Genomic DNA, 110059 nt, shown 5'->3' with positions numbered 1-110059 from the left:
CCCGCCGTCCTTGGCTCGAAGGACCTGAGGAGGGGCCGATGGGACGGATCGTGGCGATCGTGCTGGCGGGGGTGCTGGGAGCCAACGGGCTCGCCATGCTGTTCGCCGGACAATGGTGGTATGGCGCAGTCCCCAGCGTGCCGCTGACCGGGCCCTACAACCCGCACTTCGTGCGCGACATCGGCGTCGCCTACCTCATCACCGCCGGAGGGCTGGCCTGGTTCGCCAGGGCGCCGCGGCAGGGGTGGCCGGCGCTCGTCCTCGCGGCGGGCTTCCTGACGCTGCACGCCGCCATCCACGTCTATGACGCCGCCTGCGGAACCGCCCCGCTGGTCGCCGCCGCGCGCGACTTCGCCGCCGTCTATGCGCCGGCTCTGATCGCCCTCGGTCTGGCCCTCGTCCCGCCGAAGGAAACCGCCTGATGCCCGCGCCCGCCCGCGATAGGATGACCCGCATGGACCCGGCGCTCACCGACGCCTTCGAAACCAACCGGCCGCGGCTGAAGCGGCTGGCCTACCGGATGCTGGGCTCGGTCTCGGAGGCCGAGGACGCGGTGCAGGACGCCTGGCTCCGCTGGACCCGCGCGGCCGGCGGCGTCACCGACCCGGCCGCCTGGCTGGTCCGCACGACGACGAGGCTCTGCATCGACCGGCTGCGCGCCGCCAAGGTCGAGCGCGACGCCTACCGCGGGCCCTGGCTGCCCGAGCCGCTGATCGAGCCGCTCGCCGAGGACCCCCTGGAGCGCGCCGAGGAGGTGTCGGTGGCCTTCCTGCTCGCCCTGGAGCGCCTTTCGCCGCTGGAGCGGGCGGTCTTCCTCCTGCACGACGTGTTCGACGAGGACTATCCGGCCGTCGCCGAGACCCTCGGCCGCAGCGAGGCCGCCGTCCGCCAGCTCGCCAGCCGGGCCCGCGAGCACGTGCGCCAGGAGAAGCCGCGCTTCGCCGTCGACCAGGCGCGGATGCTGGAACTCGCCAACGCCTTCGCCGCCGCGGCGTCCGGCAAGGACATGCGGGCGCTGGCCGGCCTGCTCGCCCAGGACGCGGTGATGGTCACCGACGGCGGCGGCAAGCGGAAGGCCGCGCTCAGGGTCATGGTCGGCCGGGACGACATCATCCGACTGCTGGAAGGCATCGCCTGGCGCACCGGCGGCCTGCCGGGCGTCAGCCAGTTCGAGGCGGCGCGGATCAACGGCTATCCGGGCCTCGTCCTGCATCTCTCCGACGGCCCCGAAACCCTCGCCTTCGAAGCCGACGCCGACGGCCTCATCGCCGCCATCTACGCCGTCCGCAACCCCGAGAAGCTCGGCCACGTGGGCTAGCCCTCTCCCTCGGCCGCTCAGCTCCACTCCTCTCCCCCGGGCGAAGCCCGAGAGGGAGAGGGTAGGGAGAGGGCCTGCAGCCGAAAAAACCTTGACTCCGCCGGCTGCATCTGTTCTTGTTTCGTTCTCATGACCGACGATGCAGCCCAGCTTGGAGAAGACCGTCACACCGTGACGCTCCGCGCGCTCGCGGGGATGAGCCTGGAGCTCTGCCGCGACCTGCAGCAGCGGGCGCTGGACGCCGAGAGCCCCGAGGACGCCGTCCGCCTCGCCACCGCCTTCCACCGGGTGAGCCGCGGCCTGCGCCAGACGCTGGCGTTGGAACTGAAGCTGGTCCGCTACAAGGACGAGCTGCACTTCAAAGCTCAGGAGAAAGCCGACCTCGCTGAAGCCAAGGCGAAGGCCGAGGCCGAGACCCGTGAGATCGCCGTCGACCAGCGCCGCGACGGCGTCTGGACCCGGGTCGGCGACTGCTTCTGGTCCGAGCACGAAGGCGCCGACTGGAACCTCCCCGACGACGGGATCGACAAGCCCGACCGCCCGCCGCCCGAAGACCCCATGTGGGACAGGCTCGAGGCCTTCCTCGACGCCGAGGAAGCCAAGCCCGACTTCCTCACCCGCGACTTCGACCTCCTGGTCATCGAAGCCTGCGACGCCATCGGCGCCGACCCCACCCTCATCTACGACATCCGCGGCCGCGAACCCGCCGAGCCCGAGCCCCAGCCCGCCGACTCCAGCTAACCCCCTCCGCTCATCCCGGCGAAAGCCGGGATCCAAGCTGACTCAGCCAGCGCGCTCCGCGCGAAGAACCACAGAACCACACAGAACCACACAGAAGGCGGGCCATCGGATGGCTTGGCGCCTCCATCACCATGCGCGCCTTCCAGGCGCGCGAGTCACGTCCGCCATCTCACCGACCTCGGCCGGCTCGCCCCTTCTGTGTCCTTCTGTGTGTTTCTGTGGTTCCAAACCCGGACCGCACCGAGCCCGCCGGCCAGCACCCATGAAATCCGTGGTTCAACCCGACTCAGCCTGGATCCCGGCTTTCGCCGGGATGAGCGGAGGAGGGGCGGATCAGTGTCGTGTCCTTCGCGCCTTTCGTGGTTCCAAACCCGGTCCGCACCGAGCCCACCGGCCAGCACCGGCGAAATCCGTGGTTCCGAAGCCGCCCCCGACCGACTCTGTCGCACCGGCTGGTCAGAGTTATCCACAACCTGCCGAAACCCATGCACAGCCCTTCGCGCGGGTCGGTGGTAGCGGTTTCCCCAGATGCGCTTCGACGAACGCTTCCTCGACGAGATCAAGTCCCGCCTTCGCCCGTCCGATGTCATCGGCAAGACGGTGAAGCTGCGGAAGCAGGGGCGCGAGTACGTCGGCCTGTCGCCCTTCACCAAGGAGAAGACCCCCTCGTTCTACGTGAACGACGACAAGGGCCAGTTCTTCGACTTCTCCTCCGGCAAGTCCGGCGACCTGATCACCTTCCTGCAGGAGACCCAGCGGGTCTCGTTCACCGAGGCCGTGGAGATCCTGGCCTCGGAGGCCGGCGTGCCGCTGCCGGCGGTCGATCCGCGCGCCCAGGAGGTCGAGAAGAAGCGCCAGGGCCTCTCCGACTGGCTGGAGCTCGCCGCCCAGTGGTTCGAGGCCGAGCTCCGCCGCCCGTCCGGCCGCGAGGCCCGCGCCTACCTGGAGAAACGCGGCCTGCCGGAGAGCGAATGGAGCCGCTTCCGCCTGGGCTTCTCGCCGGCCAGCCGCACGGCGCTGAAGGACTATCTGGTCACCAAGGGCGCGCGCCCGGCCGAGCTCGTCGAGACCGGCCTGCTGATCGCGCCGGAGGAGGGCGGGGCGCCCTACGACCGGTTCCGGGACAGGATCATCTTCCCGATCGGCGACGCCCGCGGCCGGATCGTCTCGTTCGGCGGACGGGCGATGGATCCCCAGGCCCGCGCCAAGTACCTGAACGGGCCCGAGACCTCGATTTTCCACAAGGGCGCGAACCTCTACGGCCTGGCCGAGGCCCGGAAGCTGATCGCCGCCGCCCCCTCGGGCGAGACCCCGCCGCTGGTGGTGGTCGAGGGCTACATGGATGTGATCGCCTGCCAGCGGGCCGGCATCCCGGCCGTCGCCCCCATGGGCACGGCGCTCGGCGAGGACCAGCTCGAGGTGCTCTGGCGCTACCATCCCGAGCCCACGCTCTGCTTCGACGCCGACCGGGCGGGCCGCCAGGCGGCGGGCCGGGCCATCGACCGGGCGCTGCCGCTGCTGACCGTCGGCAAGAGCCTCCGGTTCGCCATCGTCGAGGGCGGCAAGGACCCCGACGACGTGCTGCGCGAGCAGGGGCCGGCGGCGCTCAAGGCCCAGCTCGCCAACACCCGGCCCTTCGTCGAGGCCCTGTTCCTGCGCGAGCGCGACCTCGAGACGCTCGACACGCCCGAGCGCAAGACCTCGCTGAAGGTCCGCCTGCGCAAGCTCGCCGCGACCATCGCCGACAAGGACCTGGCCCAGGCCTACAAGGAGGACCTGCTCGCCCGCTACGAGGCGCTCTGGCCGACCCGCGAGCCGGTCTACACGGTGGGCGCGGCGGCCCGCGAGATGTCCCGCGCCCGCTGGGACAAGCGCAAGCCGGCGATGACCGGGGCCATGGCCGAGACCAAGGCCGCCGCCGAGAAGATGCGCCATACGCCCAAGCCGCTCGCCGCGGCCCTGGCGCTGGCGGCGGTGCGCGACCCGCATGTGCTGGACGACGCCATCGAGCTCGTCGACCGGCACGGGTTCGGCGACGAGAAGCTGGACGCCTTCGCCCACGAGCTGGTCCGCCTGCGCTACGAGACGGACCACCTGGAGATGGACACGGCGATCCGCCAGCTTCAGGCGCGCGGCATGGACCCGTCGTTCATCGCCACGCTGGAGAAGGACGCCCGGCGGGCCGGGGTGGCGGCGCCGTTCCTCAATCAGCCGGCCGCGCGGGCCCGCGACCTCTGGCGCCAGGCCTTCGACCTGCTGATCCAGCTCGAGAGCCTGGAGCGGGCGGTGGAGGAGGCGGCGCGCGACCTCGACCGCGACCACGACTCGTCGACCCTGATGACCCTGAAGGCCGAGCGCGACCACCTGCGCAAGCTGGTCAACAGCGACTGGGCCAGCGAGACCGGCGACACGCCCGTCCTGCCGCACTAGGGATCGGTGAAGGGTCTCGCATGCGGCTTTCGCGACTGACGCTGTTGTTGCTGGGCCTCTGGCCGCTGCAGGGCTGCCTGGTGGCAGCCGATCTCGCAACGATCGCGACCCAGCGACCCTCGCAGGCGCTGCTCAACCGGATGGCCGCGATGTGCCGGGCCGACTACGGGCTTCGCACCTTCGGTCCGATGCCGAGTGGGGTCGATCTCTGGATTCCGGGCCGGCTTGGCCGCGCGCCGGTCGATGGCGACGACCTCCACGACCTGAAGCCGATCGACTCCTTCTGGAACTCCGACGAGCCCTGGCTGCGCAACGGCTACGCTCGGGCGATCTATGCGGACATCACGCCAGCCACGACCTCGTCAGTGGCCTATCCGGGACCAAAGAAAGGCGACCCTGTGGGCGTCTACAGGTTCGAGCTGGCGCCGCCGGACGACCCACGCTGCATCGCTCGCCGCAAGGCCGTTGCGGAATGGGACACGTCTCCCCCGCCTCGCATCGCGCCGGTGGTCACCGACACGCGCTGCCTCGTCTGGACCTATGTGGGCCGGGCATCCGCTGGACCACCGCAACGCAACGTGTTTGTCCGCTACGACGACGAGGCCCTGAAGGCCCAGGGCATCCGGCGTTCAGGCGAGGTGCTGCTGGTGGACGGCAAGGTTCGCGCCTCCTTCGCGCGCTACAGCGCGGCAAATCTCAACTCGGAATATCCCGGGTGGGGCTCCTGGCAGACGCCGGCCTGCGAGAAGTCCACGGGGCGCATGCCAGACGACCTGCCGCCGCCGGGGGGAAACGGTGCGGCAAAATAACCCCGGTCGCCCAATGGCTTCCCCTAGCTGGGCCGTGGGTTACGGCTATCCACAGATCATTGTTCGCCGCCTGCGCCTTGACACCCACGCTCCACAACGCCATCTGGCGGCGTGCGGATTTAGCGCGCTGTTGACAGACGTCGATCGGGCCGTCGCGAACCTCGGGCGCGCCCACTGATGAAGATGATGTCTCCCTCGATGCGTGGTGATCCCAGTGGTCGCGAGCTTCGACGCCCTTCGGGCGACGGTGCGGAGCGCCAGCCCGACCTGCGCGGAGGGACCTCCCGCGGGCTTTCAGGCATGGCGGTTTTCCGTGTCGTGCAGCCGCGTGACGCACTGCTGCGCGCGATCAGAACGGAACGATTTAGACCGGAGACGGGTCGTAAGGTCGCACGCGACTTACGGGTCCCGCCGCCGACACCACTTTTCGGCCCGCGCCTTGCAAGGGGCGCGCAGCCGATTTCGGAGAATTCGATGAGCACTAATACGGCCGAAGCGGAAACGCCCGAAACGACCGGTGGGGACGGCCCGCTGCTCGACCTGACGGACGCCGCGGTCAAGAAGTTCATCAAGCAGGCCAAGGCCCGCGGCTACGTCACCATGGACGAGCTGAACAAGGTGCTCCCGTCCGAGGAAGTCACCTCCGAGGCGATCGAAGACACGCTCGCCATGCTGTCCGAGATGGGCGTCAACGTCGTCGAGGCGGAAGAGGACGCCGAGGGCGGCGAGGTGGCGGTCCGCGAGGAATCCGCCGTCGTCGAGACGGCCAAGGAGCCGGCCTACGACCGCACCGACGACCCCGTGCGCATGTACCTGCGCGAGATGGGCTCGGTGGAGCTGCTCTCCCGCGAGGGCGAGATCGCCATCGCCAAGCGCATCGAGGCCGGCCGCGACACCATGATCCGCGGGCTGTGCGAGAGCGCGCTCACCTTCGAGGCCATCATGGTGTGGCGCGAGGAGCTGGGCTCCGGCCGCATCCTGCTGCGCGAGGTCATCGACCTCGAACAGACCTACGGCGGCCAGAACCAGACCGACGCGACCCTGCCCGCCGAGGCCCAGGCCGAGGGCGAGGAAGAGGAGGCCGACGAGGCCGCCAAGGAAGGCGAGGCCGAGGGCGAGGGCGACGACGACTTCGACGACGGCGCCGGCCCGACCATCAGCGCGATGGAAGCCGAGCTGCGCGAAGGCGTCATGGCCACCCTCGACGCCATCGCCGCCGAGTTCGAGAGCTTCCGCCTGCTGCAGGAGAAGCTGGTCAACGCCCGGCTGAAGGGCCAGGACCTCTCCGACGCCGACCGCAAGACCTATCAGGCCGCGACGGCGACCATCGTCCAGCACCTGAAGACCCTGAAGCTGAACAACAACCGCATCGAGGCGCTCGTCGAGCAGCTCTATGCGATCAACAAGCGCCTGGTCGGCCTGGAAGGCCGCCTGCTGCGCCTGGCCGACAGCTATGGCATCAGCCGCGCCGAGTTCCTGAAGGCCTACTTCGGCCAGGAGATGGCCCCGGACTGGGGCGCCCAGGTGAAGCCGCTGGGCGTGCGCTGGACCAAGTTCGCCGAGAACGACGCCGGCCAGATCGGCGAGATCCGCAACGAGATCGCCGCGCTCGCCATGGAAACCGGCGTGCCGATCGACGACTACCGCCGCATCGTCCAGACCGTTCAGAAGGGCGAGCGCGAGGCCCGCCAGGCGAAGAAGGAAATGGTCGAGGCGAACCTGCGCCTCGTGATCTCCATCGCCAAGAAGTACACGAACCGCGGCCTGCAGTTCCTGGACCTGATCCAGGAGGGCAACATCGGCCTCATGAAGGCGGTCGACAAGTTCGAGTACCGCCGCGGCTACAAGTTCTCGACCTACGCCACCTGGTGGATCCGGCAGGCGATCACCCGCTCGATCGCCGACCAGGCCCGGACCATCCGCATCCCGGTGCACATGATCGAGACGATCAACAAGATCGTCCGCACCTCGCGCCAGATGCTGCACGAGATCGGCCGCGAGCCGACCCCGGAGGAACTGGCCGAGAAGCTGGCCATGCCGCTCGAGAAGGTCCGCAAGGTCCTGAAGATCGCCAAGGAGCCGATCTCCCTCGAAACGCCGATCGGCGACGAGGAAGACAGCCACCTGGGCGACTTCATCGAGGACAAGAACGCCGTCCTGCCGATCGACGCGGCCATCCAGTCGAACCTGCGGGAGACCACCACCCGCGTGCTGGCGTCGCTGACGCCGCGCGAGGAGCGCGTGCTCCGCATGCGCTTCGGCATCGGCATGAACACCGACCACACCCTGGAAGAGGTCGGCCAGCAGTTCTCGGTGACCCGCGAGCGGATCCGTCAGATCGAGGCCAAGGCGCTCCGCAAGCTGAAGCACCCCTCGCGCTCGCGGAAGCTGCGCAGCTTCCTCGACAGCTAGGCCCGGGCTGCCTGATACCGCCGATCAAGCGATTGGTCGGCGGGGTCATGGCGTGAGCGGGCTCGGGTCGTCAGGCTCGCCGCACCATGCCCGCCCTAGCGCCAGCCGTAGTTGAAGCTGACGGAGATCCGCTCGGACTTCGCCCGGTTGGCCGGCACCTCGTGGCGGAGCCAGCTCTCCCACAGGAAGACCGTGCCGGGCTGGGGCGTGAGATACACGAACGTCCGCTGCGGTTCCGGCGCGTCGGCCAGCCGGGGCGGCGCCGCCATCATCATCGGCAGGCGGGGGGTCTTCGAGCTTCAGCGCGCTGGCGCCCGGCGGAGTGCGCACATAGACGGTGCCCGATATCACGCTGTGCGGGTGGATGTGGCCAGTGTGGCCCGCGCCTGGCTTCAGGATGTTGACCCACAGGCTGTCGAGCCGCAGCTTCCCGCCGCCCAGGTCGTAGGCCAGGTCCTTGGCGAAGGCGGCCACGTGGCGGTCGAGCTTCTTCTTCAGGTCGCCGAAGACGGAGGCCCGGAGCGGCAGGTCGTCGAGCGAGGCGTAGGAGGTGTAGCCGCCGTAGGCGTTCTCGCGGCACCAGCGCCGGCCGGCCTCGTCGCCTTCCGAAAGCATCCGGCAGGCGGCCTCCAATTCGGAGTTGAAATTTTCGAAAGTTCGGTCTGTGCTAAGCGACGCTTCGTAGACCGGAGTCGGAAAAAAGAAGGCGCAGGGTCATAGGGCGGCGCTAGTCGCCTTCCGGCCGAAAGTCAAAGGCCGGCCTGACGGGTCCTCGGGTCCGGGGTCGGGCATGTTGTTCAAAACGATGGTCCCGCAACGATCGGGGCCGGGGGGAGCGAGACAATGATCAGGACAGTGGCGGCCATGGCGCTGGCCAGCTTGGTGGTCGCAGGCCACGCGGACGCTCAGACGCGGCGTGGCAAGGGCCCGCGGCGGCGGCGGCCTACAAAGCCCCGCGCGGGCCGGACGGCGTGCGTCCGGACCTGAACGGCGTCTGGTCGGTGATGAACACCGCCAACTGGGACATCGAGCCCCACGCCGCGCGGGCGGCCCTGCAGTTCCGCCCGGGGCCGGTGAACCCGGTGCCGGCCAAGGAGGTGGTGGCGCTGGGCGCCGTCGGCGCCGTGCCGGCCGGCCTGGGCGTCGTCGAGGGCGGCGAGATCCCCTACACCGAGGAAGCCAGGAAGGTCCGCGACGAGAACCGCGCCGACTACCTGAAGCGCGATCCCGAGGTGAAGTGCTACCTGCCCGGCGTGCCGCGCGCGAACTACATGGCGCTGCCGTTCCAGATCTTCCAGTCGGACAAGGCGGTGCTGATCGCCTACGAATATGCCGGCGCCGTGCGGAACCTGCTGTTCGACGATCCCGGCCCGCCGCCGGTCGACAGCTGGATGGGCCAGTCGGTGGCCAAGTGGGAAGGCGACACCCTGGTCGTCACCGTCACCGGTCAGCTCGACCGCACCTGGTTCGACCGGGCGGGGAACCATCACTCGGCCGAGATGGTCGTCGTCGAGCGCTGGACGCCCACGAGCCCGACCACGATGCGCTACGAGGCCACGATCACCGATCCCGCGACCTTCACCCGGCCGTGGAAGATGAGCATGAACCTCTACAAGCGGATGGGCGAGGACGCCCGGCTGCAGCAGTTCAAGTGCGTGGAGTTCGTTGAGGAGCTGATGTACGGCCACCTGCGGAAAGAGCCGCTGAAGTGATAGGATGGGCCGCGCGGGACGAGACCCGAACGGTCCGACACAAGAGCATTTTGAAGCCGTTTTCCGGCGCTGGAGGCGCGTTATGAATTTCCGTCGCTTTATCGTTCCCACCCTGATCGCCGGGGCCCTGGCCGCCGCGGGCGCCGTCGGCGTGCAGCAGGCTCAGGCCCACCACGCCTTCGCCGCCGAGTTCGACGGCAAGGCCCCCGTGCTCCTGCGGGGCAAGGTGACCAAGGTGGAATGGATCAACCCGCACGCCTGGGTGCACCTTGCCGCCGTCCAGCCGAACGGCGGGACCCAGGCCTGGATGGTCGAGGGCGGCACGCCCAACACCCTTCTGCGCTCGGGCATCGACCGCAATTCGCTGAAGCCCGGCACCGAGATCGTCGTGCGCGGCTACCAGTCGAAGGACAAGGCCTGCACGCCGGTCTGCAAGGCCAACGGTCGCGACGTGACCTTCCCGGACGGCCGCAAGCTGTTCATGGGCTCCTCGGGCACCGGCGCGCCGAAGGATGGCTCGGATCCCGGCGAGCGGAAATAGGCCCAGGGCCATGAGAGAGTGGGCCCCGGACGCCACGTCCGGGGCCCTTTTCGTTACGGGCGCTCAGGGTTCCGGAAGCGGCGCTTCCTCGGCGCCCGCCGCGACGTCGAACTGCGCGTGGCAGGCGACGCAGGTCTGGTAGAGCTTCGCGCCGGTGTCGAACGCCGCCTGCTTGTCCATCCGCATGGCGGCGTCCTTGGCCTCGAGCGCGCGGGCGGTCATATCGCGCGCGTGGCGGTTCCAGTCGGCGGCGGGCTCGCGGACACGCGCCGGAAGCATCAGCAGGTTGCCGGCCTCGGCTACGGTGGAGGCTCCGTCTTCCACCACCTTCCATCCTTCCGGCGTGGTCGGGGACAGGTCGCGTTCGCCCTCTTCGGTGACCTCGGTCCCGGACCCGCGCCAGAAGGCGAAGGCGGCAGGATCCACCACGTGGATCATCAGCTCAGCGATATCCTGATCGGTGTTGTAGGCGGGCGGCTCGGCCTTTGGAGAACAGGCGCCCAGCGCGATCAGGCACGCCAGGACGGTGAAGCGGCGCATGGCGGTTTTCCCCCAGAGATCCGGCGCGTGGACCGCGCACGTTTCAGGGGCGGATATTGCGCTGCGGCGGCGCCGCGGTCCAGCCTAACGGTCGGTGGAACGTACCTGAACTTCGAGAAGTGAGCGCCACATCTCGTCGGCGATCTTCACCACCTGGACGTTGGCGGCGAAGGCATGCTTGGCCTCGACCATCTCCACCGTCTCGCGGGTCAGGTCGACGTCGGCGTCGACGCCCATGCGGGACACGCGGGAGGCCGACGCCGCAAAGCGGTCACCGGCGGCCAGCAGGCCCGTTCGGGCAGTGGAGAGCACGTCCATGGGAGCGAGGATGACCCAGACGCGGTTAAGGCTTCGGCCCCGAAGCGTGGTAAATTCCGCGAGCCCAAGGAGACGCCCATGAGAGCCCTCATCCCCGCGGTCGCGATCCTGCTGGCGGCCGGCGCGGCGCAGGCCCAGGCGCCGTCGCGCGACACGCCCACCACCATCGTCTGCCTGGAGCCCGGCGGCCAGAGCGTGCCGCCCACCTGCCACGTGCCGGCGAGCCGCCTCGACCAGAAGGAGTTCATCTGCCAGTGCTTCGGGACCGGGCTCAGGACCGTCGTGCCTGTCTGTCCGGCTGGCGTCGACCCGCCGCCGGAGACCGGCAAGCTCAACAAGGCCCGGCGCGAGGGCGCGAAGGCCGGCTCGCTGGTCGGGGCGACCTACGAGGGCCGCCCCATCTGCGTCGCGCCGCGGAGCCCGCTCCGGTAAGGCTACTGGCCCAGCGCGGCGTAGACCATCTTCTGGAACATCGGCAGCGCCAGGCGGCCGCTCGGGCGGTCCTGGTTGGCCATCTGGGTGACGGCTTCCGGGCCGAGCGGCATGGAATCCTGGATCAGGTAGATGGCGACGAGGTCGTTCTTCGGGTCCGCCTGCCACCAGGTGCCGAAGGCGCCGGGCCAGCCGAAGGACCCCTCGGGGCCCGCCCCCAGGAAGCCGATGTTGGCCGGATCGAGGATCATCGAGACGCCGAGCCCGAAGCCCTGGGCGGTCCAGAACGGCAAGCCGAGGAACGGCTGGGCCCGCTGCGCCTCGGTGAGCCGGTTCTTCGTCATCAGCTCGACGGTCTCGGGCTTCAGAAGGCGTACGCCGTCCAACTCGCCCTTGCCCAGCAGCATGCGCGCGAACTTCAGATAGTCGTCGGCCGTGGAGACCAGGCCGCCGCCGCCGGCCTCGAAGTCGATCGGCGCCTCGGTGTGCGGGAAGGAGACGTCGGTCAGACCGCCCGGGTCGAGCCGATAGAGGTGGGCGAGGCGGTCACGGTCCTCGGGGGCCACCCAGAAGCCGGTGTCGGTCATGCCGAGCGGGCCGAAGATCCGCTCCTCGAGCACCTCGCCGAGCAGCCTGCCCTCGATGCGGGCGACCAGGAAGCCTAGCACCTCGGTGGCGTGGCTGTAGTGGAAGCGCTCGCCCGGCGGATAGCTGAGCGGCAGGCTGGCCAGCCGCTCCAGCCACTGGTCGGGCCCGAAGCCGGGCGCCAGCGGGGGCCCGAGCACGCGCTCGTGCTCGTGGGCGATCGGGCCCTGGGAGGTGAAGGCGTACGCCAGGCCCCCGCGGTGGGTGAAGAGGTCCTCCACCGTGATGTCGCGCGGCGCGGGGGAGGTGGCGTCGACCGGCCCGGTGGCGTCCTTCAGGACGCGCATGTCCTTGAACTCGGGCAGCCACCTGGTGATCGGATCTTCGAGCGAGAGCTTGCCTTCCTCGATCAGCATCAGGGCCGCCACCGAGGTCACCGGCTTCGTCATCGAGGCGATGCGGAAAAGCGTGTCGCGGGTCATCGGCGCCTTGGTGGCGATATCGCGCACGCCGATGGTGTTGACCTGGGCGACCTCGCCCTTGCGCCAGAGGAGGGTGACGACGCCGGCCAGCGCGCCCTGGTCGACGAAGCCCTGCAGCGTCGCCGGAATCTGCGCCAGTCCCTGGGGCGAGAACCCGCCCGGAGTCTCGTCACCGTAAGACATGCATTCCTCCCTGATCGTCGTTCAGCCGGCAGCTTGCGCAAAGGTGACGTGGGGGCGTCAAGCGGGCCCACCGGCCGAGTGTCCCTGCGTCAACCTTGCTGCGACGCGGCATTGAACCGCCACAAACTCGTGCGTATATGCGCGGCCGCGGGGAGGGGCCGGCCGGACGCCGGCGCCGCACCGCAAGATACGCGTGATGCAAAGGACGCCTGCGCCCATGCTCGTCACCCTGATGAAGGCCAAGCTCCACCGGGCGACGGTCACCCAGGCCGACCTGGACTACGAGGGCTCGATCGCCATCGACCGCGAGCTGCTGGACGCGTCGGGCATCCTGCCGCACGAGCAGGTGGACGTGCTGAACATCACCACCGGCGCCCGCTTCACCACCTACGCCATTGAGGCGCCCCGCGGCTCGAAGGTGATCGGGGTGAACGGCGCGGCCGCGCGCCTCGTGCAGAAGGGCGACAAGGTCATCGTGGTGACCTATGGGATGCTGCCGGCCGAGGAGGCCCGCAACTATGCGCCCACTGTCGTGTTGCTGGACGATGCCAACGAGATCAAGAAGGCCGCCTGAGGCCGTCCGGGCCGCCGCCGTGGCGGTCCTGGTTCCCGCTCTGCTGCTGGCCGGCTGCGCGCCCGGAGCCCCGAAGGGCAGCGACAAGGCCACCCTCGACGAAGCCGTCTCCCGGGCGATCGGCGACCCCAACACCTGCGTGCTGATCGCCGAGCGCGACAGCGGTCGCACGGTCTATCGTTACAACACCGCCACCACCTGCGACCGCGAGTGGCCGGCCTGCGACACGGCGGGCTCGCGCAAGCTCAAGGACCTGCTGGAACGGGCCGTGGCGGACGGCCAGGCCCGCAACCTCTCCTGCAACACGACGCCCGACGGTTCGCGCGGCGTGAGCTGGGCGGCCGGGCCGATCGCCGGCGCGCAAGGTGAAAAGCCGCTGGTCTACGCCGCCGTCATGGAAGGCAACCGGGTGTTCCCCGGCCTGATGATGGCCGACCGGCTCTCGCGCGCCTGGACGAGAGCCGGCCTTTCGCCCGAGCAGCCCTAGCGCGGGATCAGCGGCCCAGTTCGTAGAGGCCGGTGATGTCCACCCGGACCTTCAGCTCGCCCGGCGCCACCGAGGTGTCGGCGGCTTCCTTGCGGAACGAGGCCATGGCGGCCATCGGCATCGGCGGCGGGACGGGGTAGCTCGACGCGCCTTCCGACAGGGTCACCAGCCGGACCACGCGGTGGCCGGTGGCACGCGCATAGAGGTCGGCCTTGGCGGCCAGCGCCTTCACGGCCGACTCGCGGGCGGCGTTCTCGGCCGCCGTCGGGTCATCCAGGCCGAAGCTGATGCCGTGCACCTGGTTGGCCCCGGCGTTCACCGTGGCGTCCACCGCCTGGCCGAGCTTCTTCAGGTCGTGCACCGTCACGGTCACCTGGTTCGAGGTCTGGTAGCCGATCAGCTTCGGCGGCAGGTTCTCGACGTACTGGTAGCGGGGCGAGAGGTTCAGGTTCGAGGTCTGGATGTCCTTCTCGGCGATCCCGCCCCGCTTCAGCGCCGCCATGACCGCGCTCATCTTCTGGGCGTTGGCCTGCATGGCCGCCTGGGCGGTGTCGGCCTCGGTCATGACGCCGAGCGTGATGGTCGCCATGTCGGGCGCGACGCGCGTCTCACCGTAGGCGGAGAGATTGAGGGTGGTCGCGCGGAACATGGTGTCGGCCGCCGGCGGCGGCGCCCTGGGCGAGGACCGCGGGAGCCGCAGTGGCCGAAAGTAGTGCGGCGACGAGCGCAGCGCGCAGGAAGGTCTTCATTGAAAACTCCGGGGATGGAACGTCCACTAGGCTGGCAACCTCTACCTGAACGTAGGCTTTAAGGCCCGTGCAGCCCGTGGTAACCGCGATCTTCGCTGTGCTGCAGGGGCCTGTAGCTCAATGGTTAGAGCCGGCCGCTCATAACGGTCTGGTTGCAGGTTCGAGTCCTGCCGGGCCCACCAGCGCACCCGAGGGCTGACGGTCGGGAGGCTAGGCGAGCGCCCGGGAAAGCCGCAGCCAGAGTTCCCGGTCGAAGGCCTTGTCGGGGGGCGGCCTGCCCCATGCGGACCACGACCAGCTTGCGGCTCGGTACGACGTAGAGCTTGCGGTCCATGGCGCCGAGCGCGGCCACGAGGTCGGCCGGCGCCGTGGGGATCAACGATCCCGCGGTCCGGTTGGCCAGCGGACGGACGGTCTCGGCCGAGCCGTTCAGCCACCAGAGACGGCCATAGGCCGGGTTGGTCGCGGTCCGCGCGAAGAGGGCCGCCAGCGCCGTTTCGGAGACCACGCGGCGGCCGTCGGCGGCGACGCCGCGATCGAGCACGAGCTGGCCGAACCGGGCGACGTCGCGCGGCGAGGTGACCAGACCCGTCGGGTTGCCCACGTCCGCCAGCGCGGCCGGCCTCTGGCGCCAGGCCGTGTCGACCATGCCGGCGGGCGCGGCCAGCCAGTCGCGGGTCAGGGTTTCCAGCGGCCGCTTCGCCGCGGCGGCGAGGACCCGCTTGGTCATCGCGTAGGCGGGCGTGTTGTAGAAGAACGCCTGGCCGGGCGGGCCCGCGAAGGTCAGGGCCTCGGTCAGGCCGGAGGTCATGGTTAGGAGGTGGCTCACCCGGATCGCTTGCTCCTGGCCGGACGAGGCCTTCGACCAGCCGGCGCCGATGTGGTCGGAGACCGGCGTCTCCACATCGAGCAGGCCCTTGTCCGTGGCGATGGCGGCCAGGACCGCGACGAAGCTCTTCTGCTGGGACGCCACGTCCTCCAGGAGGGCGCCGTCGCGGCTGGTCCCATAGCTCGCGAAGGCGGCGCGGAAGGCGCCGGCGTCGGGGGCAGGGGCCAGTTCTTCTCGACCAGGGTCTTGCCGGCCTGGACCACCAGGAAGCCGGTGGTCTTCTGGCCCTCGACGTAGTCCAGGACGGGCTGCAGGTCCGGCTCGGCGGCGAAGACCGGGCCGGCTGCGAAGGCGGCGCCGGCCGCGAGCAGGCTGCGGCGCGAGAGGTCGCGGGTGTCCGGCATGTTCGACGCCTGAAGAAGAGAACGCTGTGTCCTGACATTCTGGCGCTGGAATCGGATCGGGCCAACAATCCGCGGTCGGCCGCCTCGGACCTTCGGCGCGAATGTGATCTATCTGCAGTCGGCCGAGCGAGAGGGGATCGCCATGGGTGCGTCGCGTCGTGAATTGTTCGTAGGGGCGGGAGCGCTCGCGGCGGCCGGTCCGGCCGGGGCGGCGACGTCCCCCCCGGCCGACGCAGCCTGGCTCCAGGGCCTGCTCGAACGCTTCGCCGGCTTCGGGATCAAGGCGTCCGGCGGCCCCGGCGACACGGCCAGCGGCGTCTGGCTGGAGGGCGAACTGGCGGCGCTCGGCTACGTCTGTTCGAAGCCGTCCTTCGACGTGCCGTACGCGGACGTCCGCACGGCCACACTGGCGGTCGGCGGCGCCGCCGCGCCGGTGTTCCCCCAGGCGATCGTCAGGACCACCGGGGCGGGCGGGCTGACCGCGCCGCTCCGGCTGGCCAGCGCGCCGGGCAGCTTGGCCGGCGCCATCGCGCTGATCGTGCTGCCCTTCAAGCGCTGGGGCTTCCTGGGCGACCCGGAGGCGAACCGGCCGCTCGCCGACGCCTTCGCGCGCGGCGCGGCCGCGGCCGTGCTGGTGACCACGGGCCCGACGCGGGAGGTGATCGCGCTGAACGTCAGCGCCACGCAGCCGGGCTTCCAGAAGCCGGTCGCCCTGCTGGCCCCCCAGGGACGCCCAGCCCTTCGTCGCGGCCGCCGCGACCGGCCAGACCGCGACCCTGACCGTCGACGCGGAGGTGGGCCGGCGGCCGGCCTACAACCTGATCGGCCGCCTCGACCGCGGGGCCCGAAAGACCCTGATCGTCACCACGCCGCGCTCGGGCTGGTTCACCTGCGCGGCCGAGCGGGGGGCGGGCGTGGCGGTCTGGCTGTCGCTGGCCCGCTGGCTGGCCGCCGCGAAGCCTGGCGTGAACCTCGAATTCGTCGCCACCAGCGGCCACGAGTACATCTACCTGGGGGGCGAGCAGTACCTGGAGCACCACGCGCCGAAGCCGGCGGACACCTGGATGTGGGTTCACGTCGGGGCCAGCGCCGCGGCCCGCGACTGGCACGAGCTGGCCACGCTCCGGCCGCTCCCCAGCGCCGACTCCCAGCGCGTGCTGACCGCCACGCCCGAGGTGATCGAGGCGACGCGCCGGGCCTTCAAGGGCCTTAGCGGCCTGGAGGCCGTCTATCCCGCCGACCGCGCCAACGCCGGCGGTGAGCTCGTGAACGTCATCGCCGCGGGCTACACGCCGGCCATCGGCCTCTACGGCGGCCATCGCTACTTCCATGCGCCGGGCGACGACATGCGCTGCGTGTCGGGCGACCTCGTCGCGCCGGTCGCCGCCGCCTTCCGTGCGGCGATCGCCGCCAGCCTGGGCCAGGCCGCATGAGCGCGCGGCCCGGCAAGGCGCACTCACCGCTCAAGGTCGCGCTCACCGCCTCGGCGGGCGCCAGCATCGAGTGGTACGACTTCTTCATCTACGGGACGGCCGCCGCGCTGGTGTTCCCGAAGCTGTTCTTCCCGGCCGACCTGCCCCCCTTCGTGGCCCAGATCGGGGCCTTCGCCACCTTCGCGGTGGGCTTCTTCGCGCGGCCCGTGGGCGGGGCGGTGTTCGGCCATTTCGGGGACATCGTGGGCCGCAAACGCGCCCTCGTGGCGGCCCTGGTCACGATGGGAATCGCCACGGCGGCGATCGGCCTGCTGCCGTCCTATGCGACGGCCGGCGTGATCGCGCCGCTGATGCTGGTGACGCTGCGGTTCGTCCAGGGTTTCGCGGTCGGCGGCCAGTGGGGCGGGGCGGCGCTACTGGCGCTGGAATCCGCGCCCGCGCACCGACGCGGCTACTTCTCGAGCTTCGTGCAGATCGGCGTGCCCCTGGGTGTGCTGCTGGCCAATGTGGTGTTCCTGGTGATCGGGGAGATGGTGGCGCCGGACGCCTTCCTGGCGTGGGGCTGGCGCGTTCCGTTCCTGCTCAGCCTGGGCCTCGTCGGCATCGGCCTCTACGTCCAGCTCAATCTCGAGGAGTCCGCCGAGTTCGACGAGCGCGCCCCGCCGCCTGCCGACGACGCGCCGACCCGGTCGCCGATCCTGAAGGTTCTGCGGCAGCACCCCGCCGAGGTGTTCCTGGCCGGCGGGGCGTTCATCGCCAACAACACCTGCTTCTACATCGCCATCACCTATGTGGTGGCCTACGGCACGGCGACGCTCGGGCTCTCGCGCAACGTCATGCTGAGCGCCGTGATGATCGGCAGCGTGATCATGGTCCCGGCGCTGATCCTCTGCGGCTGGGTGTCCGATCACTGGGGCCGGCGTCGACCGTTCATGTGGGGGGCGGCGCTCTGCGGCGTCTGGGCCTTCGCCTTCTTTCCGCTCATCGAGACCGCTTCGCCGGTGCTGATCGCCACGGCGGTCAGCGGGTCGCTCGTCTTCATCAGCATGATGTACGGACCGCAGGCCGCGCTGTTCGCCGAGCTCTTCCCGGTGGAGCTGCGCTACTCCGGCGCTTCGCTGGGATATCAGCTCGGTTCGGTGCTGGGCGGGGGGTTCGCGCCGATCGTGGCCACGGCGCTCTACGAGGAGTTCAACTCCAGCCTGCCGATCTCGATCTATCTCGCGGGCGCTTGCGCCCTGTCGCTAGCCTGCACGGCAGCGCTCGCCATGCGCGCCCGCCGGGCCGGGCGCTAAGCCGCGTCCGCGGCGGCTTATGCGCAGGGTTCCGCAGGTGGAAGACATTCGCTAACGTGTGAGTGAACAACAATAGCGAGGGGACATTCCATGGTGCTGCAAGGCCGGGTCGCGATCGTCACGGGCTCGGGCGGAGGGCTCGGTCGGGCCCATGCGCTCTACTTGGCGTCCAAGGGCGCGAAGGTGGTGGTCAACGACCTCGCGCAGGGAGGCGGCCGACCGCGTCGCCGCCGAGATCGTCGCGGCCGGCGGCGAGGCCATCGGGGTTGCGGCGTCGGTGACCGACGAGGCTGGCGTGGCGGCGATGGTCGAGACGACGCTGGCCACCTGGGGGCGGGTCGACATCCTGGTGAACAACGCCGGCATCCTGCGCGACAAGAGCTTCGCCAAGATGACCATCGACGACTTCCGCCTGGTGGTGGACGTCCACCTGATCGGCGCCGCCATCTGCTGCAAGGCGGTCTGGGACGCCATGCGCAGCCAAGGGTACGGCCGGATCGTGATGACCACGTCGTCGTCGGGCCTCTACGGCAACTTCGGCCAGGCCAACTACGGCGCGGCCAAGATGGCGCTGGTCGGCCTGATGCAGACGCTCGCCATCGAGGGTGCGAAGCACGACATCCGGGTCAATTCCCTGGCCCCCCACGGCGGCCACCCAGATGACCCACGGCGTGCTCTCCGACGAGAGCGTGCAGCTCCTGGAGCCGTCGCTGGTCAGCCCGGGCCTGCTGGCGCTGGTCGGGGAGGACGCGCCGACCCGGGCGATCCTCTGCGCGGGCGCGGGCAACTTCGCCGCCGCCCATGTGACCCTGACCGACGGCTTCTACGCGGGCGCCGACGCCGACGCGGGCGAGCGCCTCGCCGCCAACTGGGACCGGGCGGCGGACCGTTCGGCCGAGATCGTGCCGGCTTACGGCTTCACCCAGGCGGAGCGGGAACTGGCCAAGGCCGGCTTCGGCGATCGGCCGGCGGTCGTGCGGTAGGCCCGTCGCGGCGGCGCCCATGACACGGCTTCCGGCGGCGGGCCGCCTCGGGTAATCCCCAGGCGCAGGGCCGAGATGGCCGCCAATGTCAGCGCGTGAGGGGTTCCGATGGACCTGACAGCCGCCCAGGACTTCGTCTCAGGCCTCTGGGACGAGGAGATCGTGCCGGAACTCGTCGAGTACATCCGCATCCCGGCGAAGTCGCCGCACTTCGATCCACAGTGGCAGGCCAACGGCCACATCGACCGCGCCGTCGACCAGATGGTCCGCTGGGCGGAGGGCAAGCTGGCCGAGCTGCCAGGGGCGACCATCGAGGTGGTGCGGCTGGAAGGCCGGACCCCGACGATCCTGATCGAGGCGCCGGGCGACCTGGACGACACGGTCCTGCTCTACGGCCACCTGGACAAGCAGCCGGAGATGGTCGGCTGGGCCGAGGGGTTGGGGCCCTGGGAGCCGGTGCTGAAGGACGGCAAGCTCTATGGCCGGGGCGGCGCCGACGACGGCTATGCGATCTACGCCAGCGTCACCGCGCTGCTGGCGCTGCAGCGGCAGGGGATTCCGCGCGGCCGGGCGGTGGTGCTCATCGAGGCCTGCGAGGAAAGCGGCAGCTACGACCTGCCGTACTACGTGGACCACCTCGCCGACCGGATCGGCCAGCCGTCGCTGGTGATCTGCCTGGACAGCGGTTGCGGCAACTACGACCAGCTCTGGCTGACCACCTCGCTGCGCGGCCTGGCCGGCGGGCTCTTGACCGTCCAGGTGCTGAACGAGGGCGTGCACTCGGGCGATGCGTCGGGGATCGTGCCGGACAGCTTCCGCCTGGCCCGCGCGCTGGTGGAGCGGCTGGAGGACGAGGCGACGGGCGAGGTGCGGCTGCCGGCGCTGAACGTGCAGATCCCGCCGGAGCGGCGTGAGCAGGCGCAGGCGGCGGCCGAGGTGCTGGGCGAGGAGGTGTGGCGGAAGTTCCCGTTCGCCGGGAAGACCCGGCCGCCGAGCCTCGACGGGACCGAGCTGGTGCTGAACCGCACCTGGCGGCCGCAGCTCGCGGTGGTGGGCGCGGGCGGCCTGCCCGAGCCGGAGCAGGCGGGCAATGTGCTCAGGCCCTCGACCACCCTGAAGCTCAGCGTGCGCCTGCCGCCGACGGCGGACCCGACGAAGGCCCAGGCGGCGCTGGCCGAGACCCTGACCGCCGACGCGCCGCAGGGCGCCGAGATCTCTTGGGACGGCCAGCAGGCGAGCCCGGGCTGGAACGCGCCGCCGCTCTCGCCCTGGCTGGAGACCGCTGTGCAGGAGGCCTCGCAGGCGGTGTTCGGCCGCCCGGCGGTGATGATGGGCGAGGGGGGCACGATCCCCTTCATGGGGATGCTCGGCGAGAAGTTCCCCAAGGCCCAGTTCCTGATCACAGGCGTGCTCGGGCCGCACTCCAACGCGCACGGCCCGAACGAATTCCTGCACATCGAGATGGGCAAGCGGGTGACCACCTGCACCGCCCTGGTCCTGGCGGCGCACGGGGCGCGGTAGCCGTCAGGCGAACTTGCGGAACTCCGCCACCTGGGCGCTATCGAAGTACTCGTCCAGGCGGGTGATCTTGCCGTCTTTCACCCGGCAGACAATGCAGGCGTCGAGGGCGAGCCGGGCGCCGTCGTGGGTGCGCGTGCCGCGCAGCACGTGCTGGTGGGTGAAGCCCTCGGGATACACATAGACCCGGCGCTCGTCGTAGACCCGGTCGGAGATCCGCTTGGTCATGCCCTGCAGGCCCTTGCGGTTGTCCTCGGGGCCCTGAACCAGGCCGTCGGTGTTGTGCCAGATCTCGGCGTCGGGGGCGTAGCAGGCCACCAGGCCGTCCACGTCGCCCTTCTCCACGCAGTCGAAGAAATGCTTGGCCAGGGCCCGCATGGCGGCTTCGTCAAACATGCTCGTCCTCCCGGTAATGGGCGGGCCTTGGCGGCCGCCTCTTAGCGTCAACAAGATTTACGGTTCGCGGCGCGTCCGTCGAGTTGCATTCAGACGATAACTGCACTTTAGTTAGATGTCTAAGTGATGTTCCGCGGTCCACGCGGACGTGAGGCGGGAGGAACGCCATGGCGACCAATTCGTCCGACTACGGACTGGAAGCGCTGGCCGCGCGGGCCGAGATCACCGACGTGATCTACCGCTACTGCCATGCCACCGACCGCAGGCAGTGGTGGCTGATGGACACGGTGTTCCACGAGGACGCCACCTGCCAGCTTTCGGTGATCGGCGGCGACTGGCGCGAGTTCGTCCGGCAGGGCGAGGCGTTGCTGAAGCCCGTCGGCGTGACCCACCACCAGGTCGGCAACATCCTGATCGCCCTGGACGGCGACGTGGCCCACAGCGAGACCTACCTCACCGCCTTCCACCGGGTGCCGGCCGATGCCCCGCGGGGCGGGCCGTTCGGGGGTACGGGGGAGGCCTATGACGCAGTCTTCGGCGCCCGCTACGTCGACCGGTTCGAGAAGCGGAACGGCGTCTGGAAGATCGCCGAGCGGCAGTCGCGCTCGGAATACCGGCACTATCGGCCGGTGGCCGAAGGCGGGCTCGTGGACACGCCCGAGAAGTTCCGCGGCGAGTGGGGCGACGCCGACGTGGCCGCCCCGGTGATCGCGCCCTGGCGGGACGCCCGGCCGCCGGCCGCGCCGACCCTGGAGGTGCTGGCCGCCCGCGCCGAGATCGCCGACGTGATCAACCGCTTCGCCCACATGGTCGACCGTCACCAGTGGGACCTGGTGGACGACGTCTTCCACAAGGACGCCACGACGCGGTTCCTGGATTCCGTCCGCACCATCGACCAGTTCCTGGCCAACGGCCGCAACCTGCTGGGCCCGCTCACCGCCACCCTGCACCAGACGGGCAACATGCTGATCCGGGTGGAGGGCGACACCGCCTGGGCCGAGACCTACGTCACGGCCTTCCATGCCGTCCCGACGACGGCCCGGCCGGCGCCTTCTGGGGCGGGCGCGAGGAGCCCTACGAAGGGATCGGCGCCGGCCGCTACGTAGACCGTCTGGAGAAGCGCGACGGCCGTTGGAAGATCGCCGAGCGCCAGACGCTCGTGGAATGGCGTCACGACCAGCCGGTGCGTGACGGCGGCCTGGGCGGCGTTCCGGCTCAGTTCCGGGGCCAGCGCGGCGACGCCGACGTGGCGCGCCCGGTCGTCGCGCCGTTGCTCGATCGCAAGTCAGGGGAGTGAAGCCGATGCCGGGACGCCTGGACGGAAAGGTCGCGATCATCACCGGCACGGGGAGCGGCATGGGCCGCGCCGCCGCCCGGCTGTTCGCGCGCGAGGGGGCCAAGGTGGTGGGCTGCGACATCAACCCGGCGGGCGGCCAGACCGCCGAAGAGGTGCGCGCCGAGGGCGGCCAGATGGTCTCGCTGCAGCCGGTCGACCTGTCGGTCCCGGAAGGCGCCGAGCGGCTGGTGGCCTTCGCGCTGGAGAACTACGGCGCGATCGACGTGGTCTACAACAACGCCGCCATGGCCTATTTCGCGTTTGTCCCGGACATGGACTACGAGACCTTCAACAGGACCCAGCGCGAGGAGGTGGACATCATCTTCCACCTCTGCCGGGCGGCCTGGCCGCACCTCGTGGCGCGCGGCGGCGGCTCGATCATCAACACGGCCTCGACGGCGGCGAAGAAGGGCTCCACCGCGCAGGGGATGCTGGCGCACTCCGCGGCGAAGGGCGCGGTCACCGCCATGACGCGGCAGTATGCGTCCGAAGGCGGCAAGCACTTCATCCGCGCCAACACCATCTCGCCCGGCATGATCCGCTCGGCCCAGACCGAGCCTCTGATGAAGCAGGAGGGCTGGACCGAACGCGCCATCGCCCGCCAGCTCCTCAAGCGGATCGGCGAGCCCGAGGATGTGGCTCAGGCGGCGCTGTTCCTGGCGTCGGACGAGAGCGGCTTCATCACCGGGGCCGACATCGCCGTGGACGGCGGCGGCATGGCCAACTGAGGCGGAGGGCGCACATGGACAATCTCGAAATGCTCAAGCGCATCTACGCCAAGGACCGCGAGGTCCTCTGGGGCAACATGCGCGAGGACTTCACCGTCCACTCGCCGGGCAACAACATCCTGGCCGGGACCTATGTGGGGCCTGAGGCCTTCAAGGCGCACATCGCCCGGATCCACGCCGAGACCAACAACACCTTCCACGAGAGTCTGCAGGGCACCTACTTCGCCGACGACACCTGGGGCCTGGTGGTCCACTGGATGACCGCCGAGCGGAAAGGCAAGAAGCTCGCCACCTGGGGCTTCGGCCTCTGGCGCTTCGAGGACGGCAAGCTGACCGATCACTGGGAAAGCGTCGGCGACCAGGCCCACTGGGACGACTTCTGGTCCTGACCGGCCTGCGTCAGGCGGCGTCGCGCTCCACGGCCGCGGCGTCGTCGATCACGTGGCGGAGCTGGGCGAAGTAGCAGAGCGCCGCGATCACCGCGACGGGCGTCACCCCCAGCATGGCGACCCGCAGGGAGTCGGCCACGCCCCGGGCGGCCAGGATGTCGCTAAGCAGGCCGGTCGCGAACGGGCCGCCGCCCTGGCCGATGATGTTGAAGGCCAGCATGAGGAGCGCCGTCACCGTGGCGCGCGCGGCCACCGGCGACAGGTTCTGCACCAGGGCGAGCGCCGGGGCGACATAGATGGTCGACAGGATCATCGGCACGATCAGCAGGGCGAGCGCCGTCTCCCAGTTCGGGGCGACGAGGGCCAGCGCCATGGTCGGCGCGGTCAGCAGCATCGAGAGGCCGGGGGATCCAAGCGTAGGCCTTCAGGCTGTGGCGCGAGGCCCAGTTCACCAGCAGGCCGCCGCCGGCGATGCCGATGCCGAAGCAGATGCCCGCCGCGGGGCCGAACCACTTGGCGACCTCGGTCAGCGGCATTCCCTGGACGCGCATCAGATAGGCGGGGATCCAGGCCAGCATCCCGGTGCTGACAAAGGCGGCCAGCGCGCTCGCCACGACCAGCCAGCGCAGGGTGGGGCGGGAGATGAACACCTTGGCCGTGGCGCCCAGCGGCTGGGGTTTCATCGGCGTCCTGGGGACCGGATCCAGCCCCCCGCGGGCGGGCTCGCGGACGAACAGCATGAGGAGGATAGAGGCGATCACGCCAACGCCGGCGACCAGCAGGAAGGCTGTCCGCCAGCCGTACTCGGCGGCGGCCCAGCCGCCGAAGCTGGCGCCCACGAAGACGCCCAGCGGGCCGTTGGCGGTGAAGAGGCCGATGATCGCCGGCCGCATCCGGGGCGGGTAGTAGTCGGCCAGGATGGAGAGGGATGGGGCGGTGCCGCCGGCCTCGCCGACGCCCACGCCAAACCGGGCGAACGCCAGGTGCACGAACGAGTTCGCGAAGGCGCAGGCCCCGGTGAAGAAGCTCCAGACCATGCAGCAGAGGCCGACGAGCCGCACACGGTTGGTGCGGTCGGCCAGCATGGCCGCGGGCACGCCCATGATCGCATAGAAGAACGCGAAGGCGAGGCCGGTCAGCAGGCCGAGCTGGGTGTCGGTCAAGCCAAGGTCCTGGCGGATCGGCTCGGCCAGGACCGACAGGATCTGCCGGTCCATGAAGTTGGTCGTGCCGACCGCGGTCAGCAGGACGAGGGCGAGGATCCGGCCCGGCTTGGCGGCGATGGCGGAGGCGGCGGCAGGAACGGCCGTGGCGGGTGAGGTCATGGCGTTCTCGTGAGGCTCCCGGCTTGCGGGTCGGCGACGCCGGACCCCTTCAGCATGTTCTCGCCGAACAGGTTGGACCACTGCTCGGGCGTCAGCACCGGGCGGCGGCTCTGGAGGTTGGCGGCGTTCTTGGCCTCGGTGGCGCGCTTCACGGCCGGACGTTCGGCGATCGACGCCATCCAGCGCCGCGTGGCGGGGTAGGGGTCCAGTTCGAAGCCGATGGCGTAGGTCGCGCCGACCCAGGGCCAGGCGGCGATGTCGGCGACCGAGTAGTCGCCGGCCAGATACTCGGTCTCGGACAGCCGCGCTTCCAGCACGGACAGCAGCCGGCGCGCCTCATTGCCGTAGCGGGCGACGCCGTAGTCCTGACCCTCGGGAGCGTAGCGGATGAAGTGGTGGGCCTGGCCGTGCATCGGGCCGAGGCCGGCCATCTGCCACATCAGCCATTGGACAGCCTCGGAGCGGCCTCGAGGATCGGGGGGCACGAGAGCCCCGCCGGCCTTCTCGGAGAGGTAGAGCAGGATCGCGCCCGATTCCATGACGGCGAACGGGGCGCCGTCGCCGATCGGCTCATGGTCGACGATGGCCGGCAGGCGGCCGTTGGGATTGATCCTGCGGAACTCGGGCGTGAGGTGCTCGCCCTCGAGCATGTTGTAGGGGATCACGCGGTAGGGGAGACCGACCTCCTCCAGCATGATCGTCACCTTCCGCCCGTTCGGCGTGGGCACGAAGTGGACGTCGATCATGCGGCGGCTCCGCGGACGCTTACGGGAAAAAGGAAGGCGGCGGGCCCGCCCATGCCGGCCCGCCGCCTCGGGATCAGAACTTCACGCCGGCCTCGATCGCCACGTTGCGGCCGGGCTCCACCCAGTAGAGCGCGCGGGTGACCGGTGCGATCGGCGCGGGAAGCCGGAAGGAGCCGCTGGTGGTGATCTCGTCCGTCAGGTTGGTGCCGACCAGCGCGACGTGCCAGGGGCCGTCGGCGGGGGCGAGCTCGATGCGGCCGTCGAGCTTGGTGTAGCCCTCCTGCAGGCCGTACTCGATGCTCTGGTCGTCCGAGTTGAAGTGCTTCGAGCGGCCGTTGGCGGCGAGCATGGTCGTGAGGTTCAGGCCGTTCGGCAGCTCGGCCACGTACTGCACGCGCAGCGTGCCGCTCCATTTGGAGATGTTCGGCAGCGGGTAGCCCTTCAGGTTGTTCGCCGCCACGCTGGCCGGGACCGTCGGATTGCACTCGCTGATCGGCTGCGTCGCCAGGCACTGGGCGCCCGGATAGTCGTCGTACTTCACGTCCTGGTAGGCGCCGTTGGCGGTCACGGTGAGGTTGCGGATCGGGTTCCAGACGGCGGAGCCCTCGATGCCCGTGCTGCTGGCTTCCGCGGCGTTGCCGACGATGTAGCTCTGGACGTTCGAGTTGTAGGTGGAGACCTGCAGGTCCTCGAAGCTGGTCTTGTAGACCGCGGCGTTCAGCACCAGCCGGCCGTCGGCCAGGGTGCTCTTCACGCCGGCCTCGAAGTTCTCCGACTTCTCAGGCTTGAAGGTGAAGGTGGCGTTGGTGGTGCCGTAGGTGTTCGACACGAAGCCGCCGGACTTCGAGCCCTGGCCGTAGGTGGCGTAGACCATGATGCGCGGCGCCACGTCGTACTGGACGGTGATCGACGGGTCGACATTGCCTTCCGAGATGTTGTCGCGCGCCGAGGTGATCGGGCGGAACGGGAAGGGGCCGCGCAGGGACTTGGTCGTGAAGTCGCCGCGCTTGCTGGTGTGGGAGTAGCGCAGCGAGCCCAGCAGGCGCAGCTCTTCGGAGACGTTGAAGGTGCCCTGGCCGAAGACCGACCAGCTCTCCGCCTGCTGCTTGAAGTGGCTGTACATCGTGAACTGGCCGAGGCCGGCGATCCCATAGTGGTTGTACTGATCCACCATGTACTGCTGATTGTCGTAGTAGGCGCCCACGATCCAGTCGAGGCGCTCGCCGCCGGGCGATTGCAGGCGGAACTCCTGCGACCACTGCTGGAACCGTTCGGGGTAGTTGTTCGACACGGTGTGCGGGAAGACGCCGCCCGCCGGGTTCGTCTGGTCGAAGTCGTTGACGTGCTTGGCCTTGAACCAGGAGAAGCCGCTGACCGAGACCAGCGTCAGGTCGCCCACCTGCAGGTTGCCCGTGCCGGCGACGTTCCAGGAGAAGGTGTCGAAGCCCGCCTCGCCGAGCGGACCATCGGTGGTGAAGCGGGTCAGCTTCGGCTGCTGGCCGCCGGTCACCGGTCCGGCCACGGTGGCGTTGCCGAGCTGGATCGCCTGGCTGTACTCGACCTTGCCGGTGTAGTCGAAGACGTCGTTCGGCTCGTAGCGCAGGATCCCGCGCACCAGCGCCTGCTTGTTGGTGACTTCGTCCCGGCCGTTCTGGCCGAGGTTCTCCACGTAGCCGTCCTTGTCGAGCAGCTTGGCCGCCAGGCGGATGCCCAGGCTGTCGGTGATCGGCCCGGAGACGTAGCCCCACGCGCCGGGACCCTTCTCGTCGAAATTGTAGACCCCCGTCACCGAGCCCTCGAATTCGCGGGTCGGCATGGCGGAGATGATGCTGATGGCGCCGGCGGCGGTGTTCTTGCCGAACAGCGCGCCCTGCGGCCCGCGCAGCACTTCGACCCGCTGCAGGTCGAAGAAGGGGGCCATGAACTGCCGGCTGCGCCCCGCATAGACCCCATCGACGTAGAGGCTGACCGCCTGGTCGAACGAGTAGTTCTGCGACGGCGAGCCGAAGCCGCGGATGTAGATGACGTCGTTGCCGCCGATGTTGCCGACGTTGACGTTCGGCACGCTGAGCTGGCGGAAGGTGTCGGAGTGGAAGTCTTCGATGGTCTGGGCCGACACCACCTCCATGGAGATCGGCACCTCCTGGACGTTCTCGGCCCGCTTCTGGGCGGTCACGACGACTTCGCCGATGCTGGTGGCCTCTTGCGCCATCGTCGCCGTAGCCAGCCCGCCGGCCAGCATGGTGGTCGCGAATAGAATCCGGACGTTCATTCTGCGCTGCCTCCCCCTGTTTTGCGTCAAGCCGCGTTCTGCGCACGGATCTTGATCGGACCTTGGTCAGGCGCTCTTCGCGCCGGGGCCGGAGACCTCTGTCAGGCTCCGATCCTTAGACCCAAAATTAGATATCTAAGTGTTGGTGTCAACGGATCGCCGCAGCGTGGATGCATGTCGCCTCACGCTGCGGCGCCGGCGCCACTATTTGGCCGTTTCGAGGACCTTCTCGTCGTTCTCGGCGAGGGCCTTCAGCACCACGTTGCGCGACTTCGCGCCGGCGGCGTCCACGGCCTCGTGGGCGACGTCCTTCTCGGTGAAACCGTTGTGCGTCCAGGAGGCGAACTCGAGCATCACGCCGTCCGGATCCCAGAAGTAGACCGAGCGCACGAAGACGCCGTCGTGGAGCTCATCGGTGTGCTGCATCGGCGAGTCGTCATGGTTCAGCACCTTGCCGAGCTGCACGCCCTTGGCCTCCAGCTTGACGAGGTACTCGTCGAACTTCTCGGCCGGCACGTTGAAGGCGATGTGGTTCATCGAGCCGTGCGCCGAGCGGATGTCGCCGCCGCCGGGGAGCTGAGCGGGCGCCGAGACGCCGGGGACCGCCGCCGGGGCGTTGGGGAACCAGAAGAAGGCCAGCGAGTCGCCGTTGCCGATGTCGAAGAAGAAGTGCTGGCCCATGCCGTTCGGCAGGTCGATGGTCTTCACCAGCGGCATCCCCAGGATGTCGCGGTAGAACTCGACGGTCTTCGCCATGTCCTTGCACACGAGCGCCAGGTGATTGACGCCGCGGATGTCGAATTCGCGGTTGATCGGAGCGGCCATCGGATCCTCCTCGGTGGCGCGGTCTGGCTGGTCCGGACCGCCGTTCTTCTCCAGGGATCATCCGCCTGAAACGCAGATACGTCAATTTCCTTGACGCTCCTAGGGCCGCGCTGGACCCCGATCGCTTCGTATTCTAAGGAATTCCGGTGCCACACGATGCCGTGATCATGCAGACCCTGCGGGCCGGAGGCCTGCTGCCGCCGGATGCCGACGCGGTGCTGGAGCCGTTGACCGGCGGGGTCTCGAGCGAGGTCTATTGGCTGGAGACGCCCAACGGGCCCGTCTGCGTGAAGCGGGCGCTGGGCAAGCTGCGCGTGGCCGCCGACTGGCGCGCGCCGGTGGAGCGGTCGCACTTCGAGGTGGCGTGGCTCCGGACCGCCCGGCCGCTGGTCGGAAAGGGCGTCCCCGAGGTGCTGCTGGAGGACCGGGACGCCAGCCTGTTCGTCATGACCTTCTTCGATCCCGCGACCCACGCGGTCTGGAAGTCCGAGCTGGCGGCGGGCCGCATCGACGTGGCCTTCGCCGGGCGGCTGGGCGCCATGCTGGGGCGGATCCATGCCGGCTGCGCCGGCTCCAGCGAGATCGCGGAGCAGTTTCCCACGACGGCGCTCTTCGAGGACCTGCGCCTCGATCCCTATCTGCGCGAGACGGCCAGGCGGCATCCGGACCTGGCCGGGCGGCTGACCGCGCTGGCCGACCGGACGGCCGCGTCGCGGATCAGCCTGGTGCACGGCGACGTGAGCCCGAAGAACATCCTGCAGGGGCCGGAGGGCCCGGTGCTGCTGGACGCGGAGTGCGCCTGGTATGGCGATCCCGCGTTTGACGTGGCCTTCTGCTCGACCCACCTGCTGCTGAAGCCCGTCTGGAAGCCGGCGCACACGGCCGCCTATCTGGAGAGCCTCGCCACCTTCCACGCGGCCTACCGCCCGGCGGTCGGCTGGGAGCCTCAGGCGGCGCTGGAGACGCGGGCGGCGGAGCTGACGGCCGCGCTGCTTCTGGCGCGGGTGGATGGCAAGTCGCCGGTGGAATATCTGCAGGACGAGGCCGACCGGGCGTTCGTGCGGGGGGCCGCGCGGCGGCTGATCGCCGAAACGCCGGCCAGCCTCGGCGAACTCGCGCAGGCCTGGGCCAGGGCGCTGGAGGAACGATGAAGACCGAGATCACCAGCGTCCGCGCCCGCCAGGTGTGGGATTCGCGCGGCCGGCCAACGGTCGAGGCGGAGGTGACGCTGGCCGGCGGCGCCATGGGCCGGGCCCTGGCTCCAGCCGGGGCGTCGCGTGGCTCCCACGAGGCCATCGACCTGCGCGACGGCGGCGCGCGGTTCGGCGGCATGGGCGTCGACAAGGCCGTGGCCGCGGTGAACGGCGAGATCGCCGGCCTGCTCAAGGGCCGCGACGTGCGCGACCAGGCCGGGCTGGACGAGGCGATGGCTGACGCGGACGGCACGCCGAACTTCGCCCGCCTGGGCGGCAATGCGGTGGTGGCCGTGTCGCTGGCGGCGCTGCACGCCGCGGCCGCCGCGGAGGGCCTGCCGCTGTGGGCCCATCTCGCGGAGGGGCGGAAGGTGCGTATCCCGCTGCCGGAGATCCAGATCTTCGGGGGTGGGGCGCATGCGGGCCGCCGCACGGACCTGCAGGACTTCATGATCATGGTCCCGAAGGCCGGGAGCGTGCGCGAGGTCTTCGAGGTGACGGCCGACGTGTTCCGCGCGGCGGGCGAGATCATGGCCGAGAGCGGACGGCTGGCGGGCGCGGCGGACGAAGGCGGCTGGTGGCCGGTGTTCGACAGTAACGAGCAGGCGCTCGACGACCTGGTGCGGGCTATCGAGCGCTCGGGCCATCGGCCCGGGGAGGACGTCTTCATCTCGCTCGACATCGCCGCCAACGAGCTGGACCGCGGCGACGGCCGCTACCGGATGAGCCTCGACAAGGCAGACCTGTCCAGCGCCGAGATGGTCGAGCGCGTGGCGGGCTGGGTCGACCGCTATCCGATCCTTTCGATCGAGGACCCGGTGAGCCAGGACGACCTGGACGGCTTCGCCCGCGCGACGAAGGCATACGGGGCGCGGGTGCAGGTGATCGGCGACGACATCCTGGTGACCAACGCCGAGCGCGTGGCGCGCGCGGCGGCGGCCGGCGGCGGCAACGCGGTGCTGGTGAAGGTCAACCAGGCCGGCACCGTCACCCGCGCCAAGGCGGCGCTCGACGCGGCCCGGTCGCGGGACTGGGCGACGATCGTCTCCGCCCGCTCCGGCGAGACCGAGGACGTCTCGATCACCCACCTCTCGGTCGGCTGGGACGCGGGCCAGCTCAAGGTCGGCAGCTTCACGCGCTCCGAGCGCATGGCGAAGTGGAACGAGTTGATCCGGATCGAGGAGGCGATGGGCGCCGACGCGGTGTTCGCTGGCCCCTCGGCCTTCGCGCCGTCGGTGGCGGCGGGGCTCAAGTGAAGGCGCTGCTGCAGTACCGCGCGAGCCCCGGCTTCCGGGCCATGCTCGACCGCTACGCCGCCGAGTTCGGCATCGAGGCCGTGGTCGTCGACGAGGACGACGATGCGGCGCTGACCCGCGAACTCGCGGACACCGATGTCTTCCTTCACGTGCTGAAACCGATCACCGCCGAGGTCATCGCCCAGGGCCCGAGGCTGAGACTGATCCAGAAGCTCGGCGTCGGCGTGAACACCATCGACCTGGAGGCGGCTAAAGCGGCCGGCGTGACGGTCGCCAACATGCCCGGCGTCAACAGCCAGGCGGTGGCGGAGATGGCGCTCGCCCTGATGCTGGCCGTGCTGCGCCGGCTCTCCTACCTCGACCCGCTGACGCGGCGCGGGGAGGGATGGTCGCCCGATCCGGTGCAGATCGACGGAACCGGCGAGATCGCGGGACGCACCGTCGGCTTCATGGGCTACGGCGGCTCGGCGTCGCGGCTGGGGGCGGCGCTGCAGGCGCTGGGCGCGGAGGTGATCTACACCGCGCGGTCGGCGAAGCCGGACCTGCCTGGGCGGTTCGTCAGCCGCGAGGAGCTGCTGAGCACCGCCGACATCGTCTCCCTGCACGTGCCGCTGACGCCCGAGACCGACCGGATGATCGACGCCACGGCCCTGGCGTCCATGAAGCCCGGCGCCGTCCTCGTGAACACCGCCCGCGGCGGTCTGGTGGACGAGGCGGCGCTGGCGGACGCCCTGCGCTCGGGCCGGCTCTCAGGGGCCGGCCTCGACGTCTTTGCGGAGGAGCCGGTGGATCCGGCCAACCCGCTGCTGGCCCTGCCCAATGTGGTGGTCGCCCCGCACATGGCCTGGCTCACGCCGGAGACCCTGGAGCGCAGCCTGGCGGCCGCCTTCGAGAACTGCCGCCGGCTCGCCGCCGGCGAACCGCTCAACAACCAGGTGGCCTGATGGATCGTCCGACCGTGGTCTTCGCCTCCGGCCAACTGCTGACCGAGGCCATCTGGGAGCCCCAGCTTGCGGCGCTGGCCGAGGACTACGAGCTGATCGTCGCCGACCACCGGCAGGACGACACCATCGCCGGCATGGCGGACCGCCTGCTGGCGGCGGCGCCGGCGCGCTTCCATCTGGTGGCCCACGCCATGGGCGGCTTCACCGCCTTCGAGGTGATGCGGCGCGCGCCCGAGCGCGTGATCAGCCTGGCCCTGATCGCGACGCTCGCCGCCAACGACGGCCCGGCCCAGACCGAGCGCCGCTTGGGCTACATCCGCCTGGTGGAATCCGGCCGTTTCGACCAGGTGGCCGAGGAGCGCATTCCGATGCTGGTGCATCCCGACCGCCGCGGTGACGAGGCCCTGCTCGGCCTTATCCGGCAGATGGCCGCCGACACCGGGGCCGAGGGCTTCCTCGGCCAGCAGCGGGCGATCATGGCGCGGGCCGACAGCCGCCCGTCGCTGGGCAGCATCAGGGTCCCGACCCTGGTCATCCGCGGCGACGCGGACGGCATCACCACCCAGGCCCAGCAGGACGAGATTTTGGCCGGGATCCCGCACGCCCGCTTCGTGGAGATCGCGGGGTGCGGCCACCTGCCGACGCTCGAGGCGCCGGAGACGGTGAACCGCCTGCTGGCCGACTGGCTTGCCGAGCACGGCGGCGCGTAAGGCGCGCTGCCGCCGCTCGCGGTCATCTACCCCGAGATTGCCGCCACAGCGCTGGCAGCAGGCCCGGTGCTAATCTCATCCGGAAAGCAACCGAAAGAGGGATTAGCCGATGCTCGCCGGACGATGCCACTGCGGGGCGGTCACCTATGAAATGCCCGCGGAGACGATCCACCACGCGCTGTGCCACTGCACCGATTGCCGGCGCGCCTCGGGGGCCCATGGTCGCGTGGGCCATGGTCCCCGCCGACCAGATGAAGATCGATGGCGCGACGCGGATCTACGCGTCGTCCGAACACGGCCGGCGCCATTTCTGCGAAGCCTGCGGTACGGGCCTGTTCTACACGAATGAGGCCGTCTTCCCGGGCCTGATCGACGTGCAAACGGCGACGCTGGACGATCCCGCCGCCCTCCAGCCCACGGCGCACATCCAGGTCGCCGAGCGCATCAGCTGGATGGCCACGGCGCACGGGCTGCCAGCGTTCGAGCGATATCCGGGCTGACGGGCGCGCCTGGGCCTAGCCGCCGAGCTCCCTGCGGACGATGGCCGCGCCGTCGGCCATGGCCTTCAGCTTGCCGAAGGCGACCTCCCGGCTGATGTACTTCATCCCGCAGTCGGGGGCGACGATCAGGCGCTCGGCGTCGATGTAGGGCAGGGCCTCGCGGATGCGGGCGGCCACGGTCTCCGCGGTCTCCACATTCGGGTCGTTCATGTCGATCACGCCGTACATGATGTGCTTGGACGGCAGTTCGCGAAGGATCGACGGGTCGAGCTTCGGCTGGGCCGCCTCGATGGAGATGATGTCCACGTCCGAGGCCTCCAGCTCCTCGAGGAAGGCGTAGCCGCCGGGCTTGGACGCGCCCTTGTGGACGTGGGCGTAGCCGAAGCAGATGTGCAGCGCGGTCAGGCCGGGCAGCCCCTTCACCGCCCGGTTGATCGCCTCGATGGCGAACGACCGCGCCTGGTCGGCCTTGGCCTGGAGGTAGGGCTCGTCGAGCTGGACGATGTCGACCCCGGCGGCGAACAGGTCGCGGGCCTCGGCGTTGACCGCGTCGGCGTAGTCGAGGGCCAGCGACCGGTCGTCCGGATAGTGATCGTTCTGCGCCTGCTGGGTCATGGTGAAGGGACCCGGGATGGTGATCTTCACCGGCACGCCGGCGCGGCCCTTCAGGAAGGCGGCGTCCTGGGACTCGATCGGGCCGGTCCGGCGAATCGGGCCGGCGACGCGCGGGACAGGGTTCATGGCCCCGGTGCGGTCCATGGCCATGCCCGGGGGATCGGTTTCGATGCCAGACAGCGCGGTGGCCAGGCGGTTGGAATAGCTCTCGCGGCGCATCTCGCCGTCGCCGACGATGTCGATGCCGGCCAGCTTCTGGTCGCTGATCGCCACGAGGGTTGCGGCCTCCTGCGCGTCGGCAAGCAGGCCCTCGGGAATGCGCCACAGCTCCTTGGCCCGGACCCGGGGCGGCAGGCGCGACTTCAGCCCCTCGCGGTCGATCAGCCAGTCCGGTTGGGGATAGCTGCCGACGATGGTGGTGGGCAGGAGGGGCAGGCCGAGGATCGACATCCGGGTCTTTCCAAATTGATTAGAATTCTATGTATTCCGTAGGAACGGGCGCGGAAGCTGTCAACGCATGCGATTGCGGCGCCGGGGCGGGGATGGAAAAGTCGCTACGATGAAGGACACTCGGTTCTACGCCGATCCCAACAACTCGATCGGCTATCTCACCCGCATCGCCTTCCGCGCCTTCTCGCGGGCGCTGGAGGAACGCACCGCGCCGCACGGCGTCTCGAGCGGGCAGTGGCGCTTCCTGCGCGTGCTATGGCGCGAAGACGGCCTGACCCAGCGCGAGCTGTCCCGACGGGTCGGGATGCGCGAGCCGACCACGGTGATCGCGCTGAAGAGCCTGGAGCGCAGCGGCTTCGTGGAGCGACGCAAGCAGACCGACGACCGGCGCAAGATGCACGTCTATCTGACGCCCGAGGCCAAGGCGCTGGAGGCGGTGCTGATGCCGGCGGTCGCCGAGGTGAATCGTATCGCGCTGGCCGGGCTCACCGAGGCCGAGATCGAGGTGCTGCGCCGGGCGCTGGCTCAGGTCGGCCGCAATCTCTCCCCCGCCGCGGTCGACGAGTTTCCGACCGACAGCGCCGTCTGAAAACAGGGAAAACGGATGACAGTCCGACTGCTCGCCTTCTCAGGCTCGACCCGCACAGGCTCGCTGAACCAGGCCCTGCTGGACCTCGCGGTGCGGGAGGCCGAGAGCCGCGGCGCCGAGGTGACGGCCATCCGGCTGTCGGACTTCGACCTGCCGATCTACGACGGCGACCTGGAGGCGCAGGCGTTCCCCGACGCGGCGCGGGAGCTGAAGGCGCTGATGCGCGCCCACCACGGCTTCCTGATCGCCACGCCGGAGCACAACGGCTCGGTGACCTCGCTGCTCAAGAACGCCATCGACTGGGCGTCGCGTCCGACCGACGGCGAGACGATGGTGACGCTCTCGGCCTTCCGCGGGAAGGTGGCCGGGGTGATGGCCGCCTCGATCAGTCCCTTCGGCGGCCTGCGCGGGGTGCTGCAGCTGCGCCAGATCCTGGGCACCATCCAGACGGTGGTGGCGACCGAGCAGGTGCTGATCCCCTTCGCCCAGAACGCCTTCGACGAGACGGGCGCGCTCAAGGAACCGCTGCCGGCCCAGATCCTGGGTATGACGGTCGCCCGCGTGATCGAGCTCGCCGAAAAGCTCCAGCCCCCGACCAGCTAGGGTCAGCGCTTGAGGTTCGGATCGAAGGGGAGCTGGTAGCCCGTCAGCGTCTGGCGTAGCAGCTTCTTGTCGATCTTGCCGGTGGGCCCGAGGGGGATTTGCTCCACGAAGACCACGTCGTCCGGCATCCACCAGCGGGCGATCTTGCCATCCAGGAAGTCCAGGAACTCCTGCTTGTCCGCCGCCTGGCCAGGCTCAAGCTGGACCAGCAGCACTGGCCGCTCGTCCCACTTCGGATGCACGACGCCCAGCACCGCGCAGAGCGCCGCCTTCGGGTGGCCGACGGCGATGTTCTCCACGTCGATCGAGCTGATCCATTCGCCGCCGGACTTGATGACGTCCTTGGCCCGATCGGTGATCTGCATGTCGCCGTCGGCGTCGATCGTCGCCACGTCGCCGGTGTCGAAGAAGCCTTCCTCGTCGAGCGCCGAACCGGGCGGTGAGCCGTAGTAGGCGCTGGCGATGGTCGGTCCCTTGATCATCAGGCGGCCAAAGGTCTTGCCGTCGTGCGGTAGGCGCTTCCCCGCGTCGTCCACCAGCTTCAGGTCGAGATTGCCCAGCAGGCGGCCCTGCTTGAGCTTGCCGGGGATGGAGTCCTCGAAGCTGAGGCCCGGACGCTTGGGGACCGATATCGTCGCCAGGGGCGAGGTCTCGGTCATGCCCCAGCCCTGGATCACGTCCACGCCGTAGTCATCGTGCAGCGTACGGATGATCGATTCCGGGCAGGCCGAGCCTCCGACCGTGACCCGCTGGAGGGTCGTCAGCTTCCCCTTGGTCTCCTTCAGGTGCGCCAGCAGCATCTGCCAGATGGTCGGCACGCCGGCTGAGTAGGTGACGCCCTCGGTCTCGATCAGCTCGTGCAGGGAGGCGCCGTCCAGCTTCTGGCCCGGCAGCACCAGCTTCGCGCCGACCAGCGGGGCCGAGTACATCACCCCCCAGGCGTTGGCGTGGTACATCGGCACGATCAGCAGGATGGTGTCGCGCGCCGACAGGTTCAGGGCGTCGGGCTGCAGCGTCATCATGGCGTGCAGGTAGTTGGACCGGTGTCCGTAGAGCACGCCCTTGGGATTGCCGGTGGTGCCCGAGGTGTAGCAGAGGCCCGCCGCCGCGTTTTCGTCGAAGCCGCCCCCAGGGCGTGTCCGTGGGCCGCCCGGCGAGCCAGGGCTCAAAGGCCTCGGCGGCGAACGAGGCGGGTGGGACCTCCTCGCTGAGGAAGATCACCTTCCGGATCGTCGGGCACTGGGGAAGCAGCTCCTCCAGCAGCGGCGCGCACGCGGGATCGGCCAGCAGGATCTCGTCGCCGGCGTGATTGGCGATATAGGCGATCTGCTCGAGGAAGAGCCGCGGGTTCAGGGTGTGGAGCACCGCGCCGATGCCCACGGCGCCGTACCAGGCCTCCAGGTGGCGGTCGGAGTTCCAGCCCATGGTGGCGACCCGGTCGCCCGGCTTCACGCCGAGTTCCAGGAGCCCGTGGGAGACCTGTTTGGCGCGCCGGTGGATGTCGGCCCAGGTGCTGCGGGTGACCGGGCCTTCCACGGAGCGCGTCACGATCTCGCGTTCGCCGTGCCAGCGGGCGGCGTGGTCCAGCAGCTTGTCCAGGGTCAGCGACCACTCCTGCATCAGCGCGCGCATCCGGCTTGCGTCCTTTCCCTCACGTGGCCTATGAAGTGGGCATAATACTTAGATTACGAAGTGTCGATACGCCGGCAAACGGCGTCGAGGAATGGGGAGAGCGAGCGTGATCGACGACAGCGACCTGATGGCGAAGGTGGACCGCGAGTTCATCGGTGTGGTCTCCCCCGACCGCGCCGCGCATCCAGGCCGGGGGCCATCCCTGCCAGGGCATCTATACGACGCCGAAGGGCCAGAAGCCCAAGACCGCCTTCATCGCCACGCACTACAACGTCGACTTTTCCGAGCACTACATCGCGCCCTACCTCGCCGCGCGGGGCTACGGCTTCCTGGGCTGGAACACCCGCTATCGCGGCGCCGAGGACCAGTTCCTGCTGGAGCACGCGGTCATCGACATCGGGGTGGGCATGCGCTGGCTCCGCGAGCGGGGCGTCGAGACCATCGTCATCCTCGGCAACTCGGGCGGCGGGTCGCTGATGGGCGCCTACCTGGCCGAGGCGATCCAGCCGACGCTCGGCGACCTGCTGACCGGCCCGGGCCTCGAGGCCCTGAACACGCTTCCCAAGGCCGAGCTCTACGTCTCCTTCAACGCCCACCAGGGCCGGCCCGAGGTGCTGACCGACTGGATGGACGCCTCTGTGGTCGACGAGTTCGATCCGGTGGCCACCGACGAGAGCCTGAACCCCTTCAACCCGGACAACGGCCCGCCCTACTCGGAAGAGTTCATCGCCCGCTACCGCGCGGCCCAGCGGGCCCGCAACCAGCGGATCACCGACTGGGCGAAGGCGGAGCTGAAGCGCCTGAACGACGCCGGCATCCCGGACCGCCTGTTCCCGCTGTTCCGCTGCTGGGGCGACCTGCGGATGATGGACGGCTCCATCGATCCGTCCGAGCGCCAGACGCCCATGTGCTACCGCGGCCATCCGGCGGTGGCGAACCGCACGCCCTCGATCGGCCGCGCGAACAACCTGAAGACCTGGCTCTCCATGTGGAGCCTGGAAACCTCGAAGTGCCAGGGCGCCGAGCAGCTCGCCAAGTTCACGCTGCCGAGCCTGGTGGTGCAGGGGCTGGCCGACACCGGGGTGTTCCCGAGCGACGCCCGGAAGATCTTCGACAACATCGGCTCGACCGACAAGCAGCTCGAGCTGATCAAGGGCTCCACTATTTCGAGGACAGCCGCCAGGAGCGCGACACGGCCGCCGACCTGCTGGCCGACTGGGTCGCCGCCAAGCGCTAGCGGTTCAGCCGCCGGCCTTCGGCTCAGGCGGGCCGAAGGTCAGCGGCGGCCCCCAGTCCTCGCCCAGGAGATGGGCGGTCTTCAGGACCTGCGCCCTGCCGAAGCGTTCGAAGAGCGCCTCGCCCATCAGCACCATGGCCTTCTGCGCGTCGGCCCGCATGGCCTCGCCCTGAGCGGTGAGGGCGACCACCTTCACGCGCCGGTTGGTCGGGTCGTTGGCGAGTTCGACGATGCCGAGCTTCGCCATCTGGATGATCGTGGCGTGGATCGCCTGGCGGCTGACGCCCAGGCGGCGCGCGATGTCGGACGGCCTGCGGACGCCCAGCGCGACATTGGCCATCACCATGGACTGCGGCCGCGTCACCGACGGCCAGCCGCGGGTCCGCAGATAGTTCTGAAGACTCTCGTCGCACCAGTAGAAGCCCTGGAGCAGCGACAGCAGCAGATGCCGGATATCGTCGTCCGCCGTCACGTCGGCCAAGCCTCCCGTCCCCCGAGCCTTGGTGGGGTGCTTGGCCGCCGTTGTCAAAGCGGCCCTATTCGGCGGCGGCGTTGGCCACGCGGGCACGGGTCGTGAAGCCCCGCCAGTCGGCGGTCTTCGGCACCACGCCCTCGAAGGAGGCCAGGTCGACGCGCGGCGTGGCGCTGCGGGTTCCGATCGCCGGTTCGCCGGCCGCGCAGGCCTTGGCGGCGGCCACCATCTGGCGGCGGAACTGGATGATCGCGGCGTCCGACGAGCCGAGGTGGTCCTCGCTGCGGTCGGCGATCGGCCCCATGCTCTCCCACATGGCCATGTCCTGGGTCGGGATGCCGGTGATGCCGGTGAAGTCGCCGGCCTTCATGGCCGCGCGGTCCTGCTCGTAGCGGTTGGCGAGGTTCCGCTTCTTGGTGAAGTCGGGGTTCAGGTCGGGGCCGACCTCCGCCCCGCAGAACTTCCGCCAGGCGTCCTGGCCGATGCCCTTCGTGGGGTGCCAGGCGATCCAGTAGAACATGCAGTTCACATCATCGATCGGCACCAGCATCTGGGCGAGGTTGTACTGGTCATTCGGCGGGATCAGCACCGTGAAGGGCGCGATGAACACCGTCGTGCGGATGTAGACGTGGGTCTCCGGATCTCGGATGGGCCGGCGGATCGCGGCGTAGTGGAAGCCGAAGTCCGTGGCCTCCACCTCCAGCTTCGGCGCCTTGTCGTTCGACGGACGCAGCCAGGCGGTCTCGGTGGCCGTGGAGCCCTCGACCTCGGCGGTCGGCATGTTGGTGGAGTGCAGGCTGGAGGAGTGGGCGCTGTCGATCGAGCCCTCCAGCACCTGGGCCCAGTTGCAGGCCGCGTGCATCTTCACGATGGAGATCGTTCCGGTGGAGGTCGGCGCCCAGGACGGCGTCTCGAAGGGCGCGACGGCCTCGGGATCGCCCATCCAGACCCAGACGAAGCCTGCCGACTCCTCAACGGGATAGGCGCGGTGCTTCAGGTTCATCATCCGGCTGCCGGGCGGCTCGGACGCCATCTCCTGGATCTCGCCCTCCACCCCGAACTTCCAGCCGTGGTAGAGGCAGCGCAGGCCGCAGTTCTCATTCCGGCCGAAGACCAGGGAGGCCCCACGGTGCGGGCACTTCTCGTCCAGCACGCCGACGCGTCCCTTGGTGTCGCGGAACACCACCAGGTCGATGCCCAGCAGACGGGCCTTCACCGGTGTCCCGTCGGCCTCGGCCACTTCCTCGCTCATGCAGGCGGGCAGCCAGTGCTGGCGCATGACCCGGCCCATCGGGGCCTCGCCCTCCACCCGGCAGAGAAGTTCGTTGTCGGCGGGTCTCATCGGCTCTCATTGCAAAAGACTTAGATATCGAAGTATTTTATGGAGGGACGTGGCCGCTGTCCAGCGGCCGGCGCCACGAAGGGTTGAGGGGGGTTGCCGCAGCGTATGTCCGGGCGTGTGCTCCGTCTCGGCGTGGTGGGTCTGAGCCGCGGGTTCGACCTGACCCGGCCAACCCTGGTCGCCGACCCGCGCGTGGTCGTGGCCGGCGCGGCGGACCCGCGCGCGGAAGCCCGCGCCGCGTTCGAATCGGAGTTCGGTGTTGCGGCCTTCGACACCGCGGACGCGCTCTATCGCTCAGGCGGCCTGAACGCGGTCTACATCGCCACCCCTCATGAGAGCCACGCGGAGCTGGCGATCGCCGCGGCGAGGCAGGGCCTCGCCGTGCTGGTCGAGAAGCCGATGGCGCTCAGCGTCGCCGACTGCCGGGCGATGACGCAGGCGGCCGAGGCGGCGGGCGTGGCCCTCGTGGTGGGGCCGAGCCACGGCTTCGACCCGCCGGTGGCCGCCGCCGCCGACCTGATCGCGTCCGGCGAGCTCGGGCGGCCGCGGATGGTCACGCTCACCACCTTCACCGACTTTCTCTATCGGCCACGGCGGCCGGCCGAGCTGGAGACCGCCCAGGGCGGCGGCGTGGTGTTCAGCCAGGCGGCGCACCAGGTTGACGTGGTCCGGCGGCTGATGGACGCGCCCGTGCGGAGCGTCCGGGCCACCGTGGGCGCCTGGGACCCGGCGCGGCCGACCGAGGGCGCGTACCAGGCCTTCCTGACCTTCGAGGGCGGCGGGTCGGCGGCCCTGACCTATTCCGGCTACGGCCGCTACGACACCGACGCCCTGATGGGCTGGGTGGGCGAGACGGGCGTCGCGAAGGATCCTGCGGCCTATGCGGTCGCGCGCCGGCGCCTGCAGAGCGTGCCGGAGGAGGAGCTGAAGGCCGCCCGGGCCTATGGGACCGCGCCGGGCGCGCGCCCGGCCCGTGGGCCACGAACATTTCGGCCTGGCCATTGTCGCCTGCGAGCGCGGCGACCTGCGGCTCACGGCCACCGGCGTCGAGGTCTACGGTCCGACAGAGCGTCGCACCGTCGAGGTCCCGGTGGGGCCGGCGACGCGGCACGGCGTGATCGACGAGCTCTGGGCCGCCGTCGTTGAGGGCCGCCCGCCACTGCATTCCGGCGCCTGGGGGGCGGAGAACCTCGCCGTCTGCCTCGCCATCCTCCGCTCGGCCGCCGAAGGCCGCGAGATCGACATCACCGAAACCTGGAACGCGACATGAGCAAACTCCGGCTGACCCTGGCCTGCTGGGACTACGACCGCACGCGGGCGCTCGCCGACGGCCGCGTCCAGCCGGAAGGCATCGACCTCAACTTCCTGCCGCTGCACGTGGAGGAGACCTTCTTCCGGATGCTGCGGAACCGGGAGTTCGACGTGGCCGAGATGTCGCTGTCGTCCTACTGCGTCTCGCTGACGCGGGAGAACCCGGCGTTCATCGCCATCCCGGTGTTCCCGTCGCGGTTCTTCCGCCACTCCTGCATCTTCGTCTCGGCGAAGAGTGGCATCCGCGAACCGGCGGACCTCGCCGGCAAGCGCTTCGGGGTGCCGGAGTACCAGATGACCGCGCCGGTCTGGATCCGCGGCATCCTCGCCGACGAGTATGGCGTCGACCCGGCCGGCCAGCACTACTTCACCGGCGGCGAGGAGGAGCCCGGGCGCGACGAGAAGCTGAAGCTGAACCTTCCGCCGAAGTTCAAGGTCACGCCCATCGGGCCGGAACAGACGCTGGCCCAGATGCTCGCGGACGGCGAAATCGACGCGCTGCATACCGCCCGCACGCCCTCGACCTTCTATTCCCGCCCTGACGACGTGAAGCGCCTGTTCCCGAACTTCGTCGAGGTGGAGAAGGCCTACTTCCGGCGAACCGGCATCTTCCCGATCATGCACGTGGTCGCGATCCGCCGGGAGGTCTACGAGGCCAACCGCTGGATCGCCCAGTCGCTGTTCAAGGCGTTCAGCGCGGCGCAGGCGATCACCTACGACAACCTCGCCGTCACCTCGGCGCACACGACCATGCTGCCCTGGCAGGTCGCCGCGGTGGAGGAAGCCCGCGCCGAGCTGGGCGACGACTGGTGGCCCTACGGCTTCGCGCGTAACCGCAGCGTGCTGGACACCTTTCTGCGCTACCACTACGAGCAGGGCCTCTCGTCGCGGCGCCTGCAGCCCGACGAGCTCTTCGCCCCGGAAACCTTCGAGACGTTCAAGATCTGATGGAGACGATGCTCCCCCCCCGACCGGAGCCTCGGCTTCCAGGTCCGCCGCTGCCATCGCGCGTTCGACCGTGTGCTGAACGCGCGCCTCGCCCGCGAGGGCTTCTCCAGCGGCTTCTGGTACTTCCTGAGGGCGCTCTGGACCGAGGACGGCGTCACCCAGAAGCGGCTGGCGCAGCTCACCAACGTCACCGAGCCGACCGCCGTGACCGTGCTGTCGGCCATGGACCGGCTGGGCCTGATCAAGCGCGTCCGCAATGCCGACGACCGGCGCAAGATCAACGTTTCCCTGACCCCGCGCGCCCGGGCGCTGGAGCACGAGCTCATCCCGATCGCGATCGGAATCAACCGCGTCGCGGCCGCTGGGGTGTCGGAGGCGGACCTCGCGACCTGCCTGGCGGTGCTCCAGAAGGTGGCCGACAACCTGGCCGCCGAGGCGCGGCGCCTGTCGGCGGAGCCCTCGGAATAGCCGGCTCCGGAAGCGGTCAGCCGATGGCGTGGATGTAGTGACGGACGCCGCCCTCGACCCGCTCGCCGCAACCCACCGCCAGCAGGCCGTTCAGCCAGTCGTAGCGCGGGTCCCCGGTCTCGAAGACGAAGGCCACGCGGATCGAATAGCGGCTGGGGTCCACTTCCGGCTTGGCCGGGTCGCGGAACGCCGCGCCGACGTCGGCCGGCACCACGCTGCGGCCGGTGTAGGTCACATAGATCACCGCCCCGTCGTCGGTCCTCCAGACGGAGCGGGCGTCGAAGGTCCCCAGCGCCGCCCCGTCCACAGCGGTCCCGCTCTCAGGCCAGTTGCCGCCGCCCGGCAGGATGTCGCCGGTCAGGCGCGGGCCCTCGAACCGGCCGCCGGTCACATAGCCCACACGCCGGTTGCGGAACGGCGAGGGCCCGAGCGCCATGATGTCCCCCACCTCGAACGCGGCGACGCACAGGGGCTCGCTCTTCAGGCTCCGGCCGCCGAAATCCAACTCGCTCATCCTCTTCAGACCCTCACCATGAGTTTGCCAACCTGGCCGCCGCCGAACAGCAGCCTCAGAACCTCGGGAAACCGCACCAGCCCGTCCTCGACATGCTCGTGCGTGACGATCGAGCCGTCGGCCAGCCAGGCCGCCAGCGCGTCGCGGGCTTCGAGGTGGCGGGGGCCGTAGTCGTAGACCGAGAAGCCCTCCATCCGGCCGCGTGTCTCGAGGAGCTTCAGGTGGTTCTTCAGGCCGAACTGGCCCACGGCGTTGTAATGGGCGATCCCGCCGCAGAGCGGGATCCGCGCCTTGAAGGCGAGATGCAGCAGCACCTCGTCCAGCACCTCGCCGCCGACGTTGTCGAAGAAGACGTCGACGCCCTTGGGCGCGGCCTGGGCCAGCCGCTCGCTCAGCCGGCCGTCGCGATAGTCGATGCAGTCGTCGAAGCCCAGGTCGCGGACCACGTGGGCGCACTTCTCGGGCCCGCCGGCGATGCCGATGACGCGGCACCCTTTCACCCTGGCGATCTGGCCGGCGATGCTGCCCACCGCCCCCGCCGCCGCGGAGACCACGACCGTCTCGCCCGGCTTCGGCTGCCCGATATCCAGCAGGCCGAAATAGGCGGTAAAGCCGGTCATGCCGAGCGCCCCGAGGTAGCGGGGCAGGGGCGCGACCGCGGGATCGACCTTCATCAGCGTGGTCGTGGGGCCGGTGAAGTGACTCTGGACGCCCAGCAGGCCCTCCACATGGTCGCCGGGGGCGTAGTCCGGAGAGCGGCTTTCCAGCACCTCGCCGACCGCCCGGGCCCGCGGCGTGTCGCCAAGCTGCAGCGGCGGCAGATAGGCGCCGCCGGCCTCCATCTGGTTGCGCAGCGAGGGCGAGACCGAGACATAGCGGACCGCGACCAGGACCTCGCCGTCGCTCGGCGCCGCGACCTCCTCCTGGCGGATGTCCCAGTCGCTTGCCTGCGGCAGGCCGGAGGGGCGGGCCCTCAGCCGGACAACGGTCTTGCGCACGGGCTCCCTCCAATTCGTTAGATATCAAAGTATCGCCATTTCGGCGGATAGCTAGAGGCGGGTTCGCTCGGGCCGTCGGTTCGCCGCCTCATCTCTGTGACCGCAGGGATCGGCGGCCAGTCCGGTGCGTTGGCTCAGCATGCGCTTCGACATCCTCGCGGACCTGACCTACGACTTCCCGATCCGGTGCGAGACGCTGCTGCTGATCGAGGCCGCCCAGGGGCCGGACCAGTTGGTTGTCAGCGAAACGCTCACCATCGATCCCGACGCGGCGGTCGCGCGATTGGACGACGACGGGGCCGGCGAGCGGCGGGCCGTTCTCGACACCGCCGGACGCGTCCGCATCCAGTACGCGGCGACGGTCGACGTGCAGCGCGAGGATGGCGCCTACCAGGACGCCGGGCAGGTGGCGATCCGCGACCTGCCGCATGACGCCCTGGCCTATCTGCGACCCAGCCGGTTCTGCCCATCGGACCGCTTCGAGCGCTTCGCCGCGCGCGAGTTCGGGACCCTCTCGGGCGGCGCCCGGGTGGCCGCGATGGTGGACTGGATCGGGCGGCATCTGGACTACCAGCCTGGCGTCAGCAACTCCGGCACAACGGCGCTCGACACCTTTGTCGACCGGGCGGGGGTGTGCCGGGACTTCGCCCACCTGGCGATCTCGATCTGCCGGGCCAGCGACATCCCGGCCCGCGCCGTCAGCGCCTATGCCTGGAGGCTGGAGCCGCCCGACCTGCACGCCGTCGCCGAGGTCTACCTGGGCGACCGGTGGTGGCTCGTCGACCCGACGGGAAAGGCGCCGGTCAGTGGGCTGGTCCGGGTCGCCGCCGGGCGCGATGCGGCGGACATCGCCTTCATGAGCGTCTTCGGCACGGCGCGGCTCGTCGCCCAGGCGTTCGCGATCGCGGAGGCGGGCGGGGTCAGTAAGACCGCCTGAGCCGGAGCGCCGCCTGAATTCGTGACGAGCGGGGAACTTTACGGCGGAGCTTGAGTTTCCCGAACTTGAGGGGCTTGTTGCGCGGACCTTGGACCGCGCGCCGTCGCGGGCTCCATTCAGCGGCGTCGGGGGACGCGGGGGATCGTGTAATGGCGCTGGTGAAGCGTTCAACCTTGGCCAAGAAGGTCGGGCGGCCTGAGGCCGCGGAGCCGCCGAAACCTGCGCCTGCGCCTGCGCCTGCGCCGCCTGCGCCCCGCAAGCGCGTCCGGCATGTCCGCGCAAACACCGCCGCCGAGCGCATCGGCGCCGCGACCCAGGAACTGGCCAGCGGCATCGCCCAGTCGGCCTCCGCCGCCGAGGAACTGCGGCGCGCCCTGGAACAGATTTCCAGCGCCGCCGAAGAGGCCGCCAAGGCGAGCCATGGATCGCTGATCGCGGTCGGCGCGCTGGCCGCGGGTTTCGCCCAGGCCCGCGAGCGGGCCGACGAGTCGCGCCGCCGTATCGAGACCCTGCAGACCCTTGTCACGGAGACCGTCGCTCAGGCGGACGCGTCCGTCGCCGCCGTGAAGGCCAACGCCGAGCGGCAGCTCGCCTCGGTCGAGGTCGTCGCCGCGCTCGAAGCGCAGGCCGCCGCGATCGGCGAGATCACCGCGGCGGTCGCCGACATGTCCGACCAGACCAGCCTGCTGGCGCTGAACGCCGCCCTGGAAGCCGCCCGCGCCGGCGACCATGGGCGCGGCTTCGCCGTCGTGGCGGACGAGGTTCGCGCGCTCGCCGAAACGGCCGAACGCCGCTCGCGCGATGTGGGCGTCTTGGCCGGCGAGATCCTTCAGGACGTGCGCCTGCTCGCCCAGACGATCCGCGACGCGGCCACGCGCGCTGCCGCCGGATCCGCGGCCGGCGCTGCCGTTTCCGAGACGCTGATCGGCATCCGCACCCGTATGGCGGCCCTGGTCGATGGGGCGCAGGACATCCTCCCTCGCTGCGGTCGAGGCCGACGGCGCGGCCCGTGAGGCGCAACGGGGCGCGGAGACCATCTCCAGCGCCGCGGAGGAGCAGTCCGCCGCCGCCGCCGAGGCCCAGCGCGCCGTTCAGCAGCAGGCGGGCGCGCTGGAGGAGAGCGATCGCACGGCCCATGTGCTCGCCGAGATGGCCGAGGCCCTGCAGGACGAAGGCCAGAACCGGGTCCGCAGCGTCGAGGTCGCGGCCGCGGCGGAGGAGTTGTCGGCCGCGGTGCAGGAGCTCTCTTCGGCCGCCGCAGAGATCCTGGTCGCCATCGACCAGATCAGCCGGGCGCCCAGGGCCAGGCTGCCGCGACCCAGCAGGCCAGCGCCGCCATGGCCCAGATCGAGCGATCGGCGGCCAGAACCCGCGAGGCGGCGACGCACGCGCTCGAGGGCGTGGACGCCGTTCAGCGGGGATTGGACGAGGGCCGCTCCGCAATCGCGGCTATGATCGACGGGGTCGGCGCAGCCCTGCAGGACACCCGTGACGGCTCCGCCCGGGCGGCGTCGCTCGAAGACGCCGGCCACCGGATCGACAAGCTGGTGGACGCGATTTCCCTGATCGCGGTTCAGACGACCATGCTGGCGGTCTCCGGGGCCGTGGAGGCGGCGAGGGCGGGCGAGGCGGGCCTCGGCTTCGCCACCGTCTCGGGCGACATCAGGACGCTCGCGCGCAGATCCGCGGAGAACGCCGACCGGGTGAAGGACGTGGTCCGCGCGCTGCAGTCCCAGATCGCCGCCGTGCGGCGGGACCTCGACCAGGGCGCCCTGGCGATGGAGGCGGAGGTGGCGAAGAATGCCGCGATCGGCGAGCGGCTCGCCACCGTCGTTCAGGAGGTGGACGTCGTGCGCGGCGCCGCCGACGAGACGGTGACGGCGTCTGGCGCGATCACCCGTTCGTCGGGCGAGGTCGCGGCCGGGATGCAGCAGATCGCCTCGGCCGCGGAGCAAGCCGGCGGCGCGGCGGCCCAATGCGCCGCTGCCGCTCGGCAGCAGGCGCGCGGCGCGGAGGATCTCGCCGGCGCCATCGAAGAGATCGCGGAACTCGCCGACGCCCTGCAGACAGAAGAGGCTTGAGGGAGATGTCGCCCGACCGGGCGCTCCTCACCTTCCGCGTCGGCGACCGGCGCCTGGCGGTGGCCGCGGCCGACGTGACGGAGGTGGTGCGTCCGCCCCCGGTGACGCGAGTGCCCCACGCTCCGGCGGCGGTGGCGGGCGTGACCAGCCTGCGCGGCCAGGTGCTGCCGGTGGTGGCGCTGGACTCCCTTCTCGACGTCCCAGGCGGGGACGCCGCCGGTCGCCGGCTCGTGGTGCTGAGCGGCACGCCGCCGCTGGGTCTGGCGGTGGATGAGGTGACGGGACTCGCCGACGGCTATGCCGAGCCTGGCGCCCTGCTGCTCACCGACGAGGGCGAGGCTCGGATTCTGGCGCTCGATACGATGCTGGAGGCGGCGTTCGCCGGCCTGAGCCGGTCGCGCGCCCGGACGGGCGGCGGCCAGGGCGGCGCCGCGCCAGAGGCGTCGAGCGCCGCCGCGGAGCTGGCTCTGCTCGGCTTCGAACTGGCGGGCCAACCCTATGCCCTGCCACTGGAACAGGCGCGCGAGGTGCTGGCCCTCCCGCCGGAGATCTCGGCGCTGCCGCGGACCGACGGGGCGATGCTCGGCGTCACGACCCTGCGCGGGGCGCTGTTGCCGCTGGTGTCCACGGCCGTCCTGCTCGGCCTGCCGCCGCAGCCGCCTGGCCCGGGCTCACGGGTGATCGTGGCGGTGCTGGGCGACGCGCTTATCGGCCTCGTCGTGGACCGCCTGACCTCCATCCTGCGCGCGCCGCCGGACGCGCTCGGCCCGGTGCCTCGGGTCCTGAACCGCGCGGCCGGCGAAGCTCAGGTCGACTCCATGCTGCGCCTGCCCGGCGGGCGGCTGGTTTCGGTGCTGACGCCCGAGCGGCTGTTCCGCGAAGCGAGCGTGGCGCAGATCCTGGAAGACGGTCGGAGGGCCAAGGCCATGGAAGCGACGACCGAGGGCGCCGTGCCGACCGCCGTGCGCAAGCTCCTGATCTTCACCCTTGGCGACGAGGCCTACGGCCTGCCGATCGAGCAGGTGGAGGAAGTCGCCCCCATGCCCGATACGCTCTCGCGTCTGCCGAGGGCGCCGGCCTATGTGCTGGGGGTTATGGCGCTCCGCGGCGCGGTGATCCCGGTCATCGCCCAGCGCCAGCGGTTCGGCGTCGAAGCGGCGGCGCCGGCCGGCCGGCCCCGGGTCGTGGTCTGCCGCCTGGGCGACCTTGTCGCCGGTTTCGCGGTCGACGCCGTGACCGAAATCCTGGAGGTCCGCGAGGAACTTCTGGGAAAGGCGCCCGAGCTCGCCGGTTCCGGCCAGGTGTTCGATCGCGTGGTCCGGCTTGACGACAAGGGGCGCGTCTTGCTGGTGGTCGATCCGCAGGCCCTGCTGGAGCGGGCGGAGGCCGACCTGATCGCCGACCTCGTGCGCGAGGCGTCGGCCGGCCCGTGATCCGCATCCTGGTCGTCGACGACTCGCCGCTGGTCCGACGTCTGCTGGCCGAAGTGTTCCGGGCGGCCGGAGACTTCGAGGTCGCCTTCGCGCGCGACGGCGTCGAGGCGCTCGAGATGCTGAAGTCCTTCGAGCCCCACGTGATCACGCTCGACGTGCAGATGCCGAGGCTCAACGGGCTGGCCTGCCTGGATCGGATCATGGTGGAACGACCCACCCCCGTGGTCATGCTGTCCTCGCTCACAGCGGAAGGCGCCGCCGAGACCGTGGAGGCTCTGGCGCTCGGCGCGGTCGACGTGGTCGCCAAGCCGTCCCGGGCCATGTCGCTGGAGATCGAAGCCTTCGGACCGCTGCTCCTGGAGACGGTGCGCACCGCCGCGCGCGCCCGGATCCGGCGGACCCACCGGCTGGCCGAGCGGGTCCGCAGCAGTCTGGCCGCGGCCGTGGAGCCGCGGCCGCGCGACCGGGCCCGCACCAGTCGGCGGCCGGCCCGGCTGGGCGTCGCTGGGCCGGCGACGTCGTCGGAAGCCGGCCTGGTCGTGGTGGGCTGTTCGACAGGCGGGCCGCCTGCGCTCGACGCGCTGCTCGCGCCGCTGCCGGCCGACTTCCCCTGGCCGATCCTCGTCGCCCAGCATATGCCGCGCGCCTTCACGGGGCCGCTGGCGCGGCGGCTCGATGGCCTCTGCGCGCTGGAGGTGACCGAGGTGACGGCGCCGACGCGCGTCGAGCCGGGCAAGGTCTACATCGCCCGTGGCGACGCCGACATGATCCTGGTGCGGCGCGCGGAGGGCATCTTCGCGCTGTCGGCCCCGGCCCACCCCGACCATCGTTGGCATCCGAGCGTCGAACGCCTGATGGAGAGCGCGCGCGGCGTGCTGCCGGCCCAGCAGCTGGCCGGCGTCCTGATGACCGGGATGGGGTCGGACGGCGCGCGGGCGATGGCGCAGCTCCGGGCCGACGGCGGCTGGACCTGCGCCGAATCGGAGGAGACGGCGGTCGTCTGGGGCATGCCCGGCGAGTTGGTGCGGGCGGGCGGCGCCACGGTGGTCGCCCCGCTCGAGGAGATCTCCGCGGCCCTCCTGGCGGCGCCCCGATGAGCGAGACCGCCCTCACGCCGGCCGACCTGGAGCGGATCTGCCGCTATCTCTACGACCGCACCGGAATGGTCTACGGCGAGAGCAAGCGCTACTACGTCGAGCGGCGGGTGGCCGACCGCATGGCGGCGGCGAACGAACCGGCCTTCAGCGGCTACCTCGCCCGGCTCCGCGCCGACCCGGCCGAGCTGGCGGCCTTCATCAGCGCCTTCACCGTCAACGAGACCTATTTCTACCGGGAGGAGCATCAGCTCCGCTGCCTGTCGCAGAACCTGCTGCCGGAGATCGTCCGCCACAAGGGGCCCGGCGACAAGGTCCGCATCTGGTCGCTGCCCTGTTCGACCGGGGAGGAAGCCTACTCCATCGCCATCTGGCTGCTCGAGAACTGGCCGATGGTCGACGCTTATCATGTGGAGATCGCCGGCTCGGACATCGACGCCGCCGCGCTCGCCCAGGCCCGCCTGGGGCGCTACGGCGAACGCGCGCTGGCGCGGCTGCCCCAGGATGTCGCGCAACGGTACTTCGAGCCGGCGGTCAACGGGGAACGGGAGATCATCCAGGATCTGAGGGAGTCCGTCACCTTCTCGTCGGCCAACCTGATGGAAAGCTCGACGCTCGCCGCGCACGGCCGGTTCGAGGTGATCTTCTGCCGCAATGTGCTGATCTACTTCGACGACGCGGCGCGCGCCCGTGCGGTCGACAATCTCTACACGGCCCTGCAGCCCGGCGGCTTCATCTGCCTTGGCCACACAGAGTCGATGACGCGCATTTCCGAGCGGTTCAAAGTGCGGCGGTTCAAGGACGCGGTCGTCTACCAGCGTCCGGAGGACGACGCATGAGCGACGACCTGCTGGCCGCCTTCGTCGAGGAGGCGAGGGAGCTCCTGGACCAGGCGGCGGACGACCTGCTGGCCCTGGAGCGAGGGCCCGACGACACCGCCGCCCTGGAAGGGCTGTTCCGGGCGACCCATACGCTGAAGGGTTCGGGCGGACTGATCGGCTTCACGGCGCTGGAGCAGGCCTTCCATGCCGCCGAAGACCGGCTGAGCGAGGTGCGGCAGGGCGCGCGCCAGATCGACCCTGGCCTCGTCGGCGCGCTGGCGGCGGCCGTTGAACAGGCCGAGCTCTGGGTGGAGGCCATCGCCGCGAGCGGCGAACTGCCCGGCGACGCCGCCGTAGAGAGCTCGGCCCTCGTCGCGCGGCTCGGGGCCATGGACGCCGCCGCGGCGGCCCCCGACCGCGCGCCCACCGCCGACTGGGCGGAAGCGTTGCGGCGCGAGGCGCCGGGCGTTGCGGGCCCGCTGATCGCCTTCCGTTACACCCCGAATGCGGGCGTCTACTTCTCGGGGGACGATCCGGTCGCCGTGGTCGCCACCGTCCCCGGCCTCGTCCACCTGCGCCTCGACAGCCGGACGCCGCCGGAGCCCGACCCGGCCTATGATCCGTTCACCTGCAATCTCGTACTGAGCGGCCTCAGCGCCGCTCCGCTCACGGCCCTGCAGGCCGCCTTCCGCTTCGTCGCGGACCAGGTGGCGTTCGCCGAGCCGGCCGAGCGGGTTTCCCAAGGCGAGCCGCCCCTCGCCGCACGGTCCGGGACCGAGCCGCAGGCGCGATCGCTGCGGGTCGACGCCGCACGCGTCGACGCGCTCGCCGCCAGCGCGGACGACCTCGTGGTCGCCAAGAACGCGCTCACCCAACTGCTCGCGCAGGCCGCCGCGACGTCGCCGCCCGGCCTGGCGCGCAGCCTCGCCGCAGCCCAGGCGGACCTCGACCGGCGCATCGCGCGGCTGCACGAGACCATCGGCCGGATGCGCCTTGTCCCGCTCGCGCCCCTGTTCCGGCGATTCCCGCCCATCGTGCGGCAGCTCGCGGCCAGTCTCGGCAAGTCCGTGGACCTGGTCCTTTCGGGCGAGGGCGCGGAGGTCGACAAGGCCATTGCCGACGGACTCCACGAGCCGCTGCTGCACCTCATCCGCAACGCCATCGACCATGGGATCGAGCCCACCGCCGAGCGGCGCGCGGCGGGCAAGCCGGTTCCGGCGCTCCTCAGGCTCTCCGCCATGCCGGCGGGCGACCAGATCGTCATCGAGCTCGCCGACGACGGTCGCGGCCTCGACATCGCCCGTGTCAGGTCCACCGCGGTTCGCCGGGGACTGGCCTCGGCCGAAGCCCTGGCCGCCATGTCGGACGATCTCGCCGCGGACCTGATCTTCCGGCCGGGCTTCTCGACGGCGGCGTCGGTCACCGAGCTTTCGGGACGGGGCGTGGGCCTGGATGCGGTCCGCGCCCGCACCGCCGCCCTGGGCGGGGAGGTGAGCGTTCACACCATACGGGAGCGCGGGACGCGCTTCGTCCTTCGCCTCCCGGTTCGGGTGAGGCTGGCGCGTCTCATGATGGTGGAGGCCGCCGGCGAGACATTCGGCGTGCCGCTGGAGAGCGTCGTCGAGGCGACCCAGGTGGCGCCCGGCAGCCTGACGCCCGTCCGCGCGGGGCGAGCGCTCGTCTGGCGCGACCGCCCGGTGCCCCTGCTGTCCCTCGCGGGGCTGCTGGCGATGCCCGGGCCGGACCCGGCCGAGCGTGACCTGAAGGTGATGATCATCCGCTCCGGCGACGAGCTCGCCGCCGTCAGCGTGGACGCCTTCGGCGACCGTATCGAAGCGCCGCTCCGCCCGCTGGCCGGCGTGCTCGCCCGCGTCCCGGGGGTGCTCGGCAGCAGCCTGTTGGGCGATGGCCGCGTTCTGATGGTCCTCGACATCCCGGAGCTGATCGGATGACCGTTCGTCGGGAGGACAACATCGCCTGGCTGGAAGGCGTCTGCCGGGTCGAGGAAGCCGAGGTGCTGGCCGGGCACCTGGGCGCCGGCGCCGGCGTCGTCGATCTCTCGCGCTGCCAGGGGTTGCACGCCGCCGTCGTCCAGGTGTTGCTGGCCTGGCGCCCCCAGCTGCGCGGCGCGCCCGACGAGGCGTTCCTGCGAGACCATCTCTTGCCGGCGCTCGCCGGCGACGCCCACATGACGACAAGCGCCCTTGTGGGCGATAAGGAAGCAGCCCCTTCCGCCCCCGGGAGCGAAAGGATTGAAGGAGTTCGGATTTGACGACTGTCCTCATCGTTGACGACAGCAAGCTGGCCCGCATCGTGGTCGGCAAGGCCGTGGCCGCTCTGCAGCCTGAGTGGACCCGCCTCGAAGCCGGCAACGCCGACGAGGCCCTGGCGGTGCTGGAAGCCCACCAAGTCGATGTGGTGGTGCTTGATTTCAACATGCCGGGCCGCAATGGGCTGGAACTGGCGGAGGAACTGCGCGCTCGCTCTCCCGAGATGCCGATCGCGCTCGCCACCGCCAACGTTCAGGACGAGGTCATCGGCCGGGCCCGCGCGGCCGGCGCGACCTTTGTGCCCAAGCCGATCACCGAGGACAGTCTCCGAGGCTTCCTCTCCGGCGCGGCGCTCAAGCTGCGTCAGGCCGGGAAATGACCGAAGGCCGGATCTATCTCAGCGAGCTCGAGGTCGACGCCCTCACCGAGCTGGTGAACATCTGCGTCAGCCGCGCCGCCGCCAGCCTGCGCCAGATGGTCGGTCGCCAGGTGTTCCTGTCGGTCCCTTCGGTTGAGGTGGTCGGCCGGGCCGACGCCGTCAACCTGATGGCCGAGCGCGAAACCGGCGGCCTGGTGGCGGTGCGCCAGGACTTCGACGGCGCCTTCGCCGGCCGCGCCCTGCTGATCTTTCCCGAGGCCAACAGCATGGCCCTGGTCCAGGCGGTGACGGGCGGCGAGCTGAGCGACGCCGACATGCGCGAGTTCGAGGACGAGGCGCTGGCGGAGACGGGCAATGTGGTGCTCAACAACTGTCTCGCCACCATGGCCAACATGCTCCAGCGGCCGCTGGAGATGTCGCTGCCCGGCGTCATGCGCGGCGAGGGCGCGCGGCTCTTCCAACTGGACGAGGCGGCGACTGCCGACGGCGTGGTCCTGTTCCTCTACATCAACTTCGCCATCAGCGAGCGGGACATCCGCGGCTACATCGCCGTGCTCATGGATCTGTCCTCGCTGGACTCCCTGAAGACCCTGATCGCCGAGTTCATCGCCCGCGTGGTCGGCCCGTCCGCGGCGGCGGAGGTCTGAGCGCTTGGCGGGGCCGCATGACATGGCGACGGGCGCCGACATGCCGCCACACCTGACCGGCGCCCTGGGGCTGTGGACGTGGGACCTGGCGAACGAACGCGTGCGCGGCGACGCCCGGTTTGCGGCCCTGCTCGGCCTCGACCCCGGCCAGGCCAGGGCGGGCATTGCTGCCGCCGACCTCTATGCGCGCGTGCATCCCGAGGACCGCCTCCGCCTCCGGATCGCCGTCGCCGGGGTCGCGCAGGGCGCGGAGGTGTTCGCCCGCGAGTTCCGGGTGACGACGACGGAGGGCGTGCGGTGGGTCCAGGCCCGCTCGCGGGTCGAGCATGTGGCGGACCGCCGGCCGCAGTCGTTCAGCGGCGTCCTCACCGACGTCACGGAACAGAAGCGCGTCGAGGACCGGCTGGACGTCGCCCAGAGCGCGGGCGGCGTCGGCACGTTCGAGTTCGTCGACGGATTCGGCACGGTGGACGTCTCGGATCAGTTCTGCCGTCTGCTGGGCTTGCGCGTGGCCGACACCCTCTCGGTGCGCACGATCAACGCCACTGTAGAGCCCGGGGATCCGCCCTTGATCGGCGGCGTATCCAACGCCGAGCCCACCTTCCGCTCCGAGGTGCGCATCCGCCGGGCCGACACGGGCGAGCCGCGATGGCTGGCCATCCAGGGCGAGCGCCGGATCGCCGCCGACGACGCGGGCCCGACGACCGTCGGGGCCATCTACGACATCACCGCCGCGAAGGCGGCGGAGGCCCAACTGCGCGAACTGGCCGCGACGCTGGAGCAGCGGGTCGAGGCCCGCACCCAGGAGCGCGACCGGCTCTGGAGCACCTCGCGCGACCTCTTCGGCGTCGTCGGTCAGGACGGTGTCCTGCGCGCCGCGAACCCCGCGTGGCTGCGCCTCCTGGGCTATGAGGACAGCGAAGTGGTGGGCCGCAGCTTCCTGGACTTCGTGCAGGCGGACGACCTCGCCGCGGCGGGGCGGATGTGGTCCGGCGGAGACGCCGCCGTCGCCCTCGAGGACCTGGACGTCCGCATGCGGGCGCGGGACGGCGCCTGGAAGTGGGTGAACTGGACCGTCATTCCGCAGGGCGAGGCGTTCTACGCGGTGGGCCGCGACGTGACCGAGCGCAAGCAGCTCGAACAACAGCTCCGCCAGAGCCAGAAGATGGAGGCCGTGGGCCAGCTCACCGGCGGCATCGCGCACGACTTCAACAATATGCTGACCGGCATCCTGGGCGGGCTGGACATGGTCCAGCGCCGCCTGGCAAGCGGAAAGCCGGCGGAGGCCCAGAGGTTCATCCAGGGCGCGATCGCCTCGGCCGAGCGGGCCGCGGCGCTGACGCATCGTCTGCTGGCCTTTTCCCGGCAGCAGACCCTCGACCCCAGCGCGGTGGACGCCAATGGCCTCGTGTTGTCGATGGAGGATCTGCTGCGGCGGACCCTGGGTGAACGGATCGACCTGGCCATCGAACTCGATCCCGGGTTGTGGAGCACCGTCGTCGACGCCAACCAGCTGGAAAGCGCGCTTCTCAACCTGGCGATCAACGCCCGTGACGCCATGCCGGACGGCGGCAAGCTGACCATCGAGACGGTCAATGTCCAGCTTGCCGCGGGCGCGCAGTCGGAGCTTGCGCCCGGCGACTATGTGCAGCTCAGCGTGAGCGACACCGGAACCGGGATGTCCCCCGACGTCATGGGGAGGGTGTTCGATCCCTTCTTCACCACCAAGCCGCTGGGGCAGGGGACCGGCCTGGGGCTGTCGATGGTGTTCGGCTTCGCGCGTCAGTCCGGCGGCGACGTCACTATCTATAGCGAGCTCGGCCGTGGCACGACGGTCCGGCTCTACCTCCCGCGCCATCTTGGCGAGGCGCCCGCGGCGGAGCCGAAGGCCGCCGCGCCGGCGCCGCGCGGGGCCGGCGAGACGGTGCTGGTGGTCGAGGACGATCCAGCCGTGCGGCCGGTGGTCGTCGAACTGCTCCGTGACCTTGGCTATGTGGCCCTGGACGTCTCCGGCGCCGAGGACGCGCTGGCGATCCTGCAGTCGCAGCGGCGGGTCGACCTGATGGTCAGCGACATCGGTCTGCCCGGTCTCAACGGCCGCCAGCTCGCCGAACTGGCCCGTGACGTCCGCCCGGACCTGCCGGTCCTGTTCATGACGGGATACGCCGCCGGCGCGTCCCGGCGATCGGACTTCCTCGGCCCCGGTATGGAGATGATCTCCAAGCCCTTCGCCGCCGAGACCCTGGCGCAGAAGATCCGGGCGATGGTCGCGGCGCAGTCGCCCGGGACCGCGGGCGCACCCTAGGTCTCGCGGTCGACGAACTCGGCGACGAGCTGCTTGAGCGCGGTGAGGGCGACGAGGTCCATGAGCAGCGCGATGTAACCGCGGATGCGCCGGCCCCGCAGCGAGAAGTTGATATAGACGAAGAGCACGGCGTCCTTGGAGACCCGAGGGAACAACTCGCGCGGCAGGCCTTCCACAAGCTTCGGCGTGCTGATGTCCAGTCGCCGCTTGAGCATGTTGGCGATCGTGCCGAGACAGGCCTGCAGGACTACATTGCCCGTCTCCAGCAACGCTTCCGGCGCCAGCGCGGGCATCTCCTCGGCCGGAACAGCGTCGCCTGACACGGCGCGCACGAGCTCGAAGCTGCTCGCCTCCGGAAACACCAGCAGGGCGCGCCCGTAGACGTCGCCGGCGTAGTCCTGCTCCACGCCGACCATCTTCCCCATGCGGGGGCCGCCGACCATCTCGGAGGCCTGCTCCGGCGTCACGGTGGAGACGGCGGGGACAGAAAGGGTCACGGCGTTGCCGCACATGGTGGCGAGGTTCGCAGCGGCGCGTCCGACGCCGATATTGATCAGTTCCGTCAGGGCATCGAGCTCAAGCTCGGACAGGCGGAATTGCGCAGCGTCGACCAAGCGACATCCCATCGTCGAGAAACAACGTCTGGATGCCGATTACACCGCGATGGCGAAGCTTGACAGTTGGAATGCGACGGACGTGGCCCGGGTGAGCGCCTTTGCCTCAGGTCGGCGTCGCCGTTGCTGAGGGGCGTCCGGGTCGAATGGCGGTTGCTCATCCGGCCAGCCCAGGCAGGATAGCGCTATCAGCCGGGGGAAGGAACGATGGCGGATGCACGACCGGGCGGGCTGCCCGCCCATTGCCTGCCGCCGCCCGAAATCCGGGAGATGCCCGAGGCGCCCCGCCACTTCTGGCGGCTGATCGGCCCGGGCGTGGTGGCCGCCGGGGTCGGCCTCGCTTCGGGGGAGTTCATCCTCTACCCCTACATCGCCTCCCAGGTGGGGCTGGTGTTCGTATGGGCCGCCTTCGTGGGCCTGGTGACCCAGTTCTTCCTGAACATGGAGATCGAGCGCTACGCGCTGGCCACCGGCGAGACGGCGCTGACCGGCTTCAGCCGCTACTGGCGCCACTGGGGCCTGGTCTTCGCGCTGATGACCTGCTTCGCCAACCTATGGCCGGGCTGGGCGTCCAGTTCGGCGACCCTGCTCTCCTACATGGTCGGCGGCGAGCCCCGGTGGATCGCGATCGGCATGCTGGTGGCGATCGGCCTGATCCTGACCCTTGCGCCGGTGGTCTATGTGGCGCTCGAGCGAGCCCAGATGCTGAAGATCGCGGCCGTGCTGACCCTGCTGGTGGTCGCGGCCTTCGTGGCGATAGAAGCGCCGGCCTGGCGCGCCCTGCCCCAGGTGGTGACCCACGCGCGCATCCCCGCCGAGGAGCTCGGCTTCGCCCTCCTGCTCGGCGCGCTCGCCTACGCCGGCGCGGGCGGCGGCCAGAACCTCGTCCAGGCCAACTGGATCCGCGACAAGGGCTACGGCATGGGCGTCTATGCGCCGCGCCTGGTGAGCCCGGTGACCGGCGAGCCGGTGGCGCAGCCCAGCACCGGATACGTCTTCCTGCCCACGGAGGAGAACCTTCGCCGCTGGCGGGGCTGGTGGCGGTTCGCCAACCTCGAGCAGCTCTCCACCTTCGTGCTGGTGACCTTCGTGACGATCCTGTTCACGTCGCTGCTGGCCTACGCCACGGTCTTCGGGCGCGACGACGTCACGAACAACATCAGCTTCATCCGCCTGGAGGCCGAGGTGCTGGGCGCGCGGGTGGGGCCCTGGTTCCAGGTGCTGTTCCTGGCCGTGGGGGGCATTTTCGCTCTTCGCCGCAGCCTTGGGCATCGTCGACTACACGAGCCGCCTCGCCGCCGACGTCCTGAAGACCTGCTACCTGCGCACCCTCGACGAGAGCCGGATCTACGCGGCCCTGGTCTGGGCCCTGATCGTCGTGGGGATCACCGTCCTGCTGGCGGGCTTCAGCCAGCCGATCGCCCTGCTGATCACCTCCGCCGTCTCAGCCGGCTTCATGATGTTCATCTATTCGATCCTGCTGATCCTCATCAACCGGCGCTCGCTCCCGGCGCCGATCCGTGTCAGCGGCTTCCGGCTGGCGGCGCTCATCTGGTCGGTCGGCCTCTTCGGCGTGCTCTCGGCCCTGACCTTCCGCGACCAGATCATAAAGCTGCTCGGCTAGGCGACGGTCGGCGGGATCACGCTCTCGTTCTCGCGGGCGGCCTCGACATAGCGGGGGCCGCGCTTCAGCTCGAGGCGCAGCTTCTCGCGGTCGAGCTGGTTTTCCCAGCGCGCGACCACGAGGGTGGCGACGCCGTTGCCCACGAGGTTGGTCAGAGCCCGGCATTCGCTCATGAACCGGTCGACGCCGACCAGGACGGCGAGGGCTGCGATCGGCACCTGCGGCACCACGGCCAGGGTGGCCGCGAGCGTGATGAAGCCCGCGCCCGTCACGCCGCTGGCGCCCTTCGAAGTCAGCATGGCGACGGCCAGCAGGGTCAGCTCCTGGCCCAGCGTCAGCGGTGTGTTGGTCGCCTGCGCCAGGAAGAGCGTCGCCAGCGTCATGTAGATGTTGGTGCCGTCGAGGTTGAAGCTGTAGCCCGTGGGGATCACCAGGCCGGTCACCGGCTTCGAGGCGCCCAGCCGGACGAGCTTCTCCATCATCTGCGGCAGCACGCTCTCCGACGACGAGGTGCCCACCACGATCAGCAGTTCCTCGCGGATGTAGGCCAGGAAACGGAAGATCGAGAACCCGGCCCAGGCGCAGATCGAACCCAGCACCACGATCACGAAGAGCAGGGCCGTGATGTAGAAGGTGGCGACCAGGGCGCCGAGCTGCAGCAGGCTGTCGACGCCGTACTTGCCGATGGTGAAGGCCATGGCGCCGAACGCCCCGATGGGCGCGAGCCTCACGACCACATGGATCACGCCGAAGAAGACCTTGGCGATCTGATCGAGGACGTTGGCCGTCTGGGTCCCGAACTCCCCCAGACGGGTGCAGGCGTAGCCCACCAGGATAGCCAGCAGCAGCACCTGCAGCAGGTTGCCGTCGGCAAAGGCCCCGACGAAGGTGTCCGGGATCAGGTGCAGAAGGTATTCGACCAGCCCCTCGCCGTGCTTGGCCTTCTCGACGTAGCCGGCCGCGACGCTGGGATCGAGCGTGGCGGGGTCGATGTTGAAGCCGCGCCCGGGCTGGATTACCCGCCCGACGATCAGGCCGACGACCAGGGCCAGCGTCGAGACGATCTCGAAATAGATCAGCGCCTTCCCGCCGACGCGGCCGAAGGTCTTGATGTCGCTCATCCGGGCGATGCCGGCGGCCACCGTGCAGAAGATCACCGGGGCGATGACCAGCTTCACGAGCTTGATGAAGGCGTCGCCGAGCGGTTTCAGTCCGGCCCCGAACGTCGGCCAGAGGAAGCCCACGAGGATGCCGAGCGCCACGCCGATCAGCACCTGGACGTAGAGGGTCTTCAGCGCGCGCACCATCAGCGGCGCTCCGGCTTCGTCTGGAACGCATCCGCAAGAGCGGGCGGCGGGCGGCAGGTGATCGGCACTGGAAGGTCCTTGTACGGTTGCGGCCGGGGCGCCCCGGCGCCGCACGGAGCGGCCCGGCCAGCCTGGACGCGGACTATGGCGTGTCGCAGCGGCGCTGGCTCAGTAGCCCACGGCGTATCCCATCCGGCGGGGATCGCCACCGGCCATGCGCGCGCCGCCTGGCGAAGCGAGAATCCCCTGGATCGAGCCGATGGAGAACGGACCGACGGTTTCCACCTTGTGGCCCATGGCGCGGAGCTGGGCCACCGTTTCGGGCGGGAAGCGGCTTTCCATGTCGAGCGTGATCTCCGCGCCAGGCGTGTAGAAGCCGGGATCGGCGTCGAGCGCGATGCGCGGCGCCTCGATGGCCTGCTGGATGCCCATGCCCCTATCGACCACGTTCAGCAACACCTGGAATTGCGTCTGGCCGATGGTTTCGCCCCCCGGGGGTGCCGAATATCATCCGCAACCGGCCCTGGTCGAGCAGCACCGTCGGGCAGTTGCCGAGCAGGGGGATCTTGCCCGGGCCCACGAAGTTCGGATGGTCGCGGTAGGGGGCGGTCGAGCCCGTGCGGAGCCCGTTGTTGCAGAGCAGGCCTGTCTCGCCCATCACCACGGTGGTCCCGAAGCCGCCGCCGATGGTGGTCGTGCAGGCGACGGCGTTACCGTCCTTGTCCACGACCGAGAGGCTGGTGGTGTCGCCGGGCGTGCCGCGGCTGGTCCGCCTGGGCCGAGGGCCGGGACGGGGGCCAGCGATGTCGGCTCCCGCGGGGAAGGGGATCGCCTGGGCCGGGTTGATCAATCGGCGGCGCTGGGCGGCGAACTCCTTCGAGATCAGGGTCGCGGTGGGCGTCGGGCTGAAGGCGGGATCGGCCGCGTAGCGGTAGACGTCGGCCTTGGTGATCTTGATGGATTCCGCCACCAGGTGGATCGCCTGGGCGCTGGTCGCCGGCATGGCGGCGAGGTCGTAACCCTCGATCAGGTTGAGCTGTTCGCACATCTCCAGGCCGGTCCGCGAGGTGACCGGGCAGCAGAAGACATCGACGCCGCGATAGTTCGTAGCGATCGGTTCGACCCACTTCGGCCTGTAGGCGCGCATGTCGTCGGCGCGCAGGAAGCCGCCGTTGGCCTCCGAGAAGCGCGACATCTCCTGGGCGATGGGGCCTGAGTAGAAATAGTCGTAGGCCGCCTGGAGGGCGCGGTCGCGATCGGCCCCGCTCTTCAGGGCCGCGGTCTCGGCGTCGGCGAGCGCCTGGAAGGTGCGGGCCAGCGGGGGATTCCTGAACAGGCTGCGCGGCGCGGGCGGCTGGCCGCCGGGGAGGAAGATGGCTGCCGTCGTCGGATACTTGGCGAGCTGGGCCTGTTGCCGCCGGATGGTGGAGGCGATCGTCGGGTCGAGCGGATGGCCGTCCCGGGCATAGCCGATCGCCGGCTCCAGGATCGTCGCCAGCGGCAGGCGCCCGAACCGGCGGGCGAGTTCGATCCACCCGCCGAAGGCGCCGGGCGTGACCGCGGCCTTGGGCCCGGCGGTGAGGTCCGCGACGCTCGACCTGTCGTCCAGCAGCCTGGGCGCCGCGCCGGCGAAGGCCAGCGAGATCACCTGGCCGGTCCTGGCGTCGAGGCAGGTGGCGAAGCCGTTGCCCGCGGCGCTGGAAGCCCAAGGCTCGACGACGTTCAGCACGGCCATCGCCGCGACGGCGGCGTCGGCGGCCGTCCCGCCCTGCAACAGCATGCGCAGGCCGGCCATGGAAGCGAGGGGGTGGCCCGCGGCCACGGCGCCGTTCGGAGCCGGTACCTCGACGCGGTGCTGAACGACGGCGGCGGCTCCGGAACGGGGGGCGTCCGGAGCCTGGCGGCCCACCCCAGGCTGCACGACCCCGGGCTGGGGGGCCTGGGCGTGCGCCTTTGCGGTGATGGCCGCGGCGGCGGCCCCCGCCAGTCCGCCCGCCAGCATCTGGCGGCGGCCGACCAGCGGCATGGTCTCGGAAACCGGCCGAGCCGGCGTCGGAGCCTTTGTCATCTTGTCCCCCCTCCTCATCGAACTTTCTCGATCTTCCAGGCGCAGAGCCCGGAAGAAAAAGGCGCGCCGTCTCTCGACGGCGCGCCAGGGCTTCAGAAGCGCTTCTTGAGGCTGGCGTACCAGTAGCGCGCCTGCGGCTGGTAGAGCGACGCCAGGTAACCGTTCGACGGGTGCAGCGGCGGGTCCTTGTCGAACAGGTTGCGCACGCCGACCTGGATCTGGGTGTCGCTGAACACCGTGTCGGTGTCCTCAAAGGTGTACTGGCCGTAGAGGTTGACGGTGGTCTGGGACTTCAGCACCCAGGGGTTATTCTGGGAGTCGATCACATCGATGATGTCGACCGCGTCGGTGTATTTGACGAAGGCTCCCACGCGGTACGGACCGGAGCTCCAGTTGGCGTTCACCGAGTAGCGCCACTTCGGCCGGCCGTTCTTGGCCACGAAGTCGCCCCCGGCGGTGAGCGGCACGCCCGCGTTGATCTCGCCGGCCGCCTGACCTTCCGCCAGCTCGTCGCCCACAGGGCCGGGCGCCATGTGGTAGCGGATGAGCTTGGCGGCGTTGACGCTGACCGAGAAGTCGCCGAGCGGCGTGTCCTGCAGCCGGTAGTCGACGTTGATGTCGAGGCCTTCGACCGTGATCGGCAGGAAGTTCTCGAAGGTCAGCTGCATGTTCAGCAGCTGGCCGGCCGGCGCGAGGCCTGTGCCGGCGAACAGGGCCAGTTCGTCGGTCGTTGGCGCGAGGCGCTGGACGGCCGTGTTGCGGCTGCCGCGGACCCGGTAGAGGTAGTCGAGGTTCACCGCATCCTGGGCGTTGATCAGGCCCACCGCGTTCTTCTGCTCGATCTTCCAGCGGTCGATGGTGATCACCGCGCTGCCGAAGCCCGCGGGCAGCGGCGGGGTCAGCACCGCGCCATAGCTGAGGCTTTCGGACTCCTCGGGCTTGAGGTCCGGGTTGCCGATCATCTGGCGCACGAGCGACGTGGGGCGGTTGCACTGCGCCCAGTTGCTGATCCGTCCGGCGCGCAGGTCGGCCTCGCAGAACAGGTAGTCGCGGCCGCCCTGGCTGCGCTCCAGGAAGGTCAGGTTGATGACCTCCAGGTTCGGGGCGCGGAAGCCCTGGGACCACGAGGTCCGCAGCCGCACCCCTTCGATCACGTCCCAGGAGCCGGCGATCTTCGGCTTCGCCACGGAGCCGATGTCGCTGTAGCGCTCGTAGCGTCCGGCGACCTGGACCTCGAGGTTGTGGACGAACGGGACCTCGCGTTCCGGCGAGACCAGCAGGGCCACGCCTTCCGCATAGGCCGACCACACGTCGCGCTTGCCCCGGACGTCGGGGCTGAGGCTGCTGCCGGTGTCGGTGTAGGTCAGGCCGGTGACGGCGTTGGTGTACATGATCGTGCCGTCCTGGCGGGGGTCACGATTGTCGTGGAAGGTCTCCCGCCGCCACTCGATACCGGTGGCGACGCCCAGGTTGCCCTGGAACGGAAGGGTCAGCAGGCTGGGGTTCGAGAGCTTGAAGTCCCAGAGCATCAGCTCGGTCTTGCTCTTGCGGACGCCCTTGATCAGGAAGCTGTTGATGATGTCCTGACTGTTGGGCGTGATGTCGCCCACGGACGGATTGGCCGGATCGCCGCCGGTGAAGGGGTTGTAGGCCGCCGAGGTCGTTCCCGAGACCGCCTGCTGGAAGAGTGTGTTCGAGACGTTGTCGGAGACGTCCTTGGCGGTCGCCCAGTTGTAGAGGGCTGCCGATTCCCAGTCCCATTCTCCGAACGTGCCGCGCAGGCCGCCGAGGAACCGGTACTGGTAGTTGGTGACCGCGACCTCGCGCGTGCCCGCGTCGACGATGTTGTACGAGGTGATGGTCAGCGGCACGCCCGCCGCCGCGATGTTCAGGCCGGGCAGGCGGTTGGGGGAGCCCACCGGGCCGAACGGGTTCCAGTAGGCGTTGGCGGGCAGGGTGATCGGCGCATTGGTGCCGACGCCGCCGGAGCCGCCGATGTCGCTGGTCTTGGCGGTGTAGAACCCGAGCTCGCCGAAGAACTGCAGGTCCTCGGTCAGGTCGTAGTTGATGAAGCTGAACAGGTTCAGCCGCTCCGCACTGGCCAGCGTCGAGATCCTGTCGAACGAGCGCGCGGAGTCGAGGCGGGTGTTGCGGTCGGCCACGCCGGTGGTGATGTTGCCGTCGTCGTAGCAGACGCCCGGCGTGCTGCTGGCGAGCTGGCAGCCCGGGTTGGTCGAGGGCTGCATGTGGAACATGGCTGAGCCGTTGGTGACGGCCACGCCGTTCGAGCGGATGACGCCCAGACTGGCCGGCGCTTGGAAGACGCCCCAGGCCGAGCTCGTGCTGCGTCCGTCGAAGGCGGCGACGCCCTCGAATGGCGTCCCGACCGCAAAGCGCGAGCGGTCGGAGCTCGCCATGTAGTCGAGGTCCTTCGAGTAGAGCCGCGAACGGTCGGAGTAGCTGCCGAAGATCGAGATGTTGCCGCGGCCTTCCTGGAAGTCCTTGCCCCAGATGCCGGAGAGCTCGAGCTCGCGCTGGCTGGTCCCCTCGGCGCCGCCGTACTGGACGGTGAACTCCGCGCCGTCGAAGTCGGAGCGCAGCACGTTGTTCACGACCCCGGCGACGGCGTCGGAGCCGTAGAGGGCGGCGGCGCCGTCCCGCAGGACCTCCAGGCGCTCCAGGCCGGCCACGGGGATGGTGTTGGCGTTGTATCCGAACACCGGAACCTGGCTGTCGACGATGCCGGTCACCGCCTGGGAGGTCGGGTGGAGCACGACCCGGCGGCTGTTGATCAGCAGGAGCGTGTTGCCGAGGCCGAGGCCGCGGAGGCTCACCGAGGAGACGTCGCCCCGGGTGGAGTTCACCCCCACCGGTCGCCTGCTCGTTGAAGGCGACGTCGCCGACCTGCGGGATGGTCCGGAAGAGGTCGCCGCTGGAGACCGGCGCCACGGCGTTCATGGTTTCGGGATTGATGACCGTGACCGGGAGCGCGCCGGTGGTCTTGGCGCCGCGGATCTGGGAGCCGATGACGAGCACGTCCTCCACGGTCACCGAATCGTCCGGATCCTGACCGGCCGTCGTCTGCGCCTGGGCCGTCGCCCCGGTCGCCATCGTGGCGAGCGCCAGGACGCTGGCGTGCATCAGCCACAGCGGTTTGCTTCTGAGCTTCATTTCCCCCTCCCAAGTCTGCGCTTTGCGCTTTTCCCAGGAGAGGTTGGTCGCAGGACCGCGCGGCCCGCAACGGTTCGCAGACCCCGCTCTTCCGAAGACAAATCGACCGAGAATTCAGCCGGTTGAGGGAAGCTGGCGCGGGGCGCACCCAAACCGGTGAGCGGAAAGCCGCACACCGCGGGGGGCGCGGGTGCGTACTGTCACACAGGCGTCATCCGGGCGGATCGCGGGCCTGAGTCGATGGCCGGATTCCCCCGCGGTCCGGCGGTCCGGCGGGCTTCCTCGCGCGGCGTCAGACGGTGCGGAAGGCGTGCAGGTCGATGCCGTGGCGCGCGACCTTGTCGTAGAAGGTCTTGCGCGGAATCCCGAGCGCCTCGAGGGCCGAGCGGACGTCCCCGCCGCACTCCGTCAGCGTCTCCTGGATCAGCCGCGCCTCGAAGGCCGCGACCCGCTGGGGCAGGGCCTCCTGGACGACGGCGTCCGCACAGCCGCCGCCGTCCTCGACGTCGAGCGCGACGCGCTGGGCGTAGTGGCTGAGCTCGCGGACATTGCCGGGCCAGTCGTGGTGCATGAGCTTCCAGCGGACGCCGTCGGTGATGTTCGGCGCCGGGCCCCGAACCGTTCGGCCGCCTGGCTGGCGAAGTGGCTGAACAAAAGCGGGATATCGTCGCGTCGTTCGCGGAGCGGCGGGATCCTAAGGCGCACCACGTCGAGGCGATGGAAGAGATCCTGCCGGAAGCGCCCCTGGCGGACCGCGTCGGCGAGGTCCACCTGGGCCGCGGCCACGAAGCGGACGTCGATGTTGCGGCCGGCGTTGCCGCCCAGCGGCGTGACCTCGCGCTCCTCAAGCACCCGCAGGAATTTTCCCTGCGCCTCGGAAGGCAGCGTCTCGACGCCATCGAGCAGGAGAGTGCCCCGGTCGGCCAGCGCCAGGCGCCCGGTCCGGGCGCGCACCGCGCCGTTGAAGGCCCCCAGCTCGTGGCCGAACAGCTCGCTCTCGATCATGCCGACCGGCAGGGCGGCGCAGTCGACGGTCACGAACTCGCGGTGCTTGCGGGCGCTCCAGCTGTGCAGGGCGCGGGCGGCGAGCTCCTTGCCGACACCCGTTTCGCCTTCCAGCAGGACATCGACGTCGGCCTGGGCGAGCTGGCGGAGCGTTGCGCGCAACCGCTCCATCACCGGCGTCTGGCCCATCAGCGGCCAGTCGTTCTGGGCGGCCTGAACGGCGGCGCGCAGGTTGCGGTTCTCGATCACCAGACGCCGGGTCTCCATGGCGCGCTGGATGCTGCTGACCAGGCGTTCGGCCGGATAGGGCTTGGCCACGAAGTCGTAGGCCCCCTCGTGCATCACCTCGACGGCCTGGGACACGTCGGCGTGGCCGGTGATCAGGATGACTGGCAGCTCGGCGTCGCGCTGGCGGAGCTGGCGGAAGAGCTGCCGGCCGTCCATGCCGGGCATGCGGATGTCCGTCACCACCACGCCCGGGAAGTCTGCGGGCAGGGCGGCGGCTGCCGCCTCGGCGGAGGCGAAGCCCATGACCGCGAAGCCGGCGAGCTGCAGGGACTGCACATTGGCCCCGCGGAGATCATCGTCGTCATCGACGAAGGCGACTTGGTTGATGGCGCTCAGCATTACCTGGCCTTGCGAAGGGTCATGAGGAAGCTCGCTCCGCCGTTCAACGGGCGCTGGAGCGACAGGTCGCCGCCGAATTCGGCGACGATGTCGCGACTGATCACCAGGCCCAGGCCGAGGCCCCGCGGCTTGGTGGTGGCGAAAGGCGTGAAGACCGTCCCGGCCGCCTCCTCGGTGAGGCCGGGTCCATTGTCGGCGACGACGACGGTGACCTGGTTCTTCCGGGACGCCACGCGGATGGTGATTTGCGGCGAGGGGGCGCCCTCCAGCGCCTCGAGGGCGTTCTGCAGCAGGTTCACCAACACCTGCTCCAGCCTGAACCGCTCGGCCATCGCCTGCAGGCCGGGCTGCTCCGCTTCGACAGTGATGCGGACCGCCTGCTGCCGGATCCGTGGCGCGAGCAGCAGCAGCGCGCCCTCGATGGCGTCGGCGACCACGACCGGGGCCGGGGGGCGCGCTGGACTTGCGGCCGAAGGCGCGCAGCTCGTCGGTGATCAGGCCGATCCGCATCGTCAGGCTGGCGATGACGCCGAGGTTGGCCATCGCCGTGTCGACGTCCTTGCGCTCCAGGAAGACGGCGGTGTTGTCGGCATAGCTGCGGATCGCGGCGAGCGGCTGGTTGATCTCGTGGGCCACCCCGGCGGCGATCTGGCCGAGCGTCGCCAGCTTGTTCGACTGGACGAGCTGGTCCTGCATCCTGTGGATGTGCGCTTCCGCGCGGCGGCGCTCCTCCATCTCCACGGTCAGCCGCCGGTTGGTGCTCCGCAGTTCCTGGGTCCGTTCCTGGACGCGCAACTCCAGCTCGGCGCGGGCGGCCTCCCTGGCGGGCGGCGCGGACCGAGGCCTGCATCCGCCAGCGCAGGATGAAGGCCGAGAGGCCCACGATCATGGCGCAGACCAGCAGGGTCACCGCCCAGGCGGCGCTGACCGCGGCGTTCACGGTCACCCCCATGGGCGAGAGCACGAACACGTTCCAGCCCCCCGGCCAGCCGCGTGCTGGCGGCCATGAACCGCTGCGGCGAGCCGCCGGGCAGGGCGACGCTGGTCAGCATCTGTTCGTCATCCCGGCGCAGGTGCGGCGAGGTCGGCAGGACCCGGAAGGGCGCCGCGCCGAACCGCTGTTCGGCGTGCAGCCGCGCCTGCTCGTTCGGGGGCAGGGCGGTCAGGGTGTGGAACCGCCACTGGGGGATGGACGTGACGAGGATGATCCCGTCGGCGTCCGCGGCGAAGGCCGGGACGTCGGCGGACCAGTCGGCCTCCAACTGCTGGAACTCGGCCTTCACGACCACGATGCCTATGGCGTCGCCGCGCCCGTCCACGCGCTGGGACATGTAGAGGCCGGGTCGCCGGCTGGACGTGCCCAGCGCGAACATCTCTGCGCGGCCGTCCGCCTTGGCCTCGCGGTAGTAGGAGCGGAAGCTGTAGTCGACGCCGACGAAGCTCGTGGGCTCGCGCCAGTTGCTGGCCGCCACCGTGAGACCGTCGACGTTCAACAGGTAGATCACCGCCGCGCCGGTGCCGTGGGTCAGGGTCTCGAGCTTGCGGTTCAGCGCCTCCAGGCGTCCGGGGGTCGGCGCCGCGAGGACGGCGACGACATCCGGGTCCTGGGCCAGCACGAACGGCAGGGAGCGGTGCTTGGCGAGCTCGCTGCGAAGCACGGCGGCGTGCAGGGCGGCCGAGGCGCGGGCGGTATGGGCGAGGTCGGCGCGGGCGCGCCGGGCGACCACGGCGCCGGAGATCAGGGTGCAGGTCAGGGTGAAGATCGCCGCGCAGATCCAGAACGTCGTCCAGCGCCGGACGATGGGCTCGGGGCGGAGATTGGCCAGGGTCACGCGCACGCGGGGTCAGGCCTCAAAGTGGTGCGGATTTCCGCACACGTTTCCGCGGCGCTGGCGGAAATCCGCACTCAGGCGGCCGCCTCGACACCTCGTCTCCCGAAGATTCCCCAGCGAATTCAATCGCCGCCCCACTGGAACTTGCGTCCGTTCCGGCTAGGATGCGGGAAGTCGGCGCGCGAACAAAGCCGTTCGTCGCGCCCGTGCGGTCAGGTCGCGCGGCGCATGGTGACGATCGGCACAGGCGGCTTCAGCCACTGGCCGCGCTGATCCTTGAACTTGGTCTCGCCGTTGGTCGGCAGCCGGAGAATCCGCTCGGCCACCGACATGCCGGAGACCACGCGGCCGAAGGCGGCGTAGCCCAGGTTGTCGCCCGGCTCGCCCGGATGGGCGTCCAGGTACGGCTGGTCGCCGATGCAGATGAAGAAGTTGTTGGTCGCCGTCCCCGGCGCGAAGCGGCCGAGCGAGATCGTGCCGTTCAGGTGCTTGAGGCCCGTCTTGGTGGTGCTCTCGTGGCGGATCGGCGGGAAGGGGCGGATCTTGGCGTGCGGCGATCCGACGATGGTGCCGTCCTTCTCGACGCCCGGCGTGCGCGCGGCGCGGAAGAAGATTCCGTCGTCAAAGGCCTTGGCGTCCACATAGCGCAGGAAGTTGGCGGTCGTCAGCGGGGCCTTCTTGTCCTCCAGCTCGACGACGATGGTCCCCCGGGCCGTCTTGATGGCCACCCGCGGCTTGGCGGCCGCGAAGGCCATCCCGGGCGACGCCAGCACCAGACCCCCGCCTGCGATCAGACTCCGACGTTCGATGGTCCCGCCGCTCATTCCGTCTCCGCTCCGTCCTTGTCTGTCCGCGCGCACCCTACTCTAAATGCCGGCAACCAAGGCAAGGGCGGGGCAGGGGAAACCAGGATGGTGCAGCAGTTGACGCCGAGGCGGGCGCTGAGCCGCCGCCGGTTGCTGGGCTCTGGCGCGGCGGTCGCCGCCGCGACGCTGGCGGGCCCGCTGGCCGCAGCTCCGCGCCGCAAGCCGAACATCGTTGTCATCCTCTGCGACGACCTCGGCTACGGCGACCTGGGCGTGTTCGGCAGTCGGCTGATCCGCACGCCGAACATCGACCGGCTGGCGCGCGAGGGCGCCCGGCTCACCGACTTCTACGCCGCCGCCAACGTCTGCACGCCGTCCCGCGCCGGCCTGCTCACCGGCCGCTATCCGATCCGCATGGGCCTCGCCCACGAGGTGATCCAGGCGGGCGACACCTCGCGCGGCCTGCCGCAGAGCGAGGTGACGATCGCCGAGGCGCTGCGCCCGGAATATGCCACCGCCCTGGTCGGCAAGTGGCACCTGGGCCACGTGGCGCCCTGGTGGCCGCCGACCAGCCAGGGCTTCGATGTCTTCTTCGGCCTGCCCTACAGCCACGACATGAAGCCTATCGGTCTCTTCACCTCCGGCCCCGGGGTGGAGCTGACCCGGGAGGACGTGGACATGGCGCGGCTCACCGAGCGGTTCTTCGACCGTGGCCTGGCCTTCGTAGAGGACCAGCAGGCGAAGCCCTTCTTACTGATGCTGGCGCTCACCGCGCCCCACCTGCCGCTCGTGCCGCACCCCGACCACAAGGGCCACTCCCCCGCGGCGGCCTACGGCGACGTGGTGGAGGAGGTGGACGCCGGGGTCGGCCGGCTGCTCGCGAAACTGAAGGCGCTGGGCCTCGACCGCGACACGCTGGTCATCCTCACCTCCGACAATGGCCCCTGGTTCGACGGCTCGGCCGGTCCCTTGCGCGACCGCAAGGGCGGGGCAGGCTGGGACGGCGGCTATCGTGTGCCGTTCGTCGCGCGTTATCCGGCGGTCATTCCGGCCGGCCTGACCAGTGACGCCATCGCCATGAACATCGACCTCCTGCCCACCTTCCTGGCGCTCGCCGGCCAGGCCCCGCCAGCGGTGGAGCTGGATGGCCGGGACCTGACACGGGTGCTGACGACGCGCCGCGCGCCTTCGCCGCACGACGAGCTGATCCTGTTCAACAACGAACAGGTGGCCGCCATCCGCACCCAGCGCTGGAAGCTGGTGGGCCGCAGCTACTACCGGCATCTCGACCTGCCCCTCGACCGGCTGGGCTGGACGGGCCTCTTCGACGTCCAGGCCGATCCGTCCGAGAGCTACAACCTCGCCGCCGCCCATCCCGACGTCCTGGCCGACATGAAGGCCCGGATGCAGCGCGCCCAGGCGAAGTTCGAGCCGATGGGCGTGGCGAAAGCCGCCGCGGCGCCGGCCGCGAGATAGGGCAGGTCCATCCACCGATCGGGAGGCTGAGGAAAGATCGTGCGCCTGATCCTGCGCTGGTCTCGCCGATCGCCGATTTCAGCTCCGACGACGAGGACCTGCTCTTCACGCCCGCCGCCCCGAAATAGCGGGCATCCTGTCGCGCCCCCGCGCTAGTGTGCGGCTCCCACGCGTCTTGAGGAGCCCAGGATGAAACTGTTGCGGTTCGGTCCAGCCGGGACCGAGAAGCCTGGACTCCTGGACGCCGCCGGCGTCGTGCGCGACCTCTCCGGCCAGATCGGCGACCTGACCCCCGACCAGCTCTCAACCGATGCGCTGAAGCGGCTGGCGGCCCTCGACCCGGCCAGCCTGCCGGCGGTGGACGGCCCGGTGCGCTACGGCCCGCCCTTGGCCGGCGTGCCGAAGTTCATCGCCATCGGCCTGAACTATTCGGACCACGCGGCGGAATCGAACATGCCCGTGCCCAAGGAGCCGATCGTCTTCATGAAGGCCACCTCCTGCCTCCAGGGACCCGACGACGACGTGATGCTGCCGAAGGACAGCGTGAAGTCCGACTGGGAGGTCGAGCTCGGCGTCGTGATCGGCCGGACGGCCCGGTACGTGGAGCAAGCCCAGGCGCTGGACCACGTGGCCGGCTACTGCGTGGTGAACGACGTCTCCGAGCGCGAGTACCAGCTCGAGCGCGGCAGCCAGTGGGACAAGGGCAAGGGCTGCGACACCTTCGGTCCGGTGGGCCCCTGGCTGGTCACCGCCGACGAGGTGGGCGACCCGCAGAACCTCGGCATGTGGCTCGACCTGAACGGCGAGCGTGTCCAGACGGGCAATACGAAAACTATGGTGTTCGGCGTGGCCGAGCTCGTCGCCTACCTCAGCCGCTTCATGACCCTGGTCCCCGGCGACATCATCACCACCGGCACGCCGCCCGGTGTCGGCATGGGGATGAAGCCGCCCCGCTTCCTGAAAGCGGGCGACGTGATGACGCTTGGAATCGATAAGCTGGGCGCGCAGCGGCAGACCGTCGTACCCTGGCGAAGGATTCCCTGACGGAGACGACCCTTGCGGATGCCCGCGCCGGACGGTCGGACGATCGCGAGGCGCGGTGAACTGGTCACCGCGCTCAGGAAGATCGTGCCCGGCGAAGGCGTGAAGGCCGACGACGCCGAACTCGCCGCCTACGAGTGCGACGCGCTCACCGCCTATCGCCAGAAGCCGCTGATCGTCGTCCTGCCGGAGACCGTGGAGCAGGTCTCCCAGGTCCTGGCCTACTGCCACCGCGAAGGGGTGAAGGTGGTGCCGCGCGGCGCCGGGACGTCGCTCTCCGGCGGGGCCCTGCCGCTGGCCGACGGCATCGTGCTCGGCATGGCCAAGTTCAACCGGGTGCTGGAGGTCGACTACGGCAACCGCGTGGCGGTGGTGCAGCCGGGGGTGACTAACCTGGCGGTGACCCAGGCGGTGGCCGGGCGCGGCTTCTACTACGCCCCCGATCCGTCCAGCCAGATCGCCTGCACCGTCGGCGGCAACATCGCCGAGAATTCCGGCGGGGTGCACTGCCTGAAGTACGGCATGACCTCGAACAATCTACTGGGCGTCGAGATGGTGCTGATGGACGGCACGATCCTCAGGCTCGGCGGCAAGCATCTCGACGCGCCCGGGCTCGACCTCATGGGCGTGGTCTGCGGCTCGGAGGGGCTGCTGGGCGTGGTCACCGAGGCGACGGTCCGCATCCTGCGGGCGCCCGAGACCCAGCGCGCCCTGCTGATCGGCTTCCCCAGCGTTGAACAGGCCGGCGCGACGGTGGCGGCGGTGATCGCGGCGGGCGTCATCCCGGCGGCCATGGAAATGATGGACCGGGCCGCGATCCATGCGGCCGAGGCCTTCGTCCACGCCGGCTATCCGCTCGACGTCGAGGCCCTGCTGATCGCCGAACTGGACGGGCCCGAAGCGGAGGTGGCGCACCTGATCGCTGTCGTCGAGGCGATCGCCACGAAGCACGGCTGCGCCTCGGTCCGCGCCTCGGCCGACGAGGCGGAGCGCCTGCGGTTCTGGGCGGGGCGGAAGGCGGCGTTCCCGGCGGTGGGGCGGATCTCGCCGGACTATTTCTGCATGGACGGCACGATCCCGCGGAATCGCCTGCCCGAAGTGCTGAACCGGATGCAGGCGATGTCGGCCGAGTTCGGCCTCAGGGTGGCCAATGTCTTCCACGCCGGCGACGGCAACCTGCACCCGCTGATCCTCTACGACGCCGACAAGCCCGGCGAGCTCGAGCGCGCCGAGGCGTTCGGCGCGGCGATCCTCGAGCTCTGCGTGGAGGTGGGCGGCGTGCTCACCGGCGAGCATGGCGTCGGCATCGAGAAGCGCGATCTGATGGAGGTCCAGTTCGGGCCGGAGGATCTGGCCCAGCAGCAGCGCCTGAAGTGCGCCTTCGACGAAAGCGGCCTGCTCAATCCGGGGAAGGTGTTCCCGACCCTCTGCCGCTGCGCCGAGTATGGCCGCGTGCATGTGAAGGGCGGCCAGTTCCGCTTCCCCGAGCTGGAGCGGTTCTGATGGCTGAGGTGCAGACGGCCTGGACCGCCCAGGAGGCGGCCGAGGTGATCCGCGCCGCCGCCGCGGCGGGCGAGGCCCTCGAACTGGTGGGTCAGGGCACCAAGCGCGGCTTCGGCCGGCCGGTGGCGGCCGACACGGTGCTCGACCTCTCGGGTCTCGCGGGGATCGTACGGTACGAACCCGAGGAACTGGTGCTCACCCTGAAGCCCGGAACGCCCATGGCCGAGGTCGACGCCCTGCTCGCCGAGGGCGGCCAGATGCTGGCCTTCGAACCGCCGGACCTGGGCCCGCTGTTCGGACAGCCGACGGGGCAGGGGACGATCGGCGGCGCCATCCTTTGCGGACGGGGCGGCCCCCGTCGGCTCAGCGCCGGGGCCCCGCGCGACCATTGCCTGGGCGTGAAGGCGGTGAACGGGCTCGGCGACGCCTATGCCGGCGGCGGCCGGGTGGTGAAGAACGTCACCGGCTTCGACCTTCCTAAGCTAATCGCCGGCAGCTTCGGGACCCTCGGCGCCGTGACCGAGCTGACCGTGAAGGTCCTTCCGGCCCCCGAGACCAGCGTGACGCTCCGCCTCGAGGGGCTTTCGGTGGAGGCGGCGGTGACGGCGATGGCCGAGGCCATGGGCACGCCGGCCCAGGTGTCGGCGGCCGCCTTCCTGCCGGCCGAGCTGTCGGCGGGCGCGTCGCAGACCCTGCTCCGGCTGGAGGGCTTCGGGCCGTCGGTGGCGGCCCGCGCGGCGCATCTTCGCGCGACCCTGGCCGGACAGCCGTTCGCCGCCGACCTGGGTCCCGAGGAGACGCGGGCGGTCTGGAAGACCGTCGCCGACGCGGCGCCGTTTGCGAACGCCGGCGCCGTGCTCTGGCGGCTCTCCGTCCCCCCGAGCCACGGCCCGCTCGGCGCCCGGCTGGCGGCCCGGCTCGGCGGGCGGTATCTGCTCGACTGGGCGGGCGGGGGAATCTGGCTGGAACTGCCGCCCGCGCCTGACGCCCACGCCGGGGTCGTCCGTTCTGCGCTCCACGCCGCGGTGGGCCACGACGGCCATGCTACCCTGGTCCGGGCTCCCGAAGGCGCGCGCGCCGCCGTCGATCCGTTCGACGGCGCGGGGTCTCCGCTGGAAACCCTGACCGCCCGGGTCAAGGCGCAGTTCGATCCCGGCGGGGTGCTGAATCCCGGCCGCATGTACGCGGGGGCCTGACGGTGCAGACCGGCTTCACCGAGGCGCAGCGCGCCGACCCGAAGACCCGCGAGGCCGAGGGGATCATCCGCACCTGCGTGCACTGCGGCTTCTGCCAGGCGACCTGCCCGACCTATGTCCTCCTGGGCGACGAGCTCGACAGCCCGCGGGGCCGGATCTACCTGATCAAGGAGATGCTGGAGCAGGGCGGGCCGCCCGCGCCCTCCACGGTCAAACACATCGACCGCTGCCTGAGCTGCCTCTCCTGCGTCACCACCTGTCCCTCGGGCGTCGACTACATGCACCTGATCGACCAGGCGCGGGCCCACATCGAGACGCACCACAGGCGGCCCTGGCCCGACCGCGTGCTGCGCGGCCTGCTGGCGGCGATCCTGCCGAGGCCCGGCCGGTTCCGCGCCGCGATCCGGCTGGCCCAGGCCTTCCGCTTCGCCGCGCCCCTGCTGCCGGGCCGCCTGCGCGGCATGGCGGACATGGCCCCGAAGGCGCTGCCGAAGCCGGACCCCGCCGCCATCCCCGCGGTCTTCCCGGCGGTCGGCGAGCGCCGGGCCCGGGTGGCGCTGCTGGCCGGCTGCGCCCAGACGGTGGTCGCACCCGAGATCAACACCGCCGCCATCCAGCTCCTGATCCGCAAGGGCGTCGAGGTGGTGGTGACTAAGGGCGCGGGCTGCTGCGGGGCCCTGCCGCACCACCTGGGCAAGGAGGCTCCGTCCAAGGCCTTCGCGCGCGCCAACATCGAGGCCTGGACCACCGAACTGGAGTCCGGCGGGCTGGACGCCATCGTGGTCACAGCCTCGGGCTGCGGAACCCAGGTCAAGGACTACGCCCACATGTTCCGGGACGAGCCCGCCTGGGCGCGGCGGGCCGAGCGGATCTCGGCCCTGGCCCGCGACGTCAGCGAGTATGTCGTCGAGATCGGCGGGATGCGGGCCGCGACCAGCGCCCGGCCGCTCCGGGTCGCCTACCACTCCGCCTGTTCGCTGCAGCACGGCCAGAAGGTCCGCGCCGCGCCGGTGGAGCTTTTGCGCTCGGCGGGGTTCGAGGTGGTGGAGTCGGCCGAGAGCCACCTCTGCTGCGGCTCGGCCGGGACCTACAACCTCCTGCAGCCGGAGATCGCCGGCCGGCTCCGCGAGCGCAAGGTCGGCGCCCTGGAGGCGGTTCGGCCCGACGTCATCGCCACCGGCAACGTCGGCTGCCTCACCCAGATCGCCGGCGGAACCCGCGTGCCGGTCGTGCACACGGTGGAACTGCTGAACTGGGCGGCGGGCGGCCCCGCGCCGCGGGGCCTCCTCTAGGCGTCAGAAACAGTTCGTAGCGCTGTCGCGGCGGTGTCACGCCCAGCCCTTATCCAGGGCCCGCGCCGGATGAACTCGCTTTCTGACGTCTGTACCCCGCACCTTGAGGACCAGGCCCCCGTCTGGTCCTCCTTCTTTCGGGGATCAGGCGGCCGCCGGGTAGGTGACGCGACCGACGGGACGGCCGGACAGGTCAAACACCGCCACCTCGGCCGGCACGCCGCGCGCGGCCATGCCCGCCGCAAGATCACGGGCGCTCCGCTCGGCCTGGGCTCCGGACCGGAAGTAGCGGGTCTCGGCGCCGGTCTGAAGGGCCCAGGCGCTCTCGGCGCGCCGCACAACGATCTGCCGCATGTGACTGTACTCCGCAGCTTGTGAGCCGGGGATACACAACCAAGGCGACAGCCGTGTGTCGGTCCGTTGGCGGGGGCCCGGACCCGGGCAGCCGCCTCGCCAAGCGGTGCAATATATCTGTCACCTTACTGTCGGGTCGCTGTCACCGCCGCCTCATAAAACCCGCCCCAGGGCAGGCGGGCGGCTTACTTGGCAGATGGCCAGGGTCGGAATCTCGCGTGCGCCGTCGATGAGCCACGGTGGGAGATTTTCGATGACCGGCGTCAACCAACTGAAGAACCTGCTTCTTGTCTCCCTGAGCGCGGCGGCCCTGGCCTCGTGCGGCGGGGGGTGCGGACAATGTCGCCTCGCCCGGCGAGGGCGCCTTCCCGCCCAACAACGGCGGCAACAATGGCGGAAACAACGGCGGCAACAATCCGCAGCCGGGCCAGCCCGCCGCGGACTGCCCGACCGGCTTCGCGAACGTCGGCACCGTCGCCGGCGGCTCGCTGCGCGCCTGCCAACTGCCCCAGCTCATCACCGGCAACCTGCTGATCCCGCAACGCGCCGGCACGATCTACTCGATCAGCGGCCGGGTGGACGTCGGCCAGGACCGCGGCGCCGATCCGAACAATCCGATCGCCGGCGCCCAGGCGGGGATCCTGACGATCGAGCCGGGCGTCCGGCTCTACGGCTCGGGCGGCCTGGACTACATCAACGTCCAGCGCGGTTCGCAGATCTTCGCCGAGGGCACCGCGACCAACCCGATCATCTTCACCAGCCGCTCGAACGTGGACGGCAATTCCGGGGCCGACCTGATCGGCCAGTGGGGCGGCATCGTGATCGCCGGCCGCGCGCCGATCGCCTCCTGCCCGGCCGGCACGACGCCGCCGAACATCAACTGCGTGGCCACCTTCGAGGGCGGCATCTCGCTCTACGGCGGCAACAGCCCGACCGACAACTCCGGCCGGCTGCGCTACATCCAGGTCCGCTATCCGGGCTTCGAGGTGCAGCCGAACCGTGAGCTGAACGGCATCACCTTCCTGGGTGTCGGCTCGGCGACGGTCGTCGAGAACATCCAGGTCCACAACAGCTCCGACGACGGCATGGAATTCTTCGGCGGCACGGTCCGCCTGAAGCGAATCATCATCACCGGCGCCGACGACGACAGCATCGACACCGACGAAGGCTGGCAGGGCGGCATCCAGTTCCTGATCGCCCGCCAGCGCGCCAACGGCGGCGACCGGGTGTTCGAGCAGAGCTCGGTGGGCGTGCAGACGGCCCTGCCGTCCCGCCCGGTGATCGCCAACTACACCGCCATCGGTTCCACCCGCACCGGCGCCGGCGACATCCAGATCCTGAACACCGGCACCAGCGGCCGGTTCGTCAACGGCATCCACGTGTCGGCCAACACCGCCACCGCCTGTATCGACGTGGACACGCCGTCCACCGTCGCCGCGGCGCCCGCGCTGGGACTCGGTCGTGCTCTCCTGCTCCATCAGCTTCCGCAACGACAGCGACGTCACCGGAGCCGAGGCGCAGGCGCTGTTCGGCGCGGGCACGAACAACAACGCCAGCTTCACGAGCACCCTGACGAACAGCTTCGTCAACGGCGCCAACGAGGCGGCGGTCACCCCGTTCAACCCGTCCACGCTGAACAGCTTCTACGAGAACGTGGCCTACATCGGCGCCGTCCGCGATGCGAACGACACCTGGTGGCAGGGCTGGACCTGCGGCCTGACCAGCGGCTCGAGCTGCTGATCTCGCGGGGCGGGGCCCTCGAAAGGCTCCGCCCTCTCCGCTCCCGGCGCACCCTTGAAGGCGATCTCCAAATGACCAAGAAATCCCGCCCGCTGGCCGGGCTGCTTCTCTGCACGACCGCGCTGCTGGCGCCGGGCCTCGTCCACGCCCAGCAGGCGCAGGACAATACCGAGGTCGAGGAGATCATCGTCCGCGGGAAGTACATCCCCGAGGTGATGCGCGAGACCTCCGAAGTGGCCTCGATCGTTACGCCGGAAGACCTTGCCCGCCAGGGCGACGACACCGCCGCCGAGGCCCTGACGCGGCTGGCCGGTCTCAGCGTCGTGGGCGGGCGCTTCGTCTATGTCCGCGGCCTGGGCGAGCGCTACTCCTCGGCGCTCTTGAACGGCTCGCCGCTGCCGAGCCCGGAACCCCTGCAACGGGTCGTTCCGCTCGACCTCTTCCCGTCGAACGTGCTGGCCGGGGTCAACGTCCAGAAGACCTATTCGCCGAACCTGCCGGGCGAGTTCGGCGGCGGCCTGATCGACATCCGCACCGTCGACATTCCCGACGACCCCTATTTCGCCATGAGCGTTTCGGTCGGCATGAACGACGAGACGACGCTGAAGCCGGGCCTGACCTATTACGGCGGCGACTGGGATGGGACCGGCGTCGACGACGGTACGCGCGAGCTGCCGCTGCTCGTCCGCCGCGGCATCGAGACCGGCAAGCGGATCGATTCCAGCAACTTCACGCCGGATCAGCTGACCCAGATCGGCCGCAGCTTCCAGAACGCCAACATCAACCTGCTGCAGCAGACCAACGACGTCCCGTTCGACGGCAAGTTCGACATCTCCGGCGGGACCTCCTGGAGCTTCGACAGCTTCAACGTCGGCTTCGTCGCCGTCGCCGGCTACGATTCTGAGCTGGAAGACCCGCGACGCCGTCCAGCAGGAGGGCATCGTCAGCCTCGACGGCCTGTCGATCCTGGAGGACCTCCGCTCGAACTCGACGCAGAACGACATCGTCATCAACGGCCTGACCAGCCTGGCGCTGGAGACGGACAACCATACCTTCAAGTGGACCAACCTCTACGTCCGCAACGTCACCAAGGAGACCCGTTCGGTCGAGGGCGACAGCTCGCGGGCCTCGAACTACATCCGCGACGACTGGACGGCCTGGTACCAGCGCGAGCTGATCGACACCCAGCTGACCGGCGAGCACCGGTTCGGCGACCTGGAGATCGACTGGCGCGGGTCCTATGCGCGCACGGAGCGGGACGCGCCCTACGAGCGTCAGGTCCGCTATCGCCTCGTGGACGGCGTGTACCTGCACAATCCGCAGGCCGACGCCAACTTCATCAACTTCAGCGAGCTCGAGGACAAGGCGACCGGCTTCGGTATCGATTTCCGCTACCGGTTCGAGAACCCGCTGATCGCCGACTTCACCGTCTCAGGCGGCTATGCCTGGTACGACAACGAGCGGTTCTCGGATAAGCGCGTCTTCCGCTTCACGATGAACTCGACGCCGTCGATCGCCTTCCAGATGCAGCGCGTCGACTATCTGTACTCGGACTACAACATCACGAACGACGGGCTGATCCTGCGCGAGGTCACCGGTTCCGACGGGGCCGCCGCCTACGAGGCCAGCCTGAAGACCAACGCCTTCTACCTGCAGGGCGAGGGCGAGATCCTGCCGGCGGTGCGCGCCACCTTCGGCGCCCGCTACGAGAGCGGCAAGCAGGAGGTCCAGGCGGTCGACCTGTTCAACGCGGGCGCGGCGCTCGCCGGCAACAAGCTGGACAACGACTACCTGCTTCCCGCCGGGACGGTCACCTGGAACTTCGCCGAGGACCAGCAGCTCCGCTTCGGCGCCTCGATGACCATCGCCCGTCCGCAGTTCCGCGAGCAGGCGCCGCAGATCTACCTGGACCCCGAGAGCGACCGGACGTTCATCGGCAACCCCTATCTGGTCGACTCGGAGCTGGTGAACCTCGACGCCCGCTACGAGCGCTACTTCGACCGCGGGCAGTTCGCGACGGTGGGGGTGTTCTACAAGGACATCGACAAGCCGATCGAGAGCGTCGTCAACGAGTCCGGCTCGGGGCTGCAGCAGAGCTTCCTCAACGCGCCGAAGGCCACGGTCTACGGCGTCGAGGCGGAGTTCAAGAAGTTCTTCGAACCCGAGATGGACGTCGCCGTCCTGCGCGACATGCGGTTCCTGGTGGCCGCCAACTACACCTATACCAAGGCCGAGGTGAAGGTGAGCGAGGGCGATGTCGTCTATCCGCTGACCAACAACGGCGCCCCGGCACCGGCCGAGAACTTCGTCATCGACGGCAGCGCGCTGCAGGGTCAGTCCGAGCACCTGGCGAACATCCAGCTCGGCCTGGAGAGCCTGGACGGGAACACCCAGGCGACCCTGCTCGCCAACTACGCCTCGGAGCGGGTCACCGCGCGCGGCTCGGCGGGCTCGCCGGACTTCGTGCAGGATCCGGGCTGGACGGTCGACTTCACGCTTCGCCAGAAGTTCACCGCCTGGACGCAGCCGTTCACCTTCGGCGTGGAAGCCCGCAACATCCTGGGCGCCGAGTTCGACGAGCATCAGGAACGCGGCGGGGACGAGGTGAAGCTCAACTACTACGAGCTCGGCCGCAGCCTGTCGTTCAGCCTGTCCACACGCTTCTGACGCGCTCGCGACGAGTGTCACGTTAGCTTCATCTAAGCGTCACCGGAACGTCGGCTTCCTCCGCCAAGAGTCCCCCGTCGCCGCCCGCCTGGCGGCCACGGGGGACAGGTTGAAGCTGACGTTGGATAGCCTTCGCGCGGTTCGGCCGCGGGCGCTGCTTGCGGCGATCGAGGTCGGCCTCGCCGTCCTGCTCGCGGTACAGGTCGCGCGGCTGGTCTGGGCCCTCGCGACGCCGCTCGGGCCATTCGGCGCGGCCCAGCCCGCGCCGGCGCCGGCCCGCCCGGCCGCCGACCTCTCGATCCTCGCCAGCTTTGACCCGTTCTTCCGGGGGTCGGCCGCCACAGCGCCAGCGGCGGGCGAGGGGAGCAGCGGCGGGGTCGTCCTCTACGGCGTCCGCGCCGGCGTCGGCGGCAAGGGCTCCGCCATCCTGGCCGCCGACGGCGGGCCGCAGCGGTCCGTGACGGTCGGGGAGGAATTCTCGCCCGGCGTGACCCTGGCGGCCGTGGGTGCCGACCATGTGATCCTCGCCCGCGGCGCCGCGCGCCAGCGCGTCGGCTTCCCGACCCCGCAGGCAGGCGCGGCGCCGGCTCCGCCCGCCCTGTCCTCCGCGCCACTGGAGACGCCCGCCTCGGGCGCCTCGATCGACCCCCCGGCGGCTCCTGGGCCAGACGACACTCGTGCCGCGCCTGCAGGATGGCCAGCCCGCCGGCTACACCATCTTCCCGCGCGGCGGGTCGGACGTGCTGGCCCAGGCCGGCCTGCGCCAGGGGGACGTGCTCCTCGCCGTCGACGGCGTCGTGCTGACGCCGGAGCGCGTCAGCGAGCTGCCCCAGACCCTCGCCGCCTCTACCTCCGCCGAGATCCGCTTCGAGCGCGGCGGCCAGACCATGACCACGCGTGTCCGGATGTCGCCCAAGTGAAGAAGCTGCTCTCCCTCGTCCTGATGGCGACCACGGCCGCTATGCACCTGCCCGCGCCGGCGCTGGCGCAGGAGCAGGTGCTGAACCTGCAGGACGCCGACATCCGGGTGTTCATCCAGGACGTGGCCCGCGCCACCGGCCGGACCTTCATCATCGACCCCCGCGTGCAGGGAAAGGTGAGCGTCGTCAGCCAGGAGCCCCTGAACCGGACTGAGCTGCTCGACGTGCTGATGTCCACGCTCAGGGCCAACAGCCTCGTCGCCGTGCCGACGGGCGCCGGGGCCTACCGCATCCAGCCGGAGGAGGGCGCGGCCCAGCAGCCGGCGACGCTCGGCGCCCAGGCCGGCTACGGCTTTGCGACCCAGGTGATCCGCCTGCGGAACCTCGACGCGGCGTCCGCCGCCGAGACCCTGAAGCCGCTGGTCGGGCGGCAGGGCGCCGTCGTGCCGATCGCACGCGGCAACCTCCTGCTGGTCGCCGACTATGGCGACAACCTGCGCCGCATCCGGGGCCTGATCGCCCAGATCGACGAGGATCGCGGGATCACCCAGACGGTCACCCTCAGGTCGTCCTCGGCGCGCGAGATCGCCGGCGTGCTCAACGACCTGCTGAAGCCGCCGGGCGCCGACCCGCAGGCGCGCAACGGTGTGGTCTCCATCGTGGTCGTGGAGAGCAGCAATTCGATCCTCCTGCGGGGCGACGCCGACGCCGTGCGGCCGCTGCTGGCCCTCGCCGCCGACCTCGACCGCCGGGCCGAGACGGCGGGAGACGTCCGGGTGGTGACCCTGCAGCACGCGAGCGCCGAACAGCTCGTGCCGGTCCTGCAGCAACTCGTCGGCCAGACGCCCTCAGCCCCCCAGACGGCGACGCCGGCGCGAAATGCGACGCAGGGCGAGGCGTCGACCGCTACGCCCGCCGCCACGCCGGCCGGCGCCTCGCGGGCCAACATCGCCCGCTATCCCGGCACCAACTCGATCATCATCGCCGCCGATCCCGACACCCAGCGGATGCTGGCCGAGGTGATCCGCCAACTCGACGTTCGCCGGCAACAGGTTCTGGTCGAGGCCATCGTCGTGGAGGTCTCCGACGACGCGGCCAAGAAGCTCTCCAGCCAGTTCGCGCTGGCGGGCGCGAACGGCTCGGCAATCCCCTTCGCCAGCACCGGCTATTCCAACGCCCAGCCGAACATGACCGCCCTGCTGGGCGCGGCGGCCGGCGAGAAGAACCTGCCGGAGGACTCCCCCTCCTGGCCCAGCTCCGGGCGGCGGCGGCAAGCTCGCTGCTCGCGACCAACGGCCTGCTGCTCGGCGGCGCGGGCCAGAGCGGGGACCTGCTGTTCGGCTTCATCATCAATGCGGTGAAGAGCGACACCCACTCTAACCTGCTCTCGACGCCCTCGATCATGACTCTCGACAACCAGGCCGCGACGATCCTCGTCGGCCAGGAGGTGCCGGTGACCACCGGCGAGGTGCTGGCGGATTCCAACACCAACCCGTTCCGCACGACGGCGCGCCAGAACGTCGGCGTGCAGCTCGAGGTGACCCCGCAGATCAACGCCGGCGGCACGGTCACCCTGACGCTCCGCCAGGAGGTCTCCAGCATCGCGGGCGGCCTCTCCACCTCGGTGGGCGACGTGGTGCTGAACAAGCGGGAGATCGAGACGACGGTGAACGTCGACGACGGCCAGATCGTCGTGCTGGGCGGCCTGCTCGACCACAACGAGGCGCAGACGGACGAGCGCACGCCGCTGCTCGGCGACATCCCGGTGGTCGGCAACCTGTTCCGCAGCACCGGCCGCCAGCAGACCAAGCGCAACCTGATGGTGTTCATCCGGCCGAAGATCGTGCGCAACGCCGCCGACGCCCGCTACGTCACCGGGCCGAAGTACGACTTCATCGTCGGCCAGCAGATGGCCCGCAATCCGGCCCGGCAGGCGGAGCTCGAGCGGGTCGTGCGCGAGTACCTGCAGGTCGAGCCGCCGCGCTACGCGCCGCCCGCGCCGGCCGCCGCCCCATGACCCGGCCGCTCGCCTACGCCTTCGCCAAGAAGCACGGGGTCGTCCTGCTGGAGGACGGAGAGGTCTCCGTCGTCGGCTTGCGCGAAGGCGCGGATCCGCTGGCGCTGGTGGAAGCGCGGCGCGCGCTGCGCACGCCGATCCGTGTCGAGGCGCTGAGCCGCAGCGCCTTCGAGCGCCGGCTCTCCGAGACCTACGCGGGGGAAGGGCTTGGCGCGCCGGCCGACGACCTCGACCTGTCATCCGGCCTCGACAGCCTGGCCGACGAGCTGCCGGCCGCCGCCGACCTGCTGGACGCCCAGGACGACGCCCCGATCATCCGCCTGATCAATGGCGTCATCGCCGAGGCCGTGCGGCAGGGCGCCTCCGACGTCCACATCGAGCCCTTCGAGGACGCCCTGGTCGTCCGACTGCGGGTCGACGGCGTGCTGAAGGAGGTCCTGAACCTCGGGCCGCGGATCGCGCCGTTGCTGGTCAGCCGGGTGAAGGTGATGGCGAGGCTCGACATCGCCGAGAAGCGCGTGCCGCAGGACGGCCGCATATCCCTGACGCTCGGCGGCCGTTCGCTCGATGTGCGGGTCTCGACCCTGCCGGCCCGGGCCGGGGAGCGGGTGGTGATGCGCATCCTCGACCAGGGCCAGGCGCAGCTCGGGCTGGAGGATCTCGGCATGTCGCCGCGCGCCTTCGAGGTGTTCCGCGGCGCGCTCGCGGAGCCGAACGGCATCATCCTCGTCACCGGGCCGACGGGCTCGGGCAAGACCACCAGCCTCTACGCGGGCCTCGCCCTGTTGAACGACGCCACCCGCAACATCCTGACCATCGAGGACCCGGTCGAATACGCGATCCCGGGCCTGGGCCAGACCCAGGTGAACGCCAGGGTCGGCATGACCTTCGCCGCCGGCCTCCGCGCCGTCCTGCGCCAGGATCCGGACGTGGTGATGGTGGGCGAGATCCGCGACGTGGAGACGGCCCAGATCGCAGTGCAGGCCAGCCTCACCGGCCACCTCGTGCTCTCGACGGTGCACACCAACGATGCGGCCGGCGCGATCACCCGTCTGAGGGACATGGGAGTGGAGCCGTTTCTGCTGGCGTCGACGCTGCGGTGCATCGTCGCCCAGCGGCTCGTGCGCCGGCTCTGTCCGAGCTGCCACAGGGCTGAACCCGCCGACGCCGCGGTCGCGAGGCTCGGCGGGCTGAAGGTCGGCGAGACCATCTTCCGGGCTGTGGGCTGCAGCGAATGCGCCAACACCGGCTACGTCGGCCGCGTGGGGATCTACGAGGCCTTGCGGGTCGACGACCGGATCCGGCGGCTGATCGGCGAGGAGGCCGACGAGGCGGCCATCGCCACGGCGGCGTTCGCGGGCGGCGGGATGCTGCAGGCCGAGGCCCGCCGCTATGTCGCCGAGGGGATCACGACCCTCGAGGAAGCGCTGCGCGTCGCCCGCCAGGAGACCGCTCAGGAGGCCGGCGCCCATGTCGGCCTTTGAGTACGTCGCCCTCGACGCCGGCGGCCGAACCCGCCAGGGCGTGGTCGAGGCGGCCAGCGAGCGGGCCGCCCGCGAGGAGCTCCAGGGCCGCAGGCTCGTCCCGGTGCGCCTCAAGCCCGCCGCCGAGGGCGCGAGCGCCTCGTGGCTGCGCCGGCTGATCCCCGACCGGCTGGGCCCGCGCCAGCTCGCGCTGATCACCCGCCAGCTCGCCACCCTGATCGCCGTCGCCCCCATGGAGGAGGCGCTCAGGACGCTCGCCCTTCAGGCGGAACGGCCGGCGGTGCGGCGCGTGCTCAACGCCACCCATGCCGGCGTTCTGGAGGGCTATCGCCTTTCAGACGCCATGGGCCGGCAGGGCGAAGCCTTCCCGCGGCTCTACCGCGCCATGGTCGCGGCGGGAGAAAGCTCGGGCGCCCCTGCCGGAGATTCTCGAGCGCCTGGCCGACCTTCTGGAGCGCGACGAGGAAGCCCGCTCGAAGCTGCTGGTGGCGCTCGTCTATCCCGCCGCGTTGGCCGTGACCGCCCTCTCGGTGGTCGGGGCGCTGATCACCTTCGTCGTGCCGCGCGTGGTCGAGCAGTTCGACAGCATGGGCCAGCGGCTGCCCTGGCTCACCCAGGCGGTCATCGCGCTCTCGGATTTCACGCGTGGCTGGGGCTGGCTGGTCCTGCTTCTCCTGCTGGTCGCGGGCGTGGCCTTCGTCCAGGCGATGCGGCGTCCGGGCTTCCGGCGGGCCTTCGACGAGCGCCTGCTGCGCGCCCCGTTCCTCGGCAAGCTTCTGCGCGATCTCGCCGCCGCCCGGCTGGCGCGGACGCTGGCCACGATGATCGCGTCCGGCGTGCCGGTCCTGGAGGGGCTGAGGCTCACCGCGCCGACCGTCAACAACCGCGCACTGCGCGCCGCCGTCGAGGAGATGGCCACCACCGTCCGCGAAGGGGGCAGCCTCTCGGGGGCCATGCGCCGCGCGGCGGTCTTCCCGCCGATCCTGCTCTACATGGCCGCCAGCGGCGAGAACGCCGGCCGCGTCGACGTCATGCTGGCCCGCGCGGCCGAATACCTGGAGCGCGAGGTGGGCGCCGTCATCCAGGTGGCCATGAGCCTGCTGGAGCCGGCGATCATCATCGTCATGGGCCTGATCGTGACGGTGATCGTCCTCTCGATCCTGCTGCCCATCCTGCAGATCAACACCCTCTCGTACCGCTGAGACCCGAGCCCATGACCGACATTCGCCTATCCCCCCGACACCGCTCCGAGGCCGGTTTCACCCTCATCGAGGTCATGGTGGTGATCGTCATCATCGGCCTGCTGGCGACGGTGGTGATGATCAACGTCCTGCCGAGCCAGGATCGCGCCATGAAGGAGAAGGCCCGCGCCGACGTCGCAGTGCTGGAGCAGGCGGTGGAGAGCTACCGGCTGGAGAACCTGGCCTTCCCGACCACCGAACAGGGGCTGCCGGCCCTGGTCTCCCCCGCCGGCCGGCCTGGCGCGGCCCGACCGCTACCGCGAGGGCGGCTATGTGCGCCGCCTGCCGAAGGATCCCTGGGGCAACGCCTATCAGTACAGCTATCCGGGCGAACACGGGCGCTTCGACGTCTGGTCCGCCGGTGCCGACGGCCAGAAGGGCGGCGAGGGCGATGACGCCGACATCGGCAACTGGACCCTGTAGGCCCGCAGGCGAGCGCGGCTTCACCCTCGTGGAGGTGATGGTCGCGATGTTGGTCATGGCGCTGCTGACGGCGGCCATCCTGCTGACCGTGCCCGATCGGGAGCCCAGGCTCTCCGACGAGGCCGAACGGCTGGCCGGGCGGCTGACGCACGCGCGGGAGGCGGCGCTGACCGCCAACCGGCCGGTGGAGATGGCGTTCGACGGCCAGGGCTGGTCGTTCCGCGAGCAGCGCCGCGGCGCCTGGACGGCGCTGGACGGCGGCCCATTCCGCCCCGGCCATTGGCCGGAGGGCCTGACCGTGGCGGTGGACAGCGCCGATGGCCGCACGGCCGTGCGCTTCGACTCCACCGGCGCTGCCGAGCCCGCCGCCATCCGGCTGGCGAACCGCCGGTCGAACCTATCGGTCGTCGTGGACGCCCAGGGCGAGGTGAGGGTCGATGCGCGCTGAGCAGGGCTTCACCCTCCTGGAGATGCTGGTGGCGCTGGCCGTGCTGAGCCTTGGCGCGCTGGCGCTGCTCAATCTGGCCGGCGAGAGCACGCGGCAGGCGACCGCCGTGGAGGACCGGTTCTTCGCCGGCGTCGTCGCCGAGAACGAGGCCGTGGAGGCCCTGACCGCGCCCGTCGCCCCGGCGCTCGGCGAAGAGGGCGGCGAGGCGAGCCTGGGCGGCCAGACCTGGCGCTGGACGCGCGCCGTGAGCCGGACCACCGATCCCGGCGTCCTGCTGATCGACGTGCGCGTGGCGCCGCGCGGCGGCCGGACCGCCGGCGAGGTCACCGTCTTCCGGGGCGTTCCATGAAGGGCTTCACCCTCGTCGAGATGATGGTCGCCCTGCTGATCTTCGGCCTGGTGGCGGCCGCGGGCGTCAGCATCCTCAGTTTCAGCCTGGACAACCAGCAGGTCGTGCGCGCCCGCAGCCATCGGCTGGGCGAGCTGCAGCGCGCCCGCTCTGCGCTGAAGGCCGACCTCGCCCAGGCGGCGGCCCGGCGCACGCGGGACGAGGACGGGCGGCCGTCCAGCCGCAACCTGGCCGGCGGCGAACAGGCGGTGGGCGGGCCGCTCCTGCAACTCGTCCGGCGCGGCTGGGACAATCCCGACGCAGCGCCACGCGCCTCGTTGCAGGCCGTGGAGTATCGGCTGGCCGACGGGCGTCTGGAGCGCCGCAGCCGCGCGGCGCTGGACGGCGCCGCCTGGCGCCCGCCGCAGGTGCTGTTGACCGGCGTCCGCGAGGCCCATGTGGCCTTCCGGGTCGGCGGCCAGTGGCTGGAGACCCTGCCCAATGGAACCCATCAGCCGCTGCCGCAGGGCCATGCGCCTCGACCTGACGCTCGACGACTATGGCGCGGTCTCGCAGGCCTTCGTGGTCACGGGAGAGGCGGGGTGAGGCGGAAGGATGAACAGGGCGTGGCGCTGCTCACCGTCCTGCTGCTGATGGCGGTGATGGCGACCCTGGCGGCCGGCGTGTTGGAGGAGATCCGCTTCGCGATCCGCCGCGCCGCCAATGCGGAGGCGGTCGGCCAAGCCCGCTGGTACGCCCTGGGCGCCGAACAGCTCGCCCGCGCCCAGATCGCCCGGCTGGCCCAGGCGGGCGTCACCGCCGGCGGTTGGAGCGGACGGACCGTCAGCTTCCCGGTGGACGGCGGCGTGATCCAGGCCCGCATCGACGACGGGGCCGCCTGTTTCAACCTCAACAGCGTCGTCGAGGGTGCGCCGGAGGCGCTGCGCCGCAACGACGAGGGCGTGCGCCAGTTCGTCAACCTCACCGTCGCCGTGGGCCTCGGGCGCCGCGAGGGCGAAATGCTGGCCGCCGCCTTGGTCGACTGGCTCGATACCGACCCCTTGCGGGAGGCCGGCGGGGCCGAGGACGAGTCCTATGGCGGTTCGGACCCAGCGTACCTCACAGGCGCGGCCCCGCTCGCCGAAGCCAGCGAACTGCGGGCGATCCGCGGCTTCACGCCGGAGGTCTACCGCCGGCTTCGGCCCTTTGTCTGCGCGCTCCCGACCACGGCCCTGTCGCCGATCAACGTCAACACGCTGCCCGAGGAGAAGGCCGTGCTCATCACCATGCTGGCGGAGACCCCGCCGGCGACCGAGACCCTGCGCCGGCTGATCGCGGCGCGGCCCGCGGCGGGGTGGACGATCGGGGACTTCGTCGGCCTTCCGGTCATCCAGGCCGCCGCCTTCCCGCAGGCCGCCACGAGCCAGCTCAAGGACCGCTCCGACTGGTTCCGCCTGGAGACCGAGGTGACGCTGGGCGATGCGGAGGCCGTCACCACCAGTCTGCTGGCCCGCGACGCCGCCGGCCGTATCCGCGTCGTCGCCCGCCGCTGGGGACCCGAAGAATGAGACGCACCCGCCTGGTCTTCGCGCCGGCCGATCCTCAGGCCGCTCCCGCCTACCTGCTCCTCGACGCCTTTGGCGACGTGGTCGGCCGCGGCGAACAGCCGGTGACGGCTGGCGCGCCGGACACTGCGACCGCCATCGTCCTGGTGGTCCCCGGCGTCGACGCGGTCGCCCGCTGGCTACAGCTCCCGACCAGGTCCGACGCCCAGGCCCGCGCCGCGGCGGCCCTGATGCTGGCCGACGAGACAGCGTTCGCCGACGAGCCGCTGCATGTGGCGGTGGGGCCGCTGGAGGACGACGGTCATCGCCTGGTCGTCGCCATGGCGGAGAGCCGGCTGCGAGCCTGGCTGGACTTGGCCCGCATCCATGGCCTCCCCGTCGAACGGGTCGTGCCCGAGTACATGCTGCTGCCGGAGCTGGAAGACGGAACGCCTGTGGCGGTCCGCATCGGCGACCTCGTCGCGGTCCGCGGTCGTCGCCTGGCGCTGGCCTGCGAGCCGGACCTGCTGGCGACCCTGCTCCAGCCGCCGCCCGCGGTCGCTGAGGGCGAGGCCGCCGAGCGGCTTCTGGCCGAGGGCGCGACCCGGCCCGGCATCGACCTGCGCCAGGGCCCCTTCGCCCCGGCCGACGGCCAGCGGCCAGGGCGGCGTGACATCGTCCGGGCCGCCGCGCTGGCGGGGGTGCTGTTGCTCTCGCCGATCCTGCTGAACGCCGCCGAGGCCGTTCGCCTCAATCTCGCCGCCGACCGCCTGGAGCGGGCGCCGCGGCGCGTGTCGCCACGGTCCTCCCGGAGGGGACGGCGGTCACCGATCCCGCCGCCCAGGCCGACGCCGCCCTGCAGCGGGCCGAGCTTGGCGCAGGCGGCGGCCCCGCGGGCCTCGCCGCCCAGCTCTTCCAGGCGCTGGCCGGCATCGACCAGGCCCAGGCGGAGGGCCTGATGGCCGCGCCGGACGGCACCCTCAGGGCCACGATCAGCCACACCAACTATTCCGACGTGGAGCTGCTGGCGGCGGCCCTGGCCCGCGGCGGGGTCACCGCGCGCGAGGAAGCCACGCGTGAAGCGGACGGCCGGATCGTCACCGACATCATCGTGGGGGCGCGCCGATGAGGACCTGGTTCGAGACCCGCACCCGCCGGGAGCAGGGGCTGCTGATCGTCATGGGCGTCGGCCTGCTGGCCTTCCTCCTGTGGTTCGGCGCCTGGCGGCCCGCCGCCGAGGCGAAGGCGGCGGCCGAGCGTCGGTACGCCCAGGCCAGCCGCGACGCCGTCGTCGTCGATCGCGCCGTGGCCCGCCTGAAGATCCTGGGTTCGGCGAAGCCCCGCCAGACCCTGCCGCCCGCCGAGGCGGTGAACGCCTCGGCCCAGGCCGCCGGGCTCGTCCTGGCGCGGCTGCAGCCCGACCCGGCGGGCGGCGTGCAGGTGGCGGTGGCGGGTGTCGCGCCCAGCCGCTTCTTCCCCTGGCTTGCGGCGCTGCAGCAGGACTATGGCGTCACGCCCCGCCACCTGACGGTCATCAAGGACGAGGAGGGCGCGCTCTCCGTGGACGCCACCTTCGGCGGGGAAGACTGATGCGGCGCCTCTGGGCGGTGTTCGCCCTCGCCCTGCCGGCGGCGCTCCTCCTGCTCGTCCCGCTGCGCATGGCGCTCGGCTGGATCGACGCCGATCGCGCCGGTCTTTCGGCCCAGGGCGTCGAGGGGACGATCTGGCGTGGGACGCTGCACGACGCCCGCCTCCGGGGGCTGCCGCTCGGCGAGGCGCGGGCCGGGCTCGCCCCGTTCCGCGGCGGCGTCGCGCTGGCGGCGGTGCAGGGGCGGGGCGTGGTCCGGCCGGACGGCGTTTCGGATGTCCACGCAACGTTGCCGCTCGGCGCTGTCGCCTCCGGCCTGCCCCTGCAGGGCGACCTCGGCCTGCGCAGCTTTACCGTCACGTTCCGGGCCGGCGCCTGCCGCCGGGCCGGCGGCGAGGTCAGGCTCTCGAACCTGAAGCTGGGCGCCGTCGCCCCGCCGGGGCTGGAGCTGCGCGGCCAGGCCGCCTGCCGGAATGGACGGCTGGCGATCCCGCTCACCGGCCAGTCCGGCGCCGTGGCCCTTGAGGCCGTGGTCACGGTGGACGGCCGCGGTGTCTACCAGCTCGACACCACCTTGCGGGCCACCGACCCGCTGATCGCGGCGGCGGCCCAGACGGCCGGCTTCGCCCAGGGCCTGGACGGCTTCAGCCGGACCGATCGCGGGCGGCTCGGCGGCTAGCGCCCGCCGATCGGACCGTGGAGCCAGACGATCCAGATGCCGACGGCCAGCGCCACGCCGAACGGCAGGGGCTGTGTCGCCTTCGGCCGCCGGCCGAGGGCTGCGGCCACGCCCACGGCCAGCAGCCCGCCCGCCGCCGCATAGATCAGGGCGCCGGGCAAGGCCATCCAGCCGATCCAGGCCCCGCCGCCGGCCAGCAGCCACGCGTCGCCGCCGCCCAGCCCCTCCCGCCCGCGCAGGCGGCGGTAGGCCCAGGCGAGCAGCGATAGCGCCGCGAACCCCGCCACGGCGCCGATCGCGGCGGCGATCAGCGTCTCCATCCCCCGCGCCGCGCTCACCAGCAGTCCGCTGGCGATCAGCGGGCCCGTGAGGAGGCGCGGCAGCCAGAAGTGCTCGGCGTCGAGCGCGGCCAGCAGCAGGAGCTGCCAGGCGAGCAGGGCGCCGAGGACCCCGGCCGGCTCCGGCTGGACCGCCAGGGACCAGGCGGCGAGGGCGGGGCACGCGAATGTGAAGAGGGCGACTCGCCGGGATTCCGGGCTGGCCCCTGCGGCGGGGAGTCGCACTGAAAGGGTCGCGAGCACTGGTCCGAGGGCCAGGCCGAGCGCGATCGCGCCCCATCCGAGGGGGCCGGGAGCGGTCGGAGGCACTATTCGCCGATCGCTTCCCAGACCTCGTTCGGCGAGACCTGGAAAAGCAGGCTGAGGGTGCGGAGCGACGCGCCTTCCTTGTGCAGCTTGCGGGCGTATTCGACCTGATACTTGGACAGCGCCTTGCGGCTGCCGGCGTTGCGGCTGGACGCCGATCCCGCAGGCATGCGGCTTGGCCGCCGCGCCTCATGGTCCGCGAGGAGCACCAGCACCTTGCGGACATTCTCCGCAGGCGGAAGAGCCTCGATATCGTGCGGTTCGGAGACGATCCGCAGCGTCACGCCCAGTTCCAGGAAGGTGCGGATCAACTGGGCGATCTCGCCGGTGGTGCGCTGGAAGGCGTCCAGGCTGTGGACCATGACCTCGTCGCCGACCTTGAGTCCGGACAGCAGGCGCGTCAGCCGGCGCTGGGCTTCCGGCGTAGGCGGACCTTCTTCCAGGATGAGGTCGCAGGACGCGGCATCGAGCAATCGTCTCTGCTGCGCCGGGGGGGCATGCCCGCAACTTCTCGAACGATGCCGTAGCGCAAGTTGGTGCGGGCCCCGACATCTCCTGGCGCGGCGCCGATGCGGCTCCGCCTCCCCTCCGGACGGGCAATATCGATACCGAGTGCGACAACGGGGTGTGGCTAGAATGACAGTTTTGCGACAATCCCCAATTTAAGAGAACGTTGTTACTAGTTGTCGTCTGTTTGTCACCGTCTTGTTGCAAATCGCGAAAACTGTGCCCAAGCTTCCTTCAACCGGCGCTTCGAACCGCCGAGATATGAGGAGGAACGCAGATGCGCATCATGCTCTGCATCGCCGCCGTGGCCGCCCTGGGCGCCGCGCCGGCGCTGGCCCACGAACCCGCCAAGGCCGCCAATGCCGCCGCGCTCGGCAGGGACGCCGCCCAGACGACCAAGAGCCCGCGCCAGGTCTATGTGTGCGACGACAGCGCGATGACGAAGCGCGGCTTCGCCCGGGAATTCGGCTCGGCCGAGTTCGTCACCGCCCAGCAGGTGGTGAGCGGGGAGGCCGGGACCGCCCCGCGCTGCGTGACCAAGGCCGAGGCCCGCAAGCTGAAGCAACTGGCCAGCGCCCGCTGATCCTTGGCTGCTAGAAGGTGACCCGTCCCACGAGCTGGAAGACGGGTCCCGCCTCCTCGCGCTCGAGTTCGTACTCGTCGAAGTCCCGGTCGATCTGGTCCTCGATGGTGTCGAACTTGTTGAACGTCTCGCGCTTGCTGCCGTCGAACGTCCTACAGGCGGACGTGGAGGGCCTGACCCTGATGCGCGAGGGCGGGACAACCTGGCTGATCGCGTCCGGCCAGGACGACAGCGACACCGACGGCGAACAGCCCGCCGCCGGCCGCGACCGCCAGAACTTCAAGCTGGTCGAATGGCGCGACGTGAAGGCGGCGCTGAAGCTCCCCTAGCTCGGGCCGACCGTGCCCTGACGATCACGCCACAGAACTGAAACACGGACGTCGCCCGCCGGTCATCGAGCCGCTTTAGGACCCCCGCCATCCAAACCGGGGTTCCAAAAATGAAAGTCGCTCTCTTCGCCGCCGCGGCGGCGTCCGCGCTCGCCTTCGCCCATCCGTCCTTCGCCGCCGACGAGGCGACGGCCGAGGTCGAGGAACTGATCGTCACGGGCCGCGCGGGCTCCGAGGGCCAGCGCAAGGTGGAGGCGAGCTATGCGATCACCACCATCTCCGACGAGAAGCTTCAGCTCCAGTCGCCGCTGAGCGTCGCCGAGGTGCTGAAGAACGTCCCGGGCCTCTGGGTCGAGGCGTCGGGCGGCGTCGGCGGCTCGAACGTCCGCGCCCGCGGCATCCCCATCGAGGGCACGGCGGCCATCGCCCTCCTGGAAGACGGCCTGCCGGTCCAGCACGACGGCGGCCTGGGCTTCCTGAACTCCGACTTCTCCTTCCGCCTCGACGAGACCGTGCAGCGGGTCGAGGTGGTGCGCGGCGGACCGTCGTCGATCTTCGCCTCCTACGCGCCGGGCGGCACGATCAACTTCATCACCCGCAAGGCGACCCAGCCCTTCGAGGGCGTCGTGAAGGCCGAGGTCGGCGACTGGGGTTACTGGCGCGGCGACGGCTGGGTGGGCGGCGAGGCCGGCGGCTTCCGCCTGGGCGTGGGCGGCTTCTACCGCCAGGACGACGGCGTCCGCGATCCGGGCTTCGACGCCAACAAGGGCGGCCAGGCGCGGTTCTCCGTCGGTCGCGACTTCGAGGGCGGCTCGCTCGACTTCAACGTCAAGCACATCGACGACAACACCATCTTCTACCTGCCGGTCCCGCTGACCTTCGACGGGAACGGCGACACCGCCGAGATCCCCGGCTTCGACGCCAACTACGGGACGCTGGCCGGTCCCGAGACCGCCGAGCTGACCTTCCGCACCAGCCGCGGCCCGGTGACGTTCGACAACACGAAGGGCTCGGACCTGAAGCTCACCCAGTACACGCTCTCGGGGTCGGTGGACCTCTGGGGCTGGGAGGTGCGCGACGGCTTCCGCTACCGGACGAGCGACCTCGTCCGTGCCGCGCTGTTCCCCAACACGCCCGTCGCCGCCAGCGCCCGGATCGCCCAGGACGTGGCCCGCGGTGCCTCGCTCGGCGTGACCCAGGGCCGCCTGACCTACCTCGACGGCACGGCCGTCGACGTCGCTGGCCAGAACGGCACGGGGCTCGTCATGGACGCTTTCATGCGCGAGCAGGACATGATCCTCGACGAGGTGATCAACGACCTGCGGGTGCTCCGGCGCTTCGACGTCGGCGGCCAGTCGCACGACGTGGCGTTCGGCCTCTACTACGCCCGCGCCGAGGAGAGCTTCCTGCAGCAGGGCTCCGCCGTTCTGATCGACGTGCGCGAGCAGGCCCGGCTCCTCAACCTCGTGGGCCTGAACGCCGCCGGCCAGGTTGTGACGAGCTTCACCGAGAACGGGATCAGCCGCTACGGCAGCCAGTTCAACAACGCCGAAGGGGAGTCCACGACCTGGGCGATCTACGCCGCCGACGAGTGGAGCCTCACCGACAAGCTGCGCGTCGACGTCGGCTTCCGCTGGGAAACCATCGAACTCACCGGCCGCAATGAACGCAGCGCCACGATCAATCTGAACCAGGTGGCGAACAACTTCGCCGACGACCAGGCGATCAGCGGCACGGGCGTCTTCGACCCCCTCGACCGCAGCTTCGACGACTGGGGCGCGACCGTCGGCGTCAACTACCAGGTCCAGCCCGACGTCGGCGTCTTCGCCCGTTACACCAAGGGCTTCCGCCTGCCGTCGCTCGGCGACTTCATCACCAACCCGACCCGCACTGATCCGCGCGCCCAGGGGGATCGACCTGGCCGAGGCCGGGCTGAAGGTCGACCGGCCGCGGTTCAGCTTCTACGGCACGGCCTTCTACACCCACTTCGACTCGCAGAGCTTCACCGAGACCCGCTTCGACCAGGCGACCAACTCGTTCGTCAGCCAGACCGAGTTCGCGCCGACCACCACCTATGGCGTGGAGCTCGAAGGTACGGTGCGGCCCACCGACTGGTTCGACGCGACCATGACCGCCACCCTGCAGGACCCGCGCTACGGCGACTGGATCTTCAACGAGCGCGTGGCGAAGGTCGCGGGCGCCTGCCCGCTGCCCACCGACACGTCGGCCTCGGCCACCGAGTGCCTGCGGCCGCGGACCTTCACTGACAATGTGATCGTGCGAACGCCGAAGGTCAGCGCCCGCTTCACGCCGGGCCTGAACCTGCTGGACGGCCGGGTCCGCGCCGAACTCGACCTGCAATACTTCTCCAAGCGGTTCAGCGACACGGGCAACACCCTGATCATCCCCGCCTATCACCTGGTCAACGCCCAGGTCCGCTGGAACCTGACCGACCAGGTCAGCCTCTACGCCTACGGCACGAACCTGACGAACGAGATCGGCCTGACCGAGGGCAACCCGCGGGCAGGGCAGTTCATCTCGGGCGAAGCGGGCGCGCGCTACTACCTGGCCCGTCCGGAGCTCGGCCGCACCTTCCGCGCCGCCGTGCTATTCCGCTTCTGATGGGGCGCGGATTCGCCAAGACGATCGGGAGCGCGGCGGCGATGGCCGCCGCGCTCCTGTTCGCGCCGACGGCGGCGTCCGCCGCGCCCGACCTGACGCTCTCCGGCGTGATGACCGGCGCAGATCATGAGACCTACCGCGAGGTCCCGTTCCGCGTGCCGGCCGGGGTCACTGCGGTCACCGTCGAGTTCGAATACCAGGGCCGCGAGCAGCGGACCGTCATCGACCTCGGCCTGCGCGACCCCCAGCGGTTCCGCGGCTGGAGCGGCGGGAACAAGGCCCGGTTCACGGTCAGCGAGACCTGGGCGACGCCGTCCTACCTGTCTGGCCCGCTGCCGGCCGGGACCTGGAAGCTGATCCTGGGCGTGCCGAACATCCGCAAGGAGTCCCGGTCGGCCTACACGGCGAAGATCACCTTCGAGCGCGGCCGGTTCGGGGGCTTTGCGCCTGCGCCGCTGAAGACGGGGCCGGGCTGGTTCCGCGGCGACCTGCATCTGCATACCGGCCACTCCGACGGGGCCTGCGCCCCAGCCGTCGGCGCGCGTGTTCCGTGCCCGCTGGACAGGACGCTGGCGGCCGCCTCCGGACGGGGCCTCGATTTCGTGGCGCTGACCGAACACAACACCACCTCGCACCACCAGGCCCTGGCCGATCAGCAGCCGTTCTTCCCGGACCTGCTGCTGATCCCCGGCCGCGAGATCACCACCTTCAAGGGGCACGCCAACGTCTTCGGCGTCACCGCGCCGCTGGACTTCCAGCTCGGCGGCCCGCGCGCGCCGACGCTCGCGGCGATCCTCGACCAGGTGGAGGCGGCGGGCGGCCTGATCTCGGTCAACCATCCCGGCCTGCCTTCGGGCGAGGCCTGCATGGGGTGCGGCTGGACCGCCCAGACCGACTGGACGCGGGTCCCGATGATCGAGGTCGCCAACGGCGCGGTTCCGGCCGACAGCCCGTTGGGGGGTCTCAAGATCTGGGAGGCGCGGCTGAACGCCGGGCTGCGGGTCACCGCGGTCGGCGGCTCCGACAACCACGATGCGCTGAAGCCGCTCGACCAGGCGGGGTCGGTGGGATCGCCCACGACGGTCGTCCATGCCGTCGACCTCTCCCAGGGCGCGATCCTGGCCGGGCTCAGGGCCGGCCGCGTGTTCGTCGACACGACCGGCGCCCGCGACCGCCTGCTGGACCTCACCGCCCGCGCCGGCGGGGCGGAGGCGCCGATGGGCTCGTCGCTGAGGACCGGCGGCGGCGCGGTCGAGCTGCAGGTCCAGGTGAAGGGCGCGGCCGGCGGCCGGATCGCCCTTTCCGGCCCTGGGGGTGCCGGCGCCGTTGCGGCCGGCGCGCCGCTCTCGGCCGACGACCGCCGCGCGATCGCCCTGCCGGTAGGCGCGAAAGGCTGGGTGCGCGCCGACGTCCGCGGGCCGGACGGCAAGCTCTGGCTGATCGGCAACCCGGTCTATCTGCAGCCCTAGTACGTCCAGCTCACCCGGGCGCCGAGGGTCTTGAACTGCGGCGACACCTTGAGGCCGCGCTCCGGTTGCGCGGGCGCCGCGGCCGGCGGGGTCCAGCTCAGCCGGTAGCGCACGAGATAGCCGTCGTGGTCTGAGAGCCGGTCGCCGCGGGCCCCGTCGAACACCGCCTCGACCTTCCGCGGCGCGACCTGCACGTCCGCCCCGCTCGCGAAACCCTGGAGATCCTGCGACTTCAGCCAGGGTTCGGCGGTTTCGGCCTCGCCGTCGCAGGCGGTCTCGGGCCGGTGGCAGAACTCGCTGACCACGGCGAAGGGGCGGGTGGCCGCCCGGTGGTAGTAGCGATCGGGCGCGTTCTTGACGTTGAAGTCGCCGCCGACCAGCAGCGGCCGCTCCGGGCTGCCGTTCGCCGAGACGAAGCCGATGAGCTGGTCCATCTGGCGATTGTGCGCGGCGAGCGTCCGGGCGCTGGGGGCGCGGGCGGCCCTGCGCGCGTTCATGTGGGTGTTGACCACGTCGATCTCGACCGGGGCGTCGTTCAAGGCCAGGCGGACCAGCATGACGCCCTTGTTGGCCAGGCAGTCGATGCCGGCGCAGTCGACGTAGGGGGGCGGCCTTCACCTCGAGGATCGGCAGGTCGGAGAGCACGTGCAGGCCGCCGCCGGTCAGCTTGGCGAGCGGCCGGCCCGGCCCCTTTGCCCAGTAGGGATAGCCGCTGGCCGTCACCAGGTCGGCGACCTCGCCGCGGAAGCCCTCCTGCAGGAGGACCACGTCGGGCTGTCGCCCGTCGCGGCGCATCTGCGCGAGCTCGGCCCCGATCTCGCGCAGCGCCTCGGCCCTGCCGTGGGCGGCCGGCCAGGGCAGGCCCTTGATGTTGTAGGTGAGGACGCTGATCTCCGCCGACGTCGCCGGGGAGGCGCCACGGCGGCCGGCGCTGTGGCGACGAGGGCGCCGATGGGAAGGGTCGCTGTGGCGTCGGCCAGCAGCGGCGTCATCGCGAACATCGCCCAGATCATCGCTTTCGCTCCAGGTCCGGCGCGGCCTCTCTGGGGCGAGTCGATGACAAGCCTATGAAGTGTCAGGCAAAACCGCGTGACAGCAGTCCGGCCCCGGAGGTCAGGCCGGCGGCGCAGCGGCGGTGCTCGCCCGCACCATCAGCTCGTGGGGCAAGGTCAGGTGGCGCACCTCAGCGGCTTCGCCCGAGAGGATGCCCAGCAGCAGGCCGACCACCTCATGGCCTATCCGGGCCATCGGCTGGCTCACGGTGGTGAGCGGCGGGTCCAGGTGGCGTGCGTAGCGGATGTCGTCGAAGCCGAGGATCGAGACGTCGGCCGGGCAGGCGAAGCCGAGCCTTCGCGCCGCCTCCAGCGCCCCCATGGCCATCTCGTCGCTGAAGCAGAAGAGCGCCGTCGGCCGCTCGGCGCCGCCCAGCAGGGCGAGGCTCTGCACCAGCCCGGACTCGATCGTGAAGTCGCCGGTGGCGATCCGCAGCCCTGAGCTGAGGCCGCGCCGGCCGGCCGCCGCCCTGGCGCCGGCCAGGCGGTCGCGGCTGATCGGGCTGGCCAGGGGACCGGTGATCACGCCCACGCGCCGGTGGCCCAGGCCGTAGAGGTGCTCCATGGCCTCCAGGGCGGCGGCCTCGTTGTCGATGTGGGCCGAGGAGACGCCCAGCCCCGGGCTGTACTCGCAGCCGTTCACGATGGGCGCCGCGGCGCCCAGGGACTCGATCATCTCGGCGAGCGCGTCGGGCAGGCGATGGCCGAGGAAGATCAGGCCGTCGGCCTCCTTCCGGCGGAGCATCTCGGCGTACTGCTCCTCCCGGGCCTCCTGGTGCCGGGTGTCGCCCAGCAGCACAGAGTAGCCCGCCGCCGTCGCGGCCTCCTCCACGCCGCGGATGATCTCCGAGAAGAACGGGTTGGAGACGTCCGGCACGGTGACCAGGATCTTCTCGGTCCGGAGCGTCCGGAGCATCTTGGCCGCGGCGCTGGGCGCGTAGCCCAGCCTCGCCACCGCCGCCATCACCTTCTCGCGCGTCGCCTCCGACACCAGGTCCGGCGTCGCCAGCACGCGGGAGACGGTGGCCGTGGAGACCCCCCGCGTTCCGTGCGACATCCATCATCGTGGCCATGGCCGTTGCGCCCGAACTCTGTTCGTGTAATCGATTACATCGCCAAGGGGCGACCGGACAAGAGTCGCCGCCAGGTGGGGGAGGCGACGACGATGACGGTCCAGGCGCGGCTGTTCCTGATGATGGTGCTCCAGCTTGCGGTCTGGGGCGCCTGGGCGCCGAAGCTCTTCCCCTACATGGGCATGCTGGGGTTCGCGCCGTGGCAGCAATCCCTGGTCGGCAGCTCGTGGGGCGTGGCCGCCCTGCTGGGCATCTTCTTCTCCAACCAGTTCGCCGACCGCAACTTCGCGGCCGAGAAGTTCATGGCGGTCAGCCACCTCCTGAGCGGGCTCGCCCTGCTGTTCACCGCGTTCTCGACCAGCTTCTGGCCGTTCTTCGCGGGCTACCTCGTCTACAGCCTGCTCTATGTGCCCACGCTGTCGGTCTCCAACTCCATCGCCTTCGCCAACCTGAAGGACCCGGCCAAGAGCTTCGGCGCGGTGCGCATGGGCGGGACGGTCGGCTGGATGCTGGTTTCCTGGCCTTTCGTGTTCATCCTGGGCGCGAACGCCGGACCGGAGCAGGTGCGCTCGATCTTCATCGTCGCGGCCGTGGTCTCCTTCGCGCTCGCCGCCTACAGCCTGACGCTCCCGCACACGCCGCCGAAGAAGGACGTCGCCGCCGACCCGCTGGCCTGGCGCGAGGCGATCAAGCTGCTCGCCGTGCCGTTCGTGGGCGTGCTGTTCCTCGTCACCTTCATCGATAGCGTGATCCACAACGGCTACTTCGTGATGGCCGACGCCTTCCTGACCCAGCGCGTGGGTATCGCCGGCAACCTCTCCATGGTGGTGCTGAGCCTGGGCCAGCTCGCGGAGATCGCGACGATGTTCGTGCTGGGCGGCGTGCTCATCCGGCTCGGCTGGAAGGCCACCATGATCATCGGCATCCTCGGCCACGCCGCCCGCTTCGCCGTCTTCGCCTTCTTCGCCGACAGCGTGCCGGTGATCATCGCCGTCCAGCTGCTCCACGGCATCTGCTACGCCTTCTTCTTCGCCACCGTGTACATCTTCGTCGACGCGGTCTTCCCGAAGGACGTGCGCTCCAGCGCCCAGGGGCTGTTCAACCTGCTGATCCTGGGGGTCGGCAGCGTGGTGGCGAGCTTCCTCTTCCCGGCCCTGATGGGCGAGCTCAGCCGTCCCGTCACCCATGCCGACGGGACGCTGACCCAGCTCGTCGACTACCGGACCCTGTTCCTGATCCCGACCGGCATGGCGCTCGTCGCCGTCATCCTGCTCGCCCTGTTCTTCCGCCCGCCCGAGAAGGCCCCGTCGGGCCCCGTGGCGCCCTGACAGCCCAACCGTGATATCCTGGAGAGCCCGTTCATGCGCACCACAACCGACCTCAACCGGCGCGGCTTCCTGCTGGCGGGCGGCGCCCTCGCGGGGATGGCGGTGAGCGGGGAGGCGGCGGCCGCGCCGTTCTTCGCCAGCCGTGACCTGCCGATCGGCATCCAGCTCTATACGCTCGGCCCAGACGCCGCGAAGGACCTCGACGGCACGCTCGCGGCCGTGGCCAAGATCGGCTACCGCTCGGTCGAGCTCGCCGGGCTCTACGGCCGCACGCCGCAGGAATTCAAGGCGTCGCTGGACAAGGCCGGGCTGAAGGCCACCAGCGCCCACGTCCAGGCCCGCGGGACCGGGCCGGAAGGCAGCCTGGAGGCCGACGCCGCGAAGATCGGCGAGATGCTCAATGTGCTGGGCGTGAAGAACGCGGTGATGCCCAGCCCCTACGTTCCGCAGCGCGTGCTGGACGCCGCCAAGGGCGCCGCCGGCGCGGACTACTACCGCACGATCATGGCCGCGCTCACCGCCGACGACTACCGGTTCAACGCCGACTTCCTGAACCAGAAGGCCGCCATCCTGAAGAAGGCCGGCGTGGCCCTGGGCTACCACAACCATAACTTCGAGCTGGCGCCCCCAGGGCGACTCGACGGGTCTCGACATCATGATCAAGGGGACCGACCCGGCCCTCGTCGGCTTCGAGGCCGATGTGGGCTGGATCGCGGCGGCGGGGGTCGATCCGATCGCCTACCTGGGCAAGCACAAGGGCCGCTTCCGACTCATGCACGTGAAGGACATCAAGGCGACGACCCAGCCGAACTTCACCCTGAAGATGGATCCCACTGAGGTGGGTTCGGGCCGGCTCGACTGGAAGAAGCTGCTGCCCGCCGCCTACGCCGCCGGCGTGCGGTTCTACTTCGTGGAGCAGGAGCCGCCGTTCGAGCGTCCGCGCATCGAGTCGGCGAAGATCTGCCACGACTTCCTGGCCAGCGTTCAGGCATGAGCTTCGCCCGCCCCATTCGCCTGGCCATGGTCGGCGGCGGACCGGGCGCCTTCATCGGCCCCGTCCACAAGATGGCCGCCGAGCTGGACGGACGTCTGAAGCTGGTCGCCGGGGCCTTCAGCCGCGACGCCGCCAGGAGCCAGGCGGCGGGCGACGCCTGGGGTGTCCGCGCCTACGCGGACTGGCGCCAGATGCTCGCCGCCGAGCGGGGTCGCGAGGACGGGGCGCAGGCCGTGGCGGTGGTGACGCCGAACCACCTTCATTTCGAGGTCTCGGCCGAGGCGCTGAAGGCCGGCTTCCACGTGATGAGCGACAAGCCCGCGACGCTCAACCTCGCCGAGGCCCAGGACCTCGCGGGTGTCGTGGCGGGCGCCGGCAAGGTCTACGGCCTCACCTACGTCTACACGGGCTATCCGATGGTCCGCGAGGCCCGCGAGATCGTCCGGCGCGGCGACCTGGGCAGGGTCCGCAAGGTGGTCGCCGAGTACGCGCAAGGCTGGCTCTCCACGCCGCTGGAGCGCGAGGGCAGCAAGCAGGCGGAATGGCGGGTCGATCCCAAGCTCGCCGGCGCCGGCTGCATCGGCGACATCGGGGTGCACGCCTTCAACCTCGCGGAGTTCATCTCCGGTCAGCGGGTGGAGCGCCTCTGCGCCGACGTCTCGACGGTCGTGCCGGGCCGCGCGCTGGACGACGACTGCAACGTGCTCCTGAGGTTCGACAACGACGCCCGCGGCGTCCTCGTCGCCTCCCAGATCTCGGCCGGCGCCCGCAACGGCCTCAGGATCCAGGTCTACGGCGAGAAGGGCGGGCTCTCCTGGAGCCACGAGCGGCCGAACGAGCTCACGGTCGACTGGCTGGAGGGGCCGAGCCAGACGCTGCACGCGGCGGCCGGCTACCTAAGCCCCGTGGCGCTCGCCGGCACGCGCATCCCGACGGGCCATCCCGAGGGCTTCATCGAGGCCTTCGGCAATCTCTATCGCGACTTCGCCCAGGCCGTCGCCGAGGGCCGCCCGGAACCGGGGCTCGTACCCGGCATCACCGAGGGCGTGCGCGGCATGGCCTTCGTGGAAAGCGCCGTCGCCGCGAGCCGGGACGGCAAGGGGTGGGTCAGGCTGGAAGGAGCCGACGCATGAAGACGCTGAAGGGCCCGGGCATCTTCCTGGCGCAGTTCCAGGGCTCGGAGCCGCCGTTCGACCGGCTTGAGACCATGGCCGACTGGGCCGCCGACCTCGGCTACCTGGGCCTGCAGCTCCCGACCGGCGTCGGCGGGCTGTTCGACGTGGAGAAGGGCGCCGCGAGCCAGGCCTACTGCGACGACATCAAAGGGATGCTGGCTGACAAGGGCCTGGCGATCACCGAGCTTTCGACCCACCTCCAGGGCCAGCTCGTGGCGGTGCATCCGGCCTATGACGCGCTGTTCGACGGCTTCGCTCCGCCCGAGGTCCGCGGCAAGCCGCAGGCCCGCCAGGAATGGGCGGTCGCCCAGGTGAAGGCCGCCGCCCGCGCCAGCCAGCGGCTGGGGCTCACGGCCCACGCCACCTTCTCCGGCGCGCTCGCCTGGCCCTACGTCTATCCGTGGCCGCAGCGCCCGGCGGGGCTGATCGAGGAGGCCTTCGCCGAGCTCGGCCGGCGCTGGAAGCCGATCCTCGACGTCTTCGACGAGTGCGGGGTCGACGCCTGCTACGAGATCCATCCGGGCGAGGACCTGCACGACGGGGCGACCTACGAGCGCTTCCTGGACGAGGTGAAGGGCCACCCGCGCGCCTGCCTGCTGTTCGACCCGAGCCACTTCGTCCTGCAGCAGCTCGACTACCTCGACTACATCGACCGCTACCACGAGCGGATCCGCGCCTTCCACGTGAAGGATGCTGAGTTCCGGCCGACCGGGCGCTCCGGCGTCTACGGCGGCTATCAGGGCTGGGTCGACCGGCCGGGCCGCTTCCGCTCGCTGGGCGACGGCGAGGTCGACTTCGGCGCGATCTTCTCGAAGCTCGCGGCCTACGACTATCCGGGCTGGGCGGTGCTGGAGTGGGAATGCGCGCTCAAGCATCCGGAGGACGGCGCCCGAGAGGGCGCGCCCTTCATCAAGCATCACATCATCCGCGTCACCGAGCACGCGTTCGACGACTTCGCGGCCTCGGGCGCGGATGCGGCGACGAACCGGCGGCTGCTGGGCCTCTAGGGGGAGAGTAGATGGCCAACCTGAACACGCGCGCGAAGGCCGAGCGGACCTTCGACGCCATCGTCGTGGGCTCCGGCATCTCCGGCGGCTGGGCCGCCAAGGAGCTGACCGAGCGGGGGCTGAACACCCTGGTCCTCGAACGCGGCGGCCCGGTGAAGCACATCGAGGACTACAAGACCGCCGCGACCCATCCGTGGGAGACCAAGTATCCCCGGGGCCGCCTGCCGGCCGCAGAGATGTCGGCCCACTACGACAAGCAGCAGCGCACCGGCTACGCACTGACTGAGTACACCCAGCACTTCTTCGTCCGGGATGACGAGAACCCCTAAGCGGAAACCCAGCGGTTCGACTGGATCCGCGGCTACCACGTGGGCGGCCGCTCCCTGATCTGGGGGCGCCAGAGCTACCGCTGGTCCGACCTGGACTTCGAGGCCAACGCCCGCGAGGGGATCGCCGTCGACTGGCCGATCCGCTACGCCGATCTCGCCCCCTGGTACGATCATGTGGAGCGGTTCATCGGGGTGAGCGGCCAGAGCGAGGGCCTGCCGCAGCTCCCCGATGGCGCCTTCCAGCCGCCGATGGAGCTGAACTGCGTCGAGAAGGTGCTGAAGTCGAAGACCGAGGCGCGCTTCCCCGAGCGCAAGGTCACCATCGGCCGGACCGCCCACCTGACCAAGCCGACGGAAGAGCAGCTCGCGCTCGGCCGTGGCGAGTGCCAGTACCGCAACCTCTGCATCCGCGGTTGTCCGTTCGGCGCCTACTTCAGCTCGAACTCCGCCACCCTGGTCGCGGCCGAGCGGACCAAGCGGCTGAGGATCCGCCCGAACTCCATCGTCACCGAAGTGATCTACGATGAGAGGCGCCGCCGCGCCTCCGGCGTGCGCATCGTCGACGCGGACACCGGCCAGACCGAGGAATTCTACGCCAAGGTCATCTTCCTCAACGCGTCCGCGATCAACACCGCCTGGCTGCTGCTGAACTCGAAGAGTCGGCGCTTCCCCCAACGGGCTCGGCAACGACAGCGACCAGGTCGGCCGCAACATCATGGACCACCACCTGGGCGTCGGCGCCGGGGCCGAGGTCGAGGGCTTCGACGACATGTACTACTCGGGCCGCCGGCCCAACGGGATCTACATCCCGCGCTTCCGCAACCTCGGGGACCCGGCCACCCGGCGGACCGACTACCTGCGGGGCTTCGGCTACCAGGGCGGCGCGGGCCGCATCGGCTGGGATCGCGAGCCCGGCGGCTTCGGCGCGACCCGCAAGGCCCAGCTCACCCAGCCGGGGCCCTGGGTCGTCCGCCTTGGCGGCTTCGGCGAGATCCTGCCCTACGCCGACAACCGCATGACCCTGAACGACGCCGTGAAGGACAAGTGGGGCCTGCCCACCGTCAACTTCGACGCGGCGATCCGCGACAACGAAAAGGCTATGCGCCGGGACATGGTCGCCGCGGCGCAGGAGATGCTGGCGGAAGCCGGCTTCAAGAACGTCCGGCCGATCGACGGCGACTATGCGCTGGGCCTCGGCATCCATGAGATGGGCTCCGCCCGCATGGGCCGCGATCCGAAGACCTCGGTGCTGAACGCCCACAACCAGGTGCACGCCGTGAAGAACGTCTTCGTCACCGACGGGGCGGCGATGACCTCCGCCGCCTGCGTGAACCCCCTCGCTCACCTACATGGCGCTGACCGCGCGGGCGGCCGCCTTCGCCGCCGAAGCCGGCAGGAAGGGAGACCTCTGATGGCCCCGATGCTCAACCGACGCGGCGCGATCCTGGGCCTCGGCGGCCTGACCGCGCTCTGGGCCGTGCCCGTGGTCGCCCAGGCGCAGCAGGGCCTGGCGGTCCTCGCCTGGCAACCGAAGGGGCTCTCCGTCGACCAGGCCCGCACGCTCAGCGCCGTCGCGGATCGGATCATGCCTGCCACCGACACGCCTGGGGCTGTCGCGGCGGGCGTGCCCCAGGCGATCGACCGGGCGCTCGTCGACTGGGCGGTCCCGGCCGACGCGGAACGGCTGCGGGCCGGCCTCGGCAAGCTCGATGGGGACGCGCAGGCCCGCCACGGCCGGCCATACGCCCTGCTGCTGGTCGCCGACCAGGACGCCATGCTCGCCCAGGCCGAGGCCGAATGGCGGGCCCAGCCGGCGGGTGCGCCGATGCACTGGTTCCCGATGCTCCGCGAGCTGGTGACCGGCGCCTACTTCACCTCCGAGATCGGGGCGACCCAGGCCCTGCGTTACGACCCGGTCCCCGGCGCCTACCGTGCCTGCGTGCCGCTGCGCGAGATCGGCCGGGCGTGGGCGACCTGACCATGCGCGGCCTCGTGCTCTCCGCCGTCCTGGCCCTGGCCGCGGCGCCCGCCGCCGCCCAGGACTGGAAGCCGATCTTCAACGGCCGGGACCTCACCGGCTGGACCCCGAAGATCAACCACCACCCGCTGGGTGAGAACTGGCGTGACACCTTCCGGGTGAGGGACGGGGCGCTGGTCGTCTCCTATGCCGGCTACGACCGGTTCACCGACGAGTTCGGCCATCTGATCTACAAGACGCCGCTGTCGTCCTACCGCCTGCGCTTCGAGTACCGTTTCGTTGGGCCCACGACGCCCGGCGCGCCGGCCTGGGCGGTCCGTAACAGCGGGGTGATGCTGCACGGCCAGGCGCCCGAGACCATGGCCCTCGACCAGCGCTTCCCGGTCTCGGTGGAGGCCCAGTTCCTGGCCATCGGCTCCGGCGCGGGCAGCACCACGGGCAACGTCTGCACGCCCGGCGTGACGGTCTCGTTGGATGGCGTTCCGCTGAAACCCCACTGCCTAGCCTCGAAGGAACCGGCCCGTCCTGAGGGCGAGTGGGTCCGCTTCGAAGTGGAGGTGCGCGGGAGCCGGCTGGTCCGCCAGTTCATCGACGGCAAGCCGGTCATGGAGTACGGCGACATCCGGCTCGACCCCTCGGAGTTCGCCGAGTTCGCGGCCCCGCCGGTCGATCCGGCGAAGGCCGGCACACCGGTCGACCGCGGCTACATCTCGCTGCAGGCGGAAGGCCACCCGCTGGAATTCCGGAAGATCGAGCTCCTCGAACTGCGCGACTGACCGGGCAGGCGCCGCCGCTCGCCGCACACTCTGGTCAAATCCCGGGCGAAGGGCGCAAGCTCGACCTCGGGACGGATGCGCCCCCTATCGTGGAGCGCCCGGCCTCTGGAATGACGGGTCCTGGTACCGGCGGGGGCAGGCATGGGGATTTCACGCAGGGCGTTCCTGGAGCGCGTGGGCAAGGCCGGAGGCTACGGCGCCCTGTTCGTCACCATGCAGGGCCTGGGCCTGCTCGCGGCGGCGCAGGCCTATGCCGGGCCTCCCGACCTGCCGCCCGGCAGCGGCAAGGGCGTGAAGGTCGTCGTCCTGGGCGGCGGGATCGCCGGTCTGGTCTCGGCCTACGAACTGCGCAAGGCCGGGTATGAGGTCACGGTGCTGGAGGCCCGCGAGCGGCCCGGCGGCCGGGTCTGGAGCATTCGCCGCGGGACCACCGTCGTGCAGGAAGGCCGCCCTGACCAGTACGTGGACTGGGACGAGGGCCGCCATCACTACTTCAACGCCGGCCCGGCGCGCATACCCCAGACGCACCACGCCATCCTCGGCTACTGCCGCGACCTGAAGGTGCCGCTGGAGGTGATGGTCAACGCCAACCGTCTGGCCAAGCTCGATTTCGGCGGCAAGGTGGTCACCAACGCCCAGGCCACCAACGACACCCGCGGCGCCTTCGCCGAGCTGCTGGCCAAGTCCATCGATCGCGGGGCGCTCGACCAGGAACTGACCGGCCTCGACAAGGGGCGGCTGATCGGCTTCCTCTCGGCCTACGGCGACCTGACGCCCCAGAAGGTCTATGGCGGCTCGGTCCGCTCGGGGTTCAAGGACTGGCCCGGCGGCTACCAGCATCCGCCGACCGCCGCCGACCCGCTGAAGCTCAAGGACATGATGGACGCCCGCTTCTGGGGGATTTCGCTCCTCTTCGAGGAGATCATCGACATGCAGGCGACCATGCTCCAGCCGGTGGGCGGCATGGATCGCATCGCCTATGCGCTGGCCGATGCGGTGCAGCCGTCGCTGCGCTACGGCGCCGTGGTCCGGGAGATCCGCCGCGAGGGCAGGGGGCGCGCATCGCCTTCACCGACGCCGCCGGAGCCCAGACACTCGACGCCGACCATGTGATCGTCACCATCCCGCTGCCGGTGCTGGCCAAGATCCCGTCCGACTTCTCACCGCGCGTGAAACAGGCGATCGCCGCGGCGCACTACGACCACGGCACAAAGGTCGCCTGGGAGAGCCGCCGGTTCTGGGAGCAGGACGAGTTCCAGTTCGGCGGCCTCGGCTGGACCGACCAGCCGAGCGAGGTGGTCTGGTATCCGTCCGGGGGGCTGGGCGAGAAGACCGGCGTCCTGGTGGGCGCCTACTCCATCGGCTTCACGGGCCCGATCAACCCACCGAAGTTCGCCGAGGCGTCGTTCGACGAGCGGTTCGCGATCTCGCGCGGCGTGATCGACCGGTTCCACCCGGGCAAGGGCCGGGAACTGACGAAGCCCGTCACGGTCTCCTGGAAGCAGACGCCCTACAGCGAAGGCGTGGCCGTGGCTTGGCAGCCGGCCCAGCGGGCCACCGACTACGCCGAGCTGTGCAAGCCCGACGGGCCGTTCCTCTTCGCCGGCGAGCACATGAGCTACATCAACGCCTGGCAGGAAGGCGCGGCCCTTTCGGCCCACGAGGCCCTGAAGCTGATCCGCGCGAAGGCGGCCGCAGCCTAGACGCCGGCGCTGCGCACCAGCCGGCGCGGCTGGGAGGCCGGCGCCAGGGTCTGGAGTTCGGTGAGGGTCTCGTCCACGGCGGCCAGCTCCTTGCGGGCGCCTCGCGGCGGGCGGCGAGCTTGGCCTTGGCGGCGGCGCGGAGGGCCGCGTCGTCCTCGGCGTTCAGCACCGCCTCGATGTCGGGCAGGGAGACGTTGGCCCGGCGCAGGCGCGCGATCCACGCCAGCCGCTCGCGCGCCACGGGGTCGTAATAGCGGGCGTTGAAGCGGTCCCGCCGGGCCTCGATCAGGCCCTTCTCCTCGTAGAACCGCAGCGCCCGGGCGGTCATGCCGAACACCCGCATGGCGTTGGAGAGGCCCAGCCTCGGCAGGTGGTGGAGGTTGTCGAGCGTCATGGCGCTGGCTCCGCTTCACAACTCTTCGCAGGAAACTCGATCCCCGGCTCGCCGGGCTCACGTCACGGGATGTGCCGTGGTTTTCTCTGGGGTTTCAAAATGACATCGTGCGAAGACTTGGCGAGCGGCAGACCGTCGTTTGTGAAGTTGTGAAATGAAGTACAAGCTGTTCGTCGGCCCGCAGGTGAGGGCGCTGCGTGAGGCGCGCGGCTGGCGCCTCGAGGCCTGCGCCCGGCATCTCGGCATCTCGCCCAGCTACCTTTCCCAGATCGAGGCCAACCAGCGGCCGGTGACTGATCGGGTGATGGCGAGCCTGACCGACGGCTTCGGCGTGCCGCCCGAGACCTTCGATGCCGACGGCGAGCAGCGTCTGATCGCCGACCTCCGGGAGGCCGCCGCCGAGAGCGGGGCAGGGGAGGCTCCGATCGCGCTCAGCGAGCTGCGACAGGCGGTGCGCCAGTCGCCGGCGCTCGTCCGCCGCTTCCTCGACCTGCACCGCGACAACCACAGCCTGAACGAACGCCTGAAGCTGGCCGAACAGGCCGTCGCCCTCGACGAGG

At 70.6% G+C, this 110059-nt stretch carries 107 protein-coding genes, 1 tRNA gene and 14 pseudogenes (1 of these 122 running past the window's edge); 85 read left to right on the top strand and 37 right to left on the bottom strand.

Features of this window, described 5'->3' with window-relative positions:
- Positions 1-38 precede the first annotated feature (38 nt).
- The 6 genes from LRS04_RS25500 (at position 39) to rpoD (ending at position 7710) form a co-directional block, all read left to right on the top strand.
- Positions 39-422: a hypothetical protein gene (locus LRS04_RS25500; RefSeq protein WP_257818887.1), complete on the top strand. Its 384-nt coding sequence runs from the start codon at positions 39-41 to the stop codon at positions 420-422.
- 32 nt (positions 423-454) lie between these two features.
- On the top strand, positions 455-1318 hold the full coding sequence (sigJ, locus tag LRS04_RS25495) for an RNA polymerase sigma factor SigJ (protein ID WP_257818886.1): 864 nt from the start codon (positions 455-457) through the stop codon (positions 1316-1318).
- A 129-nt stretch (positions 1319-1447) separates the two neighbouring features.
- Entirely contained in the window at positions 1448-2059 is a 612-nt protein-coding gene (locus LRS04_RS25490) for a hypothetical protein (RefSeq protein WP_257818885.1), read from the top strand.
- Positions 2060-2587: 528 nt separating this feature from the next.
- Positions 2588-4489, top strand: a complete 1902-nt coding sequence (gene dnaG, locus LRS04_RS25485; RefSeq protein WP_257818884.1) for a DNA primase — start codon at positions 2588-2590, stop codon at positions 4487-4489.
- A 20-nt stretch (positions 4490-4509) separates the two neighbouring features.
- A complete protein-coding gene (locus LRS04_RS25480) occupies positions 4510-5298 on the top strand; it encodes a hypothetical protein (RefSeq protein WP_257818883.1) in 789 nt (262 codons plus the stop codon).
- 474 nt (positions 5299-5772) lie between these two features.
- A complete protein-coding gene (gene rpoD, locus LRS04_RS25475; protein WP_257818882.1) occupies positions 5773-7710 on the top strand; it encodes an RNA polymerase sigma factor RpoD in 1938 nt (645 codons plus the stop codon).
- 95 nt (positions 7711-7805) lie between these two features.
- Here rpoD and LRS04_RS25470 read toward each other — a convergent pair.
- Positions 7806-8409 (bottom strand): annotated as a pseudogene (locus LRS04_RS25470) (TIGR02466 family protein); the annotation flags it as partial.
- 272 nt (positions 8410-8681) lie between these two features.
- On the opposite strand from LRS04_RS25470, the gene LRS04_RS25465 reads away from it, so the two are divergent.
- Both LRS04_RS25465 and LRS04_RS25460 read left to right on the top strand, forming a co-directional pair.
- Complete coding sequence (locus tag LRS04_RS25465; protein ID WP_257818881.1) at positions 8682-9422, top strand: hypothetical protein; 741 nt, start codon at positions 8682-8684, stop codon at positions 9420-9422.
- Positions 9423-9504: 82 nt separating this feature from the next.
- Complete coding sequence (locus LRS04_RS25460; RefSeq protein WP_257818880.1) at positions 9505-9963, top strand: DUF6152 family protein; 459 nt, start codon at positions 9505-9507, stop codon at positions 9961-9963.
- A gap of 63 nt (positions 9964-10026) precedes the next feature.
- Here the strand turns inward: LRS04_RS25460 and LRS04_RS25455 are convergent, their stop codons facing one another.
- Positions 10027-10503 carry a hypothetical protein gene (locus LRS04_RS25455; RefSeq protein WP_257818879.1) on the bottom strand — a complete coding sequence of 159 codons (477 nt, stop codon included), beginning with the start codon at positions 10501-10503 and terminating at the stop codon, positions 10027-10029.
- Between the two features lie 84 nt (positions 10504-10587).
- On the bottom strand, positions 10588-10815 hold the full coding sequence (locus tag LRS04_RS25450; protein ID WP_257818878.1) for a flagellar basal body rod C-terminal domain-containing protein: 228 nt from the start codon (positions 10813-10815) through the stop codon (positions 10588-10590).
- 84 nt (positions 10816-10899) lie between these two features.
- Here LRS04_RS25450 and LRS04_RS25445 point away from each other — a divergent pair, with 84 nt between their 5' ends.
- Entirely contained in the window at positions 10900-11253 is a 354-nt protein-coding gene (locus LRS04_RS25445; protein WP_257818877.1) for a hypothetical protein, read from the top strand.
- Positions 11254-11255: 2 nt separating this feature from the next.
- On the opposite strand, the gene LRS04_RS25440 is transcribed toward LRS04_RS25445, so the two are convergent.
- Positions 11256-12503: a serine hydrolase gene (locus LRS04_RS25440; RefSeq protein ID WP_257818875.1), complete on the bottom strand. Its 1248-nt coding sequence runs from the start codon at positions 12501-12503 to the stop codon at positions 11256-11258.
- Positions 12504-12720: 217 nt separating this feature from the next.
- Here LRS04_RS25440 and panD point away from each other — a divergent pair, with 217 nt between their 5' ends.
- Both panD and LRS04_RS25430 read left to right on the top strand, forming a co-directional pair.
- Positions 12721-13077 carry an aspartate 1-decarboxylase gene (panD, locus tag LRS04_RS25435; protein ID WP_257819257.1) on the top strand — a complete coding sequence of 119 codons (357 nt, stop codon included), beginning with the start codon at positions 12721-12723 and terminating at the stop codon, positions 13075-13077.
- 19 nt (positions 13078-13096) lie between these two features.
- A complete protein-coding gene (locus tag LRS04_RS25430) occupies positions 13097-13564 on the top strand; it encodes a hypothetical protein (protein ID WP_257818874.1) in 468 nt (155 codons plus the stop codon).
- A 7-nt stretch (positions 13565-13571) separates the two neighbouring features.
- Here the strand turns inward: LRS04_RS25430 and LRS04_RS25425 are convergent, their stop codons facing one another.
- Complete coding sequence (locus LRS04_RS25425) at positions 13572-14213, bottom strand: SIMPL domain-containing protein (protein WP_308238257.1); 642 nt, start codon at positions 14211-14213, stop codon at positions 13572-13574.
- Between the two features lie 206 nt (positions 14214-14419).
- Here LRS04_RS25425 and LRS04_RS25420 point away from each other — a divergent pair.
- Positions 14420-14495 (top strand) — tRNA-Ile (locus tag LRS04_RS25420).
- Positions 14496-14812: 317 nt separating this feature from the next.
- Here LRS04_RS25420 and LRS04_RS28590 read toward each other — a convergent pair.
- Together LRS04_RS28590 and LRS04_RS25415 are read right to left on the bottom strand one after the other, a co-directional pair.
- A pseudogene (locus LRS04_RS28590) lies at positions 14813-15286 on the bottom strand (serine hydrolase domain-containing protein); the annotation flags it as partial.
- Between the two features lie 608 nt (positions 15287-15894).
- Positions 15895-16230 (bottom strand): hypothetical protein, encoded by a 336-nt coding sequence (locus LRS04_RS25415; protein WP_257818873.1) that lies wholly within the window; start codon positions 16228-16230, stop codon positions 15895-15897.
- A gap of 110 nt (positions 16231-16340) precedes the next feature.
- Here LRS04_RS25415 and LRS04_RS25410 point away from each other — a divergent pair, with 110 nt between their 5' ends.
- From LRS04_RS25410 to LRS04_RS25395, 4 genes and pseudogenes are all read left to right on the top strand, one after another.
- The gene (locus LRS04_RS25410; RefSeq protein ID WP_257818872.1) at positions 16341-16979 is read left to right on the top strand and encodes a M28 family peptidase; all 639 of its coding nucleotides are present in this window, start codon (positions 16341-16343) and stop codon (positions 16977-16979) included.
- On the top strand, positions 16976-18274 hold the full coding sequence (locus LRS04_RS25405; RefSeq protein WP_257818870.1) for an MFS transporter: 1299 nt from the start codon (positions 16976-16978) through the stop codon (positions 18272-18274). Before LRS04_RS25410 ends, LRS04_RS25405 begins: the two co-directional genes overlap by 4 nt.
- Before the next feature lie 90 nt (positions 18275-18364).
- Positions 18365-19257: pseudogene (locus tag LRS04_RS25400) on the top strand (SDR family NAD(P)-dependent oxidoreductase).
- Positions 19258-19365: 108 nt separating this feature from the next.
- On the top strand, positions 19366-20778 hold the full coding sequence (locus tag LRS04_RS25395) for a M20 family metallopeptidase (protein WP_257818868.1): 1413 nt from the start codon (positions 19366-19368) through the stop codon (positions 20776-20778).
- 3 nt (positions 20779-20781) lie between these two features.
- Here the strand turns inward: LRS04_RS25395 and LRS04_RS25390 are convergent, their stop codons facing one another.
- The gene (locus LRS04_RS25390) at positions 20782-21171 is read right to left on the bottom strand and encodes a nuclear transport factor 2 family protein (protein ID WP_257818867.1); all 390 of its coding nucleotides are present in this window, start codon (positions 21169-21171) and stop codon (positions 20782-20784) included.
- A 167-nt stretch (positions 21172-21338) separates the two neighbouring features.
- Between LRS04_RS25390 and LRS04_RS25385 the strand changes: the two genes are divergently transcribed.
- From LRS04_RS25385 to LRS04_RS25370, 4 genes are read left to right on the top strand one after another with little or no spacing between them, the layout of a single operon-like run.
- On the top strand, positions 21339-22277 hold the full coding sequence (locus LRS04_RS25385) for a nuclear transport factor 2 family protein (RefSeq protein WP_257818866.1): 939 nt from the start codon (positions 21339-21341) through the stop codon (positions 22275-22277).
- A gap of 53 nt (positions 22278-22330) precedes the next feature.
- Positions 22331-22468 (top strand): hypothetical protein, encoded by a 138-nt coding sequence (locus LRS04_RS25380; RefSeq protein ID WP_257818864.1) that lies wholly within the window; start codon positions 22331-22333, stop codon positions 22466-22468.
- A gap of 5 nt (positions 22469-22473) precedes the next feature.
- On the top strand, positions 22474-23235 hold the full coding sequence (locus LRS04_RS25375; RefSeq protein WP_257818863.1) for an SDR family NAD(P)-dependent oxidoreductase: 762 nt from the start codon (positions 22474-22476) through the stop codon (positions 23233-23235).
- Positions 23236-23249: 14 nt separating this feature from the next.
- Positions 23250-23624, top strand: coding sequence for a nuclear transport factor 2 family protein (locus tag LRS04_RS25370; protein ID WP_257818861.1), 375 nt, complete (start codon positions 23250-23252; stop codon positions 23622-23624).
- Positions 23625-23634: 10 nt separating this feature from the next.
- On the opposite strand, the gene LRS04_RS25365 is transcribed toward LRS04_RS25370, so the two are convergent.
- The 5 genes from LRS04_RS25365 to LRS04_RS25345 all read right to left on the bottom strand — a co-directional run bounded on the left by LRS04_RS25365 (position 23635) and on the right by LRS04_RS25345 (position 28792).
- Positions 23635-23844: a hypothetical protein gene (locus tag LRS04_RS25365; protein WP_257818860.1), complete on the bottom strand. Its 210-nt coding sequence runs from the start codon at positions 23842-23844 to the stop codon at positions 23635-23637.
- Positions 23786-24949: an MFS transporter gene (locus LRS04_RS25360; RefSeq protein ID WP_257818859.1), complete on the bottom strand. Its 1164-nt coding sequence runs from the start codon at positions 24947-24949 to the stop codon at positions 23786-23788. Before LRS04_RS25360 ends, LRS04_RS25365 begins: the two co-directional genes overlap by 59 nt.
- A complete protein-coding gene (locus LRS04_RS25355; RefSeq protein ID WP_257818858.1) occupies positions 24946-25695 on the bottom strand; it encodes a glutathione S-transferase family protein in 750 nt (249 codons plus the stop codon). The genes LRS04_RS25360 and LRS04_RS25355 overlap by 4 nt, the downstream gene beginning before the upstream one ends.
- 73 nt (positions 25696-25768) lie before the next feature.
- The gene (locus LRS04_RS25350) at positions 25769-27967 is read right to left on the bottom strand and encodes a TonB-dependent receptor (RefSeq protein WP_257818856.1); all 2199 of its coding nucleotides are present in this window, start codon (positions 27965-27967) and stop codon (positions 25769-25771) included.
- Between the two features lie 204 nt (positions 27968-28171).
- Positions 28172-28792 carry a VOC family protein gene (locus LRS04_RS25345; protein WP_257818855.1) on the bottom strand — a complete coding sequence of 207 codons (621 nt, stop codon included), beginning with the start codon at positions 28790-28792 and terminating at the stop codon, positions 28172-28174.
- Positions 28793-28938: 146 nt separating this feature from the next.
- Here LRS04_RS25345 and LRS04_RS25340 point away from each other — a divergent pair, with 146 nt between their 5' ends.
- The 5 genes from LRS04_RS25340 to LRS04_RS25320 all read left to right on the top strand — a co-directional run bounded on the left by LRS04_RS25340 (position 28939) and on the right by LRS04_RS25320 (position 33395).
- Positions 28939-29943 (top strand): phosphotransferase family protein, encoded by a 1005-nt coding sequence (locus LRS04_RS25340; protein WP_257818854.1) that lies wholly within the window; start codon positions 28939-28941, stop codon positions 29941-29943.
- A complete protein-coding gene (eno, locus tag LRS04_RS25335; RefSeq protein WP_257818853.1) occupies positions 29940-31241 on the top strand; it encodes a phosphopyruvate hydratase in 1302 nt (433 codons plus the stop codon). Before LRS04_RS25340 ends, eno begins: the two co-directional genes overlap by 4 nt.
- A complete protein-coding gene (locus LRS04_RS25330) occupies positions 31238-32185 on the top strand; it encodes a 2-hydroxyacid dehydrogenase (RefSeq protein ID WP_257818851.1) in 948 nt (315 codons plus the stop codon). Before eno ends, LRS04_RS25330 begins: the two co-directional genes overlap by 4 nt.
- Positions 32185-32895 carry an alpha/beta fold hydrolase gene (locus tag LRS04_RS25325; RefSeq protein ID WP_257818850.1) on the top strand — a complete coding sequence of 237 codons (711 nt, stop codon included), beginning with the start codon at positions 32185-32187 and terminating at the stop codon, positions 32893-32895. Before LRS04_RS25330 ends, LRS04_RS25325 begins: the two co-directional genes overlap by 1 nt.
- A 218-nt stretch (positions 32896-33113) precedes the next feature.
- Positions 33114-33395, top strand: a complete 282-nt coding sequence (locus tag LRS04_RS25320; RefSeq protein WP_257818848.1) for a GFA family protein — start codon at positions 33114-33116, stop codon at positions 33393-33395.
- A gap of 15 nt (positions 33396-33410) precedes the next feature.
- Here LRS04_RS25320 and LRS04_RS25315 read toward each other — a convergent pair whose 3' ends face one another.
- A complete protein-coding gene (locus tag LRS04_RS25315) occupies positions 33411-34460 on the bottom strand; it encodes a hypothetical protein (protein ID WP_257818846.1) in 1050 nt (349 codons plus the stop codon).
- Positions 34461-34569: 109 nt separating this feature from the next.
- Between LRS04_RS25315 and LRS04_RS25310 the strand changes: the two genes are divergently transcribed.
- Positions 34570-35049, top strand: coding sequence for a MarR family winged helix-turn-helix transcriptional regulator (locus tag LRS04_RS25310; RefSeq protein WP_257818844.1), 480 nt, complete (start codon positions 34570-34572; stop codon positions 35047-35049).
- A gap of 15 nt (positions 35050-35064) precedes the next feature.
- Entirely contained in the window at positions 35065-35652 is a 588-nt protein-coding gene (locus tag LRS04_RS25305; RefSeq protein WP_257818843.1) for an NADPH-dependent FMN reductase, read from the top strand.
- 2 nt (positions 35653-35654) lie between these two features.
- On the opposite strand, the pseudogene LRS04_RS25300 reads toward LRS04_RS25305, so the two are convergent.
- Positions 35655-37284 (bottom strand): annotated as a pseudogene (locus tag LRS04_RS25300) (long-chain-fatty-acid--CoA ligase).
- Between the two features lie 1009 nt (positions 37285-38293).
- Here LRS04_RS25300 and LRS04_RS28585 point away from each other — a divergent pair.
- Complete coding sequence (locus LRS04_RS28585) at positions 38294-38521, top strand: hypothetical protein (protein WP_374577035.1); 228 nt, start codon at positions 38294-38296, stop codon at positions 38519-38521.
- 4 nt (positions 38522-38525) lie between these two features.
- On the opposite strand, the gene LRS04_RS28580 is transcribed toward LRS04_RS28585, so the two are convergent.
- Positions 38526-38861 carry a MarR family winged helix-turn-helix transcriptional regulator gene (locus tag LRS04_RS28580; protein WP_374577332.1) on the bottom strand — a complete coding sequence of 112 codons (336 nt, stop codon included), beginning with the start codon at positions 38859-38861 and terminating at the stop codon, positions 38526-38528.
- Between the two features lie 196 nt (positions 38862-39057).
- Positions 39058-40335, bottom strand: a complete 1278-nt coding sequence (locus tag LRS04_RS25290) for a Rieske 2Fe-2S domain-containing protein (RefSeq protein WP_257818841.1) — start codon at positions 40333-40335, stop codon at positions 39058-39060.
- 93 nt (positions 40336-40428) lie between these two features.
- Here LRS04_RS25290 and LRS04_RS25285 point away from each other — a divergent pair, with 93 nt between their 5' ends.
- The 4 genes from LRS04_RS25285 to LRS04_RS25270 all read left to right on the top strand — a co-directional run bounded on the left by LRS04_RS25285 (position 40429) and on the right by LRS04_RS25270 (position 43062).
- Entirely contained in the window at positions 40429-41481 is a 1053-nt protein-coding gene (locus tag LRS04_RS25285; protein WP_257818840.1) for a Gfo/Idh/MocA family protein, read from the top strand.
- Positions 41450-41605, top strand: coding sequence for a hypothetical protein (locus LRS04_RS25280; protein WP_257818839.1), 156 nt, complete (start codon positions 41450-41452; stop codon positions 41603-41605). The genes LRS04_RS25285 and LRS04_RS25280 overlap by 32 nt, the downstream gene beginning before the upstream one ends.
- Positions 41602-42594, top strand: coding sequence for an ABC transporter substrate-binding protein (locus LRS04_RS25275; protein ID WP_257818837.1), 993 nt, complete (start codon positions 41602-41604; stop codon positions 42592-42594). Before LRS04_RS25280 ends, LRS04_RS25275 begins: the two co-directional genes overlap by 4 nt.
- A gap of 72 nt (positions 42595-42666) precedes the next feature.
- The gene (locus LRS04_RS25270; protein WP_257818836.1) at positions 42667-43062 is read left to right on the top strand and encodes a MarR family winged helix-turn-helix transcriptional regulator; all 396 of its coding nucleotides are present in this window, start codon (positions 42667-42669) and stop codon (positions 43060-43062) included.
- Between the two features lie 16 nt (positions 43063-43078).
- Here the strand turns inward: LRS04_RS25270 and LRS04_RS25265 are convergent, their stop codons facing one another.
- Positions 43079-43576, bottom strand: a complete 498-nt coding sequence (locus LRS04_RS25265; RefSeq protein WP_257818834.1) for a DUF3237 domain-containing protein — start codon at positions 43574-43576, stop codon at positions 43079-43081.
- A gap of 5 nt (positions 43577-43581) precedes the next feature.
- Positions 43582-44574 (bottom strand): NADP-dependent oxidoreductase, encoded by a 993-nt coding sequence (locus LRS04_RS25260; RefSeq protein ID WP_257818833.1) that lies wholly within the window; start codon positions 44572-44574, stop codon positions 43582-43584.
- A 124-nt stretch (positions 44575-44698) separates the two neighbouring features.
- Between LRS04_RS25260 and LRS04_RS25255 the strand changes: the two genes are divergently transcribed.
- From LRS04_RS25255 to LRS04_RS25200, 12 genes are all read left to right on the top strand, one after another.
- Positions 44699-45511 carry a transglutaminase family protein gene (locus tag LRS04_RS25255; RefSeq protein WP_257818831.1) on the top strand — a complete coding sequence of 271 codons (813 nt, stop codon included), beginning with the start codon at positions 44699-44701 and terminating at the stop codon, positions 45509-45511.
- 173 nt (positions 45512-45684) lie between these two features.
- Entirely contained in the window at positions 45685-46524 is an 840-nt protein-coding gene (locus LRS04_RS25250; protein ID WP_257818830.1) for a methyl-accepting chemotaxis protein, read from the top strand.
- Complete coding sequence (locus tag LRS04_RS25245) at positions 46469-46966, top strand: hypothetical protein (protein ID WP_257818829.1); 498 nt, start codon at positions 46469-46471, stop codon at positions 46964-46966. Before LRS04_RS25250 ends, LRS04_RS25245 begins: the two co-directional genes overlap by 56 nt.
- Positions 46963-47592, top strand: coding sequence for a methyl-accepting chemotaxis protein (locus LRS04_RS25240; RefSeq protein WP_257818828.1), 630 nt, complete (start codon positions 46963-46965; stop codon positions 47590-47592). Before LRS04_RS25245 ends, LRS04_RS25240 begins: the two co-directional genes overlap by 4 nt.
- A 5-nt stretch (positions 47593-47597) precedes the next feature.
- Positions 47598-49025, top strand: coding sequence for a chemotaxis protein CheW (locus tag LRS04_RS25235; RefSeq protein ID WP_257818827.1), 1428 nt, complete (start codon positions 47598-47600; stop codon positions 49023-49025).
- Positions 49022-50122, top strand: a complete 1101-nt coding sequence (gene cheB, locus LRS04_RS25230) for a chemotaxis-specific protein-glutamate methyltransferase CheB (protein WP_257818825.1) — start codon at positions 49022-49024, stop codon at positions 50120-50122. Before LRS04_RS25235 ends, cheB begins: the two co-directional genes overlap by 4 nt.
- A complete protein-coding gene (locus LRS04_RS25225; protein WP_257818824.1) occupies positions 50119-50958 on the top strand; it encodes a protein-glutamate O-methyltransferase CheR in 840 nt (279 codons plus the stop codon). The genes cheB and LRS04_RS25225 overlap by 4 nt, the downstream gene beginning before the upstream one ends.
- On the top strand, positions 50955-52892 hold the full coding sequence (locus LRS04_RS25220) for a chemotaxis protein CheA (protein WP_257818823.1): 1938 nt from the start codon (positions 50955-50957) through the stop codon (positions 52890-52892). Before LRS04_RS25225 ends, LRS04_RS25220 begins: the two co-directional genes overlap by 4 nt.
- Entirely contained in the window at positions 52889-53212 is a 324-nt protein-coding gene (locus LRS04_RS25215; RefSeq protein ID WP_257818821.1) for a hypothetical protein, read from the top strand. Before LRS04_RS25220 ends, LRS04_RS25215 begins: the two co-directional genes overlap by 4 nt.
- Positions 53209-53589 (top strand): response regulator transcription factor, encoded by a 381-nt coding sequence (locus LRS04_RS25210; RefSeq protein ID WP_257818819.1) that lies wholly within the window; start codon positions 53209-53211, stop codon positions 53587-53589. Before LRS04_RS25215 ends, LRS04_RS25210 begins: the two co-directional genes overlap by 4 nt.
- Positions 53586-54236: a chemotaxis protein CheX gene (locus LRS04_RS25205; protein WP_257818817.1), complete on the top strand. Its 651-nt coding sequence runs from the start codon at positions 53586-53588 to the stop codon at positions 54234-54236. The genes LRS04_RS25210 and LRS04_RS25205 overlap by 4 nt, the downstream gene beginning before the upstream one ends.
- Before the next feature lie 22 nt (positions 54237-54258).
- Complete coding sequence (locus tag LRS04_RS25200) at positions 54259-56541, top strand: PAS domain-containing sensor histidine kinase (protein WP_257818816.1); 2283 nt, start codon at positions 54259-54261, stop codon at positions 56539-56541.
- On the opposite strand, the gene LRS04_RS25195 is transcribed toward LRS04_RS25200, so the two are convergent.
- Positions 56538-57155 (bottom strand): chemotaxis protein CheC, encoded by a 618-nt coding sequence (locus LRS04_RS25195; protein WP_257818814.1) that lies wholly within the window; start codon positions 57153-57155, stop codon positions 56538-56540. The genes LRS04_RS25200 and LRS04_RS25195 overlap by 4 nt on opposite strands.
- Before the next feature lie 207 nt (positions 57156-57362).
- On the opposite strand from LRS04_RS25195, the pseudogene LRS04_RS28575 reads away from it, so the two are divergent.
- A pseudogene (locus LRS04_RS28575) lies at positions 57363-58361 on the top strand (Nramp family divalent metal transporter); the annotation flags it as partial.
- Between the two features lie 58 nt (positions 58362-58419).
- On the top strand, positions 58420-58779 hold the full coding sequence (locus tag LRS04_RS25185) for an Nramp family divalent metal transporter (protein WP_257818811.1): 360 nt from the start codon (positions 58420-58422) through the stop codon (positions 58777-58779).
- Here LRS04_RS25185 and LRS04_RS25180 read toward each other — a convergent pair.
- The 4 genes from LRS04_RS25180 to LRS04_RS25165 form a co-directional block, all read right to left on the bottom strand.
- Positions 58776-60074 (bottom strand): dicarboxylate/amino acid:cation symporter, encoded by a 1299-nt coding sequence (locus tag LRS04_RS25180; protein WP_257819256.1) that lies wholly within the window; start codon positions 60072-60074, stop codon positions 58776-58778. The two genes, LRS04_RS25185 and LRS04_RS25180, sit on opposite strands and share 4 nt — an antisense overlap.
- A 180-nt stretch (positions 60075-60254) precedes the next feature.
- Complete coding sequence (locus LRS04_RS25175; RefSeq protein ID WP_257818810.1) at positions 60255-60533, bottom strand: gamma-glutamyltransferase family protein; 279 nt, start codon at positions 60531-60533, stop codon at positions 60255-60257.
- Positions 60523-62154, bottom strand: coding sequence for a gamma-glutamyltransferase family protein (locus tag LRS04_RS25170; protein ID WP_257818808.1), 1632 nt, complete (start codon positions 62152-62154; stop codon positions 60523-60525). Before LRS04_RS25170 ends, LRS04_RS25175 begins: the two co-directional genes overlap by 11 nt.
- Positions 62155-62246: 92 nt before the next feature.
- Positions 62247-65018, bottom strand: a complete 2772-nt coding sequence (locus LRS04_RS25165) for a TonB-dependent receptor domain-containing protein (RefSeq protein ID WP_257818807.1) — start codon at positions 65016-65018, stop codon at positions 62247-62249.
- Between LRS04_RS25165 and LRS04_RS25160 the strand changes: the two genes are divergently transcribed.
- Entirely contained in the window at positions 65008-65451 is a 444-nt protein-coding gene (locus tag LRS04_RS25160; RefSeq protein WP_257818804.1) for a hypothetical protein, read from the top strand. The two genes, LRS04_RS25165 and LRS04_RS25160, sit on opposite strands and share 11 nt — an antisense overlap.
- Positions 65452-65617: 166 nt before the next feature.
- Here LRS04_RS25160 and LRS04_RS27345 read toward each other — a convergent pair whose 3' ends face one another.
- The 6 genes and pseudogenes from LRS04_RS27345 to LRS04_RS25135 all read right to left on the bottom strand — a co-directional run bounded on the left by LRS04_RS27345 (position 65618) and on the right by LRS04_RS25135 (position 69613).
- Positions 65618-65737 (bottom strand): hypothetical protein, encoded by a 120-nt coding sequence (locus tag LRS04_RS27345; RefSeq protein ID WP_308238441.1) that lies wholly within the window; start codon positions 65735-65737, stop codon positions 65618-65620.
- 11 nt (positions 65738-65748) lie between these two features.
- Positions 65749-66957 (bottom strand): sigma-54 dependent transcriptional regulator, encoded by a 1209-nt coding sequence (locus LRS04_RS25155; protein WP_308238439.1) that lies wholly within the window; start codon positions 66955-66957, stop codon positions 65749-65751.
- On the bottom strand, positions 66957-67394 hold the full coding sequence (locus LRS04_RS25150; protein WP_257819255.1) for a sensor histidine kinase: 438 nt from the start codon (positions 67392-67394) through the stop codon (positions 66957-66959). The genes LRS04_RS25155 and LRS04_RS25150 overlap by 1 nt, the downstream gene beginning before the upstream one ends.
- Before the next feature lie 82 nt (positions 67395-67476).
- Positions 67477-67653: pseudogene (locus LRS04_RS25145) on the bottom strand (histidine kinase dimerization/phospho-acceptor domain-containing protein); the annotation flags it as partial.
- A 47-nt stretch (positions 67654-67700) separates the two neighbouring features.
- Positions 67701-68795: a hypothetical protein gene (locus tag LRS04_RS25140; RefSeq protein ID WP_257818803.1), complete on the bottom strand. Its 1095-nt coding sequence runs from the start codon at positions 68793-68795 to the stop codon at positions 67701-67703.
- A gap of 206 nt (positions 68796-69001) precedes the next feature.
- Positions 69002-69613 carry a peptidylprolyl isomerase gene (locus LRS04_RS25135; RefSeq protein ID WP_257818801.1) on the bottom strand — a complete coding sequence of 204 codons (612 nt, stop codon included), beginning with the start codon at positions 69611-69613 and terminating at the stop codon, positions 69002-69004.
- A gap of 87 nt (positions 69614-69700) precedes the next feature.
- Here LRS04_RS25135 and LRS04_RS25130 point away from each other — a divergent pair, with 87 nt between their 5' ends.
- The 5 genes from LRS04_RS25130 to glcF all read left to right on the top strand — a co-directional run bounded on the left by LRS04_RS25130 (position 69701) and on the right by glcF (position 76103).
- Positions 69701-71071, top strand: coding sequence for a sulfatase (locus LRS04_RS25130; RefSeq protein WP_257818800.1), 1371 nt, complete (start codon positions 69701-69703; stop codon positions 71069-71071).
- Between the two features lie 189 nt (positions 71072-71260).
- A complete protein-coding gene (locus tag LRS04_RS25125) occupies positions 71261-72115 on the top strand; it encodes a fumarylacetoacetate hydrolase family protein (RefSeq protein WP_257818799.1) in 855 nt (284 codons plus the stop codon).
- Positions 72116-72133: 18 nt separating this feature from the next.
- Positions 72134-73615, top strand: a complete 1482-nt coding sequence (locus LRS04_RS25120; protein ID WP_257818797.1) for an FAD-linked oxidase C-terminal domain-containing protein — start codon at positions 72134-72136, stop codon at positions 73613-73615.
- Complete coding sequence (gene glcE / locus LRS04_RS25115; protein WP_257818796.1) at positions 73615-74811, top strand: glycolate oxidase subunit GlcE; 1197 nt, start codon at positions 73615-73617, stop codon at positions 74809-74811. The genes LRS04_RS25120 and glcE overlap by 1 nt, the downstream gene beginning before the upstream one ends.
- A 2-nt stretch (positions 74812-74813) precedes the next feature.
- Complete coding sequence (gene glcF, locus LRS04_RS25110; RefSeq protein WP_257818794.1) at positions 74814-76103, top strand: glycolate oxidase subunit GlcF; 1290 nt, start codon at positions 74814-74816, stop codon at positions 76101-76103.
- Between the two features lie 144 nt (positions 76104-76247).
- Here glcF and LRS04_RS25105 read toward each other — a convergent pair whose 3' ends face one another.
- Complete coding sequence (locus LRS04_RS25105; RefSeq protein WP_257818792.1) at positions 76248-76457, bottom strand: hypothetical protein; 210 nt, start codon at positions 76455-76457, stop codon at positions 76248-76250.
- 575 nt (positions 76458-77032) lie between these two features.
- Between LRS04_RS25105 and LRS04_RS25100 the strand changes: the two genes are divergently transcribed.
- The 18 genes and pseudogenes from LRS04_RS25100 to gspN all read left to right on the top strand — a co-directional run bounded on the left by LRS04_RS25100 (position 77033) and on the right by gspN (position 91536).
- Positions 77033-79672, top strand: coding sequence for a TonB-dependent receptor plug domain-containing protein (locus tag LRS04_RS25100; protein WP_257818791.1), 2640 nt, complete (start codon positions 77033-77035; stop codon positions 79670-79672).
- 19 nt (positions 79673-79691) lie between these two features.
- The gene (locus tag LRS04_RS25095) at positions 79692-80864 is read left to right on the top strand and encodes a TonB-dependent receptor domain-containing protein (RefSeq protein ID WP_308238437.1); all 1173 of its coding nucleotides are present in this window, start codon (positions 79692-79694) and stop codon (positions 80862-80864) included.
- Between the two features lie 109 nt (positions 80865-80973).
- A pseudogene (locus LRS04_RS25090) lies at positions 80974-81354 on the top strand (type II secretion system protein N); the annotation flags it as partial.
- A gap of 187 nt (positions 81355-81541) precedes the next feature.
- Positions 81542-81784, top strand: a complete 243-nt coding sequence (locus tag LRS04_RS25085; RefSeq protein WP_257819274.1) for a hypothetical protein — start codon at positions 81542-81544, stop codon at positions 81782-81784.
- Positions 81781-83145, top strand: a complete 1365-nt coding sequence (locus tag LRS04_RS25080) for a secretin N-terminal domain-containing protein (RefSeq protein WP_257819253.1) — start codon at positions 81781-81783, stop codon at positions 83143-83145. Before LRS04_RS25085 ends, LRS04_RS25080 begins: the two co-directional genes overlap by 4 nt.
- On the top strand, positions 83142-83801 hold the full coding sequence (locus LRS04_RS25075; protein ID WP_257818789.1) for a hypothetical protein: 660 nt from the start codon (positions 83142-83144) through the stop codon (positions 83799-83801). The genes LRS04_RS25080 and LRS04_RS25075 overlap by 4 nt, the downstream gene beginning before the upstream one ends.
- Positions 83798-85285 carry a type II secretion system ATPase GspE gene (gspE, locus tag LRS04_RS25070; protein WP_257818788.1) on the top strand — a complete coding sequence of 496 codons (1488 nt, stop codon included), beginning with the start codon at positions 83798-83800 and terminating at the stop codon, positions 85283-85285. Before LRS04_RS25075 ends, gspE begins: the two co-directional genes overlap by 4 nt.
- A pseudogene (locus LRS04_RS27340) lies at positions 85194-85640 on the top strand (type II secretion system F family protein); the annotation flags it as partial. The gene gspE and the pseudogene LRS04_RS27340, both read left to right, overlap by 92 nt.
- On the top strand, positions 85591-86487 hold the full coding sequence (locus LRS04_RS25060) for a type II secretion system F family protein (RefSeq protein ID WP_257818787.1): 897 nt from the start codon (positions 85591-85593) through the stop codon (positions 86485-86487). The pseudogene LRS04_RS27340 and the gene LRS04_RS25060, both read left to right, overlap by 50 nt.
- A gap of 11 nt (positions 86488-86498) precedes the next feature.
- A pseudogene (locus LRS04_RS28570) lies at positions 86499-86696 on the top strand (prepilin-type N-terminal cleavage/methylation domain-containing protein); the annotation flags it as partial.
- 103 nt (positions 86697-86799) lie between these two features.
- Positions 86800-86949 carry a type II secretion system protein GspG gene (locus LRS04_RS28565; protein WP_374577014.1) on the top strand — a complete coding sequence of 50 codons (150 nt, stop codon included), beginning with the start codon at positions 86800-86802 and terminating at the stop codon, positions 86947-86949.
- A complete protein-coding gene (locus LRS04_RS25050; RefSeq protein ID WP_257818785.1) occupies positions 86918-87397 on the top strand; it encodes a GspH/FimT family pseudopilin in 480 nt (159 codons plus the stop codon). The genes LRS04_RS28565 and LRS04_RS25050 overlap by 32 nt, the downstream gene beginning before the upstream one ends.
- On the top strand, positions 87387-87746 hold the full coding sequence (gene gspI / locus LRS04_RS25045) for a type II secretion system minor pseudopilin GspI (protein ID WP_257818783.1): 360 nt from the start codon (positions 87387-87389) through the stop codon (positions 87744-87746). The genes LRS04_RS25050 and gspI overlap by 11 nt, the downstream gene beginning before the upstream one ends.
- The gene (gene gspK, locus LRS04_RS25040) at positions 87743-89293 is read left to right on the top strand and encodes a type II secretion system minor pseudopilin GspK (protein ID WP_257818781.1); all 1551 of its coding nucleotides are present in this window, start codon (positions 87743-87745) and stop codon (positions 89291-89293) included. The genes gspI and gspK overlap by 4 nt, the downstream gene beginning before the upstream one ends.
- Positions 89290-90228 carry a type II secretion system protein GspL gene (gspL, locus tag LRS04_RS25035; RefSeq protein WP_257818780.1) on the top strand — a complete coding sequence of 313 codons (939 nt, stop codon included), beginning with the start codon at positions 89290-89292 and terminating at the stop codon, positions 90226-90228. Before gspK ends, gspL begins: the two co-directional genes overlap by 4 nt.
- Complete coding sequence (locus LRS04_RS25030; RefSeq protein WP_257818778.1) at positions 90228-90398, top strand: hypothetical protein; 171 nt, start codon at positions 90228-90230, stop codon at positions 90396-90398. Before gspL ends, LRS04_RS25030 begins: the two co-directional genes overlap by 1 nt.
- Positions 90395-90859 carry a type II secretion system protein M gene (locus LRS04_RS25025; RefSeq protein WP_257818777.1) on the top strand — a complete coding sequence of 155 codons (465 nt, stop codon included), beginning with the start codon at positions 90395-90397 and terminating at the stop codon, positions 90857-90859. Before LRS04_RS25030 ends, LRS04_RS25025 begins: the two co-directional genes overlap by 4 nt.
- Positions 90859-91536, top strand: coding sequence for a type II secretion system protein N (gene gspN / locus LRS04_RS25020; protein WP_257818775.1), 678 nt, complete (start codon positions 90859-90861; stop codon positions 91534-91536). The genes LRS04_RS25025 and gspN overlap by 1 nt, the downstream gene beginning before the upstream one ends.
- On the opposite strand, the gene LRS04_RS25015 is transcribed toward gspN, so the two are convergent.
- Both LRS04_RS25015 and LRS04_RS25010 read right to left on the bottom strand, forming a co-directional pair.
- The gene (locus LRS04_RS25015; RefSeq protein WP_257818774.1) at positions 91533-92099 is read right to left on the bottom strand and encodes an A24 family peptidase; all 567 of its coding nucleotides are present in this window, start codon (positions 92097-92099) and stop codon (positions 91533-91535) included. The two genes, gspN and LRS04_RS25015, sit on opposite strands and share 4 nt — an antisense overlap.
- 83 nt (positions 92100-92182) lie before the next feature.
- Positions 92183-92818 carry a recombinase family protein gene (locus tag LRS04_RS25010; protein WP_257819252.1) on the bottom strand — a complete coding sequence of 212 codons (636 nt, stop codon included), beginning with the start codon at positions 92816-92818 and terminating at the stop codon, positions 92183-92185.
- A 146-nt stretch (positions 92819-92964) separates the two neighbouring features.
- Between LRS04_RS25010 and LRS04_RS25005 the strand changes: the two genes are divergently transcribed.
- The 5 genes and pseudogenes from LRS04_RS25005 (at position 92965) to LRS04_RS24985 (ending at position 97690) form a co-directional block, all read left to right on the top strand.
- On the top strand, positions 92965-93270 hold the full coding sequence (locus tag LRS04_RS25005) for a hypothetical protein (protein WP_257818773.1): 306 nt from the start codon (positions 92965-92967) through the stop codon (positions 93268-93270).
- Positions 93271-93404: 134 nt separating this feature from the next.
- Positions 93405-93599 carry a hypothetical protein gene (locus tag LRS04_RS25000; RefSeq protein ID WP_257818771.1) on the top strand — a complete coding sequence of 65 codons (195 nt, stop codon included), beginning with the start codon at positions 93405-93407 and terminating at the stop codon, positions 93597-93599.
- 110 nt (positions 93600-93709) lie between these two features.
- Positions 93710-95470: pseudogene (locus LRS04_RS24995) on the top strand (TonB-dependent receptor domain-containing protein); the annotation flags it as partial.
- 19 nt (positions 95471-95489) lie between these two features.
- On the top strand, positions 95490-96221 hold the full coding sequence (locus tag LRS04_RS24990; RefSeq protein WP_374577327.1) for a TonB-dependent receptor domain-containing protein: 732 nt from the start codon (positions 95490-95492) through the stop codon (positions 96219-96221).
- A 41-nt stretch (positions 96222-96262) separates the two neighbouring features.
- Complete coding sequence (locus LRS04_RS24985; protein WP_257818770.1) at positions 96263-97690, top strand: CehA/McbA family metallohydrolase; 1428 nt, start codon at positions 96263-96265, stop codon at positions 97688-97690.
- Here the strand turns inward: LRS04_RS24985 and LRS04_RS24980 are convergent.
- The 3 genes and pseudogenes from LRS04_RS24980 to LRS04_RS24975 all read right to left on the bottom strand — a co-directional run bounded on the left by LRS04_RS24980 (position 97687) and on the right by LRS04_RS24975 (position 99815).
- Complete coding sequence (locus tag LRS04_RS24980) at positions 97687-98247, bottom strand: hypothetical protein (RefSeq protein WP_257818768.1); 561 nt, start codon at positions 98245-98247, stop codon at positions 97687-97689. The genes LRS04_RS24985 and LRS04_RS24980 overlap by 4 nt on opposite strands.
- Positions 98228-98515: pseudogene (locus LRS04_RS28560) on the bottom strand (endonuclease/exonuclease/phosphatase family protein); the annotation flags it as partial. The gene LRS04_RS24980 and the pseudogene LRS04_RS28560, both read right to left, overlap by 20 nt.
- 288 nt (positions 98516-98803) lie before the next feature.
- Positions 98804-99815, bottom strand: a pseudogene (locus LRS04_RS24975) (LacI family DNA-binding transcriptional regulator).
- A gap of 92 nt (positions 99816-99907) precedes the next feature.
- Here LRS04_RS24975 and LRS04_RS24970 point away from each other — a divergent pair.
- The 9 genes and pseudogenes from LRS04_RS24970 to LRS04_RS24930 all read left to right on the top strand — a co-directional run bounded on the left by LRS04_RS24970 (position 99908) and on the right by LRS04_RS24930 (position 109105).
- Positions 99908-101143 carry an MFS transporter gene (locus LRS04_RS24970; RefSeq protein ID WP_257818766.1) on the top strand — a complete coding sequence of 412 codons (1236 nt, stop codon included), beginning with the start codon at positions 99908-99910 and terminating at the stop codon, positions 101141-101143.
- A 33-nt stretch (positions 101144-101176) separates the two neighbouring features.
- Positions 101177-101980, top strand: a complete 804-nt coding sequence (locus tag LRS04_RS24965) for a sugar phosphate isomerase/epimerase (protein ID WP_257818764.1) — start codon at positions 101177-101179, stop codon at positions 101978-101980.
- Entirely contained in the window at positions 101922-102137 is a 216-nt protein-coding gene (locus LRS04_RS24960) for a hypothetical protein (RefSeq protein WP_257818763.1), read from the top strand. Before LRS04_RS24965 ends, LRS04_RS24960 begins: the two co-directional genes overlap by 59 nt.
- Positions 102134-103270 (top strand): Gfo/Idh/MocA family protein, encoded by a 1137-nt coding sequence (locus LRS04_RS24955; RefSeq protein WP_257818762.1) that lies wholly within the window; start codon positions 102134-102136, stop codon positions 103268-103270. Before LRS04_RS24960 ends, LRS04_RS24955 begins: the two co-directional genes overlap by 4 nt.
- Positions 103267-104319 (top strand): sugar phosphate isomerase/epimerase, encoded by a 1053-nt coding sequence (locus tag LRS04_RS24950; RefSeq protein WP_257818761.1) that lies wholly within the window; start codon positions 103267-103269, stop codon positions 104317-104319. The genes LRS04_RS24955 and LRS04_RS24950 overlap by 4 nt, the downstream gene beginning before the upstream one ends.
- 11 nt (positions 104320-104330) lie before the next feature.
- Positions 104331-106060, top strand: a pseudogene (locus LRS04_RS24945) (GMC oxidoreductase).
- On the top strand, positions 106060-106626 hold the full coding sequence (locus LRS04_RS24940) for a gluconate 2-dehydrogenase subunit 3 family protein (protein WP_308238248.1): 567 nt from the start codon (positions 106060-106062) through the stop codon (positions 106624-106626). Before LRS04_RS24945 ends, LRS04_RS24940 begins: the two are co-directional and overlap by 1 nt.
- Positions 106614-107402, top strand: a complete 789-nt coding sequence (locus tag LRS04_RS24935; RefSeq protein ID WP_257818760.1) for a DUF1080 domain-containing protein — start codon at positions 106614-106616, stop codon at positions 107400-107402. Before LRS04_RS24940 ends, LRS04_RS24935 begins: the two co-directional genes overlap by 13 nt.
- Positions 107403-107543: 141 nt before the next feature.
- Positions 107544-109105: pseudogene (locus LRS04_RS24930) on the top strand (flavin monoamine oxidase family protein).
- Here LRS04_RS24930 and LRS04_RS24925 read toward each other — a convergent pair.
- A complete protein-coding gene (locus LRS04_RS24925) occupies positions 109026-109499 on the bottom strand; it encodes a MerR family transcriptional regulator (protein ID WP_257818759.1) in 474 nt (157 codons plus the stop codon). The pseudogene LRS04_RS24930 and the gene LRS04_RS24925 overlap by 80 nt on opposite strands.
- A gap of 154 nt (positions 109500-109653) precedes the next feature.
- Here LRS04_RS24925 and LRS04_RS24920 point away from each other — a divergent pair, with 154 nt between their 5' ends.
- Positions 109654-110059, top strand: partial view of a helix-turn-helix transcriptional regulator gene (locus tag LRS04_RS24920; protein WP_257818758.1) — the beginning only. 1007 nt of this gene lie beyond the right edge of the window; the window shows 406 of its 1413 coding nt (coding positions 1-406); it begins with the start codon at positions 109654-109656; its stop codon lies off the right edge, out of view.

Source organism: Phenylobacterium sp. J367 (assembly GCF_024699985.1).
Taxonomy (GTDB): domain Bacteria; phylum Pseudomonadota; class Alphaproteobacteria; order Caulobacterales; family Caulobacteraceae; genus Phenylobacterium.
Note: the sequence above shows the minus strand (reverse complement) of the source record. Positions and strands in the feature narration are given on the sequence as shown.

What these genes read in the sequence shown, in the direction of transcription:
- LRS04_RS25500 (WP_257818887.1), top strand. Translation starts at nt 39, where the DNA reads ATGGGACGGATCGTGGCGATCGTGCTGGCGGGGGTGCTGGGAGCCAAC.
- sigJ (WP_257818886.1), top strand. Translation starts at nt 455, where the DNA reads ATGGACCCGGCGCTCACCGACGCCTTCGAAACCAACCGGCCGCGGCTG.
- LRS04_RS25490 (WP_257818885.1), top strand. Translation starts at nt 1,448, where the DNA reads ATGACCGACGATGCAGCCCAGCTTGGAGAAGACCGTCACACCGTGACG.
- dnaG (WP_257818884.1), top strand. Translation starts at nt 2,588, where the DNA reads ATGCGCTTCGACGAACGCTTCCTCGACGAGATCAAGTCCCGCCTTCGC.
- LRS04_RS25480 (WP_257818883.1), top strand. Translation starts at nt 4,510, where the DNA reads ATGCGGCTTTCGCGACTGACGCTGTTGTTGCTGGGCCTCTGGCCGCTG.
- rpoD (WP_257818882.1), top strand. Translation starts at nt 5,773, where the DNA reads ATGAGCACTAATACGGCCGAAGCGGAAACGCCCGAAACGACCGGTGGG.
- LRS04_RS25460 (WP_257818880.1), top strand. Translation starts at nt 9,505, where the DNA reads ATGAATTTCCGTCGCTTTATCGTTCCCACCCTGATCGCCGGGGCCCTG.
- LRS04_RS25455 (WP_257818879.1), bottom strand. Translation starts at nt 10,503, where the DNA reads ATGCGCCGCTTCACCGTCCTGGCGTGCCTGATCGCGCTGGGCGCCTGT.
- LRS04_RS25445 (WP_257818877.1), top strand. Translation starts at nt 10,900, where the DNA reads ATGAGAGCCCTCATCCCCGCGGTCGCGATCCTGCTGGCGGCCGGCGCG.
- LRS04_RS25440 (WP_257818875.1), bottom strand. Translation starts at nt 12,503, where the DNA reads ATGTCTTACGGTGACGAGACTCCGGGCGGGTTCTCGCCCCAGGGACTG.
- panD (WP_257819257.1), top strand. Translation starts at nt 12,721, where the DNA reads ATGCTCGTCACCCTGATGAAGGCCAAGCTCCACCGGGCGACGGTCACC.
- LRS04_RS25425 (WP_308238257.1), bottom strand. Translation starts at nt 14,213, where the DNA reads ATGTTCCGCGCGACCACCCTCAATCTCTCCGCCTACGGTGAGACGCGC.
- LRS04_RS25405 (WP_257818870.1), top strand. Translation starts at nt 16,976, where the DNA reads ATGAGCGCGCGGCCCGGCAAGGCGCACTCACCGCTCAAGGTCGCGCTC.
- LRS04_RS25395 (WP_257818868.1), top strand. Translation starts at nt 19,366, where the DNA reads ATGGACCTGACAGCCGCCCAGGACTTCGTCTCAGGCCTCTGGGACGAG.
- LRS04_RS25390 (WP_257818867.1), bottom strand. Translation starts at nt 21,171, where the DNA reads ATGTTTGACGAAGCCGCCATGCGGGCCCTGGCCAAGCATTTCTTCGAC.
- LRS04_RS25385 (WP_257818866.1), top strand. Translation starts at nt 21,339, where the DNA reads ATGGCGACCAATTCGTCCGACTACGGACTGGAAGCGCTGGCCGCGCGG.
- LRS04_RS25375 (WP_257818863.1), top strand. Translation starts at nt 22,474, where the DNA reads ATGCCGGGACGCCTGGACGGAAAGGTCGCGATCATCACCGGCACGGGG.
- LRS04_RS25370 (WP_257818861.1), top strand. Translation starts at nt 23,250, where the DNA reads ATGGACAATCTCGAAATGCTCAAGCGCATCTACGCCAAGGACCGCGAG.
- LRS04_RS25365 (WP_257818860.1), bottom strand. Translation starts at nt 23,844, where the DNA reads ATGCTGGCCTTCAACATCATCGGCCAGGGCGGCGGCCCGTTCGCGACC.
- LRS04_RS25360 (WP_257818859.1), bottom strand. Translation starts at nt 24,949, where the DNA reads ATGACCTCACCCGCCACGGCCGTTCCTGCCGCCGCCTCCGCCATCGCC.
- LRS04_RS25355 (WP_257818858.1), bottom strand. Translation starts at nt 25,695, where the DNA reads ATGATCGACGTCCACTTCGTGCCCACGCCGAACGGGCGGAAGGTGACG.
- LRS04_RS25350 (WP_257818856.1), bottom strand. Translation starts at nt 27,967, where the DNA reads ATGAACGTCCGGATTCTATTCGCGACCACCATGCTGGCCGGCGGGCTG.
- LRS04_RS25345 (WP_257818855.1), bottom strand. Translation starts at nt 28,792, where the DNA reads ATGGCCGCTCCGATCAACCGCGAATTCGACATCCGCGGCGTCAATCAC.
- eno (WP_257818853.1), top strand. Translation starts at nt 29,940, where the DNA reads ATGAAGACCGAGATCACCAGCGTCCGCGCCCGCCAGGTGTGGGATTCG.
- LRS04_RS25325 (WP_257818850.1), top strand. Translation starts at nt 32,185, where the DNA reads ATGGATCGTCCGACCGTGGTCTTCGCCTCCGGCCAACTGCTGACCGAG.
- LRS04_RS25320 (WP_257818848.1), top strand. Translation starts at nt 33,114, where the DNA reads ATGGTCGCGTGGGCCATGGTCCCCGCCGACCAGATGAAGATCGATGGC.
- LRS04_RS25315 (WP_257818846.1), bottom strand. Translation starts at nt 34,460, where the DNA reads ATGTCGATCCTCGGCCTGCCCCTCCTGCCCACCACCATCGTCGGCAGC.
- LRS04_RS25310 (WP_257818844.1), top strand. Translation starts at nt 34,570, where the DNA reads ATGAAGGACACTCGGTTCTACGCCGATCCCAACAACTCGATCGGCTAT.
- LRS04_RS25305 (WP_257818843.1), top strand. Translation starts at nt 35,065, where the DNA reads ATGACAGTCCGACTGCTCGCCTTCTCAGGCTCGACCCGCACAGGCTCG.
- LRS04_RS28580 (WP_374577332.1), bottom strand. Translation starts at nt 38,861, where the DNA reads ATGGCCAATGTCGCGCTGGGCGTCCGCAGGCCGTCCGACATCGCGCGC.
- LRS04_RS25290 (WP_257818841.1), bottom strand. Translation starts at nt 40,335, where the DNA reads ATGAGACCCGCCGACAACGAACTTCTCTGCCGGGTGGAGGGCGAGGCC.
- LRS04_RS25275 (WP_257818837.1), top strand. Translation starts at nt 41,602, where the DNA reads ATGAGCAAACTCCGGCTGACCCTGGCCTGCTGGGACTACGACCGCACG.
- LRS04_RS25265 (WP_257818834.1), bottom strand. Translation starts at nt 43,576, where the DNA reads ATGAGCGAGTTGGATTTCGGCGGCCGGAGCCTGAAGAGCGAGCCCCTG.
- LRS04_RS25245 (WP_257818829.1), top strand. Translation starts at nt 46,469, where the DNA reads ATGGGGCGCAGGACATCCTCCCTCGCTGCGGTCGAGGCCGACGGCGCG.
- LRS04_RS25240 (WP_257818828.1), top strand. Translation starts at nt 46,963, where the DNA reads ATGATCGACGGGGTCGGCGCAGCCCTGCAGGACACCCGTGACGGCTCC.
- LRS04_RS25235 (WP_257818827.1), top strand. Translation starts at nt 47,598, where the DNA reads ATGTCGCCCGACCGGGCGCTCCTCACCTTCCGCGTCGGCGACCGGCGC.
- LRS04_RS25225 (WP_257818824.1), top strand. Translation starts at nt 50,119, where the DNA reads ATGAGCGAGACCGCCCTCACGCCGGCCGACCTGGAGCGGATCTGCCGC.
- LRS04_RS25220 (WP_257818823.1), top strand. Translation starts at nt 50,955, where the DNA reads ATGAGCGACGACCTGCTGGCCGCCTTCGTCGAGGAGGCGAGGGAGCTC.
- LRS04_RS25215 (WP_257818821.1), top strand. Translation starts at nt 52,889, where the DNA reads ATGACCGTTCGTCGGGAGGACAACATCGCCTGGCTGGAAGGCGTCTGC.
- LRS04_RS25205 (WP_257818817.1), top strand. Translation starts at nt 53,586, where the DNA reads ATGACCGAAGGCCGGATCTATCTCAGCGAGCTCGAGGTCGACGCCCTC.
- LRS04_RS25200 (WP_257818816.1), top strand. Translation starts at nt 54,259, where the DNA reads ATGGCGACGGGCGCCGACATGCCGCCACACCTGACCGGCGCCCTGGGG.
- LRS04_RS25170 (WP_257818808.1), bottom strand. Translation starts at nt 62,154, where the DNA reads ATGACAAAGGCTCCGACGCCGGCTCGGCCGGTTTCCGAGACCATGCCG.
- LRS04_RS25155 (WP_308238439.1), bottom strand. Translation starts at nt 66,957, where the DNA reads ATGCTGAGCGCCATCAACCAAGTCGCCTTCGTCGATGACGACGATGAT.
- LRS04_RS25135 (WP_257818801.1), bottom strand. Translation starts at nt 69,613, where the DNA reads ATGAGCGGCGGGACCATCGAACGTCGGAGTCTGATCGCAGGCGGGGGT.
- LRS04_RS25130 (WP_257818800.1), top strand. Translation starts at nt 69,701, where the DNA reads ATGGTGCAGCAGTTGACGCCGAGGCGGGCGCTGAGCCGCCGCCGGTTG.
- LRS04_RS25125 (WP_257818799.1), top strand. Translation starts at nt 71,261, where the DNA reads ATGAAACTGTTGCGGTTCGGTCCAGCCGGGACCGAGAAGCCTGGACTC.
- LRS04_RS25120 (WP_257818797.1), top strand. Translation starts at nt 72,134, where the DNA reads ATGCCCGCGCCGGACGGTCGGACGATCGCGAGGCGCGGTGAACTGGTC.
- glcE (WP_257818796.1), top strand. Translation starts at nt 73,615, where the DNA reads ATGGCTGAGGTGCAGACGGCCTGGACCGCCCAGGAGGCGGCCGAGGTG.
- LRS04_RS25105 (WP_257818792.1), bottom strand. Translation starts at nt 76,457, where the DNA reads ATGCGGCAGATCGTTGTGCGGCGCGCCGAGAGCGCCTGGGCCCTTCAG.
- LRS04_RS25095 (WP_308238437.1), top strand. Translation starts at nt 79,692, where the DNA reads ATGAACTCGACGCCGTCGATCGCCTTCCAGATGCAGCGCGTCGACTAT.
- gspE (WP_257818788.1), top strand. Translation starts at nt 83,798, where the DNA reads ATGACCCGGCCGCTCGCCTACGCCTTCGCCAAGAAGCACGGGGTCGTC.
- LRS04_RS25060 (WP_257818787.1), top strand. Translation starts at nt 85,591, where the DNA reads ATGCCGGCGTTCTGGAGGGCTATCGCCTTTCAGACGCCATGGGCCGGC.
- LRS04_RS25050 (WP_257818785.1), top strand. Translation starts at nt 86,918, where the DNA reads ATGACGCCGACATCGGCAACTGGACCCTGTAGGCCCGCAGGCGAGCGC.
- gspI (WP_257818783.1), top strand. Translation starts at nt 87,387, where the DNA reads ATGCGCGCTGAGCAGGGCTTCACCCTCCTGGAGATGCTGGTGGCGCTG.
- gspK (WP_257818781.1), top strand. Translation starts at nt 87,743, where the DNA reads ATGAAGGGCTTCACCCTCGTCGAGATGATGGTCGCCCTGCTGATCTTC.
- gspL (WP_257818780.1), top strand. Translation starts at nt 89,290, where the DNA reads ATGAGACGCACCCGCCTGGTCTTCGCGCCGGCCGATCCTCAGGCCGCT.
- LRS04_RS25030 (WP_257818778.1), top strand. Translation starts at nt 90,228, where the DNA reads ATGGCCGCGCCGGACGGCACCCTCAGGGCCACGATCAGCCACACCAAC.
- LRS04_RS25025 (WP_257818777.1), top strand. Translation starts at nt 90,395, where the DNA reads ATGAGGACCTGGTTCGAGACCCGCACCCGCCGGGAGCAGGGGCTGCTG.
- gspN (WP_257818775.1), top strand. Translation starts at nt 90,859, where the DNA reads ATGCGGCGCCTCTGGGCGGTGTTCGCCCTCGCCCTGCCGGCGGCGCTC.
- LRS04_RS25005 (WP_257818773.1), top strand. Translation starts at nt 92,965, where the DNA reads ATGCGCATCATGCTCTGCATCGCCGCCGTGGCCGCCCTGGGCGCCGCG.
- LRS04_RS24985 (WP_257818770.1), top strand. Translation starts at nt 96,263, where the DNA reads ATGGCCGCCGCGCTCCTGTTCGCGCCGACGGCGGCGTCCGCCGCGCCC.
- LRS04_RS24980 (WP_257818768.1), bottom strand. Translation starts at nt 98,247, where the DNA reads ATGCTGGTCCGCCTGGCCTTGAACGACGCCCCGGTCGAGATCGACGTG.
- LRS04_RS24970 (WP_257818766.1), top strand. Translation starts at nt 99,908, where the DNA reads ATGACGGTCCAGGCGCGGCTGTTCCTGATGATGGTGCTCCAGCTTGCG.
- LRS04_RS24965 (WP_257818764.1), top strand. Translation starts at nt 101,177, where the DNA reads ATGCGCACCACAACCGACCTCAACCGGCGCGGCTTCCTGCTGGCGGGC.
- LRS04_RS24955 (WP_257818762.1), top strand. Translation starts at nt 102,134, where the DNA reads ATGAGCTTCGCCCGCCCCATTCGCCTGGCCATGGTCGGCGGCGGACCG.
- LRS04_RS24950 (WP_257818761.1), top strand. Translation starts at nt 103,267, where the DNA reads ATGAAGACGCTGAAGGGCCCGGGCATCTTCCTGGCGCAGTTCCAGGGC.
- LRS04_RS24940 (WP_308238248.1), top strand. Translation starts at nt 106,060, where the DNA reads ATGGCCCCGATGCTCAACCGACGCGGCGCGATCCTGGGCCTCGGCGGC.
- LRS04_RS24925 (WP_257818759.1), bottom strand. Translation starts at nt 109,499, where the DNA reads ATGACGCTCGACAACCTCCACCACCTGCCGAGGCTGGGCCTCTCCAAC.